The 113,959-nt window shown below is 71.8% G+C and carries 98 protein-coding genes, 1 tRNA gene and 7 pseudogenes (2 of these 106 cut by a window edge); 41 read left to right on the top strand and 65 right to left on the bottom strand.

From position 1 onward, the window contains the following. The 4 genes from AC6F7H_RS29590 to purB form a co-directional block, all read left to right on the top strand. Positions 1-905 carry the 3' portion of a hemolysin family protein gene (locus AC6F7H_RS29590; RefSeq protein ID WP_500760406.1) on the top strand. Its footprint begins 520 nt before the window's first position, so only the last 905 of its 1,425 coding nucleotides appear in the window; its start codon lies off the left edge, out of view; it ends in the stop codon at positions 903-905. Continuing rightward, positions 902-1,915 (top strand): hemolysin family protein, encoded by a 1,014-nt coding sequence (locus AC6F7H_RS29585; RefSeq protein ID WP_500760404.1) that lies wholly within the window; start codon positions 902-904, stop codon positions 1,913-1,915. The genes AC6F7H_RS29590 and AC6F7H_RS29585 overlap by 4 nt, the downstream gene beginning before the upstream one ends. Positions 1,916-2,001: 86 nt before the next feature. After that, entirely contained in the window at positions 2,002-2,778 is a 777-nt protein-coding gene (locus tag AC6F7H_RS29580; protein WP_500760402.1) for an SGNH/GDSL hydrolase family protein, read from the top strand. Positions 2,779-2,921: 143 nt separating this feature from the next. After that, positions 2,922-4,364: an adenylosuccinate lyase gene (gene purB / locus AC6F7H_RS29575; RefSeq protein WP_500760400.1), complete on the top strand. Its 1,443-nt coding sequence runs from the start codon at positions 2,922-2,924 to the stop codon at positions 4,362-4,364. A 96-nt stretch (positions 4,365-4,460) separates the two neighbouring features. Here the strand turns inward: purB and AC6F7H_RS29570 are convergent, their stop codons facing one another. The 4 genes from AC6F7H_RS29570 to AC6F7H_RS29555 all read right to left on the bottom strand — a co-directional run bounded on the left by AC6F7H_RS29570 (position 4,461) and on the right by AC6F7H_RS29555 (position 8,613). After that, entirely contained in the window at positions 4,461-4,589 is a 129-nt protein-coding gene (locus AC6F7H_RS29570; RefSeq protein WP_258308787.1) for a putative transporter small subunit, read from the bottom strand. A gap of 30 nt (positions 4,590-4,619) precedes the next feature. Beyond that, positions 4,620-6,362, bottom strand: coding sequence for a sodium:solute symporter family protein (locus AC6F7H_RS29565; protein WP_500762127.1), 1,743 nt, complete (start codon positions 6,360-6,362; stop codon positions 4,620-4,622). A 605-nt stretch (positions 6,363-6,967) separates the two neighbouring features. Further along, positions 6,968-7,690, bottom strand: coding sequence for an ABC transporter permease (locus AC6F7H_RS29560; protein ID WP_500760397.1), 723 nt, complete (start codon positions 7,688-7,690; stop codon positions 6,968-6,970). Between the two features lie 2 nt (positions 7,691-7,692). Then, positions 7,693-8,613, bottom strand: a complete 921-nt coding sequence (locus AC6F7H_RS29555; RefSeq protein ID WP_500760394.1) for an ABC transporter ATP-binding protein — start codon at positions 8,611-8,613, stop codon at positions 7,693-7,695. A 109-nt stretch (positions 8,614-8,722) separates the two neighbouring features. On the opposite strand from AC6F7H_RS29555, the gene AC6F7H_RS29550 reads away from it, so the two are divergent. The 3 genes from AC6F7H_RS29550 (at position 8,723) to AC6F7H_RS29540 (ending at position 11,855) form a co-directional block, all read left to right on the top strand. After that, on the top strand, positions 8,723-9,892 hold the full coding sequence (locus AC6F7H_RS29550; protein WP_500760392.1) for a sensor histidine kinase: 1,170 nt from the start codon (positions 8,723-8,725) through the stop codon (positions 9,890-9,892). Between the two features lie 14 nt (positions 9,893-9,906). Further along, the gene (locus tag AC6F7H_RS29545; RefSeq protein WP_109383258.1) at positions 9,907-10,569 is read left to right on the top strand and encodes a response regulator transcription factor; all 663 of its coding nucleotides are present in this window, start codon (positions 9,907-9,909) and stop codon (positions 10,567-10,569) included. Positions 10,570-10,697: 128 nt separating this feature from the next. After that, entirely contained in the window at positions 10,698-11,855 is a 1,158-nt protein-coding gene (locus AC6F7H_RS29540) for an ROK family protein (RefSeq protein ID WP_500760390.1), read from the top strand. A 68-nt stretch (positions 11,856-11,923) separates the two neighbouring features. Here the strand turns inward: AC6F7H_RS29540 and AC6F7H_RS29535 are convergent, their stop codons facing one another. Together AC6F7H_RS29535 and AC6F7H_RS29530 are read right to left on the bottom strand one after the other, a co-directional pair. Next, positions 11,924-12,685 carry a GntR family transcriptional regulator gene (locus tag AC6F7H_RS29535; RefSeq protein WP_500760387.1) on the bottom strand — a complete coding sequence of 254 codons (762 nt, stop codon included), beginning with the start codon at positions 12,683-12,685 and terminating at the stop codon, positions 11,924-11,926. 172 nt (positions 12,686-12,857) lie between these two features. Then, entirely contained in the window at positions 12,858-13,748 is an 891-nt protein-coding gene (locus AC6F7H_RS29530) for an RNA polymerase sigma-70 factor (RefSeq protein ID WP_500760385.1), read from the bottom strand. Positions 13,749-13,918: 170 nt separating this feature from the next. Between AC6F7H_RS29530 and AC6F7H_RS29525 the strand changes: the two genes are divergently transcribed. The 3 genes from AC6F7H_RS29525 to AC6F7H_RS29515 all read left to right on the top strand — a co-directional run bounded on the left by AC6F7H_RS29525 (position 13,919) and on the right by AC6F7H_RS29515 (position 16,344). Continuing rightward, entirely contained in the window at positions 13,919-14,749 is an 831-nt protein-coding gene (locus tag AC6F7H_RS29525; protein ID WP_500760383.1) for an alpha/beta fold hydrolase, read from the top strand. A 58-nt stretch (positions 14,750-14,807) separates the two neighbouring features. Further along, positions 14,808-14,966, top strand: a complete 159-nt coding sequence (locus tag AC6F7H_RS29520) for a hypothetical protein (protein ID WP_500762210.1) — start codon at positions 14,808-14,810, stop codon at positions 14,964-14,966. Between the two features lie 94 nt (positions 14,967-15,060). Then, positions 15,061-16,344: a GNAT family N-acetyltransferase gene (locus AC6F7H_RS29515; RefSeq protein WP_500760381.1), complete on the top strand. Its 1,284-nt coding sequence runs from the start codon at positions 15,061-15,063 to the stop codon at positions 16,342-16,344. A 346-nt stretch (positions 16,345-16,690) separates the two neighbouring features. On the opposite strand, the gene AC6F7H_RS29510 is transcribed toward AC6F7H_RS29515, so the two are convergent. Then, on the bottom strand, positions 16,691-17,917 hold the full coding sequence (locus AC6F7H_RS29510) for a trans-sulfuration enzyme family protein (protein ID WP_500760379.1): 1,227 nt from the start codon (positions 17,915-17,917) through the stop codon (positions 16,691-16,693). A 60-nt stretch (positions 17,918-17,977) separates the two neighbouring features. Here AC6F7H_RS29510 and AC6F7H_RS29505 point away from each other — a divergent pair, with 60 nt between their 5' ends. Beyond that, positions 17,978-18,469 carry an Lrp/AsnC family transcriptional regulator gene (locus AC6F7H_RS29505; protein ID WP_500760376.1) on the top strand — a complete coding sequence of 164 codons (492 nt, stop codon included), beginning with the start codon at positions 17,978-17,980 and terminating at the stop codon, positions 18,467-18,469. Positions 18,470-18,501: 32 nt separating this feature from the next. Beyond that, the gene (locus tag AC6F7H_RS29500; RefSeq protein ID WP_500760374.1) at positions 18,502-20,190 is read left to right on the top strand and encodes a DUF885 domain-containing protein; all 1,689 of its coding nucleotides are present in this window, start codon (positions 18,502-18,504) and stop codon (positions 20,188-20,190) included. Between the two features lie 9 nt (positions 20,191-20,199). On the opposite strand, the gene AC6F7H_RS29495 is transcribed toward AC6F7H_RS29500, so the two are convergent. The 9 genes and pseudogenes from AC6F7H_RS29495 to sucC form a co-directional block, all read right to left on the bottom strand. Beyond that, a complete protein-coding gene (locus tag AC6F7H_RS29495) occupies positions 20,200-21,045 on the bottom strand; it encodes an SDR family oxidoreductase (RefSeq protein WP_500760371.1) in 846 nt (281 codons plus the stop codon). 113 nt (positions 21,046-21,158) lie between these two features. Next, positions 21,159-21,233, bottom strand: a pseudogene (locus AC6F7H_RS29490) (hypothetical protein); the annotation flags it as partial. Between the two features lie 45 nt (positions 21,234-21,278). Beyond that, entirely contained in the window at positions 21,279-24,272 is a 2,994-nt protein-coding gene (locus AC6F7H_RS29485) for an AAA family ATPase (protein WP_500760368.1), read from the bottom strand. Then, positions 24,269-25,432, bottom strand: coding sequence for an exonuclease SbcCD subunit D (locus AC6F7H_RS29480; protein WP_500760365.1), 1,164 nt, complete (start codon positions 25,430-25,432; stop codon positions 24,269-24,271). Before AC6F7H_RS29480 ends, AC6F7H_RS29485 begins: the two co-directional genes overlap by 4 nt. Before the next feature lie 184 nt (positions 25,433-25,616). Further along, positions 25,617-26,869 (bottom strand): IS3 family transposase gene (locus AC6F7H_RS29475; protein WP_500760362.1). Its coding sequence is split into 2 segments (ribosomal slippage): positions 25,617-26,587 and positions 26,587-26,869, totalling 1,254 coding nucleotides; the frame shifts between segments, so codons are not numbered across the junction. A gap of 413 nt (positions 26,870-27,282) precedes the next feature. Continuing rightward, positions 27,283-27,370, bottom strand: a tRNA-Leu gene (locus AC6F7H_RS29470). A 132-nt stretch (positions 27,371-27,502) separates the two neighbouring features. Next, a complete protein-coding gene (locus tag AC6F7H_RS29465) occupies positions 27,503-29,044 on the bottom strand; it encodes an aldehyde dehydrogenase family protein (protein WP_500760360.1) in 1,542 nt (513 codons plus the stop codon). A gap of 77 nt (positions 29,045-29,121) precedes the next feature. Then, complete coding sequence (sucD, locus tag AC6F7H_RS29460) at positions 29,122-30,006, bottom strand: succinate--CoA ligase subunit alpha (RefSeq protein ID WP_500760357.1); 885 nt, start codon at positions 30,004-30,006, stop codon at positions 29,122-29,124. A gap of 11 nt (positions 30,007-30,017) precedes the next feature. After that, entirely contained in the window at positions 30,018-31,148 is a 1,131-nt protein-coding gene (gene sucC / locus AC6F7H_RS29455) for an ADP-forming succinate--CoA ligase subunit beta (RefSeq protein WP_500760355.1), read from the bottom strand. 214 nt (positions 31,149-31,362) lie between these two features. Here sucC and AC6F7H_RS29450 point away from each other — a divergent pair, with 214 nt between their 5' ends. The 4 genes from AC6F7H_RS29450 (at position 31,363) to AC6F7H_RS29435 (ending at position 37,999) form a co-directional block, all read left to right on the top strand. Beyond that, positions 31,363-33,045 carry a thiamine pyrophosphate-binding protein gene (locus AC6F7H_RS29450; RefSeq protein WP_109376653.1) on the top strand — a complete coding sequence of 561 codons (1,683 nt, stop codon included), beginning with the start codon at positions 31,363-31,365 and terminating at the stop codon, positions 33,043-33,045. A gap of 11 nt (positions 33,046-33,056) precedes the next feature. Then, a complete protein-coding gene (frc, locus tag AC6F7H_RS29445; protein WP_500760352.1) occupies positions 33,057-34,289 on the top strand; it encodes a formyl-CoA transferase in 1,233 nt (410 codons plus the stop codon). 4 nt (positions 34,290-34,293) lie between these two features. Further along, complete coding sequence (locus AC6F7H_RS29440; RefSeq protein ID WP_500760349.1) at positions 34,294-36,495, top strand: acetate--CoA ligase family protein; 2,202 nt, start codon at positions 34,294-34,296, stop codon at positions 36,493-36,495. Positions 36,496-36,613: 118 nt separating this feature from the next. Further along, a complete protein-coding gene (locus tag AC6F7H_RS29435; RefSeq protein WP_500760346.1) occupies positions 36,614-37,999 on the top strand; it encodes an OFA family MFS transporter in 1,386 nt (461 codons plus the stop codon). Between the two features lie 143 nt (positions 38,000-38,142). Here the strand turns inward: AC6F7H_RS29435 and AC6F7H_RS29430 are convergent, their stop codons facing one another. From AC6F7H_RS29430 to AC6F7H_RS29340, 19 genes are all read right to left on the bottom strand, one after another. After that, positions 38,143-39,360, bottom strand: a complete 1,218-nt coding sequence (locus tag AC6F7H_RS29430; RefSeq protein ID WP_500760343.1) for a sugar phosphate isomerase/epimerase family protein — start codon at positions 39,358-39,360, stop codon at positions 38,143-38,145. A 116-nt stretch (positions 39,361-39,476) separates the two neighbouring features. Then, positions 39,477-40,883, bottom strand: a complete 1,407-nt coding sequence (locus tag AC6F7H_RS29425) for an alkaline phosphatase family protein (RefSeq protein WP_500760340.1) — start codon at positions 40,881-40,883, stop codon at positions 39,477-39,479. After that, the gene (eboE, locus tag AC6F7H_RS29420; protein ID WP_500760338.1) at positions 40,880-42,085 is read right to left on the bottom strand and encodes a metabolite traffic protein EboE; all 1,206 of its coding nucleotides are present in this window, start codon (positions 42,083-42,085) and stop codon (positions 40,880-40,882) included. Before eboE ends, AC6F7H_RS29425 begins: the two co-directional genes overlap by 4 nt. A 3-nt stretch (positions 42,086-42,088) precedes the next feature. Beyond that, positions 42,089-42,982, bottom strand: coding sequence for a TatD family hydrolase (locus tag AC6F7H_RS29415; protein WP_500760335.1), 894 nt, complete (start codon positions 42,980-42,982; stop codon positions 42,089-42,091). After that, positions 42,982-43,725 carry an EboA domain-containing protein gene (locus tag AC6F7H_RS29410; protein ID WP_500760333.1) on the bottom strand — a complete coding sequence of 248 codons (744 nt, stop codon included), beginning with the start codon at positions 43,723-43,725 and terminating at the stop codon, positions 42,982-42,984. The genes AC6F7H_RS29415 and AC6F7H_RS29410 overlap by 1 nt, the downstream gene beginning before the upstream one ends. Before the next feature lie 14 nt (positions 43,726-43,739). Then, positions 43,740-44,654 (bottom strand): sugar phosphate isomerase/epimerase family protein, encoded by a 915-nt coding sequence (locus AC6F7H_RS29405; protein ID WP_500760330.1) that lies wholly within the window; start codon positions 44,652-44,654, stop codon positions 43,740-43,742. After that, complete coding sequence (locus AC6F7H_RS29400; RefSeq protein ID WP_500760328.1) at positions 44,651-45,718, bottom strand: SCO3242 family prenyltransferase; 1,068 nt, start codon at positions 45,716-45,718, stop codon at positions 44,651-44,653. Before AC6F7H_RS29400 ends, AC6F7H_RS29405 begins: the two co-directional genes overlap by 4 nt. Then, on the bottom strand, positions 45,715-46,908 hold the full coding sequence (locus AC6F7H_RS29395; RefSeq protein WP_500760325.1) for an inositol-3-phosphate synthase: 1,194 nt from the start codon (positions 46,906-46,908) through the stop codon (positions 45,715-45,717). Before AC6F7H_RS29395 ends, AC6F7H_RS29400 begins: the two co-directional genes overlap by 4 nt. A 143-nt stretch (positions 46,909-47,051) precedes the next feature. Continuing rightward, positions 47,052-50,774, bottom strand: a complete 3,723-nt coding sequence (locus AC6F7H_RS29390) for a ThuA domain-containing protein (RefSeq protein WP_500760322.1) — start codon at positions 50,772-50,774, stop codon at positions 47,052-47,054. Positions 50,775-51,042: 268 nt separating this feature from the next. Next, on the bottom strand, positions 51,043-52,041 hold the full coding sequence (locus AC6F7H_RS29385; protein WP_500760318.1) for a sugar phosphate isomerase/epimerase family protein: 999 nt from the start codon (positions 52,039-52,041) through the stop codon (positions 51,043-51,045). A gap of 15 nt (positions 52,042-52,056) precedes the next feature. Further along, complete coding sequence (locus tag AC6F7H_RS29380) at positions 52,057-53,274, bottom strand: Gfo/Idh/MocA family protein (RefSeq protein ID WP_500760316.1); 1,218 nt, start codon at positions 53,272-53,274, stop codon at positions 52,057-52,059. Between the two features lie 80 nt (positions 53,275-53,354). Beyond that, positions 53,355-54,404: a substrate-binding domain-containing protein gene (locus AC6F7H_RS29375; protein WP_500760313.1), complete on the bottom strand. Its 1,050-nt coding sequence runs from the start codon at positions 54,402-54,404 to the stop codon at positions 53,355-53,357. 17 nt (positions 54,405-54,421) lie between these two features. Continuing rightward, positions 54,422-55,441, bottom strand: a complete 1,020-nt coding sequence (locus AC6F7H_RS29370) for an ABC transporter permease (RefSeq protein ID WP_500760311.1) — start codon at positions 55,439-55,441, stop codon at positions 54,422-54,424. Beyond that, on the bottom strand, positions 55,438-56,955 hold the full coding sequence (locus AC6F7H_RS29365; RefSeq protein WP_500760309.1) for a sugar ABC transporter ATP-binding protein: 1,518 nt from the start codon (positions 56,953-56,955) through the stop codon (positions 55,438-55,440). The genes AC6F7H_RS29370 and AC6F7H_RS29365 overlap by 4 nt, the downstream gene beginning before the upstream one ends. 182 nt (positions 56,956-57,137) lie before the next feature. Continuing rightward, complete coding sequence (locus AC6F7H_RS29360; RefSeq protein WP_500760307.1) at positions 57,138-58,319, bottom strand: ROK family protein; 1,182 nt, start codon at positions 58,317-58,319, stop codon at positions 57,138-57,140. A gap of 263 nt (positions 58,320-58,582) precedes the next feature. Then, complete coding sequence (locus AC6F7H_RS29355; RefSeq protein WP_500762125.1) at positions 58,583-59,260, bottom strand: GntR family transcriptional regulator; 678 nt, start codon at positions 59,258-59,260, stop codon at positions 58,583-58,585. 147 nt (positions 59,261-59,407) lie between these two features. After that, a complete protein-coding gene (locus AC6F7H_RS29350; protein ID WP_500760304.1) occupies positions 59,408-60,355 on the bottom strand; it encodes a beta-ketoacyl-ACP synthase III in 948 nt (315 codons plus the stop codon). A gap of 164 nt (positions 60,356-60,519) precedes the next feature. Then, entirely contained in the window at positions 60,520-60,675 is a 156-nt protein-coding gene (locus AC6F7H_RS29345) for an MFS transporter small subunit (RefSeq protein WP_500760301.1), read from the bottom strand. After that, the gene (locus AC6F7H_RS29340) at positions 60,644-62,005 is read right to left on the bottom strand and encodes an OFA family MFS transporter (protein WP_500760298.1); all 1,362 of its coding nucleotides are present in this window, start codon (positions 62,003-62,005) and stop codon (positions 60,644-60,646) included. The genes AC6F7H_RS29345 and AC6F7H_RS29340 overlap by 32 nt, the downstream gene beginning before the upstream one ends. Positions 62,006-62,245: 240 nt before the next feature. Here AC6F7H_RS29340 and AC6F7H_RS29335 point away from each other — a divergent pair, with 240 nt between their 5' ends. The 6 genes from AC6F7H_RS29335 (at position 62,246) to AC6F7H_RS29310 (ending at position 70,154) form a co-directional block, all read left to right on the top strand. After that, a complete protein-coding gene (locus AC6F7H_RS29335) occupies positions 62,246-63,217 on the top strand; it encodes a 2-dehydropantoate 2-reductase (RefSeq protein ID WP_500760296.1) in 972 nt (323 codons plus the stop codon). After that, entirely contained in the window at positions 63,214-65,160 is a 1,947-nt protein-coding gene (locus tag AC6F7H_RS29330; RefSeq protein WP_500760294.1) for a molybdopterin oxidoreductase family protein, read from the top strand. The genes AC6F7H_RS29335 and AC6F7H_RS29330 overlap by 4 nt, the downstream gene beginning before the upstream one ends. 18 nt (positions 65,161-65,178) lie before the next feature. Beyond that, positions 65,179-67,011, top strand: coding sequence for an NAD(P)H-dependent oxidoreductase subunit E (locus tag AC6F7H_RS29325; RefSeq protein WP_500760291.1), 1,833 nt, complete (start codon positions 65,179-65,181; stop codon positions 67,009-67,011). Next, positions 67,008-67,868, top strand: coding sequence for a 2Fe-2S iron-sulfur cluster-binding protein (locus AC6F7H_RS29320; protein ID WP_500760289.1), 861 nt, complete (start codon positions 67,008-67,010; stop codon positions 67,866-67,868). Before AC6F7H_RS29325 ends, AC6F7H_RS29320 begins: the two co-directional genes overlap by 4 nt. Positions 67,869-67,903: 35 nt before the next feature. Beyond that, the gene (gene fdhD, locus AC6F7H_RS29315) at positions 67,904-68,752 is read left to right on the top strand and encodes a formate dehydrogenase accessory sulfurtransferase FdhD (RefSeq protein ID WP_500760286.1); all 849 of its coding nucleotides are present in this window, start codon (positions 67,904-67,906) and stop codon (positions 68,750-68,752) included. A 130-nt stretch (positions 68,753-68,882) separates the two neighbouring features. Continuing rightward, positions 68,883-70,154, top strand: coding sequence for a DUF5005 domain-containing protein (locus tag AC6F7H_RS29310; protein WP_500760283.1), 1,272 nt, complete (start codon positions 68,883-68,885; stop codon positions 70,152-70,154). Here the strand turns inward: AC6F7H_RS29310 and AC6F7H_RS29305 are convergent. Further along, positions 70,090-71,130 carry a bile acid:sodium symporter family protein gene (locus tag AC6F7H_RS29305; RefSeq protein ID WP_500762123.1) on the bottom strand — a complete coding sequence of 347 codons (1,041 nt, stop codon included), beginning with the start codon at positions 71,128-71,130 and terminating at the stop codon, positions 70,090-70,092. The two genes, AC6F7H_RS29310 and AC6F7H_RS29305, sit on opposite strands and share 65 nt — an antisense overlap. Before the next feature lie 257 nt (positions 71,131-71,387). Here AC6F7H_RS29305 and AC6F7H_RS29300 point away from each other — a divergent pair, with 257 nt between their 5' ends. Beyond that, positions 71,388-72,308: a LysR family transcriptional regulator gene (locus AC6F7H_RS29300; RefSeq protein ID WP_500762121.1), complete on the top strand. Its 921-nt coding sequence runs from the start codon at positions 71,388-71,390 to the stop codon at positions 72,306-72,308. Positions 72,309-72,392: 84 nt separating this feature from the next. Continuing rightward, a complete protein-coding gene (locus AC6F7H_RS29295) occupies positions 72,393-73,220 on the top strand; it encodes an aldo/keto reductase (RefSeq protein ID WP_307825007.1) in 828 nt (275 codons plus the stop codon). A gap of 281 nt (positions 73,221-73,501) precedes the next feature. Here the strand turns inward: AC6F7H_RS29295 and AC6F7H_RS29290 are convergent, their stop codons facing one another. Continuing rightward, positions 73,502-74,395 (bottom strand): class I SAM-dependent methyltransferase, encoded by an 894-nt coding sequence (locus AC6F7H_RS29290; protein ID WP_500760280.1) that lies wholly within the window; start codon positions 74,393-74,395, stop codon positions 73,502-73,504. Between the two features lie 170 nt (positions 74,396-74,565). After that, positions 74,566-76,287: a glycoside hydrolase family 6 protein gene (locus AC6F7H_RS29285; protein WP_500760277.1), complete on the bottom strand. Its 1,722-nt coding sequence runs from the start codon at positions 76,285-76,287 to the stop codon at positions 74,566-74,568. A 585-nt stretch (positions 76,288-76,872) separates the two neighbouring features. Here AC6F7H_RS29285 and AC6F7H_RS29280 point away from each other — a divergent pair. The 5 pseudogenes from AC6F7H_RS29280 to AC6F7H_RS29260 all read left to right on the top strand — a co-directional run. Further along, positions 76,873-77,955: pseudogene (locus AC6F7H_RS29280) on the top strand (cellulose binding domain-containing protein); the annotation flags it as partial. Between the two features lie 148 nt (positions 77,956-78,103). Further along, positions 78,104-79,324 (top strand): annotated as a pseudogene (locus AC6F7H_RS29275) (RNA-guided endonuclease InsQ/TnpB family protein). An 80-nt stretch (positions 79,325-79,404) separates the two neighbouring features. Next, positions 79,405-80,694, top strand: a pseudogene (locus AC6F7H_RS29270) (cellulose binding domain-containing protein); the annotation flags it as partial. 57 nt (positions 80,695-80,751) lie between these two features. Then, positions 80,752-81,321 (top strand): annotated as a pseudogene (locus AC6F7H_RS29265) (chloramphenicol phosphotransferase CPT family protein). Further along, positions 81,318-81,952, top strand: a pseudogene (locus AC6F7H_RS29260) (Type 1 glutamine amidotransferase-like domain-containing protein). The pseudogenes AC6F7H_RS29265 and AC6F7H_RS29260 overlap by 4 nt, the downstream one beginning before the upstream one ends. On the opposite strand, the gene AC6F7H_RS29255 reads toward AC6F7H_RS29260, so the two are convergent. Both AC6F7H_RS29255 and AC6F7H_RS29250 read right to left on the bottom strand, forming a co-directional pair. Continuing rightward, on the bottom strand, positions 81,942-82,706 hold the full coding sequence (locus tag AC6F7H_RS29255) for a class I SAM-dependent methyltransferase (protein ID WP_500760274.1): 765 nt from the start codon (positions 82,704-82,706) through the stop codon (positions 81,942-81,944). The pseudogene AC6F7H_RS29260 and the gene AC6F7H_RS29255 sit on opposite strands and share 11 nt — an antisense overlap. Before the next feature lie 5 nt (positions 82,707-82,711). Next, positions 82,712-83,017 (bottom strand): 4a-hydroxytetrahydrobiopterin dehydratase, encoded by a 306-nt coding sequence (locus tag AC6F7H_RS29250; protein ID WP_500760271.1) that lies wholly within the window; start codon positions 83,015-83,017, stop codon positions 82,712-82,714. Between the two features lie 237 nt (positions 83,018-83,254). On the opposite strand from AC6F7H_RS29250, the gene AC6F7H_RS29245 reads away from it, so the two are divergent. Continuing rightward, complete coding sequence (locus AC6F7H_RS29245; protein ID WP_500760269.1) at positions 83,255-84,118, top strand: Sco1979 family transcriptional regulator; 864 nt, start codon at positions 83,255-83,257, stop codon at positions 84,116-84,118. On the opposite strand, the gene dnaK is transcribed toward AC6F7H_RS29245, so the two are convergent. From dnaK to AC6F7H_RS29225, 4 genes are all read right to left on the bottom strand, one after another. After that, positions 84,112-85,998: a molecular chaperone DnaK gene (gene dnaK / locus AC6F7H_RS29240; protein ID WP_500760266.1), complete on the bottom strand. Its 1,887-nt coding sequence runs from the start codon at positions 85,996-85,998 to the stop codon at positions 84,112-84,114. The two genes, AC6F7H_RS29245 and dnaK, sit on opposite strands and share 7 nt — an antisense overlap. A 176-nt stretch (positions 85,999-86,174) precedes the next feature. Beyond that, on the bottom strand, positions 86,175-86,603 hold the full coding sequence (locus tag AC6F7H_RS29235) for an OsmC family protein (protein ID WP_109376322.1): 429 nt from the start codon (positions 86,601-86,603) through the stop codon (positions 86,175-86,177). Between the two features lie 154 nt (positions 86,604-86,757). Beyond that, positions 86,758-88,794 (bottom strand): phage holin family protein, encoded by a 2,037-nt coding sequence (locus AC6F7H_RS29230; RefSeq protein ID WP_500762119.1) that lies wholly within the window; start codon positions 88,792-88,794, stop codon positions 86,758-86,760. Between the two features lie 197 nt (positions 88,795-88,991). Next, positions 88,992-89,393: a hypothetical protein gene (locus AC6F7H_RS29225; protein WP_500760263.1), complete on the bottom strand. Its 402-nt coding sequence runs from the start codon at positions 89,391-89,393 to the stop codon at positions 88,992-88,994. 81 nt (positions 89,394-89,474) lie between these two features. Between AC6F7H_RS29225 and AC6F7H_RS29220 the strand changes: the two genes are divergently transcribed. Then, positions 89,475-90,248, top strand: a complete 774-nt coding sequence (locus tag AC6F7H_RS29220) for an MBL fold metallo-hydrolase (protein ID WP_109376319.1) — start codon at positions 89,475-89,477, stop codon at positions 90,246-90,248. Positions 90,249-90,340: 92 nt separating this feature from the next. Continuing rightward, positions 90,341-90,946, top strand: a complete 606-nt coding sequence (locus AC6F7H_RS29215; protein WP_500762117.1) for a DedA family protein — start codon at positions 90,341-90,343, stop codon at positions 90,944-90,946. Between the two features lie 43 nt (positions 90,947-90,989). Here the strand turns inward: AC6F7H_RS29215 and AC6F7H_RS29210 are convergent, their stop codons facing one another. The 3 genes from AC6F7H_RS29210 to AC6F7H_RS29200 all read right to left on the bottom strand — a co-directional run bounded on the left by AC6F7H_RS29210 (position 90,990) and on the right by AC6F7H_RS29200 (position 93,454). Then, entirely contained in the window at positions 90,990-92,222 is a 1,233-nt protein-coding gene (locus tag AC6F7H_RS29210; protein WP_500760260.1) for an aminotransferase class I/II-fold pyridoxal phosphate-dependent enzyme, read from the bottom strand. A gap of 108 nt (positions 92,223-92,330) precedes the next feature. After that, complete coding sequence (locus AC6F7H_RS29205) at positions 92,331-93,116, bottom strand: hypothetical protein (protein ID WP_500760257.1); 786 nt, start codon at positions 93,114-93,116, stop codon at positions 92,331-92,333. 185 nt (positions 93,117-93,301) lie between these two features. Further along, positions 93,302-93,454, bottom strand: a complete 153-nt coding sequence (locus AC6F7H_RS29200) for a hypothetical protein (protein ID WP_181383325.1) — start codon at positions 93,452-93,454, stop codon at positions 93,302-93,304. Between the two features lie 171 nt (positions 93,455-93,625). On the opposite strand from AC6F7H_RS29200, the gene AC6F7H_RS29195 reads away from it, so the two are divergent. Then, complete coding sequence (locus tag AC6F7H_RS29195; RefSeq protein WP_500760254.1) at positions 93,626-94,018, top strand: DUF2795 domain-containing protein; 393 nt, start codon at positions 93,626-93,628, stop codon at positions 94,016-94,018. Positions 94,019-94,091: 73 nt separating this feature from the next. Continuing rightward, positions 94,092-94,634 carry a type 1 glutamine amidotransferase domain-containing protein gene (locus tag AC6F7H_RS29190; protein ID WP_363036861.1) on the top strand — a complete coding sequence of 181 codons (543 nt, stop codon included), beginning with the start codon at positions 94,092-94,094 and terminating at the stop codon, positions 94,632-94,634. 57 nt (positions 94,635-94,691) lie between these two features. Here the strand turns inward: AC6F7H_RS29190 and AC6F7H_RS29185 are convergent, their stop codons facing one another. Further along, positions 94,692-94,949 (bottom strand): DUF6158 family protein, encoded by a 258-nt coding sequence (locus AC6F7H_RS29185; protein ID WP_500762115.1) that lies wholly within the window; start codon positions 94,947-94,949, stop codon positions 94,692-94,694. A 145-nt stretch (positions 94,950-95,094) separates the two neighbouring features. Then, positions 95,095-96,714: an ABC-F family ATP-binding cassette domain-containing protein gene (locus AC6F7H_RS29180; protein ID WP_500760251.1), complete on the bottom strand. Its 1,620-nt coding sequence runs from the start codon at positions 96,712-96,714 to the stop codon at positions 95,095-95,097. Positions 96,715-96,861: 147 nt separating this feature from the next. Between AC6F7H_RS29180 and AC6F7H_RS29175 the strand changes: the two genes are divergently transcribed. Together AC6F7H_RS29175 and AC6F7H_RS29170 are read left to right on the top strand one after the other, a co-directional pair. Further along, positions 96,862-97,683 carry a methyltransferase domain-containing protein gene (locus tag AC6F7H_RS29175; protein ID WP_500760248.1) on the top strand — a complete coding sequence of 274 codons (822 nt, stop codon included), beginning with the start codon at positions 96,862-96,864 and terminating at the stop codon, positions 97,681-97,683. A gap of 42 nt (positions 97,684-97,725) precedes the next feature. Continuing rightward, the gene (locus tag AC6F7H_RS29170) at positions 97,726-97,896 is read left to right on the top strand and encodes a hydrophobic protein (protein WP_109376312.1); all 171 of its coding nucleotides are present in this window, start codon (positions 97,726-97,728) and stop codon (positions 97,894-97,896) included. Positions 97,897-97,947: 51 nt separating this feature from the next. Here AC6F7H_RS29170 and AC6F7H_RS29165 read toward each other — a convergent pair whose 3' ends face one another. The 13 genes from AC6F7H_RS29165 to AC6F7H_RS29105 all read right to left on the bottom strand — a co-directional run bounded on the left by AC6F7H_RS29165 (position 97,948) and on the right by AC6F7H_RS29105 (position 107,808). Next, positions 97,948-98,286 (bottom strand): gas vesicle protein K, encoded by a 339-nt coding sequence (locus tag AC6F7H_RS29165; protein WP_500760245.1) that lies wholly within the window; start codon positions 98,284-98,286, stop codon positions 97,948-97,950. Next, the gene (locus tag AC6F7H_RS29160) at positions 98,283-98,471 is read right to left on the bottom strand and encodes a gas vesicle protein (RefSeq protein WP_055570463.1); all 189 of its coding nucleotides are present in this window, start codon (positions 98,469-98,471) and stop codon (positions 98,283-98,285) included. The genes AC6F7H_RS29165 and AC6F7H_RS29160 overlap by 4 nt, the downstream gene beginning before the upstream one ends. Then, complete coding sequence (locus AC6F7H_RS29155) at positions 98,468-99,277, bottom strand: GvpL/GvpF family gas vesicle protein (RefSeq protein WP_500760242.1); 810 nt, start codon at positions 99,275-99,277, stop codon at positions 98,468-98,470. The genes AC6F7H_RS29160 and AC6F7H_RS29155 overlap by 4 nt, the downstream gene beginning before the upstream one ends. After that, a complete protein-coding gene (locus AC6F7H_RS29150) occupies positions 99,274-99,708 on the bottom strand; it encodes a gas vesicle protein (RefSeq protein WP_500760240.1) in 435 nt (144 codons plus the stop codon). The genes AC6F7H_RS29155 and AC6F7H_RS29150 overlap by 4 nt, the downstream gene beginning before the upstream one ends. After that, positions 99,705-100,841, bottom strand: coding sequence for an SRPBCC family protein (locus AC6F7H_RS29145; protein WP_500760237.1), 1,137 nt, complete (start codon positions 100,839-100,841; stop codon positions 99,705-99,707). Before AC6F7H_RS29145 ends, AC6F7H_RS29150 begins: the two co-directional genes overlap by 4 nt. Continuing rightward, the gene (locus AC6F7H_RS29140) at positions 100,838-101,455 is read right to left on the bottom strand and encodes a DNA primase (protein ID WP_500760234.1); all 618 of its coding nucleotides are present in this window, start codon (positions 101,453-101,455) and stop codon (positions 100,838-100,840) included. The genes AC6F7H_RS29145 and AC6F7H_RS29140 overlap by 4 nt, the downstream gene beginning before the upstream one ends. Next, positions 101,452-101,715, bottom strand: coding sequence for a gas vesicle protein GvpG (locus AC6F7H_RS29135; protein WP_500760231.1), 264 nt, complete (start codon positions 101,713-101,715; stop codon positions 101,452-101,454). Before AC6F7H_RS29135 ends, AC6F7H_RS29140 begins: the two co-directional genes overlap by 4 nt. A 4-nt stretch (positions 101,716-101,719) precedes the next feature. Then, entirely contained in the window at positions 101,720-102,493 is a 774-nt protein-coding gene (locus AC6F7H_RS29130) for a GvpL/GvpF family gas vesicle protein (protein WP_500760229.1), read from the bottom strand. Beyond that, positions 102,490-102,921, bottom strand: coding sequence for a gas vesicle structural protein GvpA (locus tag AC6F7H_RS29125; protein ID WP_500760226.1), 432 nt, complete (start codon positions 102,919-102,921; stop codon positions 102,490-102,492). The genes AC6F7H_RS29130 and AC6F7H_RS29125 overlap by 4 nt, the downstream gene beginning before the upstream one ends. 52 nt (positions 102,922-102,973) lie before the next feature. After that, a complete protein-coding gene (locus tag AC6F7H_RS29120; protein WP_500760224.1) occupies positions 102,974-103,345 on the bottom strand; it encodes a gas vesicle protein GvpO in 372 nt (123 codons plus the stop codon). 104 nt (positions 103,346-103,449) lie between these two features. Next, positions 103,450-104,388, bottom strand: a complete 939-nt coding sequence (ligD, locus tag AC6F7H_RS29115; protein ID WP_500760222.1) for a non-homologous end-joining DNA ligase — start codon at positions 104,386-104,388, stop codon at positions 103,450-103,452. Between the two features lie 28 nt (positions 104,389-104,416). Beyond that, positions 104,417-106,264 (bottom strand): transketolase, encoded by a 1,848-nt coding sequence (locus AC6F7H_RS29110; protein WP_500760220.1) that lies wholly within the window; start codon positions 106,262-106,264, stop codon positions 104,417-104,419. Then, entirely contained in the window at positions 106,261-107,808 is a 1,548-nt protein-coding gene (locus AC6F7H_RS29105; RefSeq protein ID WP_500760217.1) for an NAD(P)/FAD-dependent oxidoreductase, read from the bottom strand. The genes AC6F7H_RS29110 and AC6F7H_RS29105 overlap by 4 nt, the downstream gene beginning before the upstream one ends. A 309-nt stretch (positions 107,809-108,117) precedes the next feature. Between AC6F7H_RS29105 and tnpA the strand changes: the two genes are divergently transcribed. The 5 genes and pseudogenes from tnpA to AC6F7H_RS29080 all read left to right on the top strand — a co-directional run. Beyond that, positions 108,118-108,552 (top strand): IS200/IS605 family transposase, encoded by a 435-nt coding sequence (gene tnpA / locus AC6F7H_RS29100; RefSeq protein ID WP_500760214.1) that lies wholly within the window; start codon positions 108,118-108,120, stop codon positions 108,550-108,552. Next, positions 108,549-109,757: an RNA-guided endonuclease InsQ/TnpB family protein gene (locus AC6F7H_RS29095; RefSeq protein ID WP_500760211.1), complete on the top strand. Its 1,209-nt coding sequence runs from the start codon at positions 108,549-108,551 to the stop codon at positions 109,755-109,757. The genes tnpA and AC6F7H_RS29095 overlap by 4 nt, the downstream gene beginning before the upstream one ends. A gap of 31 nt (positions 109,758-109,788) precedes the next feature. Next, on the top strand, positions 109,789-110,151 hold the full coding sequence (locus AC6F7H_RS29090; protein WP_500760209.1) for a VOC family protein: 363 nt from the start codon (positions 109,789-109,791) through the stop codon (positions 110,149-110,151). A gap of 77 nt (positions 110,152-110,228) precedes the next feature. Next, complete coding sequence (locus AC6F7H_RS29085; protein ID WP_500760206.1) at positions 110,229-110,774, top strand: GNAT family N-acetyltransferase; 546 nt, start codon at positions 110,229-110,231, stop codon at positions 110,772-110,774. Between the two features lie 10 nt (positions 110,775-110,784). Beyond that, positions 110,785-111,096: pseudogene (locus AC6F7H_RS29080) on the top strand (transposase); the annotation flags it as partial. A 4-nt stretch (positions 111,097-111,100) separates the two neighbouring features. On the opposite strand, the gene AC6F7H_RS29075 reads toward AC6F7H_RS29080, so the two are convergent. The 3 genes from AC6F7H_RS29075 to AC6F7H_RS29065 all read right to left on the bottom strand — a co-directional run. Further along, positions 111,101-111,652 (bottom strand): GNAT family N-acetyltransferase, encoded by a 552-nt coding sequence (locus AC6F7H_RS29075; RefSeq protein WP_500760203.1) that lies wholly within the window; start codon positions 111,650-111,652, stop codon positions 111,101-111,103. A gap of 63 nt (positions 111,653-111,715) precedes the next feature. Next, on the bottom strand, positions 111,716-112,651 hold the full coding sequence (locus AC6F7H_RS29070) for a S66 peptidase family protein (RefSeq protein ID WP_500760201.1): 936 nt from the start codon (positions 112,649-112,651) through the stop codon (positions 111,716-111,718). Beyond that, positions 112,648-113,959, bottom strand: the 3' portion of a protein-coding gene (locus AC6F7H_RS29065) for a dipeptidyl-peptidase 5 (protein ID WP_500760198.1). It continues 653 nt past the right edge of the window; 1,312 of the gene's 1,965 nt are visible here — the last part of the coding sequence; the start codon falls outside the window, past its right edge — the gene reads right to left on this strand; the stop codon is at positions 112,648-112,650. Before AC6F7H_RS29065 ends, AC6F7H_RS29070 begins: the two co-directional genes overlap by 4 nt.

The following is a 113,959-nucleotide window of genomic DNA, read 5'->3' as shown; positions in this document are numbered from 1 at the left end:
AGGAGCTGGCGTCCGCGCGCGGTCCCCAGGAGCTGGTGGCTCTCGCCCGGCACTCCGCCAAGCAGGGTGCTCTGGAGGCCGACACCGCGGAGCTGTTCGTCCGCACCCTGAACCTCGCCGACCTCAGCGCGGAGAACGTGATGACCCCCCGCGTGCAGGTCGTCGCGCTGGAGGTCCAGGCGACCTGCGAGGACGTGGCGAACGCGACCCGGGCGACCGGGCTGTCCCGGTTCCCGGTGTACCGCGGCACCCTCGACTCGGTGGTCGGGACCGCGCACATCAAGGACGTGCTGACGGTGCCGGCCGAGCGCCGGGCCCGGGTCCCCGTGTCGGAGATGATGCGCGAACCACTGCTGGTCCCGGAGTCGCTCACCGTAGACCGGCTGCTGGACCGGCTCTCCGAGGGGCGCACCATGGCCGTGGTGATCGACGAGTACGGCGGCACGGCGGGCGTGGCCACGCTGGAGGACATCGTCGAGGAGGTCGTCGGCGAGGTCCGCGACGAGCACGATCCGCACGAGACGCCCGACCTGGCCCCGACCGGTACGGACGAGGAGGGCCACGCCCTGTTCTCGGCCGACGGCTCCGCGCGCGTGGACCAGCTCGCGCGGGTCGGCCTGCGCGCGCCGGACGGCCCGTACGAAACCCTGGCCGGGCTGGTGGCCACCGAGCTGGGCCGGATCCCCGCCGTCGGCGACACCCTCGAGGTCGTCGGCTGGCGGATGGAGGTCCTGGACGCGAGCGGCCGCCGCGCGGCGCGCGTCCTGCTGCACGCGCCACTCGCCGGCCCGCGCCCGCCGGACGGGAGGACGGACGGTGAGGACGCCGAGGACGGCGGGAAGACCAGCAGCAGGCCTGACGGCAGGACGAACAGCAAGGCGCGCGAGAAGGGGGCACGGCGATGACGGTCGTACAGCTGCTGATCGGTCTGGCGACGCTGGTCGTCAACGCCTTCTTCGTGGGCGCCGAGTTCGCGCTGATCTCGGTGCGCCGCAGCCAGATCGAGCCGTACGCCGAACAGGGCGAGCGGCGCGCCAGGAGCGTGCTGTGGGGCCTCGAGCACGTGTCCGCGCTGATGGCGGCGGCGCAGCTCGGCATCACACTGTGCACCCTGGTCCTCGGCGTGGTCGCCGAGCCCGCCATCGCACATCTGCTGGAGCCGGTGTTCCACGCGGTGGGCGTGCCTCCGGGCGCGGGCCACGCGGTGTCCTTCGTGATCGCTCTGGCGCTCGCGACGTATCTGCACATGCTGCTCGGCGAGATGGTGCCGAAGAACATCGCGCTCGCGGAGCCCGTGCGCAGTGCGCTGGTGCTGGGTCCGCCGCTGGTGGCGCTGTCCCGGGGGCTGCGCCCTGTGATCTTCACGGTCAACGCCTTCGCCAACACACTGCTGAGGCTGCTGCGGGTCGAGGTGCGCGGCGAGGTCGTGGCGTCCTTCTCCGACGCGGAGCTGGCGCAGATGGTGAAGGACTCCGGCGAGGCGGGCCTGATCGACGACCGTGCGCAGGAGCGTCTGAACGACGCGCTGGAGCTGGGCCGCCGGCCGGTGCGGGACGTGGCGCTGCCGCTGGAGAGCGTGGTCTACGCACGCGTGGGCGTCACCCCGGAGGGGTTGGAGGAGCTGTCCGCGCAGTCCGGGTACTCCCGTTTCCCGGTGGTGGACGAGGGGCGGCGGATCGTCGGCTATCTGCACGTGAAGGACGCCCTGGACGCCTCACCGCGCGACATGCCGTTCCTGCTGCGGGACATGCGCCCCATCGCCCGGGTGCGGGAGAACACGCCGATGGACGACGTCCTCACCGCCATGCGGGGCAGCCGTACGCATCTGGCGGCCGTCCTCGGGGCGGACGGGCGGCTGGCCGGGCTGGTGACGATGGAGGACGTGCTGCAGGAGCTGTTCGGGCAGCGGGCCTGAGCGGGAGGAGCCGGGCGGACCGTGCGGGACGGGACGGGACGCCGACCGACCGGCGGGTATGTGCACGGGATATCATCTCTGTCGCCATGCAGACGAACCCCACTCACACCAGCCTGGTCGCGGTCGGCGACTCCTTCACCGAGGGCATGTCGGACCTGCTGCCCGACGGCACGTACCGGGGCTGGGCCGATGTCCTCGCCGCGCGGATGGCGGCCGTCACCCCCGGGTTCCGGTACGCCAACCTCGCGGTGCGCGGCAAGCTGATCCGGCAGATCGTCGAGGAACAGGTGGACACCGCGGCGGCCATGCGGGCCGACGTGGTCACCCTGGTCGGCGGGCTCAACGACACCTTGCGGCCCAAGTGCGACATGGGCCTGGTACGGGATCTGCTGACCGAGGCGGTGGAGCGGCTGGCCCCGCACTGCGGGCAGCTGGTGCTGATGCGCAGCCCGGCCCGCCAGGGGCCCGTGCAGGAGCGTTTCCGGCCCCGCATGGAGGCGCTGTTCGCCTACGTCGACGAGCTCGCCGAACGGCACGGCGCCCTGGTCGTCGACCTGTACGGGGCGCCCTCGCTCGGCGATCCGCGGCTGTGGGACGTGGACCGGCTGCACCTGACCGCCGACGGGCACCGCCGGGTCGCCGAGGCGGTATGGCAGACGCTGGGGTATCCGCCCGAGGACCCCGAGTGGCAGCTGCCCCCGGAGGCCACGCTGCCGCCGAGCTGGCCGGCGCGCCGGGTGGCGGACGCCCGGTTCGCACGGCAGCACCTGCTCCCGTGGATCGGCCGCCGACTCACCGGCCGTTCCTCGGGCGACGGCCTGCCGCCGAAGCGCCCCGAACTGCTGCCGTACTCCGACCGGTGACACCGAGGGCGCCGAAGGGCTGAGGGCGTCGGGGCATCGGGGGGTGTCGGGGGCGCTCGCCGTTCCCCGCGGTTCGCCTCGTAGCTTCCTCCGAATCACCCCATGGCGCTGGCCTGCACGAATCGCCAGTAGACTCCGTACACGTGACTGCTGCGCCCGCCAAGCCCCGTATCCCGAACGTTCTCGCCGGACGTTACGCCTCCGCCGAGCTCGCCACGCTCTGGTCGCCCGAGCAGAAGGTGAGGCTGGAGCGGCAGCTCTGGCTCGCCGTGCTGCGGGCCCAGAAGGACCTCGGCATCGAGGTGCCGGACGCGGCGATCGCCGACTACGAGCGTGTCCTCGACCAGGTCGACCTGGACTCCGTCGCCGAGCGCGAGAAGGTCACCCGGCACGACGTGAAGGCACGGATCGAGGAGTTCAACGACCTCGCCGGGCACGAGCACGTGCACAAGGGGATGACCTCCCGCGACCTGACCGAGAACGTCGAGCAGTTGCAGATCCGGCTCTCGCTGGAGCTGATGCGCGACCGTACGGTGGCGGTGCTGGCCCGGCTCGGCAGGCTGGCCGGTGAGTACGGCGAGCTGGTCATGGCCGGCCGTTCGCACAACGTGGCGGCGCAGGCCACCACCCTCGGCAAGCGGTTCGCCACCGCCGCCGACGAGCTCCTCGTCGCGTACGACCGGCTGGAGGAGCTGCTCGGCCGTTACCCGCTGCGGGGCATCAAGGGCCCTGTCGGTACGGCACAGGACATGCTGGACCTGCTGGGCGGCGACGCGGCGAAGCTCGAGGAGCTGGAGCGGCGGACCGCCGGTCACCTGGGTTTCGCGAAGGCGTTCACCTCGGTCGGCCAAGTCTACCCGCGGTCGCTGGACTACGAGGTGGTGACCGCGCTGGTGCAACTGGCGGCGGCGCCGTCGTCACTGGCGAAGACGATCCGGTTGATGGCCGGGCACGAGCTGGTCACCGAGGGGTTCAAGCCGGGTCAGGTCGGTTCGTCCGCCATGCCGCACAAGATGAACACCCGCTCCTGCGAGCGGGTCAACGGCCTGATGGTGATCCTGCGCGGCTACGCCTCGATGACCGGGGAGCTGGCGGGAGACCAGTGGAACGAGGGCGACGTGTCCTGCTCGGTGGTGCGCCGGGTGGCGCTCCCCGACGCGTTCTTCGCGCTCGACGGTCTGCTGGAGACGTTCCTGACGGTGCTCGACGAGTTCGGTGCGTTCCCGGCGGTCGTCGCCCGGGAGCTGGACCGCTACCTGCCGTTCCTGGCCACCACCAAGGTGCTGATGGGCGCGGTGCGCGCGGGTGTCGGCCGTGAGGTCGCGCACGAGGCGATCAAGGAGAACGCCGTCGCGACGGCCCTCGCGATGCGTGAGCAGGGCGCCGAGCGCAACGACCTGCTGGACAAGCTCGCGGCCGACGAGCGTCTCCCGCTCGACCGGTCCGAACTCGACGCGCTGATGGCGGACAAGCTGTCCTTCACGGGCGCCGCGAGTGCCCAGGTCGCCGCCGTCGTCGGCCGTGTCGACGACATCGTCAAGCAGCACCCGGAGGCCGCCGGTTACACCCCGGGGGCGATCCTCTGACCCGTCCGGTCCAGGGCTGAGGGCCCGGGATGCGCGAGCCGCGTCCTTCGGCACCCGACGGGGTGCCGAAGGACGCGGCTCGCGCGCGACCAGGGGTCAGATCATGTCCCGGCCGTTGCGGCGGGCGTCGGCCCACTCGCGGAAGAACCCACGGCTGATCACGAACAGGATGACGGCCACGATGACGGGCCACATCAGGACGTAGACGCTCAGGGCGGCGGTCACTGTGCCTCCTCTTGACTTGCTCGGTGCGACTTACTTGGTGTGTGCGGCGGGCTCGGGCTCGCGTCCGACCGGTGCGCCCGAGGGGGCCGGCGCCGGGCTCGGGACACCGGGCGCCTCACCGTTCCCGTCTGCGGTCGCCGCGGCGCTCCCGTCGTCGAAGTTGCCGGTGCGTTCCGCGATGACGGAGAAGTCGAAGCTCTCTCCCTGGCGCGCGGACATGGCCCAGCAGATGACGGTGCTCACCGAGTAGGCGACGAGCGAACCGCACAGCGTCGCGTACTCGTGCAGGGATCCGATCGCGAACGGTGCGGAGACCAGTACGGCCAGCGCACCAACGATCTTCCCTGCCTTGACGCCCAGGAAGCCGAACACCATCAGGCCGAGCACGACACCGATGCCGAGGACGGCCAGCACGTCCACGACGATGCCGAAGGCGCCGTCCACGGGGATCCAGCTGAAGCGCACGGGCAGGAACACCGCGAGCGCCGCGAGCACCGAGGTGGTGAACGCCTTGCTGGTGACCTTCTCCCAGTAGAAGCTGGCCAGCACCGGGAAGACGAGCGCGCCCCACAGCGCTCCGACGAAGACGAGCAGATCGAGGATGCTCAGCCGCAGACTGGCGAACGTCACGGCCAGTGCGGTGGCCACCACCATGGTGAGCCGGCCGACCAGCAGCATCGTCTTCGGGTTGGCCTTCCTCTTGCCCGCCACGCCCCGGCCGTAGATGTCGGCCATCGTGATCGACGCGAGGGCGGCGAGGTCGGCGTCGGCGGTGGAGGACAGCGCGCCGACGATCATGATGAAGAAGAGGGCCAGCAGCGCGGGCGGCAGATAGGTGGCGGCCATCTCGGGGATGAGGTTGTTCAGGTCGCCGCCGGTCGGCTCGAAGCCCAGGTAGAGGGCGAGCACGCCGAGCATGCCGACGCCGATCACCATGCCGCCGTAGCCGATGGTCGCGGTGATGAAGGTGGGCTTGATCAGGCTCTCCTTCACCGCGAACAGGCGCTGGGCGATGGTCTGGTTGCCGATCGCGTAGGCCAGCACCGCGGCGATGTAGGGGGCGCCCTGCCCCATGAAAGCCTCGCTGGAGAAGAAGTCCCCCTGCTGCGGGGTCAGGTTCGCCGCGCCGGTCTCGAACGCGGCCGGGAAGCCGGCCGCGAAGAAGATGAACGGGACGATCACGGCGACGGCGCCGAGCATCGCCACGACCTGCACGAAGTCGGTCATGACGGAGGCGCGGAATCCGGACCACAGGGTGTAGAACAGGACGCCCGCGGCGACGCAGAGGACACCCTGGATGAAGTTGAACGGCGACAGGAGCGAGATCAGCACACCGCCGGCGATGAAGTTCGACATCAGGCTGATGAGGCTGCCGACGACGTTGGAGCCCGCGAGCATCAGCTGGCTGGAGCGGCCGTGGCGGGCGTACATGACTTCCGCCAGGGTGTGCGCCTTGGGGGCGACGGCGCGGATGCGCTTGCCGAAGGGGTAGATGAAAAGGATCATCAGGGCACCCCAGAGCCCGTAGTGGATGGGGCCCGAGATGCCGTAGGTGTAACCCGAGGTGGCGGAGGCGTACATCGAGGCCGCCCAGATCCACGTCGCCGTCATGCTGGCGGCCGAGATGCCGAATCCGATGTTGTTACCAGCAGTCATGTACCCGTCGGCGTTCTCTTCCTTCTTGCCGATCCGGGTCGAGATGAGAAAGGTCCCTCCGTAGAAGAGGGCCAGCAGGCCAACGACAATCACGGCGCTGAACTGGGCCGTTTCCATGCCGTTCAACAGACGTACCTCCTTCGTCTCGCGGAGCCCGGCGCCGACCACGGCACCGAGGGGCTCGCTCAGGGCATGCCAAACGCATCCGCGCGCCGCAGGCGCAGAGCGTGCTCCACCTCCGCCACCCGACGCGTCACCGCGCGAGCCGGGGGAGCTCACAGAACCGCGGGCCCCTTTGGGCCCGCAAACCAGCCGCAGGGCAACGACTTCCACTGGCGGCGGCGATCTTCGGTCGCACCGAGATACGCGGTTGGCCGCCCTCAAGCCCTGCCAGGCAGACAGCAGATGTCTACACTTCAATACTCGTTCTGTCCACCTTCACAGTGATCACATCACCTTCTTTGCGGCTCTTTCTTTACAAGTCGCAACTGCGACGGACTACAGGATTCCTCGCCGTTTGCCTGATATGTGACGCGGGTTACGCGGCCGGTCGTGCGCCAGGGCGGTGGCGTCTCCGTGATCATCGCCGTCATCGACGAACCGGGCTCCGCCCCTTCCCTGCGGAGCACGGCTCGTCGATGACGGCGATGTGCCGTGCGATGCTCGTGGATCCAGTGAACCCGTCACCACCGACACTTGACGTCGCGTCAGCCCACTGCCCGTCAGGCGTCCCGGCGCCGCAGGCTCCACGCCCCCGCCAGCAGGGCGGCCGCGGTCCACAGCGCGGTCACCGCGAGCCCCGACCAAGGGCCCAGCGGCCCCTCGTGGGTCTGCTGGAAGACCAGCTGTCCGGCCCGGTCGGGCAGGAAGTCGACGACGGGACCGGCCGCGTCGCCGATCACGAAGGACACGACGACGATGAACGGGATCAGTACGGACAGCGTGGCCACCCCGCTGCGCAGCAGGGTCGTGAGGCCCGCGGCGAACAGGGCCATCAGCATGAGGTAGACACCGCAGCCCACGGCCCCGCGCACCTGTTCGCCCCCGGTGAGACCGTCCGCCAGGGAAGCCAGTCCCGCGCGTGCCGCGAGGAGCGCGACGAGGGCGGTCAGCAGCCCGGCGACGAGCGCCGGTACGGCGATCGCCACCACCTTGGCGGCGAACCAGCGGCCGCGCTGCGGAACCGCCGCCAGCGAGAGCCGCAGGGCGTCGCCCCGGAACTCCGACGACACGGCCATGACGCCGAAGGAGATCGCGGCGATCTGGCCCGGCATGACGCCGGACAGGGAGATGTACAGCGGGTCGAAGTCTTCCGGCATCTCCGAGACACCGGCGAGCGCGGAGAACGCCGTGGTCACGGCGAACAGCGCCAGGAGGGCCCCGGGGAGCGAGCGGAGCGTGCGGATCTTCAGCCACTCGGACCGGAGGACGGGTGCGAACTGCATGGTCAGGCCTCCTGGGGCTGTGCGGTGAACTCGGTCTCGGCCGCGGTCAGGTCCAGATAGGCCTGCTCCAGCGTGCCCTCGTCCGCCGCGAGTTCGAGGATCGGCACCCCTGCGGCGGAGGCGAGGCGTCCGATGTCGTCCACCCGCGCGTCCGGCACCGTCCAGTGTCCGTCCGGGTGTTCCGCCATGGCATGCCCCTCCCGGGCGAGCGCGTCCTTGAGGGCGGTGGGGTCGGAGGTGCGGACCCGGACGGTGGGCCGCACACGTGCGCGGATGAACTCCCGCACCGGGGTGTCGGCCAGCAGCCGGCCCCGCCCGAGGACGACCAGGTGGTCGGCGAAGGAGGCCGTCTCGTTCATCAGGTGGCTGGAGACCAGGACGGTCCGTCCCTCGTCCGCGAGGCGGCGCAGCAGGGTGCGGATCCACACGATGCCTTCCGGGTCCAGGCCGTTGGAGGGCTCGTCGAGCATGACCACCTCCGGGTCGCCGAGCAACGCGGCGGCGATACCGAGCCGCTGACGCATGCCCAGGGAGTACGTCCGCACCCGGCGGCGGGCCGCCGGGCCCAGGCCGGTCTCCTCCAGCACCTCGTCGACCCGGCGGTCCGGGATGCGGTTGCTCGCCGCCAGGACGCGCAGGTGGTCGCGGCCGGTGCGGGAACCGTGCGCGGCCTGCGCGTCGAGCAGGGCGCCGACCCGGCGCAGGGGCTCGGGGAGGGTGGCGTAGGCGCGTCCGCCGACGGTGGCGGAGCCGGACGTCGGCCGGTCGAGGCCGAGCACCAGGCGCATCGTGGTGGACTTGCCGGCGCCGTTGGGACCGAGGAAGCCGGTGACCCGGCCGGGCGGGACGCGGAAGGTGAGGTCGTCGACGGCCCGCCGGGTGCCGTACTCCTTGGTGAGGTTCTGGACGTCGATGCTGGTCATGTGCACCAGCGTGGCCGCGGTCCGGGGGCCGGCGCCTCCCCCGCGCGGGGAGAGGATCTCCCCCGGGCGGGGGAGGCCGGTCGCCGGTGACGGCTGGCACGATGGCGCGATGGTCACCGTTCTGCGTGCGCTCCTGCAAGGGGCGACGTACTCGCGCCTGCTGCACATGTGGGTGCCCTGGCTGCCGTTCAGCATATGGATATTCATCTACCCGGATGCGCCGTGGGCGCCCGCGCTCGTGCTGCTCCCGCTGGGCCTAATTCCCTCGGTGCGCAGGGTCGAGGGCGTGCAGGCCCAGTTGATGCTGACGCCCGGCGAACGGGAGCCGGGGATCTCCCAGAAGCCGTCGGCGACGTGGCAGGACCGGCTGCGGACCGTGCTGTGGTTGGCGGTGCGGATGGTGCTGATGGTGGTGGTGGGGTACGTCACGGTCTGGCCGTTCTATCTGGCGTACCTCTTGGGTGAGAGCGCCACGGGACACATGCCCGAGGAATTGCCCTTCCTGGAGGACGCGCAGCCGCACTGGGCCTACGCCCTGCTGGTGCCGCTCCCCCTGCTCGCGGCGGGGCCGCTGATGGTGGGCCTCGGCAAGCTGGTCACCGCCGCCGCGCGCCGTCTGCTCGGTCCCTCCCCCGCCGAGCGCCTGGCCGCCATGGAGGCCAGGACCGAGCAGCTCCTGGAGCGCACCCGCATCGCGCGCGAGCTGCACGACTCCATCGGCCACGCCCTGACGGTCGCCGTCGTGCAGGCCGGCGCCGCGCGGGCGGCGAACGACCCCGCCTTCACCGACCGGGCGCTGGCCGCCATCGAGGAGACCGGCCGGGCCGCCCTGGAGGACCTGGAGCGGGTCCTCGGCGTCCTGCGCGAGGCGCGGAAGCCGGTGAGCGGCCGGCCCACGCTCGCGGACGCGGACCGCCTGCTGGAGTCCGCCCGGGCCTCCGGGGCGGAGGTCGACGCCGAGGTGACCGGCCCGTTGGACACCGTGTCCGGCCCGGTCTCCCGTGAGGGCTACCGCATCCTGCAGGAGGCGCTGACCAACGCGCTGCGGCACGCGGGAACGGTTCCCGTGCGGGTCCGGATCCGCGTCGCCGAGGGCACCTTGCTCCTGGAGGTCCGCAACCCGCTGCCGGGGGACGTGCCCGGCCCCGGGCGCGGCAGCGGGCTGCGCGGCATACGGGAGCGCGCAGCCCTGCTCGGGGGCCGCGCGCGGACGGGGCCGGACGGGGGCGACTGGGCGGTGCGGGCCGAACTGCCGCTGGCCGGAGCCGAGATGCGTTGATCTAGGCTGGCCGGATGCCGGTCACCGTTCTGCTCGTCGACGACGAGCCCCTCGTGCGCGCGGGGTTACGCGCCGTTCTGGAAGCGCAGCCCGACCTCGAGGTGGTCGGGGAGGCGGCCGACGGGGCGGCGGTGATCCCACTGGTACGGCGGCTGCGGCCGGACGTGGTCGCCATGGACGTGCGCATGCCGCTGCTGGACGGGATCGAGGCCACGCGCGCGCTGCTGCGGACGGTCGAGGAACCGCCGAAGATCCTCGTGGTGACGACGTTCGAGAACGACGAGTACGTGTACGAGGCGCTGCGCGCCGGGGCCGACGGGTTCCTGCTGAAGCGGGCGCGGCCGGCGGAGATCGTGCACGCGGTGCGGCTGGTCGCCGAGGGTGAGTCGCTGCTGTTCCCCGCCTCGGTGCGCCGGCTCGCGGCCGAGTACGGCGACGACGGCGGCAATCGCGCGGCGCGGGACGTGCTGGAGCGGGCGCGGCTGACCGAGCGCGAGGCGGAGGTGCTGCGGCTGATGGCCCGGGGGCTGTCGAACGCGGAGATCGCCGCCCGGCTGGTGGTGGGCACGGAGACGGTGAAGTCGCATGTGAGCGCCGTGCTGGCGAAGCTCGGGGCACGCGACCGCACGCAGGCGGTGATCGCGGCGTACGAGTCGGGGTTCGTGGCGCCGGGATGAGCCGCCTCCCCGGGCGGGCCGGAGCGGCTGCCCGCGGGGCGGACCGCGGGGTTCCGCCCGGAGGTCGCCGGGGTGTGCCGCGCCGAGTACCATCCGGCCCACACGCGTACGAGCTGGGAGGACGGACGGTGAGTCGGCTGACCGGCGGGGATCCCTCGCTGTTACGGAGGATCAACTCCGCAGTGGTGCTGCACACGTTGCGGGCCACGGACTGCGCGACGCTGACCGAGGTCACCAGGGTGACGGGGTTGTCACGGCCCACCGTCGAGGGCGTCGTGGAGGGCCTGATCGAGGCGGGTCTCGTCGTGGAGGCGGCGGCCGAGGAGGGGGCGGCGCGGCGGCAGGGGCGACCGGCCCGGAGGTTCCGGTTCCGGGCCGAGGCCGGGCATCTCCTGGGCCTGGAGATCGGGCCGCACCGGGTGGCCGCGCTGCTGGCCGATCTGGACGGCCGGGTGATCGGCGCCCAGGCCAAGGAGGTCGGTGAGCGGGTCGACGCCGACGGACGGTTGGAGCGGCTGCGCGCCGCCGCCGCCGAGTTGCTGCGCCGGGCCGGGGTGCCGCGCGCCTCGCTGCGGGCCGTGGGCGTGGGTACGCCCGGGATCGTCGAGGCGGACGGCACGGTACGGCTGGGCACGGCGCTGCCCGGGTGGACGGGGCTGGGGCTGGGCGAGCGGCTGAGCCGGTCCTTCACGTGCCCGGTGCTGGTCGAGAACGACGCCAACGCGGCGGTCGTGGCCGAACACTGGAAGGGCGTCGCCACCGGGACCGACGACGTGGTGTTCGTGCTGGCCGGGCTGAGTCCCGGCGCCGGTTCACTGATCGGGGGGCGGCTGCACCGGGGGTACGGCGGGGCGGCCGGCGAGATCGGGGCGCTGCATCTGCTGGGCCGCGGGGCGACCCCCGAGAAGCTGCTGTCCACCACGGACGAGCCGCTGCACCCGCTCGACGAGCATGCGGTGGCCGAGGTCTTCGCCCAGGCCCGCGAGGGCGACAAGCGGGCCCTCGCGGCCATGGACCGCTTCATCCAGCGGCTGGTCCACGACGTGGCGGCGCTGGTGCTGGCCCTCGACCCGGAACTCGTCGTGATCGGCGGCTGGGCGGCGGGGCTGGACGGGGTCCTGGAGCCGCTGCGGCGTGAACTGGCCCGCTACTGCCTGCGTCCGCCGAAGGTCGCGCTGTCCCGTCTCGGGGAGGCGGCGGTGGCGACGGGCGCGGTGCGGCTCGCCCTGGACCACGTGGAAGAGCAACTCTTCGCCGTGGAAGGCACGGTGACGGCCCGCCGGTAGGCGGCGGTCGGGCGGCTCCGTCACCGGCCGCGCCCCGCCCGCACCCGGAAAGCCCAAAAGCGCGGTGTTCAGGAAGCGCGGCGTTCGGGGCCTTGGTCGATCTCCACGCCTCCGGAGTCGCCGAAGGTCAGCCGGCAGGTGTCCGCGCGGTAGGTGGCCGTGGAGAGCGCGGAGACCCGGCCCCGGGCGATGAAGCGGGTGGTGACGACGAGGACGGGCGCGCCCGGCAGTCGGTCCAGCTCCCTGGCCTCGTCCGCGCGGGCGGAGCCGAGCTCCACCGCGTTCTCGTGCCGCTCCAGCTCCAGGTGGCGCAGTTCCCGCAGTACCGCACGCGCGCGTGCGGCCCCGGACGGGGCGTCGATGGCGGAGAGGCCGGGCACCGAGGCCGCCGGGACGTACAGCAGTTCGGCGGCGACGGGCCGGCCCTGGGACACCCGGGACCGCCGAACGGTGTGCACGGGCTCGTCCCGGCCGGTCACCAGGGCCTCGGTGACGGCCGCGGGCGGCACCTCGAGTGTGCAGTCCAGGGTCTGCCAGGCGTCGTCGGGCCCGCCCGGCCAGGCGTGCTGCGCCGTACCGACGGCCACACCCATGCGCGGCGGGGCGACGGTGGTGCCCACACCGCGGCGGCGCTCCAGCCTGCCTTCCAGTTCCAGCTGCTCCAGTGCCTGGCGCAGGGTGGCACGGGCCACGCCGAAGCGGGCGGCGAGGTCGCGCTCGTTGGGCAGGATCTCGCCCACGGAGAACTCCGAGTCCAGCGCCTCGCTGAGCACGGTCCTGAGGTGCCAGTACTTCGGTTCCGGCACCGTGTCCAACTGCGTGGTCCCCACCCTGTCCTCCGCGATCGTCAGGTCCGGTGGCGTTTTCGCGCCCTTGTTTATTAAAGGTTGTTTCACTTGTCCGCGACCATATGGCGGCCTCCCCCCTTGGTCAATACCAATCGGACATGACGAGGGGGCCCGCGCCGGATGACACGGGCCCCGTTGCCGGGTGACCGAACCCCTACCGGGCCGCCACCAGCGAACGCAGCTTGTCGGGATTGCGGATGACGTAGACCGCCTGGACGCGCCCGTCGGCGACATCCAGCTGGACGACGGAGTCGGGCGTGCCCCCGACGAGGAGCAGCGCCGCGGGACCTCCGTTGAGTTCCAGGAAGCGGGCCGAGAAGTCGCCTCGGAGGCTCTTGCGGGCGACGCCGAGCACGAAGCGGCCCACCTTGTCGGCGGCCTCCAGGACGCGCAGCGCGGCGGAGACCTTGCCTCCGCTGTCGCTGACGAGACGCACGTCGGGGGCGAGCAGTTCCAGGAGTCCCTCCAGATCACCGCCGCCGGCCGCCGCCAGGAACCGCTCGGTCAGTTCGCGGCGCCGGGCGGGGTCGACGTCGTAGCGTGGACGCCGGTCCTCCACGTGCTTGCGGGCCCGCGTGGCGAGCTGGCGCACCGCCGGTTCACCGCGGTCGAGCATGGCGGCGATGTCAGTGTAGGGGTAGCCGAAGGCCTCGCGCAGGACGAACACCGCGCGCTCCAGCGGGGACAGGGACTCCATGACGACCAGGACGGCGAGCGAGACCGAGTCGGCGAGCACCGCCTGCTCGGCGGTGTCCGGGACGGTGTCGCCGAAGTCGGTAGCATACGGCTCGGGCAGCCACGGGCCGACATACGTCTCGCCCCGCGCCTTGATCTGACGCAGCCGGTCGATGGCGAGGCGGGTGGTGACACGTACCAGGTAGGCGCGCGGCTCGCGGACATCGGACCGGTCCCCTCCCGCCCAGCGCAGCCACGCTTCCTGAACCACGTCCTCGGCGTCGGCCACCCGGCCGAGCATGCGGTAGGCCACCCCCTGGAGGACGGAACGGTGCTCTTCGAAGGCATCGGTCACGGTGTCGGTGCTCACCTCTCCATCCCAACCGACCCGTACGGCCCGTGTCCAGGCGGATTCGGGCGCCTCGCGGAGCCGGGGCCCGGAACCGGGCGCCGGGGGCTACCCGTCGGTAGCAATTGCTGACAAGCTGTCTACGGCGTCAGGCGGCGTCCCACCGCGAGTCCCAGACGAGGAGCACCTTCATGTCCGCGACCGTCTCGTTCGAGGTCACCTCTCCGCACGGCCCGCAGACCGTGACCCTGTCCTACGCGCGCGTGGGCCGCGGCGAACCTCTGCTCCTGCTGCACGGCATCGGTCACCACCGTCAGGCCTGGGACCCGGTCGTGGACATCCTCGCCACCGAGCGCGAGGTGATCGCCGTGGACCTGCCCGGCTTCGGTGCCTCCCCGGCGCTGCCGGACGGCCTCGCCCACGACCTGCCCACCATGAACGCCGCCCTGGGCACCCTGTGCGAGGAACTGGGGCTCGACCGGCCGCATGTCGCGGGCAACTCGCTCGGCGGGCTTCTGGCGCTGGAGCTCGGCCGCCAGAACCTCGTACGGTCCGTCACCGCGCTGTCCCCCGCCGGGTTCTGGACGCAGGCCGAGCGGCGCTACGCCTTCGGCGTGCTGATCGGGATGCGGCGCGTCGCGGAGCGGATGCCGCTGCCGCTGGTCGAGCGGCTCGCCCGCTCGGCGGCCGGGCGAGCGGCGCTGACCAGCACCATCTACGCCCGTCCGGGACGCCGTTCACCCGAGGCGGTGGTCGCCGAGACGCTCGCGCTGGCCGGTGCCACCGGCTTCACCGAGACGCTCCGGGCGGGCACCGCCGTGCGGTTCACCGACGATGTGCCCGGCGTCCCGGTCACCGTCGCCTGGGGCGCCCGCGACCGGCTGCTCATCCCCCGCCAGGGGGTCCGCGCCAAGCGGGTGATCCCCCGGGCGCGGCTGATCCGGCTGCCCGGCTGCGGTCACGTCCCCATGAACGACGACCCGGCACTGGTCGCCCGCGTCCTCCTCGACGGCAGCCGCTGAACGGCGCGGCGCTGTCCGATCCGGCGCGGCCCCGCGCCGGGCGGACCGGGACGGTGGGGTGACGGAACGTGCGGGACGTCGCGCTGACGGCGGGTACCAGTTCTTCGGCGAGGTCGACATCGACAACGGCAGCGGAGAACTGACCGTACGGCTGTGGGAGCAGGACGGCAGCGTGCTCTATACCAAGCGACTGCAGTCGGGACCGGTCGGCCAGTGAAGCGATAAAAGGACCATAAGCCTCATAAGAACTCTTTACTCATCAGTCATGGCGTGTTGGCGGCCACGAAACACGGTTCCTTCACAGTGGCCGCATGAGCCGAGACATGTCCGACGTGACGCACACCCGGCACGGCCGTCCCGCGCAGGGACAGCCGGAGGGGGAACCGACCACGCGCTTCACGGCGGCGTTCCACAGTTGGTGGGCACGCCGCCACGGTCACGCACCGCCCGCACCCGATGCCGACGGGGCCACGGAAAGCCGACCGCCGGAGAGCGCCCTGTGGCGGATGCGGACGACGGTACGGGACGAACCGGGCGCGCTGGCCGCACTGTGCACGGCGCTGGCCGAGCACCGGGTCGACATCCTGAGCCTGCAGACGCACCCGCTGGGCGAGGCCACGGTCGACGAGTTCCTGCTGCGCGCCCCGGCCGACCTGACCGCCACCGGTCTCACGACGGCGGTGACGGGCGCCGGGGGCACGGACACCTGGACCGAGCGGGCCGACGCCCACGATCTGGTGGACGCCCCGACCCGGATGCTGGAACTCGCCGCACGCACGGCCCTGGACGGCGCGGAACTTCCGCTGGTGCTAAGGCAGTTGCTGGGGCGGTGCACGATCCGTTCACTGCCCGCCGCCCCGGGCGGCGGGCGGTCGGCGCCGGAGGGCGTCCCGGTGGAGGGGACCCTGGAGGACACCGTGATGCGGCTGCGCGCCCCGGAGGGCGGCGTGCTCACCGTGGAACGGCCGCATCCGCCCTTCACACCCACCGAGTTCGCCCGAGCACGGGCCCTGGTGGAGTTGGACGCCCGGCTCGGCCCCCGGGTCCCGCGCGGCCAGGACGTCCTCACCCTGCCCGAGGGCAGCGACATCACCGTGGGCCGGGCGGACACCGGCGACCTGGAGGCGGCGCGGGCGATGCACGAGCGGTGCTCGCCCGAGACCCTGCGTCAGCGGTACCACGGGCCGGTCGGCGACGCGGACCGCTACCTGAATCACCTGCTCGGCCCCCGCTTCGGCCGTACGCTCGCCGTACGGACGGCCTCCGGCCGCATCGTCGGCCTCGGTCATCTGCTGTGGGACGGCGACGAGACCGAGGTGGCACTGCTCGTCGAGGACGCCTGGCAGCACCGGGGCATCGGCACCGAGCTCCTGACCCGGCTGGTGTCGATGGCCACCGAGGCGGGGTGCGCCCATGTCTACGCCGTGACGCAGGCCTCCAACACCGGGATGGTCGCCGCGATGCGCGGGCTGGGCCTGCCCCTCGACTACCAGGTCGAGGAGAGCACCCTCGTCGTCACCGCGCGTCTGGACCCGGCACGGGCCCGCCACGCGCAGGAGGAGCGGGAGCACGGCTCACGGACCGGCCGCCGGTAGCGGACCACCGCGCCACCGGCCCCGGGACGCGGGACGCGGGACGCGGGACGCGGGACGCGGGACGCGGGACGCGGGACGCGGGACGCGGGACGCGGGACGCGGGACGCGGGACGCGGGACGCGGGACGCGGGACGCGGGACGCGGGACGCGGGACGCGGGACGCGGGACGCGGGACGCGGGACGCGGGACGCGGGACGCGGGACGCGGGACGCGGGACGCGGGACGCGGGACGCGGGACGCGGGACGCGGGACGCGGGACGCGGGACGCGGGACGCGGGACGCGGGGCAAAACGGTCCGGCGGTGTCCGCCGGACCGTTCGGCATCCGCGCGGGGCACAGCCCGCGCTCAGTTCTGGGCGGGCGCTTCCGGCCGGTCGACCGCCCCACGCGTGCGGACGCCCTCCGGTGCCCCGGCCCGCTCCCCCAGCGCCCCGTTCAGGTCCGCCCACAGGTCCTCGACGTCCTCCAGGCCGACCGACAGCCTCAGCAGCCGGTCGCTCACTCCCGCGTCCCTGCGGTCGTCGGCGTCGACGATGCGGTGGCTGATGGATGCCGGGTGCTGGATGAGGGTGTCCACGCTGCCGAGGCTCACCGCCGGGGTGATGAGCCGTACCCCGCCGATCACCTCGTGCGGGTCCCCGTGCACCTCGAAGGAGACCATCGCCCCGCCGATGCGCGGGTAGTGCACACGGGCCACGCGCGGATCGGCGGCGAGCCGACGGGCGAGTTCGGCGGCGTTGGCCGACGCGGCCCGGACCCGTACGGGAAGCGTCGACAGGCCCCGCAGCAGCAGATAGCCCGCCAGCGGATGCAGCACGCCACCGGTCGCGAACCGTATCTGCCGCAGCCGTCCCGCGAACTCCTCGTCGCAGGCCACCACGCCGGCCAGTACGTCGCCGTGCCCGCCGAGGTACTTGGTGGCGCTGTGCAGCACCAGCCGCGCCCCGTGCCCGGCCGGACGCTGGAGGACCGGGGTGGCGAAGGTGTTGTCGACGAGCAGCGGCACCGAGCCGCAGGCATGGGCGACGGCCCGCAGATCGACCTCGGCGAGGGTCGGGTTGGCCGGCGACTCCACCAGGACCAGACCGGTGTCCGGGCGCAGCGCGTCGGCGACCCCGGCGGGGTCGGTCCACGTCACCTCGGAGCCGAGCAGCCCGGCTGTCAGCAGGTGGTCGCTGCACCCGTACAGGGGGCGTACGGCGACGACGTGGCGCAGCCCCATGGAGCCGCGTACCAGCAGGACGGCGCTGAGCGCGGCCATGCCGCTGGCGAACGCGACCGCGGCCTCGGTGCCCTCCAGGCGGGCCAGGGCGGTCTCGAAACGGGCGACGGTCGGGTTGCCGAGCCGTCCGTAGACGGGCGGGCCGTCCGGTTCCGCGCCGGTGGCGGCGAAGGAGTCGATGCGGGCGGCCTCGCCGCGGCTGTCGTACGAGGGGTAGGTGGTGGACAGGTCGATCGGCGGGGCGTGCAGTCCCTGCCGGGCGAGGTCGTCCCGGCCGGCGTGCACGGCCTCGGTGGCGAGTGCTCTCGTGGTGCTGAGTGTGTCCGTGCGTACGTCCTTGTCCCAGTCCATGGAGCGAAGGGTGAACACAGGAGGGGGTGTCGGCGGAGATCTCCGTGCTACGTTCGGCCCATGGCTGAATCCGTCGTACTGGATCCGGTGGACCTGCGTCTGCTGGGGTTGCTGCAGAACGACGCCCGGACGACGTACCGGGACCTCGCCGCGCAGGTCGGGGTCGCGCCGTCGACCTGCCTGGACCGGGTGACCCGGCTGCGCCGCTCCGGCGTGATCCTCGGGCATCGGCTGAAACTGGACCCGGCCAAGCTGGGGCGGGGACTTCAGGCACTGCTGTCGGTTCAGGTCAGACCGCACCGGCGGGAGCTGGTGGGACCGTTCGTGGAGCGGATCAGGGCGCTGCCGGAGTCGCTGACCGTCTTCCATCTGACCGGACCTGACGACTATCTGATCCATGTCGCGGTCGCGGACATGACGGATCTGCAGCGGCTGGTGCTGGACGGGTTCACCTCGCGGCGGGAGGTCGCGCGCGTGGAGACCCGGCTGATCTTCCAGCAGTGGGACTGCGGCCCGCTGCTGCCGTCTTCGCCCTCGGCTCAAACCGGGTGACGGGCGGCGGGCCGCGTACCAGGATGGTCCGCATGTCACAGACCAACAGCCCACTGCCCCGCGAGGTCGCCGACGCCTACGTCGACGAGCTCATCGCCCTCGACCCGGTCACCGGTACGTATCTCGGCGTGCAGGAGAGTTCCAGCCGTCTGCCCGATCTCTCGCCCGCGGGCCAGGCGGCGCTCGCGGAACTCCAGCGGGCCACGCTCGCCCTGCTCGACGAGGCCGAGGCCCGGCCCGGCGCGGACAGCGGCATCGAACGCCGCTGCGCCCGGCTGCTGCGGGAGCGGCTCACCGCGGAGATCGCCGTGTACGAGGCCGACGAGGGGCTGCGGTCGGTCGGCAACCTGGGCACGATCGCCCACGCGGTGCGCGAGGTGTTCACCGTGACACCGACGCAGACCGAGGAGGACTGGGCGGCGGTCGCCGAGCGGCTGCGCGCGGTGCCGGCCGCGCTGGCGGGCTACCGGGAGTCCCTCGCACTCGGCCTGGAACGCAAGCTGTACGCGGCGCCGCGTCCGACCGCCACGTTCGTCGGGCAGCTCACCGAGTGGGCGGACACCGGCGAGGGCCGCGGCTGGTTCGAGGACTTCGCCTCGGCGGGACCCGACGCACTGCGCGCCGAGCTGGACGAGGCCGCCCGCACCGCGACCGCGGCCGTGGTGGAGTTGCGGGACTGGATGCGCGACGTGTACGCGCCGACGATCGAGGGCTCCCCCGACACAGTGGGCCGGGAGCGCTACGCCCGCTGGGCCCGGTACTTCAACGGCACCGACCTCGACCTGGACGAGGCGTACGCCTACGGCTGGGCCGAGTACCACCGCCTGCTCGGCGAGATGAGGGAGGAGGCCGAGAAGATCCTGCCTGGTGCCGAGACGCCGTGGGTGGCGCTCGCGCACCTCGACGAGCACGGCCGGCACATCGAGGGCGTCGAGGAGGTCCGCGAGTGGCTCCAGGGCGTGATGGACCGGGCGATCGAGTCCCTGGACGGCACCCACTTCGAACTCGCCGAGCGGGTACGGAGGGTGGAGTCGCGGATCGCCCCGCCGGGCAGCGCGGCGGCGCCGTACTACACGCCTCCGTCGGAGGACTTCTCGCGGCCGGGCCGCACCTGGCTGCCGACCATGGGACTGACCCGCTTCCCGGTCTACGACCTGGTGTCGACCTGGTACCACGAGGGCGTCCCCGGCCATCACCTCCAGCTGGCGCAGTGGGCGCACGTGGCCGAGGACCTGTCCCGCTACCAGGCCTCCGTGGGCATGGTGAGCGCCAACGCGGAGGGCTGGGCGCTGTACGCGGAGCGGCTGATGGACGAGCTCGGTTTCCTCGCGGACGCGGAGGAGCGGCTGGGCTACCTGGACGCGCAGATGATGCGGGCCGCCCGGGTCATCGTGGACATCGGCATGCACCTGGAGCTCGAGATCCCGGCGGACTCGCCCTTCCACCCGGGCGAGCGCTGGACACCGGAGCTGGCCGAGGAGTTCTTCGGGGCGCACAGCAGCCGTCCCGCGGACTACGTGGAGAGCGAACTGACCCGCTATCTGACGATCCCCGGCCAGGCCATCGGCTACAAGCTCGGCGAGCGGGCCTGGCTGCTCGGCCGGGAGAACGCCCGCAAGCGGCACGGCGACGCCTTCGACCCCAAGGCGTGGCACATGGCGGCACTGTCCCAGGGCTCGCTGGGCCTGGACGACCTGGTGGACGAACTGTCGGCGCTGTGAGCCGTGCCGTCAACGCCGAAAGCCGCCCTCTGAGTCGATGACCTGCCCCGTGACCCAGCCCGCCTCATCCGTGGCCAGCCACGCGATGAGGCGGGCTGGGTCGTCGGGCATCCCCCACCGCCCGCCGGGGAAGCGCGCGGCGACGGCCTCGTAGGCGTCGCCGGTCAGGTAGTCCGTGTCCACCGGGCCGGGGTTGACGGTGTTGACCGTGACGGCGTGCTCGGCGAGCGTGGTCGCCAGGGAGCGGGTGATCGAGGCGAGCGCGCCCTTCTGCAGGGCGTAGGCGATCTCGCCGGGCATGCCTCCGGCGATGTCCTGGCCGGACGTCATCATCACCACGCGTCCGCCTGGCGTGCGCGGCGGCAGGGCGGCCCGGTGCCGGGCGTGGGCCTGGACGAGCAGCAGCACCGAGCGGGTGTCGACGGCCCAGTGCGCGTCGAGCATGGCGGCGTCGACGGTGTCGAGGTCGCCGTCGGAGCCGCTGAGGGCGTGGTTGGCGACGAGGATGTCCAGCCGCCCGCCGAGTGCGGCGGCTGCCCGGTCGAGGAGTTCGGCGGGCACGGACGGGTCGGAGAGGTCACCCGGACCGGCGGCCACCCGCGCCGAGGGGTCGCCGAGGACCTCCCGTACGGAGGCGATCACGTCCTCGGTACGGTCGGCGCCCCAGGGCATGGCGGCGTCGTGCGGGACGTGATGGTGGAGGTAGACGCTCGCTCCGTGGGCGGCGAGACGGCGGGCCACGGCGTGTCCGATGCCGCCGCGTCGGCTGGCCCCGGTGACCAGCGCGGTCCGGCCGCGCAGGGGCAGGGGGTCACGGCGAAGCGCTTCGGGGGCGGGGTGCGGGAGCTTGGGCATGGTCGCCCATGATGAGGGGCGCCGACGGCCGGCGCACGTGAATATCCCTGCCGGACCAGGGCCGTGGAGTCGCCCACCGGGAGGAGTCCGACGGGTCCGTCCGCCTCACGGGCCCGGTCGTGGTCGGAGGCCGTCTCCTCGTCGTCGGCGCCCGTCCGGAACGGCAGCACCGTCTCCGGCACCGCCATGAGGGGGCCGCCGCCCGATTCCACCGGTGTGCCCACGGGTTCGGCTCAGGTGACGCCGTGCTGCCGCAGCGTCGAGCCCGACCGGCCCTTCACCACTTCGAGTTGGGCGTGGACCCGGCGACGCAGGTCGGCGACATGGCTGACGATGCCCACGCTGCGGTCGCGTTCGCGCAGCGAGTCCAGGACGTCCAGGACCTCGTCGAGCGTCTGGTCGTCGAGGCTGCCGAAGCCCTCGTCGATGAAGAGGGTGTCCAGCCGGACCCCTCCGGCCTCGTCGGTGACGACGTCGGCGAGTCCGAGCGCGAGGGCGAGCGAGGCGAAGAAGGTCTCGCCGCCCGAGAGGGTCGCGGTGTCCCGCTCCCGGCCGGTCCACGCGTCCACGACATGCAGTCCGAGGCCGCTGCGCCCGCGTCCGGTGCGGTCGTCGGAGTGCACCAGGGTGTAGCGGCCGGAGGACATGCGGTGCAGCCGGGCGGTCGCCGCGGCGGCGACCTGCTCCAGGCGGGCGGCCAGGACGTAGGACTCCAGGCGCATCCTGCGTTCGTTGTCGGCCGAGGTGCCCGCGGTGAGGCCTGCCAGGCGGGCCACCCGGTCGTACTCCTCGCGCAGCGGCGCCAGCCGGCGCGCCGAGGCGGTGGCCCGCGCGGAGAGCCGGTCGAGTTCGGCGCAGCGGCGGGCGGCGGCATCGCGTGCGGAGGCCGCCTCGCGCGTCCTGCGGTCCGCGTCCTCGGCGGTGCGCTGTGCGGCGGTGAGGTCGGCGGGGGGCTGCTGGGCGGCGGCCGCGGTGCCCGGCTCGGCGAGCACCGCGCGTACGGCGGCCTCCTCCTGCTGCCAGGCCTCCAGCCGGTCCCGCAGTTCGCGGTGGGCGGCCGCGTCGAGGAGTGCCTCGGCCGCCGCCCGCGGGGTGGCGAAGCCGGCCCGGAAGGCGGCGTCGGCGAGTCGGCCGTCGGCCTCCTTGAGCCGCTGTGCGGTGCCTTCGGCGACGCGGGCGGCGTCGGCGGCCTCGGTGAACTGTGCGGCGCGTCGCTCCAGTTGCGCGGCGCGCGCGGCCACGCTGTCCGCGTCGCCCCGCGCCTGCGTCAACTCCTCCTCCAGCACCGCCTGTTCATGGTCCAGCCGCTCCCGGTGGCCCGCCCGGGCGGCGGTCCGGACCGCCGCCTCCCGCTGGGCGGCGACGCGTCGTTCACGTTCGTGTTCCGCCTGGCGCAGCTGTTCCTGGGCGGAGTGCAGAACGGAGGCGGCACCCCGGGCCTGCGCGTACCGCCGTTCCAACTCCTCCACCTCTTGGGCGAGGTGAGCGGCCGACGTGTCCCCCGCCTCCGCTCCGGCCGCGGCCAGCGCCTCACGTACGGCGCCGAGGCGGCCTTCCTGGTCGGCCCGGTGCTCCTCGGCGCCCTGGTGGGCGGCCAGGGCCCGCTCCTCCGCCTCGCGGTCGACGTGGCCGGCGACCTTGCGGGCGGGGGCGGGGTGTTCGGTGGCCCCGCAGACGGCGCAGGGGGCGCCGTCGGTGAGGCCCGCGGCGAGTTCGGCGGCGATGCCGGCCAACCGCTGTTCCTTGAGGTCGAGCCAGTGCTGTTTGGCCTCGAGTGCCCGTTCCCGGGCCGCGCGGGCCTGTTCGGCGGCGTCCTCGGCGTCCTCGGCCAGCTGGTCCCGCAGCCGTGCGGCGGTCAACCGCTTGTGCGCGGGGTCGCGTTGCACGGCGAGCTCACCGGCCCGGGTCGCGGCCTCCTGTGCGGACTCGATACGGGCCTGGAGGCCGGTGCGGGTCTCCTCCCAGCCGGTGAGCCACGCCTCGGACTCGTCGAGCACGTCGTCGTCGGCCCGCTCCTGGCAGTCCAGGTCGGCCCGCTCCTCGAGGAGTTCCGTGAGCCGCCGCTCGGCGCGGCGGGCCGACGCCAGCCCGCCCAGCTCCTCGGTGGCCCGGCGTGCGGCGGCCGCGAGCCCGGCCGTACCCGCGTCCCTGAGGGCCGGGGGCAGCAGGGCGCGGGTGCGCGCCTCGGCGTCGGCCGCCCGCCGGTGTTCGGCGTCGGCGGACTCCCGCAGTTCCAGGGCGGGGGCGACCGTCTCGGCCTTCCGGGACCGGTCCAGACGCGACTGTGCCTCCTGCCGGGCGTCGGCCCGCTCCGCCAGCCGTGCCGCGCGCTGCCGTGCCTCGGCGAACCGCCGCTGCAGCCGGTCCCGTTCGCGTACGTCGTCCAGTGACCGGTCGGCGGCGGCCTGGGCGGACTCGGCCGCGGCGAGGCGGCAGTGGGCGACGGTGAGCTGTTCGCGGGCGGTGCTGCGGGCCACGGCGGCCGCGCTCAACACGCTCTCGGCCAAACCCGGTTCGCCCGGCACGAGGTCTGCCGGCTCCATGGCCCCGTCCGCGGCCTGCTGCATCCGGTGCGCGTCGGCGAGCAGTTCGGCGTCGCCGTCCCGTACCCGGGACTCGGTGGCACGGCGGCGTTCGGCCAGGTGCTTCTCCATGTCGGCGAAGCGGCGGGTGTCGAAGAGCCGGCCGAGCAGTTTGCCGCGCGCCTCCGCGTCGGCGCGCAGGAAACGCGCGAAGTCGCCCTGGGGCAGCAGGACGACCTGGCAGAACTGCTCCCGGCTCATACCGAGGAGCTGGGTGATCTCCTCGCCGATCTCCTGGTGGGAGCGGCTGAGGTCCTTCCAGGACCGGCTCGCCGGATCGTATGCGCGCAGCCAGGTCTGCGCCTTGTCGAGGGTCGTGCCGGTGCCGCGCTTCTTCGGGCGCTGCCAGGGCGGCTGCCGGATGACTTCCAGCCGACGGCCGGCGACGGTGAGTTCGAGGGTGACCCCCGTGCGGGTGGCGGGGGCGGCGTGGTCGCTGCGCAGCGTCATGCCCTGCCCGCTCTGCCGGGCCCCGGGGACGGAGCCGTACAGCGCGTAGCAGACGGCGTCGAGTATCGAGGTCTTGCCGGCGCCGGTGGGGCCGTGCAGCAGGAAGAGGCCCGCGGCGGAGAGTTCGTCGAAGTCGACGGTCAGTGAGCCGCCGAAGGGACCGAAGGCGGTGATGTCGAGCCGGTGCAGCCTCATCGCGCCACCTCGTTCGCGGCCTCGGCGGCGCGGACCGCGTCGACGGTGTCCCACAGGACGGCCCGCTCGTGCTCGTCGGGGCCGGTGCCGCGCACATGGGCGACGAAGTCCTCGGCGATCTGCTGGTCGTCGCGGCCGGCGAGGCGCCGGGCGTAGGACACCGCCGGGTCGTCGGGCGCGCGTTCGGGTTCGAAGAGGAGGCTCAGGATGTGCGGGAAGCGTTCGGTGAGCCGGGCCATGGGGTCGGCGGGGCGGACCGGGTCGGTGAGCGTGGCCTCGACCCACGCCTCCCGGTGCCGCGCGAGGGCGGGGTCGGCGAGCAGTTCCTCCAGGGTGCCGCGGATCCGGGCGAGGGCACGCGGCACCGGGCAGTCGAGCCGCTCGGCGGTGACCGTTCCGTCGGCGGCCAGGTCGACGAGCCACATGCTCTTGCGGTGATCCGTCTCCGAGAAGGAGTACGGCAGCGGAGAGCCGGAGTAGCGCACCCGCTCGGTGATGGTCTGACAGCCGTGCAGATGGCCGAGCGCCACGTAGTCGACGCCGTCGAACACTCCGGCGGGCACGGCGGCGACCCCGCCGACGGTGATGTCCCGCTCACTGTCGCTCGGTGCGCCGCCGGTGACGAAGGCATGCGCGAGGACCACGGACCGGGTGCCGCGCGGGCGGGCGGCGAGGTCGGCGCGGACCCGGTCCATGGCGGCCGCGAGCACTGCCTCGTGGCCTGCCTTCTCCACTCCGAACTCGTCCTTGACCAGCGCCGGTTCCAGATAGGGCAGCCCGTAGAAGGCGACCTCCCCGTGCGCGTCGGACAGCATCACGGGGGTGCCGCTCGCCGAGGGGTCGGTCCGCAGGTGGATGCCCGCGCGCCCGATGAGTCCGGCACCGACGCCGAGACGGCGGGCCGAGTCGTGGTTCCCTGAGATCATCACGGTCGGCACACCGAGGCCGGCGAGGCGGTGCAGGGCGTCGTCGAACAGCTCCACCGCGGCGAGCGGCGGCACCGCACGGTCGTACACGTCTCCCGACACGACCACCGCGTCGACGGCGTGCTCGCGCACGGTCGCCACCAGGTGGCCGATGAACTCGGCCTGGGCACCGAGCATGCCGACCCGGTGGAACGACCGGCCGAGGTGCCAGTCGGAAGTGTGCAGCAATTTCATGAAATCGCTCTGACCTTCACGTTTGCCCCTACTACGTCTCTGAAACCAACACGAACCAGCACGGGCTCGCCACCAACACCCATCACGCTAACGCCTGTCGCCCCCTGATCCGTCACTGACCTCACATCACCCCAAGCAAATGTGCTGCGGCCTGCCCTGAACTGCCCCGGGTTCGGTAGAGATCTCAGATTGTGGTTGTGACCTGGGGTTTCGTGGATTCCATGTAGTGGTTGGCCTCGTATTCGACGGGCGGGACGTGGCCTGTCTCACCGTGCAGTCTGCGGTGGTTGTACCAGTCGACCCACTCGGCGGTGGCCAATTCCACCTGGGAGAGCGTCTTCCAGGTCCGCTGCGGTTTGATCAACTCGGTTTTGTACAGGCCGATCGTCGATTCCATCAGGGCGTTGTCGTAGGCGTCGCCGACCGAGCCGATGGAGGCGGCGATGCCGGCGGCGTCCAGATGCTCGGCGAGCTTGAACGATGTGTATTGCGACCCGGCGTCCGAGGGATGGATCAACTCGCCTGATCGAATTGGGCGTTGGTCGCGGTCGCGTTGCCAGACGGCCATCTCCAGAGCGTCCAGGACGAAGACGGTCTCCTTCACGGTGGCCGCCGACCAGCCGACGATCCGACGGGAGAAGGTGTCCACGACGAAGGCGACGCAGACGACGGCGGACCATGTCTTCACGTGGGTGAAGTCCGCCACCCGGCACCGGTTCGGAGCGACGGCGACGAAGTGGCGGTCGACCAGGTCGGGGGCCCGCTCGACCTGCCCGCCGGGGATCGTGGTGATGACGCGCTTGCCGCGGACCGCGCCCTGGATGCCGAGCTCGCGCATGAGACGTTCGACGGTGCAGCGGGCCACCGCATGTCCCTGCCGGTTCAGCTCGCGCCAGATCTTCCGGGCACCGTAGACGCGGTAGCTGGACGTGTAGACCTCCTGGATCCGCTCCTTGAGCTCCTCGTCGCGCACGGAACGGGCGGAGGGGGTTTCGAGGCGTTTCTTGTGGGCGTAGTACGTGGAAGGGGCGATCTTGCAGTCGTGCCCGGTGAGCGTCCTGCAGATCGGCTCGACGCCGCCGAAGCGGTCCTGGTGCTCGTCGATGAACGCTACGAGCGCGTGTGTGGCCGGTCGAGCCCGGCCGCGAAGAAACCCGCCGCGGCCTTCAGGATCTCGTTGGCCCGCTTGAGCTCGGCGTTCTCCTTCTTCAACGCCTTGAGCTGGGCGGACTCCTCCGTCGTCGTCCCCGGCCGCCTCCCCGCGTCGATCTCGTGCTGCTTCAGCCAGTTCCGCAGTGTCTCGCGGGAACCGATGCCGAGCTTGTCGGCGACCGCCTGCAGGGCGGCCGTCTCGTTCGGGTAGTCGTCGCGCACCTCGGCGACCATGCGCACCGCACGTCGGCGCAGCTCAACCGGGTAACGGGAAGGTCGTGCCATGACTCGATCCTTTCATGAAATCGAGTCTCCATTCGAGCCGGGGCGGTTCAGGGCATCCAGCCCCGCAAAGCCAGCACGCAGAGCGCCGCAACCCAACCCGATGAGCCCTCCGACCCGCCCCAGGCGCGACCGCTTCCGACCGAGCAGGTCGAGCCTCCGCCACGCGAGTGACACACCCCCGCCGCGTTCCGCCCCCTGAAAACCCCACATGCCTGCGCCACGGCTACCAGCCGTCGCGCAGGCATGTCCTGTTTCCGCAGGTGAGAGGCGCAGCACCTGGACCGCCACCGCCCCACCCCCTCACCGAGCCGATCACGAGACTCGAAGGCCCCAGGAACGACGAAATACCGGCGAGTAACATGACTCGGCCGGTATTTCGTGAACGTTTCGGGACGATCTCGTGAACGTCCCCGTGGTGTCCGAGGGGGGACTTGAACCCCCACGCCCGATAAAGGGCACTAGCACCTCAAGCTAGCGCGTCTGCCATTCCGCCACCCGGACCAGGTGTGTGCCGCCTTGTCAGGGGCGTTCCCCTCGGCGACGTGGACAACCATACCAAGGTTTCGCAGTGCCTTTCACCTGCGTTTCCGTGCCCCGGGCAGGGGTCCGGACCTGCCCGGGGCACGGGACTCGTCAGGGCATGAGGTGGTACTCCGGGAAGTTGCCCGGCAGCCGCTCCCCCGCCGGGCCCTGCGTCACGGCGCGGACCAGCAGCTCGCCGCCGACGAACGCGCCGCGCCAGGAGGCGCCGAACCCGCCGAACAGTTCGTCCCGGTCACCGCGGGAGCGCGGGGTGCCGTGGCCGACCTTGAAGGCGCGGATCTGCGGGGCGAGCCGGTCGTAGGTGGCCCGGTCGTCCGTGGACAGCGTGGCCACCAGCGCGCCGTTGGACGCGTTCATGGCGGCCAGCAGTTCCGCCTCGGTGTCGACCAGGACGATCGTGTCGACCGGCCCGAACGGCTCCGCGTGGTACAGCGGCGACGACGGGGGCGGGTCCAGCAGCGTGACGGGCTGGACGTACGCCGAGGTGTCCTGGCCGGGCAGGAAGCGGGCGTCCGCCTCGTCGCCGTGGTGCAGCGGTACGGCGCCGCGCTCGACGGCCTCGGTGACCTGGTCGCGCAGTTCCTTCGCCTTGGCCGCGTTGATCACCGGCCCGAAGTCCAGCCGCGGGTGGGGGTCGTCGGGGTGTTCCACGGCGAGCGGGTGGCCGATCCTGAGCGTGCGCACCGCGGGGAGGTACGCGGCCAGGAACTCGTCGAACAGCTGTCGCTGGACGACGAAACGCGGATACGCCGTGCAGCGCTGCTTGCCGTAGTCGAAGAGCTTGGGGACCACCGCCGCGAGCGCGTCCCAGTCCGAGTGGTTCCAGATGCCCCAGGTGTTGAGTCCCTCCTGTTCGAGGATGTGCCGCTTGCCGAGGTCGGCGACGGCCGTGGCCACCGCCGCGCCCGTGTCGCGACCGCCGACGAAGGAGACGCAGCCGATCTCGGGCGCCCGCAGCAGGGCCTCCGACAGCTCGCCCCCGCTGCCGCTGACGAGGGTCACGGGGATCCCCTCGCGGGCGGCGAGCGCCGAGGCCAGGGTCAGGCAGGCGACGCCGCCGTCGGTCGGGGTCTTGGCGATGACCGCGTTGCCCGCCAGTGCCTGGACCAGCAGGGCGTGGACGAGCACGCTCATCGGGTAGTTCCAGCTCGCGATGTTGGACACCGGTCCGTCCAGCGGGGCCCGGCCGGCGACCATGGCGTCGATGCCGTCGACGTACCAGCGCACGCCGTCGATGGCCCGGTCGACGTCCGCCTGGGCGAGCCGCCAGGGTTTGCCGATCTCCCAGACGAGGAGGAGGGCGAGCAGTTCACGGTGCTCGGTGAGGGCGTCCAGGGTGGCGGCGACGCGGGCGCGGCGTTCCGGCAGCGGGACGTGCCGCCAGGCGCGGTGCTGGTCGAGCGCGGCGCGTACGGCGTCCTGGGCGGTGGCCCGGTCCAGGCGCGGCGGGCCGACGACGGGGCTGCCGTCGACTGGGCTGACGGCGGGCAGCGTGCTGCCGTCGGCCTGCCAGGCGGCGTTCCAGAGGTTGAGGACGCGGTCGTCCCGGAAGGCCTCGGAAGCGACGGCGAGGCAGCGTTGCCAGGCGTCGGTCCAGGAGGTGCCGGCTTTGAGGGTGAGGGTGGATGCCATGCGGTTCTCTCCGCTCTCGGTGCACAGTCGAGAGGAGGGGGCCCGTGGGGCCGCCCTTGGCTGGGGTTCGCTCTTGGTCACCGTCCGGCTTCGAGGACGGCGAGTACGTGTCGTGCCGTTTCCGTGGGTGTGCCACCCACCCGGACGCCGACGGCTTCCAGGGCGTCCTGCTTCGCCTGTGCCGTGCCCGAGGAGCCGGAGACGATCGCGCCCGCATGGCCCATGGTACGGCCCTCCGGTGCCGTGAAGCCCGCGATGTAGGCGACGACCGGCTTGGTGACGTGCTCGCCTATGTAGGCGGCCGCGCGTTCCTCGGCGTCGCCGCCGATCTCGCCGATGAGGACGACGACGTCGGTGTCGGGGTCGTCCTGGAAGGCGGCGAGGCAGTCGATGTGGGTGGTGCCGACGACGGGGTCGCCGCCGATGCCGACACAGGTCGAGAAGCCGATGTCCCGCAGCTCGTACATGAGCTGGTAGGTGAGCGTGCCGGACTTGGAGACCAGTCCGATGCGGCCCGGCTTGGTGATGTCGGCGGGGATGATGCCGGCGTTGGACTGTCCGGGGGTGATCAGGCCGGGGCAGTTGGGGCCGATGACCCGGGTGCCCTTCTGCCGTGCGTACGTGGTGAAGGCGACGGAGTCGTGGACGGGGATGCCCTCGGTGATGACGACGGCGAGGCCGATGCCGGCGTCGGCCGCCTCCACGACGGCGGCCTTGGCGTGGGCGGGCGGTACGAAGACGACCGTGACGTCGGCCCCGGTCGCCCGCGTGCCGTCGGCGACCGATCCGAAGACGGGCACGACCCGCTCGTCGAAGTCGACGGTCCGGCCTGCCTTTCGGGGATTGACTCCGCCGACGACGTTCGTGCCGGCGGCGAGCATCCGCCGGGTGTGCTTCATGCCCTCGCCGCCGGTCATGCCCTGGACGAGGACCTTGCTCTCCTTGGTGAGGTGGATCGCCATGTCCCGTCTCCTCAGGCTGTGGTGGCGAGTCGGGCCGCGCGGCCGGCGGCGTCGTCCATCGTGGTGGCCTGTTCGACCAGCGGGTGAGCGCGATCGTCGAGGATGGCGCGGCCCCGGGCCGCGTTGTTGCCGTCGAGGCGCACGACGAGCGGTTTGGTCAGCCGGACGGTGTCCAGGGCGCGGACGATGCCGTCGGCCACCGCGTCGCAGGCGGTGATGCCGCCGAAGACGTTGACGAAGACGGATTTCACGGCCGGGTCGGAGAGGATGACGGACAGTCCGTCCGACATGATCTGCGCCGACGCCCCGCCGCCGATGTCGAGGAAGTTGGCGGGGCGGGCTCCGCAGCCGGCGACGACGTCGAGGGTCGACATGACCAGGCCGGCGCCGTTGCCGATGATGCCGACCTCGCCGTCCAGTTTGACGTAGTTGAGGCCCTTCGCCGCCGCGGCTGCCTCCAGCGGGTCGTCGTGGACCGAGTCCTCCGCTCCCCACCGGGCCTGCCGGAAGCGGGCGTTGTCGTCGAGGGTGACCTTGCCGTCGAGGGCCATGATCCGTCCGTCGCGCGTGCGGACGAGCGGGTTGACCTCGACGAGCAGGGCGTCCTCGCGGACGAGGACCTCCCAGAGCCGGACGAGGACGTCCACGGTCTGCGGCGGGAGGCCCGCCGCCTCGGCGATGCGGGCCGCGGTCGCCGAGGTGACGCCCTCGGCGGGATCGACGGGGATGCGCGCGACGGCCTCGGGGCGGGTGGCGGCGACCTCCTCGATGTCCATGCCGCCCTCGGCGGAGGCGATGGCGAGGAAGCGGCCGGCGGCGCGGTCGAGGACGTAGGAGACGTAGAACTCGTCCTCGATCTCCACGGGCTGGGCCAGCATGACCTTGCCGACCGTGTGCCCCTTGATGTCCATGCCGATGATCTGGCGTGCCGTCAGTTCGGCGGCGGCCGGGTCGGCGGCGATCTTCACTCCGCCCGCCTTGCCGCGTCCGCCGGTCTTGACCTGCGCCTTGACGACGACGCGGCCGCCGAGCCGGCGGGCGATCGCGCGGGCTTCCTTGGGCGCGTCGGTGACCTCGGCCCTCGGCACCACGATGCCGTGTTCCTCGAAGAGCTGCCTTGCCTGGTGTTCGTACAGGTCCATCTCGGCTCCTGTCTGCGAAGTCGCCGGAAGGTCGCTGGGAGAAGCCGGAGTCCGGCGGGGGAAAAGTGCCGCACACCCCCTGGACACCACTCATGGGATGCGGGATAACAAGCTTCATACAGTATTCGTCGACTGTATGCAATGTACTGCAAGAGCGGTACGCGAGCAGCACGCGAGAGCGTTCCCACCCCCTATGAAGGGACAGGACTTCGCCATGCCCGACGACACACAGGACCTGATCTCCGGCGGTCACCTCGTCGCCAAGGCCCTCAAGGCCGAGGGCGTCGACCGCATCTACACGCTGTGCGGCGGCCACATCATCGACATCTACGACGGCTGCGTGGACGAGGGCATCGAGGTCGTCGACGTACGTCACGAACAAGTGGCCGCGCACGCGGCCGACGGCTACGCACGGATCACCGGCAAGCCCGGCTGCGCGGTCGTCACCGCGGGCCCCGGCACCACCGACGCCGTCACCGGCGTCGCCAACGCCTTCCGCGCCGAGTCGCCGATGCTGCTGATCGGCGGTCAGGGGGCCCTGACCCAGCACAAGATGGGGTCCCTGCAGGACCTGCCGCACGTCGACATGATGAACCCCATCACCAAGTTCGCGGCGACCGTGCCGGACACGGCGCGTGCGGCGGACATGGTGTCGATGGCCTACCGCGAGTGCTACCACGGCGCGCCCGGCCCCTCCTTCCTGGAGATCCCGCGCGACGTACTGGACGCCAAGGTCCCGGCGTCCACGGCACGCGTGCCGCGGCAGGGCGCCTACCGCGCCTCGACGCGCTCGGCCGGCGACCCCGAGGCCGTCGAGAAGCTCGCCGACCTGCTGACGCACGCCGAGAAGCCGGCGATCCTGCTCGGCAGCCAGGTGTGGACCACCCGGGGCACCGAGGCGGCCACCGAACTCGTCCGCACCCTCAACATCCCCGCGTACATGAACGGCGCGGGACGCGGCACCCTGCCGCCCGGCGACCCGCACCACTTCCAGCTGTCGCGCCGGTACGCCTTCTCCAACGCCGACGTCATCGTGATCGTCGGCACGCCCTTCGACTTCCGCATGGGCTACGGCAAGCGGCTCTCCCCCACCGCGACCGTCGTGCAGATCGACCTCGACTACCGCACCGTCGGCAAGAACCGCGACATCGACCTCGGCATCGTCGGCGACGCGGGGCTGGTGCTGAAGTCGGTGACCGAGGCGGTGTCCGGGAGGATCAACGGCGGTGCCTCCCGGCGCAAGGAGTGGCTGGACGAGCTGCGCGCGGCCGAGCAGACCGCGCTGGAGAAGCGGCTGCCGCAGCTCAGGTCGGACGCCTCGCCCATCCACCCCTACCGGCTGGTCAGCGAGATCAACGACTTCCTCACCGAGGACTCGATCTACATCGGGGACGGCGGCGACATCGTCACCTTCTCCGGGCAGGTCGTCCAGCCCAAGTCGCCCGGCCACTGGATGGACCCGGGCCCGCTGGGCACCCTCGGCGTCGGTGTCCCCTTCGTGCTCGCGGCCAAGCAGGCGCGGCCCGACAAGGAGGTCGTCGCCCTCTTCGGCGACGGCGCCTTCTCCCTGACCGGCTGGGACTTCGAGACCCTCGTCCGCTACGACCTGCCCTTCGTCGGCATCGTCGGCAACAACTCCTCGATGAACCAGATCCGTTACGGCCAGGCCGCCAAGTACGGCAAGGAGCGGGAGCGGATCGGCAACACCCTCGGCGACGTCCCGTACGACCAGTTCGCGCGGATGCTGGGCGGTCACGGCGAGGAGGTCCGCGACCCCGCCGACATCGGCCCCGCGCTGCGCCGGGCCCGCGAGTCGGGCAAGCCGTCCCTGATCAACGTCTGGGTGGACCCGGACGCGTACGCCCCCGGAACCATGAACCAGACGATGTACAAGTGAGGTGAACGCCCATGACTGCCAAGGCACTTGACGGCATTCGCGTTCTGGACATGACGCACGTCCAGTCCGGGCCCTCCGCGACCCAGTTGCTGGCCTGGCTCGGCGCGGACGTCGTCAAACTGGAGGCCCCGACCGGGGACATCACGCGCAAGCAACTGCGCGACCTCCCGGACGTCGACTCCCTCTACTTCACGATGCTCAACTGCAACAAGCGGAGCATCACCCTCAACACCAAGACCGAGCGCGGCAAGGAGATCCTCACCGAGCTGATCCGGCGCTCGGACGTCATGGTCGAGAACTTCGGACCGGGCGCCGTCGACCGGATGGGCTTCACCTGGGACCGCATCAAGGAGATCAATCCACGGATCGTCTACGCCTCCATCAAGGGGTTCGGCGAGGGCCCGTACACCGGATTCAAGGCGTACGAGGTCGTCGCGCAGGCCATGGGCGGGTCGATGTCGACCACCGGTTTCGAGGACGGACCGCCGCTGGCGACGGGGGCCCAGATCGGGGACTCGGGCACGGGCATCCACGTGGTGGCGGGCATCCTCGCCGCGCTGTTCCAGCGGGAGCACACCGGGCGCGGGCAGCGGGTGAACGTGGCCATGCAGCACGCGGTGCTCAACCTCTGCCGGGTGAAGCTGCGCGACCAGCAGCGCCTGACCCACGGTCCGCTCGCCGAATATCCCAACGAGGACTTCGGCGACGAGGTTCCCCGGTCCGGAAACGCCTCCGGCGGCGGGCAGCCCGGCTGGGCGGTCAAGTGCGCGCCGGGCGGACCCAACGACTACGTGTACGTCATCGTGCAGCCCGTCGGCTGGAAGCCGATCAGTGAGCTGATCGGCCGGCCGGAGCTGGCCGATGCCCCCGAGTGGGCGACGCCCCAGGCCCGGCTGCCCAGGCTGGGCAAGATGTTCCAGCTGATCGAGGAATGGTCCTCGACGCTGCCCAAGTGGGAGGTGCTGGAGCGGCTGAACGCGCACAACATCCCGTGCGGGCCGATCCTGTCCACCAAGGAGATCATCGAGGACGCCTCGCTGGCCGCGAACGAGATGGTCGTCACCGTCCCGCACCCCGAGCGCGGCGAGTTCGTCACCGTCGGCAGCCCGCTGAAGCTCTCCGACTCCCCCGTCGACGTGGTCGCCTCCCCGCTGCTCGGCGAGCACAACGAAGAGGTGTTCGTCGGCGAACTCGGGATCGGCGACGAGGAACTGCGTCTGCTCAAGTCGAACGGAGTGATCTGACGTGATGGCCGAGGACCGCACGCTCCGGGTGCGCGCGCTGCTCGACGCGGTGCGCGCCGACGGGCGCACCGCCCTCACCGCGCCCGAGGGCAAGGTGCTGGCGGACGCGTACGGGATAGCCGTACCGGGTGAGGAGTTGGCGACGGACGTCGAGGAGGCCGTGGCGTACGCGGCACGGTTCGGCGGGCCCGTCGTGATGAAGATCGTCTCACCGGACATCCTGCACAAGACCGACGCCGGCGGTGTGATCGTCGGTGTGGAGGGCGCGGCCGATGTGCGGGCGGCGTTCTGCCGGATCGTGGAGAACGCGCGCGCCTACGACCCCGCCGCCCGGATCGACGGTGTGCAGGTGCAGGAGCTGCTGCCGCAGGGGCAGGAGGTCATCGTCGGCGCGGTCACCGATCCGACGTTCGGGAAGGTGGTGGCGTTCGGTCTCGGCGGGGTGCTCGTCGAGGTGCTCAAGGACGTCACCTTCCGGCTCGCGCCGGTGGAGGCCGACGAGGCGCTGTCGATGCTGGACTCGATCCGGTCGGCGGAGATCCTGCGCGGGGTGCGCGGCCGGGCGGGCGTGGACCGGTGGGCGGTCGCCGAGCAGATCCGCCGGGTGTCGCAACTCGTCACGGACTTCCCGGAGATCGCCGAGGTGGACCTCAACCCGGTGATCGCCACCCCGGACGGGGCCGTCGCCGCGGACATCCGCGTGATCCTGTCCACCGAGCCGCCGAGGGAGCGCCGTCAGTACTCGCGCGAGGAGATCCTGACCTCGATGCGGCGGCTGATGCAGCCGCGTTCGGTGGCCGTGATCGGCGCCTCCAACGAGGGGGGCAAGATCGGCAACTCGGTGATGCGCAACCTCGTCGACGGCGGTTTCGCCGGGGAGATCCATCCGGTGAACCCCAAGGCCGATGACATTCTGGGCCGCAAGGCGTACAAGAGTGTCACGGACGTCCCCGGTGAGGTGGATGTGGCGGTCTTCGCGATCCCCGCCAAGTTCGTGGCCACGGCACTGGAGGAGGTGGGGCGCAAGAAGATCCCGAACGCCGTCCTCATCCCCTCCGGGTTCGCCGAGACCGGTGAGCACGAACTCCAGGACGAGATCGTGGCGATCGCCGAGCGGCACGGCATCCGGCTGCTCGGGCCCAACATCTACGGCTACTACTCGACCTGGCAGGACCTGTGCGCCACGTTCTGCACGCCGTACGACGTCAAGGGCGGGGTCGCGCTGACCTCGCAGTCGGGCGGCATCGGGATGGCCATCCTGGGCTTCGCCCGCACCACCAGGACGGGTGTGTCGGCGATCGTCGGGCTGGGCAACAAGTCGGACCTGGACGAGGACGACCTGCTGACCTGGTTCGGGGAGGACCCGCGCACCGACTGCATCGCCATGCACCTGGAGGACCTCAAGGACGGGCGGGCGTTCGTGCGGGCCGCGCGGGAGACCGTGCCGAAGAAGCCGGTCGTGGTGCTGAAGGCGGGGCGTACGGCGGCGGGCGCGAAGGCCGCGGGCTCGCACACCGGCGCCCTGGCGGGTGACGACGCCGTGTACGACGACATCCTGCGGCAGGCCGGTGTGATCCGCGCGCCGGGCCTGAACGACATGCTCGAGTACGCGCGCGCGTTGCCGGTGCTGCCCACCCCGAAGGGCGACAACGTCGTGATCATCACGGGGGCGGGCGGCAGCGGGGTGCTGCTGTCGGACGCGGTGACGGACAACGGGCTGTCGCTGATGGAGATCCCGCCGGATCTGGACGCGGCGTTCCGGGCGTTCATCCCGCCGTTCGGGGCGGCCGGCAACCCGGTGGACATCACCGGGGGCGAGCCGCCGTCGACGTACGAGGCGACGATCCGGCTGGGTCTCGAGGACCCGCGCGTCCACGCGCTGGTCCTCGGTTACTGGCACACGATCGTCACGCCTCCCATGGTGTTCGCCGAGCTCACCGCGCGGGTGGTGGCCGAGTTCCGCGAACGGGGCATCGAGAAGCCGGTGGTGGCGTCGCTCGCGGGTGACGTGGAGGTCGAGGAGGCGTGCCAGTACCTCTTCGAGCGGGGGGTCGTGGCGTACCCGTACACGACCGAGCAGCCGGTGGCCGTGCTCGGCGCGAAGTACCGCTGGGCGCGTGCAGCGTCAAAGCTGGGGGCCGAAAGCCCCTCCGATAGGGCGGTGGCGGGCGACGGGCGGGATGTTGGGGGGCGGTTCATGAGGTGAGTGAACCGGGGGGCCGGCCGACGGTGCGCGTCGGCCGGCCCCGGGACCCGAACGCGCACGAAAGGCATTGGACAGGGGGCGCTGGCCAGAACTTTCGACGCAAGGGGTGCAACACGACATGACAACGACCGATCTACGCAATTCGGTTCCCTACCGGGAGGTGGCGGACGCGAACGGACGCGTCTACCGCCTCGGTGAGACCGACGTCGACATCATGGGCCGCAAACGCAAGTGGATGGTCATCCTGCCGTGGGTCGGCATGATGGGCATCAGCTCGGCGGAGTACGCGTTCGCGTCGGCCGAGGACACCCTGCACACGGCTCACTCGTGGAGCAGCGCGCACATCTTCTGGATGCTGGGGGTCTGGGTCTTCTTCCAGGCGGCGGTGGCCTTCCCGGCGGGCAAGCTGCGGGAGAGCGGCCGGCTGCCGGCCCGCTGGGCGATGATGTGCGGTGCGGTGGGCACCCTGCTGGGCTATCTCTCGCTCGCCTTCGCACCGCATGTGATCGTCGCGTATCTCGGCTTCGGCATGTTCAGCGGTATGGGCGCCGGCATGGTGTACGCGACCTGCGTGAACATGGTCGCCAAGTGGTATCCGGAGCGCAAGGGCGGCAAGACCGGCTTCGTGAACGGCGGTTTCGCCTACGGTTCGGTGCCGTTCGTCTTCATCTTCACCGGCTTCATGGACCTCACCAACTTCCGGTGGGTGCTGGTCTCCGTGGGTGTGTTCCTGGCCGGTGTGGTGGCGGTGTCCGGCTACTTCTTCAAGGACCCGCCGAAGAACTGGTGGCCGGGCGACATCGACCCGCTGAAGAAGCCGACCGACGCGCGCACCCGGCGCGCGCTGGAGAAGAACCCGCCGGCCGTGCACCAGTACACCCCCATGGAGGCGTGGCGCACCGGCCGGGTGGCGCTGATGTGGTTCTGCCTGCTGTGCACCTCGGGCGTGAACATCTTCGGCATCGCCTTCCAGGTGCCCTTCGGTGACGACGCGGGCTTCGCCGGGGGCATCGTGGCGACCGCCATGTCCCTGAAGGCGATCGTCAACGGCACCGGCCGCGGTGTCATCGGCTGGCTCTCCGACCGGTACGGCCGCAAGCAGTGCCTGATCTTCGTCTGCATCGTCCTCGGGCTGGCCCAGTACGGCATCCTGTTCTCCGGGAACATCGGGAACCTGCCGCTGTTCCTGGTGTTCTCGTCCATCTCCGGTTTCGGCGGCGGTGCCATCTTCCCGATGTTCGCGGCGATGACCGCCGACTACTTCGGTGAGAACAACAACGCCACCAACTACGGCCTGGTGTACTCCTCGAAGCTGGTCTCCGGTCTGCTCGGGTCCGGTATGGGCGCCGTCGTGGTGGCCGCCTGGGACTACGCGGGCGCGTTCATCCTCGCCGGTTCGATCTCCCTGTTCGCCGGTTGCGTGGCGGTGTTCCTGCATCCCCCGGGCCGGCCGAAGGCCCGCATCACCCCGAACCCGCGGCCGCTCGGTGACGAGACTGCGTGAGCCCGCGGACCGCCGGAGCCGCACACCGTCCCTGTCCCACGACACCGGCACCGGCACCGGCACGAGAGCTTCGTCCACACGGACCGGGCGGTCCCTCCCGCGTGCTGCGGGAGGGACCGCCCGGTCCGTGTGCGCTTTCGCGGTCAGCGGCGACGCTTGCGCAGGGCCGCCAGGTTGTCGTAGCTGATCTTGGCCTCGCGCAGCGACTGCCCGGGGTCGGTGGCGCTCGGGGCGGTGTCGTCCTCGACCATCGGGTTGCGGTAGTTCCGCTGCCCGACCCGGGAGAAGAACGTCGTGTAGTCGATGACTCCGGTTCCGAAGGGCACCATCTCGTAGCCCATGCCGTTGGTCGTGCTGACGACGCCGTCCTTGGCGTGGAACAGCGGGTAGCGCTTGTTGTTGCGGGCGACCAGGCCGGCCGGGTCGAAGACGTTCCTGCGCGTGGAGCCGTCGTGGGCGGTGTACGTGTGGAACTTGTACTGGGCGACATGCGCCCAGAAGATGTCCATCTCCAGCCAGACGGCCTTGGGGTCGGTGATCTTGAGGAAGTACTCCAGCTTCCGGATGCCCGAACTGCGGGTCGGCCGACCCTGGTCGTCCAGCGGGCCGCCGTCGAGCAGGAAGCCGTAGGCGCCGTCGTGGTTGTGGGTGTAGAGCTTGATGCCCTCGCGGCGGGCGATCGCGCCGAGGGCGTTCCACTTGTCGGCGGCCACGTCCCAGTCGGCGCGGTGGGAGCTGCCGGTGGGGTCGCCGCCGGTGCCCATGTGGTCCAGGCCGAGGATGTTGGCGATCTCGAGGTGCTTCTTGAAGGTGTCCAGGTCCGCCGTGGTCAACGGCCAGGAGGACGGGATGAAGCCGTGGTTGCCCTGGGCGCGCAGGCCGTAGTCGTCGAGCCAGGAGCGCAGCAGCCTTGCTCCCGCGACGGATTCGAGACTGGCGCCGCCGGGTGCGTTCGCGTGCTGGTTGTAGCCGGCGAACTCCACCTGGCGGTAGCCGTGGCGGGCCAGCTGCTTGAACACCTCGCGGAAGCCGGAGGGCAGATCGGTGGACAGCGGGTCGCGGCCGGTGGCGTCACGGACGGTGTAGAGGATGATGCCGCGCTTGTGCGGCGGGACGAGCACCTGTCCGCCGCTCCCGTGACCGTGGTCGTGCCCGTGGCCGTGGTCTCTGCCGCGGTCGTGGGCCAGGGCGGGGGCGGCCCCGAAGACGGGGAGCGCGACGGCCCCGGCCGCCGCGGCGGTGCAGGTGCTGAGGAAACGGCGCCGGTCCACGCCCAGGGAGCGGCGCAGTCCCTCGTCCGGGGCGTCGGTGGCCGAGGCGGTGACGGTCTCGGCGCGGGAGGGGTCGGAGTACAGGGTCACGAGTGGCCTGCCTTCTCGGTCGTGGCCGGTTCCGGTCCCGCCGGGACCGGCCGTTGTCAGTGCCGTGTGTTTCACTCTCCGTAGCTGGATCTCGGAGGGGCCTGCGTGGTGGTGCGTCAGCCGAGTCCGGCGAGCCGGAGCAGGAGTTGTTTGACATCGGTGGCCGCGACACGGTCGCCGACGGCACGGGGGGTGGAGCAGATGAGGAGCGGACCGTCGTCGTCGCTCGCGGGGAGGCGACCGTGGCTGCCCCGAATAGGCGAGGGGTCGAGGGGCACGACCGCCATCCGGTAGCGCATGCCGATCTTCTTGCGCGCCAGTGCGGTGGCCGCCTTCACCTTGACGTACGGGTCGAGGGGGTCCATGAAGAGCTCGACCGGGTCGTAGCCGGGTTTGCGGTGGATCTCGACGAGCTGCGCGAAGTCGGGCGCGCGCTCGTCGTCGAGCCAGTAGTAGTACGTGAACCAGGCGTCGGGTTCGGCGACGGCGACCAGTTCGCCGGCGCGCGGATGGTCGAGGTGATGGGCCTTCTTGCCCTCGTCGTCCAGGAGTTGGTCGATGCCGGGCAGCCCTTCGAGGGCGGCCCGGGTGGCGTCGAGGTCCTCGGGGCGGCGCACGTAGACGTGGGCGATCTGGTGGTCGGCGACCGCGAAGGCGCGCGAGGCCATCGGGTCGAGGTACTCCATGCCGTCCTGCGTGTGCACCTCCAGCAGACCCGCGCGGCGCAGGGCGCGGTTGATGTCCACGGTCCGGTTCACACGGGTGATGCCGTACTCGGACAGCGCGACGACGGTGCGCCCCTCGGCGCGGGCGTCGTCCAGGAGCGGGGCCAGGGCGGCGTCCAGGTCGGCGGCGGCTTTCAGGGAGCGCGGGTCGTCGGGGCCGAAGCGCTGCAGGTCGTAGTCGAGGTGAGGGAGGTAGCAGAGGGTCAGGTCGGGGTGGCGGGTGCGCATGATGTGACGGGTGGCGTCGATGATCCACCTGCTGGAGACGAGGTCTGCCCCGGGCCCCCAGAAGTGGAACAGGGGGAAGGTGCCGAACTTCTCGGTGAGTTCGTCGTGCAGGGCGGCCGGCCTGGTGTAGCAGTCGGGTTCCTTGCGGCCGTCGGCGTAGTAGACCGGGCGGGGGGTGACGGTGATGTCGGTGTCGGCGCCCATGGCGTACCACCAGCAGATGTTGGCGACGGTGTAGCCGGGGTGGGCGCGGCGGGCGGCGTCCCAGAGTTTGTCCCCGGCGACGAGACCGTTGTGCTGGCGCCACAGCAGGACGTCGCCGAGTTCGCGGAAGTACCAGCCGTTGCCGACGATGCCGTGCTCGGAGGGGAGGGTGCCGGTGAGGAAGGTGGACTGGGCGGCGCAGGTGACGGCGGGCAGGACGGTGCCGAGCGGTGCGCGGGAGCCGGACTGGCCGAGCTTCTTGAGGTGGGGCATGTGATCGAGGAGGCGGGGGGTGAGGCCCACGACGTCGAGGACGAGGAGGGGGGTGGGGCCGGCGGTGCGGTCCGCTGTGGGGTCCGGGGTCATGGGAGTTCCTTCAGGCCTAGGTCCGTCAGCAGGTCGCGGGCGAGGGTGAGTTCGGCGGCGATGCCGTCGGCGAGTTGGGCGCGGCCCCGGGGCCGCAGCTCGGGTGGGAGGGCCTGCCAGGTGTAGGTCTCGACCTCGAGGTGGCGGGTGAGCGGGTGCGGGCCGCCGACGAGCCGGGTCAGGGCGGTCTTCAGGACGGGGAGCGTGGAGGTGAGGGGTGCGGTGGGGGCCGCGTGCAGCGGGACGTGGAAGTGGGCACGCCAGGGTGCCGCGTCGGGCAGGGCGTCGCCGGCCAGGGCCTCGTCCAGGTCGTCGGTGCCGCGCAGTCCGGCGGCGATGGGGGTCCCTCCCGCTCGAGCGGAGTCGAGAGTGGGGGAGGTGCGGGTCTGGTGCAGGAAGCGGGGTTCGGCGAAGGCGGCCAGGGCCTCGCGGACCTCGGGGAGGTGGGGCTGTTCGGCGTGCAGTGCGGCGGAGAGCTGGGACTTGACCACGGGGACGCCGGCCCGGGTGAGGTCGTCCAGGGCGGTGTGCGGGTCTTCGAAGGAGGTGGCGAGGTGGCAGGTGTCGACACAGATGCCGATGCGGTCGTGCCCGATCGCGATGAGCGGTTCGATGGCGTCGTGGGTGGTTTCGACGACGCAGCCGGGTTCCGGCTCCAGGGCGATGCGGATGGAGCGCCCGGTCAGCTCCTGGAGCGCGTCGAGGCGTTCGGCGAGGGCGCGCAGGGCGGTGCGGGCCGTCCGGGCGCGCTGCTCGTCGTAGGCGGTGCGCCAGGCCAGGGGAAGGGTGGAGATGCTGCCGTCGGGGACGTCGTCGGGGAGGAGTCCGGCGAGCAGGCGGGCCAGCGAGGTGGTGTGCTCCAGGCGCTCGGGATCGGCCCAGTCCGGCTTGTAGACGCGGTACTTGACCTCCTCGGCGCCGAAGCCCTCGTAGGGGAAGCCGTTGAGGGTGACGACCTCGAGGCCGCGCCGGTCGAGTTCGCAGCGCAGGCCGCGCAACGCGGACGGGTCGGTGACCAGGGCGTGGGCGGCGTCCTTGGCGAGCCACAGGCCGATGCCGAGCCTGTCCCGGCCCAGGCGGCGGCGGACGGGCTCGCAGTGGTCCCGCAGCTGGGCGAGGACGCCGTCAAGGGTCTCGGCGGGGTGGACGTTGGTGCAGTAGGCCAGGTGGACGGTGGAGCCGTCGGGGTGGCGGAAGCGCATGGCTCACGCCTCCGCGGCGGGGGCGCCGGCGGCCCGCGCGGGCTCGTCTTTGGGCGCACCGCGCAGGATGGAGTTGCCCTCGTGGGTGGCCTCGGTGGCGGTGACGTCGAGGGCCAGCCGGCCGCTGAGCCCGTAGAAGGCGACGGGATTGCGCCACAGCACCCGGTCGACGTCGTCGTCGGTGAAGCCCTCGGCGAGCATCAGGTCGGCGACCTTGCGGGTCTTGAGCGGGTCGCTCTTTCCCCAGTCGGCCGCGGAGTTGACCAGGACCCGCTCAGGGCCGTGGGCGCGCAGGATCGCGACCATCCGCTCCTCGTCCATCTTGGTGTCGGGATAGACGGAGAAGCCCAGCCAGCAGCCGCTGTCCTTGGCCTCCTTGACGGTGGTCTCGTTGAGGTGGTCCACCAGGACACGGTCCATGGGCAGCGCGGACTCCCGGACGACGTCGAGCGTGCGGCGCAGACCGGCGAGCTTGTCGCGGTGCGGGGTGTGCACCATCGCGGGCAGGCCGTGGTCGGCCGCGAGCTGGAGCTGGGCGGCGAGCGCGGTGTCCTCGGCGGGTGTCATGGAGTCGTAGCCGATCTCTCCGACGGCCACGACGTTGTCCTTGACGAGGTACCGGGGCAGCAGGTCGAGGACGGGCGTGCAGCGCGGGTCGTTGGCCTCCTTGGGGTTGAGGGCGAGGGTGCAGTGGTGGGCGATGCCGTACTGGGCGGCCCGGAAGGGTTCCCAGCCGAGGAGGGCGTCGAAGTAGTCGAGGAAGGAGGCCGGCGAGGTGCGGGGCTGGCCGAGCCAGAAGGCGGGCTCGACGACGGCGCGGACACCCGCCGCGTACATGGCCTCGTAGTCGTCGGTGGTCCGCGAGGTCATGTGGATGTGGGGGTCGAAGAGGCGCATCAGGACTCCTTGCCGTGGGGGCCGTGGGGGTCGTCCGTGGCGGGCGTCGGGGTGGCGGACTCGGGCCGGATCAGGGTCTGTACGCGGTGCAGGTCCTCCGGGACGGGGCGGCCCGCGGCGGTGCGCTCGTCGGCGTAGTCGCCGAGCATGCGGGCGAGTTCGCCGTCGCCCCGGGCGCGCCGGGGCAGGTCCGCCACCCGGTCCACGTCGACGCCGGTGAACAGGCACTTCAGTACGGCGTGCCGCCAGGCGTGGGCGTCGAGGTGCCGGGCGCAGTACGGGCCGACGGCGGCGGAGACGAGCCGGGTGTCGTTGGTGCGCAGCGCGTCCTCGACGAGCGGGCGCGCCTCGGGGCCGGGCACGAGGTGCGGCAGGGCGTGCAGGACGGCCCGGCGTTCGTCGGCGGTGCCCTGGTGGTAGACCCGGGTCAGCGCTTCGAGGTCGGCGCGGGCCGCGTGCAGGATCAGGACGCGGGCGGCGTCGGCGTGGGCGGGGCCGCAGCGGCGGCCGGCCTCGGCCAGGCGCAGCTCCCAGATGGAGAGGGGCCCGTGAGTGCCGGGGCGGTCGGCCGCCTCATCGAGGGCCTGGTCGAGCCAGGCGCGGGCGGCTCCGCCGAGCTCGGCGGTGAGGGCGGCGCGCAGGTCTGCGGGCGGGACGTGTGCGGGGGTGATGCCCTGGGGGTCCTGCCCGGCGGGGGCGCCGTCCACGTCCCGGGTGGCGTGGGTGGCGTGTGGCTGCGTCATGGGGGTGGCTCCCTTCAGTGGGTGGCGGAGGGCTCGCCCGAGCGGTTCGTGCGGGGGGACGCCGCCGCGGCCCGGCGGAGGAACGGGAGGGAGCGTTCGGCGAAGTGGGACCCCGCGTGGGAGTGGCGGGGCAGTTCGACGACGGTCAGGCCCTGGTAGCCGGTGGCGGCGAGGGCCGCGAGGACGGGCGGGAAGTCGATCTCGCCGTCCCCGAAGGGCAGGTGTTCGTGGACACCGCGGCGCATGTCCTCGATCTGGACGTGGCGCAGCCAGGGGGCTGCGTCGCGTACGCAGTCGGCGGGAGGGAGGGGTTCGAGGCACTGGCAGTGGCCGATGTCCAGGGTGAGGCCGAGTGGCTCGGGGTCACCGAGCGTGCGGCGCAGGTGGTGGAAGTCGGCGAGGGTGGCGAGGAGGTGTCCGGGTTCGGGTTCGACGGCGAGCGGGACGCCGGCGGTGGTGGCGGCGTCCAGGACGGGGGTGAGGGTCTCGGCGAGGCGTTTCCAGGCGGTGTCCTCGTCCGTGCCGTCGGGGACGGTGCCGCTGAAGCAGTGCACGGCGTGCGCGCCGAGGTCGGCGGCGACGCGGACCGCCCTCAGGAGGAGGTCGACGCGGCGGGCGCGGTCGTCCGGGTCGGGGTCCAGCAGCGACGGGCCGTGCTTGCGGCGGGGGTCGAGCACATAGCGGGCACCGGTCTCCACGGTGGCGCCGAGCCCGAGCGCGTCCAGCCGGCGCGCGACCCGGCGGGTGCGGGCGGCGAGGTCCGGGGCGAGCGGGTCGAGGTGCATGTGGTCGAGGGTCAGTCCGACCCCGTCGTAGCCGAGGTCGGCGAGCAGGGCCAGGGCGTCGTCGAGGCGGAGGTCGGCGAGGCCGTTGGTCCCGTAGCCGAAGCGGAGAGGGGGCGAGGGGACGCCGTTCGGGTTCCGGCTCACGTGATGCTCACCTTCCTCATGGCGGACCTCCTCGCGAACATCCGGCCGGCCGGGGCCAGGGCCGCGACGAGCAGGGAGGTGACGGCCGAGCCGGAGCGGGCGGTGAGCGCGGCCTGGAGCGGGATCGTGGCCCGGATGCCGCTCCCGACGGCGCGTTGGGTGAGCGGGGGCGAGGGGTTGAGTGTGGCGTGGAGGTAGGGCCGGGCGGCCGTGGCGGCGTAGGCGGCGCCCAGGGCGGTGGCGAGGGCGCCGGTGGCCCTGGGCGGGCCCTCGGCCGGGCTGGAGCCCGGCAGGCCGGGGGCGGCTGCTGCCCGCCGGCCTGCCGGGGGTCGGGTGGGTCGGGTGACCAGTCGTGTCAGCGCCCCCGTCGTCGCGAGGGCCGCCAGCGGGGCCAGGACCGAGCCGCCGGTGGTCTCCCGGCGGGAGACGGCCGTGACCGCGAGGGTGTGCGTGCCGAGCAGCGCCGCTGAGGGCAGCGCGGCCCGGGCGCCGCCGCCGGTGGCGGCCGCGCCCAGGAGCAGGTCCAGTCCGCGGGCGGCGGCCATGGCCGCGGGACCGGCGGGGGTGTGCTTCAGGGCGAGGTCGTAGGCCCAGACGGTCGCCGCCAGGGGCGCGGCCACCGCGAGGGCGGGGCGTCCCGCACCGGCGGCGAGCGCCAGTCCGGCGCCGGTGAGGGCACCGGCGGCGGTGAGGGCGGCGGCCGGACGGATGCGGCCGGACGGAAGCGGGCGGTGCGGGCGTTCCACGGCGTCCTCGGCGCGGTCCGCCCAGTCGTTCAGGGCCATGCCGGCCTCGTACAGGCACAGGGAGGAGCCGATGGCGAGCAGGCTGCGGGGCCCGGGGCGCGCGCCGGCCGCCGCCGCGCCGGCCAGGGCGTCGCCGGGGACGGTGAACAGCGCGGGCAGGCGCAGCAGTTCGGCCCAGGCGCCCGCGCGGCGGGAGCGGGAGGTGCGGGGCGCGGGGCCGGAAAGGGGCGTGGCGGCGTCCCCGGGGGCCGGGCCGTCCGTCGCCGTCGGCCCGGCCGGCGCGGGCGTGTCTCGCGCCGGGGCGGCCGCGCGGCTCATCGCCGCACCCCGTGCTCGTCGGCGCCGTCCCGCAGCCGCCCGGCGAAACGCCTCAGTTCCGCGTACTGCTCGGCCAGTGAGGACGGGCCGTCCCCCACCGGGTCCTTGAAGTAGAAGCCCAGCTCGCTCAGCGGGCCGGACAGGCCCCGCTGCCGGGCGCGGACGACCAGCCGGGCCAGGTCGAGGACGAGCGGCGCGGCGAGCGCCGAGTCGCAGCCCTGCCAGGTGGTCTGCAGGACCATGCGGGCGCCGAGGAAGCCGTCGAAGGCGATGTGGTCCCAGGCCGTCTTCCAGTCGCCGAGCGCGGGTACGTCGTCGATGTGGACCTCGCCCTCGGGGGTGGTGCCGAGGGTGTCGGCGAGGACGCGGTCCTTGCCGGCGTTCTTGGCGGCGGCGGCCGCGGGGTCGGCGAGGGCGGCACCGTCGCCGCCGCCCAGGAGGTTGGTGCCGGACCAGGCGCGCACGGCGAGGGCGCGCTGCAGGAACATCGGGCCGAGCACGGAGCGCAGCAGGGTCTGCCCGGTCTTGCCGTCGCGGCCCGCGTACGGCAGACCCGAGGACTCGGCGAGCGGAGCCAGTGCCGGGTGGTGCAGGCCCGTGGAGGGGGTGAAGTTCACGTAGGGGCAGCCGGCGCGCAGGGCGGCCGCCGCGTAGCGGGAGCTCGGCGGCAGGGAGCCGTCGGCGGGTGCGGGCTCGGTGGAGGCGACGTTCACCACGACGGCGCCCGTGAGGCCCTGGCGGCGCACGAAGTCGCGGATGTCGTCGGCGAACACGTCGATCAGTTCGTCGTCGTGGCGGCCCGAGCCGCCGTCCGTGGCCCCGGGCAGGGGGCCGCCGGGCCTGATCTCCCGGTCGGCGGCGACGAGTTCGGCGTGCACGGCGGAGGGCAGGCCGTGCGGCAGGACGCCGCCGGCGGCGAGGTGTTCGGCACGTTTGGGCAGCGGGCAGTCGACGGTGTCGTGGCCGCCGAAGACGAGGGACGACAGCGGCGGCAGGCCGCACGAGGTGAAGTCGGGGGTCTCGGTGACCATGCCGGTCGGCGGGTGGAGTCCGGCGGCGACGGCGGCGCAGCCCGCGATCGCGGTCGTGGCCACGGATCCGCGCGCCCCGATGAGCCAGACGCCGAAGCGCGGGGCCGGGGAGGGGACGGAGGTGGGGGTGGGGGTGGGGAGGGACGGTTCGGCGGACATGGGCAGCCTCCTTGTCGTACGCGAACCGGGTGTGAGGCGCCGGAAGCGGACCCTCGGGGGCCCGGCGGGGTGCCGGGCGCGGGGCCCGGCCGGACGGCGGGCGGAGGTCCGGCGTCCTCCGCCCGCCGCCGTTCCGGTCGCCCTTAGGAGGGCAGCTCCTTCAGCTGGATGTTGCGGAAGGAGACCTGGTCGTCGGCCCCGTGGTTCTGGAGGCCGATGTAGCCGTCGGTCAGGCTCCGCTCGGGGTCCTTGTTGGTGAAGTCGTTGATCTTGACTCCGTTGAGGAACACCTGGAGCCGTTCGCCCTGGACCTTGATCTCGTAGGAGTTCCACTGGCCGGGAGGACGCAGGACCTGGTCACGGGCCTTGATGTTCGCCGACTGGAACGAGTAGACGGAGCCCGTGGTGCGGTCGGGCGCGTCCGTGGCGTCGATCTGGATCTCGTAGCCCTTGTTCACCGCGGACCAGGGGTCGTCGGAGGCCGGGAAGCCCACGAAGACACCGGAGTTGTCGTCGCCCCGCATCTTCCAGTCGAGCTTGAGGGAGTACGACTTCAGCTCCTTGGCCTGGTACCAGAGCAGGCCCATGCCGCCCTCGGTCTCCAGGGTGCCGTCCTTGACGTTGAACTTGCCGGGGCCGGCCTGCTTCCAGCCGTCCAGGGTCTGGCCGTTGAAGATCTTCCGGTAGTCCTTGCCGGGCTTGCAGTCCGCCTTGACCTGGCCGGTGGCGTACTGCAGACCGCCGAGCAGATGGGCGCGGAAGGCCTCCTCGGCGTAGGACTCCTTGGTGTGGCCGCCGCCGGTGTAGAAGGAGCGACCGCCGCCGTAGCCCTGGCACCAGGCGATCGGGTGGTCGCCCTTCATGGTGCCGCCCTGGTAGGTCGTCTCGTCGAGGGTGGCGAGGACCTTGGCCTGCTCACGCGGGTTGGTGCGGTAGTTGTACCACTCGTCGGTGCGCTCCCAGGCGTCGTCCAGGTGCGCGGTGGACGGGTGGTCGTGGTCCTCGACGCGCACGGTGGCCTTCTGGATGGCCGGGTGCGAGTCGAAGTAGGCACCGACGAGGCCGCCGTAGAACTCCCAGCCGTACTCGGTGTCGGCGGCGGCGTGGATGCCCAGGTAGCCACCGCCGTCCTTGACGTAGTTCTCGAACGCCTTCTGCTGGGTGGCGTTGAGAACGTCACCCGTGGTGGAGAGGAAGGCCACCGCGTCGTACTTGGCGAGGTTGGTGGTGGTGAACTGTCCGGCCTCCTCGGTCGCGTCGACCGTGATGCCTGCCGGGGCGCCGAGTTCCTTGAGGGCGGCGATGCCTGCCGGGATGGAGTCGTGCCGGAAGCCGGCGGTCTTGGAGAAGACCAGGACCTTCTTGCCGCCCTTGAACGGCTGGGTGGAGAACTCGAAGTCGTCCACGTCGTACAGCGCGCCGTCGCCGCCCTTGAAGACCAGGTAGATCTCCGTGGTCTTCTTCGGCAGGGACCGCAGCGGCACGTCGACGTTCTGGAACGTCTCCCAACTGCCGGTCGGCGGGATGTACGCCGAGCCGTGCAGCGGCCCGTCGGGCGAGCCGGTGCGCAGTTCGATGAAGCCGCCGGCGCCGCCGGAGGAGGCCCGCACGGTCATCTTCTTCTGCCCGTCGAACCGGTAGGGGCTGAAGGAGATCCAGTCGCCGTCGTGGATGTCGCCGACGGTCTTGCCGCCGTTGGCGGCGGTCTTGTCGAAGGTCTTCACGCCCGACTGGGTGGTGAAGTGCTCGGCCTGGCGGTGCAGCGGCTGGAGCACGGTGCGCGCGGTGCCGGTCAGGGCCTCCTGGCCGTTGGCCCCGCCGTCGGTGTAACTGGCGCCGACGACACCGTAGATGTTGGCGTTGGGGTCGTGACCGCCGTCTCCGGCGGGCGGCTTGAGGGTGCCCTCACAGCCCGTCTCGCTGGTCAGCTCGTGGGCGTGGGAGTCGTGGCCGAGGCTGTAGACGACCTTGACCTTGGAGCAGTCGACCTTCTCCTCGGGGTCGGTGACGGTCACCTTGAACGGGACGGGCTCGCCGAAGGCCGCCAGGCTGCCGTTGCCCGGGACGTCGATCGTCACCTTGGGCTCGGTGTTGCCGACCACGATGCGGACGCTGGCGTTGCCGGTGTTGCCCTCGGGGTCCTTCGCGGTGAAGGTCGCGGTGTAGGTGCCGACCTTCTTGTACTTGTGGGTGGGCTTGAGGCCCTCGCCCTTGGTGCCGTCGCCGAAGTCCCAGCTGTAGGTGAGGTCCGGGGAGTCGGCGTCCTTGGCGGAGGCGGTGAAGGCGACCTTGAGGCCGGCCGCGCCGGAGGTCTTGTCCGCGCTCACCTCGGCGATCGGGGAGAAGCCGTCCTGGGCGTTCTCGATCCGGTACAGCGCGGAGTTGTCGTCGCCCTGGAACCAGGAGAGGCCGTAGTCCAGCACGTAGAGCGCGCCGTCGGGGCCGAACTCCATGTCCATGATCTGGGTGCCGGTCCACGGGAAGTCGTTGATCTTCGCGACGGAGCCGCCGGACCCGTCGTCGCCCTGCTCGATCCGCTTGATCCAGCGGCGGCCGAACTCACCCGCGAAGAAGTCGCCGTCGTACGCCTCGGGGAACTTCACCTTGGAGTCGAGCTCGGCGTCGTAGCGGTAGACCGGGCCGGCCATCGGGGACTCGGAGCCGCTGCCGAACTCGGGCACGGAACCGCCGTCGTACGGGATCCAGGCGGGCTGGGCGGGCGGCAGGTCGGTGAGACCGGTGTTGTGCGGCGAGGTGTTCTTCGGGGCGTCGCAGTCGAACGTCTCGCCGGAGGTCTTGGTGGCGAAGTCGTAGTCGACGTAGGCGTCGTTGTCGCCGGTGCAGAACGGCCAGCCGAAGTTGGCGGGCTCGGTGACCTTGGCGAACTCGACCTGTCCCGCCGGGCCCCGCTTCGGGTCGGCGGCGCCGGCGTCGGGACCGTAGTCGCCGACGTAGACGGTGCCGGTCTTCTCGTCGACGCTGATCCGGAACGGGTTGCGGAAGCCCATCGCGTAGATCTCGGGGCGGGTCTTCTCGGTTCCGGGCGCGAAGAGGTTGCCCTCCGGGACGGTGTACGAGCCGTCCTCGGCGACCTTGATGCGGAGGAGCTTGCCTCGCAGGTCGTTGGTGTTGCCGGAGCTGCGGCGGGCGTCGAAAGCGGGGTTGCGGCCGGGCCGCTCGTCGATCGGCGTGTAGCCGTCGGAGGCGAAGGGGTTGGTGTCGTCGCCGGTGGACAGGTAGAGGTTGCCGTCGGCGTCGAAGTCGATGTCGCCGCCGACGTGGCAGCAGGTGCCGCGGGACGCCTCGACGTCCAGCACCTTCTTCTCGCTGGCCATGTCCAGCGTGCCATTGGGGTTGAGGACGAACCGGGAGAGGCGGTTGACACCGTCGAACTTCTCGAAGTCCTCGGCGGTGCCGGTCTCCGGGGCGTCGCCCGCTGGGGTGTCGAGCGGCGGGGCGTAGTAGAGGTAGATCGCCCGGTTGTTCTCGAAGTCCGGGTCGATGCCGACGCCCTGCAGGCCCTCCTCGTCATGGCTGTAGACGGGGACCTTGCCGGCGACCTTGGTGACGCCGCCCTGGTCGGTGAGGCGCAGTGTGCCGTCGCGCGAGGTGTGCAGGACGCTGCGGTCCGGGAGCACGGCGAGCGACATCGGCTCGCCCGTCTCGGGCTCGCCCTTGGCGAGCGGTACCTGCTGGAACTGCCCCTCGGCGGCCGCCGGTTCGTCGTGTTCCGGGTGGCCCGGATGGGCGCCGGCGACGGTCGCCGGGGCGCCCACGGCCAGCATCAGGCCGGTGAACAGGGCGAGGGTGGTGCGAAGTCTGGGACGCCTCGTGGTGTGGGTGGGTTTGAGTCTGCTTCTGTGCACGAAGTCCCTCCGGGAACGGGGTGGGGCCGTACGGAACGGTGCGAAGACGTGCGGTGCGTGCGGATGCCGGGGTGCGCCGTCACCCCGGAGGCGTGGGTGTCCTGAACACTTCAGGGACGGTAACCGCGTTCTTCCGGAACGAACACCCCTTGGGCCAGGGCTGGTCGAACTTTTCCCCAACACAGGACAAAGCGGGATCCAGGCAGGTCGGACCGGGGACCGGCGGATGCTCCGGCCCCCGCCCCCGACCTGCCGTCGGGCGTGCGGTTCAGCTGTTGAACGCGGCGTCGAAGGACGCGCTGGGCGGCTCGAAGTCGTAGGCCTTGAGCCGGGTCAGCGCCTCCGGGGCGCCCTGGAGCCGGTCCATGCCGGCGTCCTCCCATTCGACGGAGACGGGGCCCTGGTAGTCGATGGAGCGCAGCATGCGGAAGACGTCCTCCCAGGGGACGTCGCCGTGGCCGGCGGAGACGAAGTCCCAGCCGCGCCGGGGGTCGCCCCAGGGCAGGTGGGAGCCGAGGCGGCCGTTGCGGCCGTCGAGGCGCTTGCGGGCCTCCTTGCAGTCCACGTGGTAGATCCGGTCGCGGAAGTCCCACAGGAAGCCGACCGGGTCGAGGTCCTGCCACACGAAGTGGGAGGGGTCGAAGTTGAGTCCGAAGGCCGGCCGGTGGTCGACCGCGTCCAGGGTGCGCACGGTGGTCCAGTAGTCGTAGGCGATCTCGCTGGGGTGCACCTCGTGTGCGAACCGCACGCCCTCGGCGTCGAAGACGTCCAGGATCGGGTTCCAGCGCGTCGCGAAGTCCTCGTAGCCGCGGTCGATCATCGACTCGGGAGCGGGCGGGAACATGGCGACCAGATGCCAGATCGCCGACCCGGTGAACCCGATGACGGTGTCGACGCCGAGGCGGGCCGCGGCGCGCGCGGTGTCCTTGATCTCGGCGGCGGCCCGCTGCCGTACGCCCTCGGGTTCGCCGTCGCCCCAGATCCTGGCGGGCAGGATGGCCTGGTGGCGCTCGTCGATGATGGCGTCGCACACCGCCTGGCCGACCAGGTGGTTGGAGATCGCCCAGCACTTGAGGCCGTACTTGTCGAGGAGCTGGTGACGGGAGGCGACGTAGGACGGGTCGGCGAGCGCCTTGTCGACCTCGAAGTGGTCTCCCCAGCAGGCGAGTTCGAGACCGTCGTAGCCGAAGTCGCGGGCGAGTCGGCAGACTTCCTCCAGTGGCAGGTCCGCCCACTGTCCGGTGAACAGCGTGAAGTTGCGCGGCATCGGTATCCGTCCTCCTCAGGCGGCGATCGGCGTGTAGAGGGAGTTCTTCTCGGCGCTCTCCTCCACGGCCGCGAGCACGCGTTGCACCTGCAGCCCGTCGGCGAAGGAGGGTTCGGGTGTGCGGCCGTCGGCGACCGCGTGGACCAGGTCGCGGGCCTGGTGCACGAAGGTGTGCTCGTAGCCGAGGCCGTGGCCCGGCGGCCACCAGGCGTCCAGGTAGGGGTGGTCGGGTTCGGTGACGAGGATGCGGCGGAACCCCGCGTGCGCGCCGGGCTCGGTGCCGTCGTGGTAGGAGAGCTCGTTGAGGCGTTCCAGGTCGAAGGCCAACGAGCCTCGCTCGCCGTTGAGTTCGATGCGCAGGGCGTTCTTCCGGCCGGTGGCGTACCGGGTGGCCTCGAAGGAGGCGAGGGCGCCGGAGGCGAAGCGGCCGGTGAACAGGGCGGCGTCGTCGACGGTGACCTGGCCGGTGCCGGTGGCGTCGACGGCGGCCAGTCCGCTGGTGGGCCCGGTGGGCAGCGGCCGCCGGCGGACGAACGTCTCGGTGAGCGCGGAGACACCCGCCAGCGGCTCCCCCGCCAGGTACTGCGCCAGGTCGACGATGTGCGCGCCGAGGTCGCCGAGCGAGCCGGAGCCGGCCTGTTCCCGGCGCAGCCGCCAGGTCAGCGGGAACGCGGGGTCCACCAGCCAGTCCTGCAGGTACGCCACCCGTACGTGCCGCAGGGTGCCGATGCGGCCCTCGGCCACCATCCGCCGGGCCAGCGCGGTCGCGGGCACCCGGCGGTAGTTGAAGCCGACCATCGCCAACCGGCCCTGCCGCTGGGCCTCTTCGGCGGCGCGCACCATCGCCTCGGCCTCGGCCACGGTGTTGGCGAGGGGCTTCTCGCACAGCACGTGCTTGCCCGCGGCGAGGGCGGCCACCGCGATCTCGGCGTGGCTGTCGCCCGGGGTGCAGATGTCGACGAGGTCGACGTCGTCCCGTTCGACCAGGGCACGCCAGTCGGTCTCGGTGTCCGCCCAGCCGTGGCGGTCGGCCGCCGCGCGCACCGCGGTGGCGTCCCGGCCGCAGATCACGGCCAGTTCGGGGCTCAGCGGCAGGTCGAAGACGCGGCCCGCGGTGCGCCAGCCCTGGGAGTGGGCGGCGCCCATGAAGGCGTAGCCGACCATGCCGACGCGCAGGGGTGGCTTCCCCGTTTCTGCGCCGTCTGCCCCATCTGACTGCTGCGGCTGTGCCATACGGTTGTCCTCCTCGTCGTCGTGGCGGGCGGGGGTGGGCCCCGCCCGGTGGGCTGGTCAGGCCCGTGGGGCGGGGCTCCTCACTTGAAGCCGGTGGGCATGTACTGGTCGACGTTCTCCTTGTCGACCACGGCCGAGTAGCAGGTCAGCGAGGTGGGGATCTCGAACTCGGCGAGGCCTCCGACGCCCTTGCCCTGGCCGAGGGCACGGGCCAGGTCGATCGCGGAGGCGGCCATCGACGGCGGGTACAGCACCGTCGCCTTCAGGACGCCGTTGTCCGCCTTGATCGCCTCGAAGGCGGACAGCGCGCCCGCCCCGCCGACCATCAGGAAGTCGTCGCGCCCGGCCTGCTCGATGGCCCGCAGCGCACCCACGCCCTGGTCGTCGTCGTGGTTCCACAGCGCGTCAAACTTCGACTGTGCCTGGAGGAGTTGGGCCATCTTGGCCTGACCGGACTCGACGGTGAACTCGGCGGCCTGGCGGGCCGCCTTCTTGATGTTGGGGTAGTTCTTCAGTGCGTCGTCGAAGCCCTGGGTGCGCTGCTTGGTGAGCTCCAGGTTGTCCAGGCCGGCCAGTTCGATGACCCGGGCGTTCGGGGTGTCCTTGAGCTTCTCGCCGATGTAGTGCCCGGCGTTCAGGCCCATCCCGTAGTTGTCGCCGCCGATCCAGCAGCGGTAGGCCTGCGGGGTGTTGAAGATGCGGTCGAGGTTGACGACGGGGATGCCGGCGCGCATCGCCTTCAGCCCGACCTGGGTGAGCGCCTTGCCGTCGGCGGGCAGCACCACCAGGACGTCGACCTTCTTGTTGATGAGGGTCTCGATCTGGCCGATCTGCTGGGCGGTGTCGTTGGAGCCCTCGGTGATCTCCATGGTGACGTCGGAGTACTTCTCGGCGCGCTTCTTGGCCTGGTCGTTGATGGCGTTGAGCCAGCCGTGGTCGGCCTGCGGTCCGGCGAAGCCGATGGTGACCGACTTGCCGGGCTTGTCGTCGGCGGCCGGCCGGTCGGCGGCGGTCGGCTCCGCATCACTCGGTTCGTTGCTGGTGCAGCCGGTGACGAGGACACCGGCGGACACGGCGGCGGCTGAGAAGAGCAGCCCTCTGCGGCTCGTGAAAGGCGTCGGCTCTGGCATGGCGGTGAACCCTTTCGTCAGGTCGTGCTCGCGGTACGGCGCTGGACCAGCACGGCGGCGACGATGATCGCGCCCTTGGCGATCTGCTGGACGTCGCTCTGCAGGTTGTTCAGGGCGAAGATGTTGGTGATCGTGGTGAAGATCAGGACGCCCAGCACGGAGCCGACGATGGTGCCGCGGCCTCCGGTGAGCAGGGTGCCGCCGATGATCGCGGCGGCGATGGCGTCGAGTTCGTAGAGGTTGCCGTTGGTGTTCTGGCCGGAGCCGGCCAGGACGATCAGCAGGAAGGCGGCGATGCCGCAGCACAGCCCGGACAGCAGGTAGAGGTAGAGCCGCTGGCGCCGGACGTCGATGCCGGCGAGCCGGGCCGCCTCCGGGTTGCCGCCGACGGCGACGGTGCGGCGCCCGAAGGTGGTCCGGTTGAGCAGCAGCCAGCCGATGACGGTGACCGCCGCGAACACCAGGACCAGGGGTGGGATGCCGAGGACGTAGGAGTCGCGTTCACCGAGGTCGAGGACCCCGTCGACGGTGACGACCTGGGTCCGCCCGTCGGTGATCTGCAGGGCCAGGCCGCGGGCCGAGGCGAGCATGGCGAGCGTCGCGATGAACGGGACCATCCCGCCGTAGGCGATGAGCACCCCGTTGACCAGGCCGCAGCCCAGTCCGACGAGGACGGCGGTGAACAGGATGCCGGCGAAGCCGAACTCCTGGGTGGCGACGGTGGTCGCCCACACCGAGGACAGGGCGACGATCGCGCCGACCGACAGGTCGATGCCGCCGGAGGTGATGACGAAGGTCATGCCGACGGTGACGACACCGATGACGGATGCCTGGGTGAGGACGAGTTGGAGGTTGCGGGTGTCCAGGAACTCGTCGGGTCTGGTGATGCCGCCGATGAGGACGAGCGCGGCGAGCACGCCGAGCAGCGACAGCGTACGGACGTCGGCGCGGAACAGCACGGCGCGCCATGCGGGCGTTTCGCCGGTGGCCGGCACCTTGTCGGTGCGGTCCCGCGGCGGGGAGACGGGCTGCGTCATGACGCCGGGCTTCCTTCCATCACGAGGTCGAGTACACGGTGTTCGTCGAGCTCCCGGGCGGGTGCCGTGTGGACGACGTCGCCTTCCCGGAGCACCAGGACACGGTCGGCGAGGCCGAGCACCTCGGGTACCTCGCTGGAGACGAGCAGTACGGCGAGGCCTTCGTCCGCCAGGCGGCGGACGACCGCGTACAGTTCGGCGCGGGCGCCGACGTCGACGCCGCGGGTGGGTTCGTCCAGCAGCAGCACCCGGCAGCCGCGCAGCAGCCAGCGGGCGAGCACGGCCTTCTGCTGGTTGCCGCCGGACAGGGTGCGCACCGGCACGTCCGGGTTGTCCGGCCGGAGCGACAGCTCACGGGTGGCGGCGCGGGCGGCGCCCAGTTCCGCACCCCGGTCGATCCAACCGGCGCGGGAGAAGCGGGACATGGCGGAGACCGACACATTGCGGGTGACGGACTCCAGCATGAGCAGGGCCTGTGCCTTGCGTTCCTCGGGGGCGAGCCCGATCCCGGCGCGCACGGCGGCGCGGACGCTGCCCGGCCGCAGTGGGCGTCCGTCGACCAGGACACGGCCGGAGTCCGGTTTGCGGGCCCCGTAGACGGTCTCCAGGATCTCGGAGCGCCCGGAGCCGACCAGACCTGCGAGCCCGACGATCTCCCCGGGGCGCAACTGGAGGTCGAGGGGGGCGAACTCGCCCTTGCGGGAGAGCCCTTCGACGGTCAGCACCGGTTCGCCGGTCGGCGGGGAGGCGGGCCGCTCGGGGAAGACGTACTCGACGTCACGACCGGTCATCAGGGAGACCACCTCACGGGTCGGGGTGGACTTCGCGGGCAGCCCGCCCGCGACGGCCCGGCCGTCCTTCAGCACAGTCACCCGGTCCCCGATGCGCCGGATCTCCTCGAGGCGGTGCGAGATGTAGACGACGGCGACTCCGTCGGCGGTCAGATCGCCCACGATTCTGAAGAGGTTCTCGACCTCGTCCGGGTCGAGCGCCGCCGACGGTTCGTCCATCACGATGAGGCGTACGTCGTGCGAGAGCGCCCGCGCCATCGAGACGATCTGCTGTTGTGCCGCCGACAACTCCCCCACCAGTCGGCTCGGTTCGATCTCCGGGTGTCCGAGGCGGGCCAGCAGCCGGCTCGTCGCCTCCCTGGACGTTCTCGGGCGGACCACGAACCCGGCGGTCGTCGGCTCCTGGCCGAGATGGACGTTCTCGGCGACCGTCATGTGTTCCACCAGGTCGAGTTCCTGGTAGATGGTGGCGATACCGAGGCGCATGGCGGCGATCGGCGAGCGCAGGGTGACCGCTTCTCCGCGCCAGCGGATCGTGCCCGTGTCGGGCTGGTGGGCGCCGGCCAGCACCTTGATCAGGGTGGACTTGCCCGCGCCGTTCTGGCCGAGCAGGCAGTGCACCTCGCCGGCCTGGACGTCGAGGTCGACGCCGTCCAGGGCCCGGACGCCGGGGAACGACTTGGTGATGCCGGACATGCTGAGCAGCGGTGGTTCGGGTGCCATGCGGATTCCCCTCGGCGGGCGTGCGGGCCGGTGTCAGGGCGCGGTCGGGCCAACGTTGTCAGAGCAGGGGTGGAGCGGCGGAACCGTACGTGGTGCCGGTGCGCTGTTCCGTGCGGTGAGAACGGTTCGAACGGCGTGAACGGTGGAAGCGGTGCGAACGGTGCGGTGGAGCCGTGGGCTGCTTACGCGGGTGAGAACAGGTGGTCGCTGATGAGCCGGGCCGCGCCGATGACTCCGGCGGTGGGGCCCAACTCCCCGAGGACGATGGGCAGGTTGCCGGTCGCCAGGGGCAGCGACTGGCGGTAGACCTGGGTGCGGATGGCGGCGAGCAGGGTGTGGCCGAGACCGGTCACCCCGCCGCCGATCACCACCAGGCCGGGGTTGAAGAAACTGACCAGGCCGGCGATGACCTGGCCGGTGCGGTTGCCGCCCACGCGGATCAGGTCGAGGGCGGTGGCGTCCCCCGCGGCGGCCGCGGCGGCGACGTCGACGGCGCTGAGCGTGCCGTTCGTCTCCAGGCGGCTCGCGAGTTCGGCGGAGAGCCGCTGTTCGGCGGCCTCCATGGCGTCCCGGGCGAGGGCCGAGCCGCTGAAGTGGGCCTCCAGACAGCCCCGGTTGCCGCAGGCGCACGGGCGGCCGTCGGGTACGGCCTGGATGTGCCCGATGTCGCCGGCGCTGCCCGTCGTACCGCGGTAGACCTCACCGCCGACGACGATGCCGCAGCCGATGCCGGTACCGATCTTGACGCAGAGGAAGTCGCCGACGGTGCGGGCGACGCCCGCGTGCTGCTCTCCCATCGCCATCAGGTTCACGTCGTTGTCGACCATGACCGGGCAGCCGAGTTCCTGGCTGAGCGCCTCCCGTACGGGGAAGCCGTCCCAGCCGGGCATGATCGGCGGTGCCACCGGGATGCCCTCGGGGAAGCGGACCGGGCCCGGGACGCCGATACCGGCGCCGTCGAATCCCTCGGCGAGCCCGGTGGCCTTCAACTTCGCCGCCATGGCCAGGACTTGTTCGAACACCGCGACCGGTCCGTCACGGACGTCGATGGGCTGGTTGAGGTGCCCGAGGATCTCCAGTTCGGCGTTGGTGACGGCGACGTCGACCGAGGTCGCGCCGATGTCCACGCCCAGGAGGCGCAGGTGCGGGTTGAGGCGGATGTTGTGGGAGCGCCGGCCGCCGCGCGAGGCGGCGAGTCCGTCGGCCACGACGAGTTCCGTCTCCAGCAGCCGGTCCACCTCCACGGCCAGCTTCGACCGGGAGAGGTCGACCTGGTCACCCAACTGGGCACGGGAGTTGGGGCCACCGTCGCGCAACAGCCGGAGCAGTCTGGCCTGATGCGCGTTCGCGGGTCGTGCGGTCATACGTCTCACGAACCCCTCCCCGCCTCGATCGGCCTGTGCGCGCCGGATTCCGGCCACGTGCGTGGCGTGCTTTCGGAGGGAACGTAGCAGCGGCTGCCGGAGGTGGGAAGAAGTCGCGCAGGAATTGGCCCCTACTTTTTCCACTCACAGGACAAAGGGGCCCGCGCGGAGCCACGCGGGCCCCTTCCCGCGGTCAGGTCCCCGCGCCCTGGGGGTGCGGTCAGGGCTTCCAGGACTTCACCGTCGGCAGGACGCCGGCGCCGTCAGGGCTTCGCCTGCGCGAGGTAGGAACGCCGGGTGTGCTCGGTGTGTTCGCGCATGAGCCGCTCGGCCAGCTGCTCGTCGCGGTCGGCGACGGCGGCGATCAGGTCGCGGTGCTCGGCCCAGGACTGCCCTCCGCGCTGCCGGGCGACGGGGGTGTGGTACCAGCGCACACGGCGGCCGACCTGGGCGGCGAGTTCGGCGAGGACCGCGTTGCCGGCCAGGTCCATGATCTTGGCGTGGAAGCGGGCGTTGAGGACGACGGCGGCGTCCACGTCGTCGGAGGCCACGGCCTCCAGGCCCAGCGCCAGGATCTCCTCCAGGGCCTCGATGCCCGCGCTGTCGGCGTTGAGCGCGGCGAGCCTGGCGGCCTCGGCCTCCAGCAGCGTGCGCACGGTGAGGAGTTGGTCGGCCTCCTGCTCCGTCGGCTCGTGCACGAACGCGCCCTGCGCGGGGCGCAGATCGACCCAGCCCTCGGTGTTCAGCCGCTGCAGCGCCTCGCGCACCGGCTGCCGGGAGACCCCGAGGTGACCGGCGAGTTCGCTCTCGACCAGATGCTGGCCGGGCTGGAGGGCGCGCGTGGTGATGAGCTCGAGCAGTGCCTCGTAGACCCGGTCCCGTAGCGGTCCCGGTCGTTCGAGCTTGGGCACCGCCCCCTGGGGCAGTCCGGTCGACAGCATCACGGTCCCCCTCCTCGGCAGCCCGCGCCCGGCCGCCCGGCCGGTCGTTCGGCGCCGCCAGTAGTGATTGTCTTTCGTCTACAGTCTACGGCGCCCACATGCCAGGGAGAGGGGGAGTCGATCGCGTCACACCCGTACGAGGGATCTTCAGGGGCAGCGGACGACCTGCCCCGCGTACGACAGGTTCCCGCCGAAGCCGAAGAGCAGGACCGGGTCGCCGGACGACACCGCGCCCCGCTCGACGAGCTTGGCGAAGGCGAGCGGGATGCTCGCGGCCGACGTGTTGCCCGACTCGGTGACGTCGCGGGCGACGACGGCGTTGACGGCGCCGATCTTGAGCGCGAGGGGTTCGATGATCCGCAGGTTGGCCTGGTGCAGCACCACCCCGGCGAGTTCCTCCGGGGCCAGTCCCGCCTTCTCACAGGCCTGGCGGGCGATGGCCGGCAGCCTCGTGGTCGCCCAGCGGTACACGCTCTGTCCCTCCTGCGCGAACCGCGGCGGCGTCCCCTCGATCCGCACCGCGTTGCCCATCTCCGGCACCGAGCCCCACAGCACGGGCCCGATCCCGGGCTCCTCGGAGGTCTCGGCCGCCTCGACGACCACGGCACCCGCCCCGTCGCCGACGAGCACGCAGGTGGAGCGGTCGGTCCAGTCCGCCACCTCGGACATCTTGTCGGCGCCGATGACCAGCGCGCGGCTCGCGGCGCCGGCCCGCACGGCGTGGTCGGCGGTGGCCAGCGCATGGGTGAACCCGGCGCACACCACGTTGACGTCCATCGCGGCGGGTCCGGGAATGCCGAGGCGGGCGGCGACCCGGGCCGCCATGTTGGGCGAGCGGTCGATCGCGGTGGACGTGGCGACCAGCACCAGATCGATCTCCGTGGGGGTGCGGCCGGCCGCCGCCAGCGCCTTGGCCGCGGCGTGGGCGGCCAGTTCGTCGACGGGCTCCTCGGGGCCCGCGATGTGACGGGTGCGGATGCCGACCCGGCTCGTGATCCACTCGTCGCTGGTGTCGACCATGCCCGCCAGCTCCTCGTTGGTGAGCACCCGGGCGGGCTGGTAGTGGCCGACGGCGGCGATGCGCGAGCCGATCATGGGCGGATCCCCCTCGTGTTGCGGTTGCGGGATCCATCAGTCTGGTCAGTGACCGACGGGTACACCGACAGGTGATGCGACAGGAATCGGGCGCCGGGCTTGTCGGCTTCGGTCAGGCCCGCGGACGTCCGGACACGCGTCCCGATGTGCCCGGACACCGCCCGTCATCCGGTGAACAATTGTGTCGCCTTCCGTACGAGTTCGTACAGCCCGTAGGCGAGCGGCACCCCCACCCACAGCCAGGCGAAGGTGATCAGCCCGCGGCGGGCGGGGCCGACCCCGCCCGCGTCAGGCGGACTCGTGCTGCTGTCGCCGGTCATCGGCGGCCTCCTTCGTCAGGTCGGGGCTGGGGACGTGGTGGCGGGGATGCACGGGCCGGACGAGTTCGTTGGCGACGAAACCGACCACGAGCAGGCCGATCATGACGAGGAACGACAGCCCGTACAGCGACGAGCCGTGCTTCCCCGCCTCCTCCTGCCGGTCGGCGACCCAGTTCACGATGAGCGGCCCGAGCACGCCGGCCGTGGACCAGGCGGTGAGCAGCCGTCCGTGGATGGCGCCGACCTGGTAGGTGCCGAAGAGGTCCTTCAGATACGCCGGGGCCGCGGCGAAGCCGCCTCCGTAGAAGGAGAGGATGACCAGCGCGCACAGCACGAACAGCGGCTTGGAGGTGTCGCCGAACATCGCGATCAGGGTGTACATCAGCGCGCCGACGCCCAGGTAGAGGCGGTAGACGTTCTTCCGGCCGATCACGTCGGAGGCGGAGGACCAGCCGATGCGGCCCGCCATGTTCGCCGCCGACAGCAGGGCGACGAAGCCGGCGGCCGCGGTCGCCGACACCGGCGCGGAGGTGTCCGCGAAGAAGTCGGTGATCATCGGGGCCGCCTTCTCGAGGATCCCGATGCCGGCGGTGACGTTCATGCAGAGCGCCAGCCACAGCAGCCAGAACTGCGGGGTGCGCAGGGCGCCGCGGGCCGAGACCTGCGGACCGGTGAGGGCCGCGGCCACCGGAGCACGGCCCGTCGGAGCGTGGCCCCTCTGCCGCGCGGGACGCGGCACTCGCACCAGCATCACGCCGAGCAGCATGAACAGGGCGTACGTCAGCCCGTGCACGAGGAAGGCCAGGGCGATGCCGGTGTTGTCGGTGCCGAAGGACTCGAGCATCTGCGCCGACCACGGCGAGGCGATCAGCGCGCCGCCGCCGAAGCCCATGATGGCGATTCCGGTGGCCATGCCGGGCCGGTCCGGGAACCACTTGATCAGGGTCGACACGGGCGAGATGTAGCCGATGCCGAGGCCGACGCCGCCCACGAAGCCGTAGCCGAAGACGATCAGCCAGTACTGCTCGGTGGCCGCGCCGAGGGCGGAGAGCAGGAAGCCGGAGGAGAAGCAGACGAGGGCGACGGTCATCGCCCAGCGCGGCCCCTTGCGCTCCACGAGGGTGCCGCCGAACGCGGCGGACAGGCCCAGCATGACGATGCCGAGCTGGAACGGCAGCGCGCTCTGGGTGCCGCTGAGGCCCAGAGCGGACTCGAGCGGAGGCTTGAACACGCTCCAGGCGTAGGCCTGGCCGATGGAGAGGTGGACCGAGAGGGCGGCGGGCGGAACGAGCCAGCGGCTCCAGCCCGGGGGCGCGAGGGGAGGACTCATGGAACCCGGACGGTAGGGAGAACCCGGGTGGTTGAAAACCCGTCGGGTCGACGGTATGCGGTGAGCGGTATGCCGTCTGCGACGAACGGTCGGATCGACCGGTGCCCGAAAGGCGGGGCGTGCGCGAACCCTTGCCGACCCCACCTCCATACTGTAGACAATATTTCGTCGACATAAGTCGAATTCGACCGTTGACCTCCACCTCCGCGGTACTCCCTCGACCGAACGGAGCGTTCCCCAGTGAAAGTGGCAGTTCTCGGCGCCGGGGCCATCGGCGCCTACGTCGGCGCCGCGCTCCATCGCGCGGGTGCCGATGTGCACCTCGTAGCCCGTGGACCGCATCTGGCGGCCATGAGGCAGCACGGCGTGCGGGTGCTCAGCCCACGCGGCGACTTCACGGCGCGCCCCCACGCGACCGACGACCCGGCCGAGATCGGCCCGGCCGACTACGTCTTCCTCGGCCTCAAGGCCAACGCGTACGCGGCGTGCGGGCCGCTGATCGCACCCCTGCTGCACGACACCACGGCGGTCGTGGCCGCCCAGAACGGCATTCCCTGGTGGTACTTCCACCGGCACGGCGGCCCCCACGACGGCCACCGCGTGGAAAGCGTGGACCCCGGCGGCGCGGTCAGTGCGGTGCTCGCGCCCCAGCGGGCGATCGGCTGTGTCGTCTACGCGGCCACCGAGCTCGAAGGGCCCGGCGTCGTACGGCACTTGGAGGGCACCCGATTCTCGATCGGGGAGCCCGACCGCAGTGTCTCCGCGCGCTGCCTCGCGTTCAGCGGGGCGATGGTGGACGGCGGGCTGAAGTGCCCGGTGGAGCCCGAACTGCGCGGCGACATCTGGGTCAAGCTGCTCGGCAACATCTCCTTCAACCCGATCAGCGCCCTCGCCCGTGCGACCATGCGGCAGATGTGCCTGCACGGCGGTACCCGCAGGGTCATCGAGATCATGATGAACGAGACGCTCTCGGTCGCCCGCGCCCTCGGCTGCGAGGTCGGCGTGTCCGTGGAGCGCCGGCTGGCCGGCGCCGAGCGCGTCGGCGACCACCGCACGTCCACGCTCCAGGACCTGGAGCGTGGCAAACCGCTCGAACTCGACGTACTGCTCGCCGCCGTCGTCGAGTTGGCGGACATCACCGGTGTGGAGGTACCCACCCTGCGCACCGTGCACGCCATCTCGGACCTGCTCGCGCTGAGGAGCGCCGCATGAAGAGCACCAGGAAACGCGACCGGAGCCCGAAGACCTACACCAGGCTCACCCATCCCCTGGTCCGCGACTCGCGTGACGAGCCGTTCCGGCGGGCCACCTGGGACGAGGCCCTGGAGCGGGCCGCCCGGGGGATCGGCGCCGCACGCGGCGCGTTCGGGATGTTCTCCTGTGCCCGCGCGACCAATGAGATGAACTACGTGGCGCAGAAGTTCGCCCGGGTCGTCATGGGCACCCACAACGTGGACTCCTGCAACCGCACCTGTCACGCCCCGTCCGTGGCCGGTCTGTCGGCCGCGTTCGGCTCCGGCGGCGGGACCTCGTCGTACGAGGAGATCGAGCACACCGACGTCATCGTGATGTGGGGTTCCAACGCCCGCTTCGCACACCCGATCTTCTTCCAGCACGTGCTGAAGGGCATTCACAACGGCGCCCGCATGTACGCGGTCGACCCGCGGCGGACGTCGACCGCCGAATGGGCGGAGAGCTGGCTCGGGCTGAACGTCGGCACGGACATCCCGATGGCGCACGCGATCGGCCGCGAGATCATCCACGCCGGCCTGGTCAACGAGGCGTTCGTCCGGGGGGCGACCACCGGCTTCGAGGAGTACCGGGCACTCGTCGAGCCGTGGACGCTGTCCCTCGCCGAGAAGGTGACCGGCGTACCGGCCGCAGCAATAAGGGAGTTGGCACACGCCTACGCCCGCGCCGAGCGCGCCCAGCTGTGCTGGACCCTCGGCATCACCGAGCACCACAACGGCACCGACAACGTCCGCGCCCTGGTCAACCTCTCGTTGCTCACCGGCCATGTCGGCCGCTACGGCGCCGGTCTGCAGCCGCTGCGCGGCCAGAACAACGTGCAGGGCGGCGGCGACATGGGGGCGATCCCCAACCGGCTGCCCGGCTTCCAGGACATCCTCGACCCCGCGATCCGGCTGAAGTTCGAGTCCGCCTGGGGCACCGTCCTCCCGCCGCGCTACGGGATGACGCTCACGGAGATGTTCGAGGCCATGGACGACGGTTCGCTGCGGGCCGTCTACTGCATCGGGGAGAACCCGGCGCAGTCCGAGGCGGACGCCGATCAGGCGGTACGGCGGCTGAGCGGGCTGGACTTCCTGGTGGTGCAGGACATCTTCCTGACGAAGACCGCCGAACTCGCGGACGTCGTCCTGCCGGCCACCGCGGGGTGGGCGGAGACCGACGGCACCACCACCAACAGCGAGCGCAGGGTGCAGCGCGTCCGCCGGGCGGTGACGCCGCCCGGTGAGGCACGCGAGGACATCGACATCATCTGCGATCTCGCCATCCGCCTCGGCCACGACTGGAAGTACGCCGACGCCGAGGCCGTCTGGGACGAGCTCCGGTCCGTCTCCCCCGACCACCACGGCATGACCTACGGGCGGCTGGACGAGCACCAGGGCATCCAGTGGCCGTGCCCGAGCACCGACGCGCTCGAACCGCCGTATCTGCACGGCAGGTTGTGGGATCCGGATCCGGACCGTCGGGGCAGGCCCGCGCCGTTCGGGATCGTGCAGCACGACCCGCCGGTCGACCTCACCGACGAGGAGTATCCGATCCGGCTCACCACCGGACGCCGGCTCGACTCGTACAACACCGGTGTGCAGAGCGGCGGTTACTCTTCGCCCCTGCGGCGCGGCGAGGCCGTCGAGCTGTGCCCGGAGGACGCCGAGCGCTACGGCGTGGTGGTCGGCGAGCAGGTGCGGGTGACGTCCCGGCGCGGGTCGGTGCTGGCGCCGGTGTGGGTGGACACCGCGCTGCGGCCGGGGCTCGCCTTCATGAGCTTCCACTTCCCCGACGAGGTGGACACCAACGTGCTGACCATCGAGGCCAACTGTCCCATCGCCGGGACCGCGGAGTTCAAGGCCTCGGCGATCCGGATCGAGAAGCTCCCGGCTCCGTGCCCCAGCGACCCAGTGATCCAGTGATCCAGTGAGGTGACGTAAGTGGACCTGCGCTTCGGTGACAGCAAACCGACGGACGAGGAGCGGGCGGCGGTCGACGCACTGCTCGGTCCTCCCGAGTCCTCGTGGGAGGGTGCCGACCGCGACGGGATGCGGGCCGGCGATCTGAGGTGGGCCCGCGGCGGGCGGGAGGCCCGGGACCGCCGCGACCAGCTGCTGCCGGGGCTGCACGCGGTCAACGACCGGGTGGGCTGGATCAGCGAGGGCGCCCTGGACTATCTGTGCCGGCGGCTGACGGTGCCGCCGTCGGAGGCGTACGGGGTGGCCACGTTCTACGCGATGTTCTCCGTCAAGCCGCGCCCGGCGACCGTGCTGCACGTGTGCACGGACCTCGCGTGCGCGGCGGCCGGGGCCGGGGCGCTGTGTGCCGGGATCGAGTCGCGGCTCGGGCCCGGCAGCGGGGTGAGCGTCGAGCGCAGCCCCTGTCTGGGCCTGTGCGAACGCGCCCCGGCGGCCCTGGCGATCAGGGCCGGGGAGCCGGTGCGTACGGCGGTGTCGGCGCCGGCGACGGTGGACTCGGCGGTGCTCGCGGCGAGCACGCCCGACGCCGCCCCCGAGGAGCCGGCGGCGGCGATGGCGGTGCCCCAGGCCGGGGACCCCTCGCTGACACTGCTGCGCCGGGTCGGCGCGGTCGACCCGGCGTCGCTTGACGACTACCGCGCCCACGGCGGCTACGCGGCCCTGCGCCGGGCCTTCGCGCTGGGGCCGGCCGGGGTGATCCGGGAGGTCACCGACTCGGGCCTGGTCGGACGGGGCGGCGCCGCCTTCCCCACCGGCCGCAAGTGGCAGGCCACGGCGTCCCAGCCGGACCGGCCGCACTACCTCGTGTGCAACGCCGACGAGTCCGAGCCCGGGACCTTCAAGGACCGGGTGATCATGGAGGGCGATCCGTACGCGCTGGTGGAGGCGATGACCATCGCCGCCTACGCGACCGGCGCGCACAAGGGGTACCTCTATCTGCGCGGTGAGTACCCGCGAGCACTCCACCGCATGCGGCACGCCGTCGACCAGGCGCGGGCGCGCGGCCTGCTGGGCGACGACGTCCTCGGCCAGGGGTACGCCTTCGACATCGAGATCCGGCGCGGCGCGGGCGCGTACATCTGCGGTGAGGAGACCGCGCTGTTCAACTCCCTCGAGGGCTACCGGGGCGAGCCCCGCTCCAAGCCCCCCTTCCCGGTGGAGAAGGGCCTGTTCGGCAAGCCGACGGTGGAGAACAACGTCGAGACGCTCGTCAACGTCCTGCCCGTCCTGACGATGGGCGCCCCGGCGTACGCGGCGATCGGCACCGAGCGGTCCACCGGCCCCAAGCTGTTCTGCGTGTCCGGCAGCGTCGGCCGGCCCGGGATCTACGAACTGCCGTTCGGCGCGACGCTGGGCGAGCTGCTGGAGCTGGCCGAGGTGCGCGACGGACTGCGGGCGGTGCTGCTCGGCGGGGCGGCCGGCGGCTTCGTGCGCGCCGACGAACTGGACATCCCGCTCACCTTCGAGGGCACCCGCCAGGCGGGTACGACGCTCGGCTCGGGGGTCGTGATGGCCTTCGACGACACCGTGCCGCTGCCCCGGCTGCTGCTGCGCATCGCGCAGTTCTTCCGCGACGAGTCCTGCGGGCAGTGCGTGCCGTGCCGGGTCGGGACCGTACGCCAGGAGGAGGCGCTCACCCGGATCGTGGAACGCACCGGCTCCGACGCCGCCGGTGACATCGCCCTGCTGCGCGAGGTGGGCAGCGCGATGCGGGACGCCTCGATCTGCGGTCTGGGCCAGACCGCGTGGAACGCCGTGGAATCCGCCATCGACCGTCTGGGGGCCTACGAATGACCGTGACACCGCTGGGGATTCCCCGCCGCCTGCTGGAGTTCACCCTGGACGGCGAGCCGGTCCGGGCGCCCGAGGGGTCGACGATCCTGGACGCCTGCCGGGCGGCCGGGAAGGACGTCCCGACGCTGTGCGAGGGCGACACGCTGACGCCGAAGAACGCGTGCCGCGTGTGCGTGGTGGAGGTCGAGGGCTCGCGCACGCTGGTCCCGGCCTGCTCGCGCAAGGCCGAGCCGGGCATGGAGGTGCGCACCGGCACCGAGCGGGCCCGGCACAGCCGGAAGGTGGTCCTCGAACTGCTCGCGTCCTCCGTCGACCTGTCGACGACCCCGCGGGCCGCCGAGTGGATCAAGGAGTACGAGGCGAAACCGGACCGCTTCGGCCCGGACGCGGCCCGCCTCGACGAGGAGCCGAGGGTCGACAACGACCTGTACGTGCGCGACTACGGCAAGTGCATCCTCTGCTACAAGTGCGTGGACGCCTGCGGCGACCAGTGGCAGAACTCCTTCGCGATCTCGGTCGCGGGCCGTGGTTTCGACGCGCGGATCGCGGTCGAACACGACGGTCCGCTGACCGAGTCGGCGTGCGTGTACTGCGGGAACTGCATCGAGGTGTGCCCGACGGGCGCCCTGTCGTTCAAGTCGGAGTTCGACATGCGGGCGGCGGGCACCTGGAACGAGTCGGCGCAGACGCGGACCACGACGGTGTGCGCGTACTGCGGAGTGGGCTGCAACCTCACGCTGCACGTACAGGACAATGAGATCGTGAAGGTCAGCTCACCGCACGACAATCCGGTGACCCACGGCAACCTGTGCATCAAGGGCCGCTTCGGCTATCAACACGTACAGAACCGGGACTGACACCAGGAACGACCAGGAGACTGGGGACTGGGGACATGGGACGAGTCACAGAACGACGCAAGGTGGTCCGCATCCGCGACGGGGTGGTGTCCACCCGCCCGGACACGCTCGTCACCGAGGAGCCCCTGGAGATCCGGCTGAACGGGAAGCCGCTGGCGATCACGATGCGCACCCCGGGTGACGACTTCGCGCTGGCCGTCGGCTTCCTGGTCAGCGAGGGCGTCCTGGCGGCCGGCTCCGACCTGCGGAACGTCGTGTACTGCGCGGGGGCGACCGCGGACGGTTCGAACACGTACAACGTGGTGGATGTGCAGACCGCGCCGGGCGTGGCGATCCCGGACATCACGCTCGAGCGCAACGTGTACACGACCTCGTCCTGCGGTCTGTGCGGCAAGGCGAGTCTGGACGCGGTGCGCACCACGACCCGCCACCCGATCGCCGACAGCCCGCCCCTGCGCCTCACCCCGGAGCTGCTGGCCGCTCTGCCCGACCGGCTGCGCGCCTCCCAGCGGGTCTTCGACCGGACGGGCGGCCTGCACGCGGCGGCCCTGTTCGACGAGGACGGCGAGCTGCTGGACGTGCGGGAGGACGTGGGCCGGCACAACGCGGTCGACAAGCTGGTCGGCCGCGCGCTGCAGAACGGGAACCTGCCGTTGTCCCGGACCGTCCTGATGGTCTCCGGCCGGGCCTCCTTCGAGCTGGCACAGAAGGCGGTCATGGCGGGCGTCCCGGTGCTGGCGGCCGTCTCGGCGCCGTCCTCGCTGGCCGTGGACCTGGCGGCGGAGACGGGGCTGACCCTCGTGGGGTTCCTGCGGGGCAGTTCCATGAACGTGTACGCGGGTGAGGACCGTATCGTCCTGCGGACCGCGGTCGCCCAGGGCTGACCGGTTCCCCGCGGCACGGCGGCGGGGTCCCTCCCGGCGGGGAGCGCCCCCTGCGCCGTGGGGGCCCCGCCTCGATGCATGACCACCGCGCCATGGACCCGGGCCACGGCGGCCACTGACGTCCCGGAGCGTGCCCGACGACACAGCACGAGTACGCATACGAGAAGAAGAACGCGCAGGAGTACGCGTACGGAGGAGGACGGCGGCCAGGGCACGCCTGCTGCTCGCGGCGGCGCCGGCACTGCTCCTCCGGCGCCGTGCTGGTCTCCGTCCTGCCGGAGGACGACGACCGGGGCGCAGCGACGGCGCCTGCGCGCCGCACACCGTCGCCTCCTGGGCGGCGGAGGACACCCTCACCGCCGAGTTCGCCCGCTACGGCGACGACGCCGCACGCACCGACGACCGGACGGGCGGCGACGGCACCCACTCGGTGCGGCTGCCCGACGGCCGGCTGCTGTGGCTGTTCTCCGACACCTACCTGGGCCCGCCCGATCCGGTCGGCGAGTCCCACGCCTGGCAGGACCCCGCCACGCCGCTGGTGCGCAACTCCGCCGTCCTGATGCGCGACGGCCGGCTCGAAACCACCCTCCCCGCCCCGCTCTTCCCCGACCCCGCGCCGGACCGGTGGCGCTGGCCGGTCGCCGCCCGGGTCGAGCCCCGCGCCCCCGGCTCCGCGGAACGGGTCGGCCGGGTCGTGCTGTGGGTGCGTACGGCCGGGCAGCCCCCGTGGACCTACGGCGTGCCCACCGCCACCGAGGTCGCCACGCTCTCCCCGCCCGATCTGCGCCTGGAGTCGGTGGTGGAGGTGCTCGACCAGCGGAACGTCCCCGATCCGTCCCGCCGGGTCCTGTTCGGCACCACCCTGGTCGAGGAGGACGGCTGGACGTACGTCTTCGGCGGCGACGACGGCCGGGCCGTCTCCCGCGGGGCCTCCCACGCGTACGTGGCGCGGGTCGTGGCGGGCGGGCTCGCCGATCCGGCTGCCTGGGAGCACTGGAACGGCTCGGCGTGGCAGACCCGAGCCCGCCCGCGTCCGGTGCTCGGCGACGGACACCGCACCGGCGTGGGCAGCGCCTTCTCCGTGGTGCGGGACGGCGGGACGTACGTCCTGTTCACGATGGCCGCGGGCGCCAGGGGGCTGAGCACGGTGGCGTCGTACTGGTCCTGCTCCCCCGCCGGCCCGTGGCACGGACCGGCGAAGGAGTTCGCTCCCGCGCTGCCTGAGGGCGGGACCGCCGCCTACAACCCGCAGACCCACCCGGAACTGGGCGACGACGGACGGCTGGTGCTCAGCTACGACGTCAACCTGCTCGAGCCGTCCGGCGCCGCGGTGCCGCTCAGCCGGAACGTGTCCCTGTACCGGCCCCGGTTCGTGACGATCCGACTGGGGTCCGGACGGTGACGTCCACGTCCTCGGCGGTCCCCGCGTCGAGGGGGTCGGCATCGTGCGAGCGGCGTTTGGCGATCACCGCGCAGACCATCAGCTGCATCTGGTGGAACAGCATCAGCGGCAGCACGGCCAGCGAGGCCTGCGCGCCGAACAGCACGCTCGCCATGGGCAGTCCGGCGGCCAGGGACTTCTTCGAACCCGCGAACTGGATCGCGATCCGGTCCGCCCGGCCGAACTTCAGCGCCTTGGCTCCGTACCAGGTCAGCAGCAGCATCACGGCGAGCAGTACGGCCTCGACGGCGAGCAGGCCGCCCAGCCGGGCCGGGCTCACCTGGCTCCAGACGCCCCGCACCATTCCCTGGCTGAACGCGGTGTAGACGACGAGCAGGATCGAGCCCCGGTCGACCAGTCCGAGCACCTTGCGGTGGCGGGTGACGAACCCCCCGATCCAGCGGCGCAGCACCTGCCCGGCGACGAACGGCACCAGCAGTTGCAGCACGATCTTCGTCACCGAGTCGGCGGAGAACCCGCCGGCGCCCCCGCCCAGCAGCGCCGCCGCGAGCAAGGGGGTCGCCACGATGCCGACGAGTGAGGAGAAGGAGCCGGCGCAGATCGCGGCGGGCACGTTGCCGCGGGCGATGGAGGTGAAGGCGATGGACGACTGGATGGTGGACGGGACGAGCGTGAGGAAGAGCAGGCCCTGGTGAAGGGGATCGGTCAGCAGGACCGGGACGAACCCGCGGGCGGCCAGACCGAGCAGCGGGAAGACGACGAAGGTGCAGGCCAGGACGGTGCCGTGGAGCCGCCAGTGCCTCAGTCCGTCCAGTGCCTCACGGGTGGAGAGCCGGGCGCCGTAGAGGAAGAAGAGGAGGGCGATGGCGGCGGTGGAGGCGCCGGAGGCCAGATCGGCGCCGGCGCCGCGCGCCGGGAGCAGTGCGGCCAGGCCCACCGTCCCCAGCAGGAGCAGGATGTACGGGTCGATCGGCATCCGGCTCGGCCGGTGCGGGCGTTTCACGGTGCTTCACTTGCTCCATTCACTCGGGGCACTCCGGGACTCTTCGGGTCGCTCGGCGATGCGGCGACGCGGCGGTTTTTCGAGTCGCTCGGAAATCCTTCGAGGCTCCGCCGCGCGAGCACGGGAAACCCCTCTCCATCCTGCTCCCTTCCGCTGTGATCGGGAATCCCGTATACCGCTCTCACTGCCATCGCGCTCCGCGATAACCTGCCGGGGTGGCCGAGACCGAGATGTACGACCCGACGCAGCTGCGGACGTTCCTGTCCGTGGCGCACACGCTGTCCTTCACCCGGGCCGCCCGGCGCCTCGGGCTGCGGCAGTCGACGGTCAGCCAGCACGTGCGGCGCCTGGAGGACGCCACCGGGCGACAGCTGTTCACCCGGGACACCCACTCCGTGGAGCTCACCGAGGACGGCGAGGCGATGCTCGGCTTCGCACGGCGGATCCTGGACGTGCACGAGCAGGCGGCGCAGTTCTTCGCGGGCACCCGGCTGCGCGGCCGGCTGCGGTTCGGCGCGTCGGAGGACTTCGTCCTGACCAGGCTGCCGGAGATCCTGGAGCGGTTCCGGCACGAGCACCCGGAGGTCGACCTGGAGCTCACGGTCGAGCTGTCGGGCACGCTGCACGAGAAGCTGGCCGCGGGCGAGCTGGACCTGGTGCTGGCCAAGCGCCGGCCGAAGGATTCCCGGGGCGAGCTGGTGTGGCGCGACGAGCTGGTGTGGATCGGCGCTCCGGGGCTACGTCTCGAACCGAACCGTCCGGTGCCGCTGATCGTCTATCCACCGCCGGGCATCACCCGGGAGCTCGCGCTGCGGGCGCTGGAGCGGCAGGGCCGTGAGTGGCGGATCGTGTGCACCAGCGGCAGCCTCAACGGCCTGCTCGCGGCGGCCCGTGCCGGGCTCGGGGTGATGGTGCACTCGCGCGGACTGATCCCGCCGGGACTGGTGCGGATGCCGGACCGGGCGGGGCTGCCGGAGCCGGGCCGGGTGGACTTCGTGGTGGTGCACGGCCGGCGGCGCCCCTCGGCGCAGGGTGCGGCGCACGCGCTGGCGGCGGCGATCCTGGCGGGCGGAGACCGGTTGAAGCGCAGGGCGGTCGAGAAGGCGTACGAAAAGGAGGCGACGGAGGCGGAGGCGCCGTACCGCACGTGAATCGTGCCGTCCGGAATGCATCGGGAGCCGTGATCGTTGACGATGGGCGTGTCATCCGATCACAACCCGAAGGATCGAGAGCTCGTGAGCAAGGTCCCCCCGATCACCCTGAACAACGGCGTCGAGATGCCCCAACTGGGCTTCGGCGTCTGGCAGGTGCCGGACGCGGAGGCCGAGACGGCCGTCGCGGCGGCACTGGAGGCGGGCTACCGCAGCATCGACACCGCGGCGGCGTACGGCAACGAGGAGGGCACGGGCAGGGCGATCGCCGCCTCGGGGGTCCCCCGCGAGGACCTCTTCGTCACCACCAAGCTCTGGAACACCGACCACGGGTACGACTCCACCCTGCGCGCCTTCGACGCGTCCCTGTCGAAGCTCGGGCTGGACCATGTGGATCTGTACCTCATCCACTGGCCGACGCCGGCCCGGGGCCGCTACGTCGACACGTACCGGGCGTTCGAGAAGCTCTATGCCGAGGGCCGGGTCCGTGCCATCGGCGTGTCGAACTTCCAGCGCGAGCACCTGGAGCACCTGATCGCCGAGACGTCGGTCGTGCCGGCGGTCGACCAGATCGAGCTGCACCCGCATCTTCAGCAGCGCGCCGCCCGCGAGTACCACGCGCAGCAGGGCATCGCCACCGAGGCCTGGTCGCCGCTGGGCCAGGGCAAGGGCCTGCTGGAGGTCCCGGCGATCGTGGCCATCGCGCAGAAGCACGGCCGTACTCCCGCCCAGGTCGTGCTGCGCTGGCACATCCAGCTCGGCAACGTCGTCATCCCCAAGTCGGTGACGCCGTCCCGCATCAAGGAGAACATCGACGTCTTCGGGTTCAGTCTGGACACCGAGGACCTCGCGGCGATCAGTGCCCTCGACGAGGGCCGCAGGCTGGGCCCGGACCCGGCGACGCTGAACTGACCCGCCGGCCTTTGAGGCACGGAACGCGGCGGCCCCCGGTACTGCTGCACGGCCCGGGAGGCCGCCGCGCGTGTGGCCGGTCCGGCCGGTGTCCAGTGCCTCGGCAGGCAGCGTTCGCCCGTCGAGGAGCGGCGTCACGGGGGCACCCCCATGAACAGGGGGTGCCCCCTGTTCATGGGGGTGCCCCCTGTTCGAGCGGAGCCGAGAACTCGGGGGAGGAGCCGAGAACTCGGGGGCGCGTGCCGGGCGTCGCGACGGGGCGAACGTCGCCTGCCGGGGCACTACACCGGCCGGACCGCCGTGTGCACGGTGTGGGCGGCGAGGACGAAGAGATCGGGGCGGTGGTGCAGGCTCGCCGCGTCGTCCGGGTCGAGGAGACGGTCGAGGGTGGCGCGGTCCTCGGTGTCCAGACCGTCGGCGAGCCTCTCGCGGACGTAGCCCACAGTGGCGACGACGTAGGCGCGGGCACGGTCCGTGACCGGGGCGGGAAGGTCGAGGAGGAAGGTGCGGGAGCGGGCGTGGTGCAGACCGGCCGCGGTCAGCAGCGCCGGCCAGTCCTCGGTGTGCGCGACGGCGCCGGGCAGTTCGGCGCGCATGTGGGTGAACCAGTCGGCCTGCACGGCGTCGAGGCGGGCCTGGAGCCCCGGCCGGCCGATGCCGATGTCGCGCGGCAGGTACCGGGTGGGCAGGCCGCCCTCCATCACGGCCAGCGTGCCGCCGGGCGCGAGCCGGGAGGCGTAGGCGGCGAGTGCGGCGCGCTGGTCGCCCAGGTGGTGGACGCTGCGGCTGGCCCACAACAGGTCGGCGGGGTAGTCCAGTTCGTCGAGCACGCCGGGAAGTTCACCGGCGAGGGTGTCGAAGCGGTCGCCGACGCCGTACCGGGCGGCGCGCTCCGCCGCCCGCTCCAGCAGCGGGGCGGAGCCGTCGACGGCCACGATGCGGGCGCCCTCGAAGACCTCGGCGAACAGACATGAGATGACACCCGGCCCGCTGCCCGCGTCCACGATCAGTCCCGGTTCCGTCACCTCCTTCGCGAGCCAGCCGAGGGCCCGTTCGTACAGGGGCGTGAACAGTTCGGCCTCCGATTCGAGCAGGGCGGCCATCTCCGCCCAGTCGATCTCGGTGTCCGTGCCCGTGCCCGTGTGGTCGTGCTTGTGGTGATGGTGGTGCGCCATGGTGGTCAGCCTCTCCGCTCGGATGCGGACAGGGTGCGCCGACGCACCGGACGGAGGCCAGTGACGTTGCCGCTTCCGCAAAACGGTTTCCCGAAACGGGTCGGTCCGCCGGGACCGGGGCCGGGCGCGCGGCCCGGTCCCTCGGCCCCGGCGGACCAGGGGTCGGCCGGTCAGGACAGCGGCGGGTACGCGTTCTGCATCAGCTGCCGGAACTGCGCCGAGAACCAGTGACCCGAGACCGGGGCGTCCGGCAGGGCGCCGGTGAGGTTGTGCCCGTTGCGCGGGGTACCCGTGTAGGTCGGGTCGCACATCCGGTCGAAGCCCTTGCCCTCGTCGTTCGGGATGGCCTTGCTGGCCCCGTCGGACTCACCCGGGGGCTTCATCCACACGTAGGCGTCGATACCGCTCTCCGGTGCCGCCTTCGGGCGTTCGCCGAGTCCGGCACCCGACTGGTTGCACCAGTTGCCGATGTGGATGCGGCGGTCGTACCGTCCGCCGTCGACGTAGGTGTCGACGCTCGTCGACGCGCCCGGTCCGGCGGGCCGGGCGGTGCCGCCCCAGCCGTTGCGGGAGGTGTCGATGAGCATGCCGATGTTGGTGTCGAAGCCGGTCGAGACGAGTTCGTTGCGGAAGGCCTGGGCGAAGCCCAGCTCGTCGACGTACCGGTTCCAGTCGACCCACTTGGACTCGCGGACCGACTTGCCGGCCACTGAGCTGTTGATGGTGAAGTTGTTCTCCTTCAGCGCACTGTAGTTGGCGGTGTTGGTGATGAAGCCGTGGACGTCGGCGGGGGTCGCGCCCTCGGCGGTGGCCGCGTCGTGGAACACGTCGGCGGAGGCTCCGAAGTTGTCGTCCCAGCCGATCCAGCCGTGGTGGCCGGCGTCGACGTAGTTGTACACGTTCCCCACGTCGCCGAGCTTGTTCAGGGCGTAGCCGACGCCCTTGACGTAGTTGCCATTGGCCTTCATCACGTCGCACTCCGGCGTCGCGGTGGCGCGGCTGCCGGTGTTGGTGACGAGGTTGGGCAGGGAGTCGATCTCGACCGTGGTGACGATCCGCAGCGGGGCGTACTTCGCGTCGGCGAGGATCCTGGCGATCGGGTCGATGTACTCGGTCTTGTAGCGGCCGATCTCCGTGGGGCCGAGTTCGCCGTTGGAGGCGAGGGCGGAGCAGTCACGGCCGGGCAGGTTGTAGATGACCAACTGGATGACGAGTTCGCCCGAGCCCTTCTGCCGCAGGGCCTCGTCGAGGTGGGCACGCAGCCCCATCTTGCCGTTGGCCCCGTTGATGGCGGCGATGCGGTCCAGCCAGACACCGGTGGGCTGGTTCGCGATGCGGCTGCCGCCCGGTTCGGCTGCCGCGTTCGCGGACCACTCGGGGTTCACGTACACCTTGGCGCCGCTGTAGGGGTTGTTGACCCGGTTACCGGGACCGGGCGGGTCCGTGGGGTCGGGGTCGGTCGGGCCGCCACCGCCGTCGACGTTGCACGTGACACCGTCGAGGGTGAAGGTGGCGGGGACCGCGTTGCTGCCGCTGTAGGTGCCCTGGAAGCCGAAGCCGGCCGAACCACCGGTGGCCAGCGTGCCGTTGTAGGACTCGTTGACGGCGGTGACGTTGGCGCCGGACTGGGTGACCTTGGCGTTCCAGCCGCTGGTGACCCGCTGGTTGCCGGCGTAGGACCACTTCAGCTGCCACGAGGACTTGGCGGGGCCGAGGTTGGTGACCGTCACGGCGGCGGTGAAGCCGGTGTCCCACTGGTTCTGCACCTGGTAGTCGACGGTGCAGGGGACTGCGGCGGCGCCTACGTCGCCGGGAACGGCGGCGTAGGCCGTCCCGGCGGCACCGGCGACCAGTGCCATGGCAGCGAGGAGCGCGGTTCTGGTACGACTCATGAGTGCGGGTTTCCTATCCGTAGGGGGCTGTCCGAAGAGGGCTGTCCGTCGGGGCGCGCGTGGCTCGCGCGGCCCGGTGCCGTACGGCGTGGGGGTGCCTCGGGGCTCAGGATCAGGACGGGGTCCGGTCCGCGGTCCGGGATGTGCGGGGGCCGGACCGGCCCTGAGGGGTCCCACGGGAGTGCGCTGTCCCCGCGTCGGGGGTACGGGTGGCGCCGTCGAGCCGGGACACCGCGGATCCGGTGCCGGCGTCCCTCGGGGAGGCGGTGGCGGAGTGCTCCACCGCGCACGGCTGGGGCGGGGCTAAAAGTACTGAACGCGGGGGGTGTCGCATGAGCGACTCCTTGCAGTTCGGACGCGCCGTGACGGACGCGTCGACTGATGGAACCGCTCCCACTGGTGTCCATGAAGCTAGCGCCAAGTGACGGCAAAGAACAGAGGGGTCACTGACTTTCGCTCGACTCGGACCGTCGAATCTTTTCGACTCTCCACAAGCCTTGACCGCTCCGGGACCCGTACCCACTATGGGAGCGCTCCCACTGGTTCAAGCCTTGACATCTCCGAGTCGCAGGAGGAACCAGCACCATGCGCCCCCCACCCAGAAGACGCCGCGGTGTGCGGCGACTGTGGACCGCCGCGGCGGCCGCTCTCGCGCTTCCGCTGACGATGCTGTCCTCAGGATCAACTCCCGCTCAGGCTGCGGCTGTCCAGTGCAGTGTGGACTACCGGACCAATGACTGGGGTTCCGGCTTCACCGCGGATCTGACCCTCACCAACCGCGCCGCGGAAGCCATCGACGGCTGGACCCTCACCTACGCCTACGCGGGCAACCAGCAGCTCGTGAACGGCTGGAACGGCAGCTGGAGCCAGTCCGGGAAGACCGTGACCGTGCGGGACGCCGGGTACAACGGGCGGGTCGCGGCCGGTGGCGCCGTCACCACCGGCGCGCAGTTCGCCTACAGCGGCGGCAACGCCGCGCCCACCTCCTTCGCGATCAACGGCACCCCCTGCACCGGGGCCCACCAGCCGCCGATCACCGTGCTGACCAGCCCGCAGGCCGGCGCCGTCTACACCCGTGGCGAGCCGGTCCCGCTCGCGGCGACCGCGGCGGCGGCCGACAACGCCACCATCAGCAAGGTGGAGTTCTACGACGACACCGAACTGCTGGGCACGGACACGAGCGCGCCCTTCGCTCTTTCCGTCGCCGGATTGACCGTGGGCAGTCATTCACTGACGGCCAAGGCGTACGACAGCCTGGGCGCCTCCGCGACCTCGACCCCGGTCGGCATCACGGTCGCCTCCGGTCCGGCCGTCGTGGCGACGCCCTCTCAACTGGGCGTCCAGCAGGGAAAGTCGGGCACGTACGAGGTGAAGCTGTCGACGCGGCCGAGCGCCAGCACGACCGTCACGACGACCCGCGCGAGCGGCAACTCCGGGCTGTCGGTCACCGGTGGTGCCTCGCTCACCTTCACACCGTCGAACTGGAACACCGCGCAACGGGTGACGATCGGCGCCGACTCGTCGGGCACCGGCTCGGCGGTCTTCGAATCGTCGGCCCCCGGGCACGGCAAGGCGTCGGTCACGGTGACGCAGCTGGGCGCGGCCAAGGCGTACGACGCGCGCTTCCTGGAGCTCTACGGAAAGATCACCGACCCGGCGAACGGCTACCGGGGTTCATTCGCAGTGCGCCGGCGTTCACGCCGGTGGTGCAGCGAATCCGGTGGGTGCGACGCGGAGCGTCGCCGGATCGTTCCGGCGGAGCCGGATTCGACTGATCCGCCCCGGACTGTCGGTGACTGCTGCTAGCGTCCGGATCATGCAGCTTCGGTATGCCTTCCGCCTCGACCCGACACCCGGTCAGCGCGATGCGCTGGCCCGGGCGTTCGGGTGCGCGCGAGTGGTGTACAACGACGCGGTCGCCGCCCGGGAACAGGCCCGGGCGGCTGGTCAGCCCTTTCCCACCGCCGGGCTGCTGTCCAGGACGCTGGTCACCGAGGCGAAGAAGACCCCTGAGCGGCACTGGCTGGGCGAGGTCTCGGCGGTGGTGCTGCAACAGGCGCTGCAAGACGTGGAGGCCGCCTACCGCAACTTCTTCGCCTCCCGCACAGGCGAGCGCAAGGGCCCGAGGCTGGGCGCGCCGAGGTTCAAGTCGCGTAAGGACCACCGGCAGGCGGTCCGGTTCACCGCGAATGCCCGCTGGAAGATCACCCCTACCGGGCGGCTGAGCCTGCCGAAGATCGGCGAGGTACGGGTCAGATGGTCCCGGCCCCTGCCGTGCGTGCCTTCCTCAGTCACCGTGATCAAGGACGCGGCGGGCCGGTACTTCGCCTCCTTCGTCGTCGACACCGACCCGGCCGCCGACCTGTCGCGGATGCCCGCGAGCGACCGGGCCGTGGGCATCGACCTCGGCCTGGTCCACTTCGCCGTGCTGTCCGACGGCACGAAGATCGACTCCCCGCGGTTTTTGCGCCGCGCGGAGAAGAAACTCAAGAAGGCCCAGCGGGTCCTGTCCCGCAAACAAAAAAACTCCAGCAACCGGGAGAAGGCCCGCCGGAAGGTCGCCCGCGCCCACGCGAAGGTGGCCGACGCGCGCTGCGAGTTCCACCACCAATTGTCCACCCGGCTGATCCGTGAAAACCAAACGGTCGCGGTGGAGGACCTGGCGGTGAGCGGACTGGCGCGCACCCGGCTGGCCAAGAGTGTGCACGATGCGGGGTAGTCCCGGTTCGTGTACATGCTGGAGTACAAGGCCCAGAGATACGGGCGCACCCTTGTCAAGGTCGGCCGGTTCGAGCCCACCAGCCAGGTGTGCTCCGCCTGCGGGACGAACAGCGGACCCAAACCCCTCGGTGTGCGGGAATGGACCTGCCCCGCCTGCCACACGGTCCACGACCGGGACCACAACGCCGCCCTCAACGTCAAGGCCGCCGGACTGGCGGTGACAGCCTGTGGAGCGCAGGTCAGACCGGACCCTGGTCCGGCACCGCGCGACGAAGCAGGAAGCCACGGAATCCGACCCGCAGCCCGTGCCGTCTAGCGGCACGGCAGCGGACCGGAAGGCCAGAATCCCCGGGCGTCAGCCCGGGGAGCAAGTCAAACCATGGACGTCTCGTCCGTGCGGTCAACGACCTCGTCTCTCCCCCGTCGGGCGCCCCGCTGCCCAGCGGGCTCCTCGACATCGGCGGCTTCCGGCACACGGACCTGACGAAGGTGCCGTCGATGATGTTCACCCAGCCCAATTTCACCGCCACCACGAGTCCGGACTTCGCCGAGTCCCGCCCCGACACGGTGGTCCGGGCGGGGAATCCGGACTTGGGCCCGCACATCGCGTTCTCGACCGACAACGGTGCCAACTGGTTCGCGGGTAAGGATCCTTCGGGCGTCAGCGGCGGCGGCACGGTCGCGGCGGGCGCCGACGGCAGCCGCTTCGTGTGGAGCCCGCAGGGCGCCGGGGTGCACCACACCACCGGCTTCGGCACGTCGTGGTCGGCGTCGAGCGGCATCCCCGAGGGGGCGGTCGTCAAGTCCGACCGGGTGGACCCGAAGACGTTCTACGGCTTCAGGTCCGGGAAGTTCTAAGTCAGTACGAACGGCGGCGCCACCTCCACCGCGTCTCCCGCGACCGGGCTGCCGAGCGGTGACAGCGTGCGGTTCAAGGCACTGCCGGGCACCGAGGGCGACATCTGGCTGGCCGGCGGGGCGAGTGACGGTGCGTACGGGCTGTGGCACTCCACCGACGGCGGGCAGAGCTTCACCGAACTGCGGGGCGTCGACGAGGCCGACACCGTCGGCTTCGGCAAGGCTGCACCGGGTGCCTCGTACCAGACGCTCTTCACCAGCGCGAAGATCGACGGGGTGCGCGGCATCTTCCGCTCCACGGACCGGGGCGAGAGCTGGACCCGCATCAACGACGATGCCCACCAGTGGGGTTGGACGGGTGCGGCAATCACCGGCGACCCGCGGGCGTACGGCAGGGTGTACGTGGCGACCAACGGCCGCGGCATCGTCTACGGCGACACCTCGGCCACCGGGGGCGGGGACGACGGCGGCGGAGGCACCGGTCCCGGCCCGGATCCGGAGCCGACGGGCGCCTGCGCCGTGTCCTACCAGATCACCAACCAGTGGCCCGACGGTTTCCAGGCCCAGGTCCAGGTGACCAACACCGGGGCGAACGCCTGGAACGGCTGGTCGCTGACCTGGTCGTTCCCGGACGGTCAGCGGGTGTCCCAGCTCTGGAACGGGGCCCACACACAGTCCGGTTCGGCGGTGACGGTACGCAACACCGACTGGAACGGCACCGTCGCGGCGGGCTCGTCGGTCGGTTTCGGCTTCACGGCGAGCCGTTCGGCGACGAACACGGAGCCGACGGCGTTCAGACTGGGTGAACGGACCTGCGCGGTGCGCTGAGACACCGCCGGTGGAGAATGAAGGTCGTTCTCCACCGGCGACAGCGAAGGAGCCCACGTGCACGGGCGGATCATCTTCCTGAACGGCACGTCCAGTTCGGGAAAATCCAGCATCGCGAGGGAACTGTTGCACGTGCTGGACGAGCCGTACTTCCACCTGCCCGTGGACTCCTTCCACGCGATGCGGTCGCGCCGTGAGATCGACGCGGACGAACTCCCTCACGTGCTGTGACGCACCTGGAGGGGGTTCCATCGGGCGGTCGCCGGAATGGCCGAGGCGGGGAACAACGTGGTGGTGGACCACGTGCTGAGCGAGGAGTGGCGCTTGCTGGACTGTCTCGGGCTGTTCGATGCCCGGGAGGTCGTCCTGGTCGGCGCGCGGTGTTCGCTGGAGGAGACGGAACGGCGCGAGCGTGCACGGGGCGACCGCCCGGCGGGCCTCGCGGCCCGGCAGTTCGACCGGGTCCACGCGCACGGCCTGTACGACGTCGAATGCGAGACGACCACCGCCACGGCCGAGGACTGCGCCCGCCGGATCAGCGCCTTCCTGCCGCGACGGCCGCTGCCCACCGCGTTCGAGAAGCTCAGGGCGCGCCTGCGTCCCGACCTGCCGACGGTCGTCCGATGACCGGGGGCACCGCTCTTCCCGCCCGTCGTGCGGCCCTCCTCGGGGGAGGCTTCTCCACCGACGACGACGGTCTGCTGGACGACTGGCTGCTCGCCCACGCCCTCGTCCCCCGCCCCAAGGTGTGCTTCGTCCCCACGGCCAGTGGGGGCGCCCCCACGTATGTCGAACGGTTCCTGACCGCCTTCCGGTCGCGTGCCTGCGAGCCGTCCGTCCTGCCGCTGTTCCGGCGTGAGCTCGACGACAAGTCGACCGGCTGCTGCGCGAGGCGTACGATCGCGGGACGCTGCTGTGCGGGATCAGCGCCGGCGCCAACTGCTGGGCCGTGGGCTCGCACACCGACTCCTTCGGTCCGCTGACCTACCTGCGGGACGGGCTGGGGCTGCTGCCGGGATCGGTGTGTCCGCACTACGACAGCGAACCCGGCCGCCGGACCTCCTACCGGGCGGCCGTGGCGGGTGGCGCGCTGCCCGCCGGATGGGCGCTGGAGGACGGTGCGGGCGCCCTCTTCACGGACGGCCGGCTCACCGAGGCGGTGGCCCGGAAGCCGGAGGTCCGCCTGTACCGGGTAGAGGCAGGCCGGGGTGGCGAGGCCACCGAGCGGGCGCTGACGTGCCGTCCGCTCAGGGTGTGAACACCGCCGGTCTCGGCGGCTTCCGGAACGCCCGTAGTCGGAAGACCGGGTCCGGGCGGGGGCGGTCCTGGTCGGGGAGGGCGGCGAGGGCGGTGGCGAAGCCGTCGGCGTGGGGGTCTCCCGGGGGCAGGGTGACGAACCAGCCGCGGCGCAGGTCGGCGATGGTGCGGCGGGGGCTGCGGCCCTGACCGTGGCCCCGGAACACGGCCTGTCCGGCCGGGACCAGGCCGTGTTCGGCGGCGCGGGCCGTCACGTCCGCGGCGGCATCGTGCACCGGGCTGCGCGGGCGGGCGGCGAGGACGGCGTCGATGTCGCTGCCCACACGGTGCGAGGCGCCCTTGTCGACGGTGGTGACGTACACTCCGCCGGGCCGCAGGACCCTGGCGCACTCTCCGATGAGGGTTCGCACGTCCTCTGGGCCGGACACCAGGTGCAGCAGCCACACGCTGACGACGGCGTCGAACCGGGCGTCGCCGAAAGGCAGTCGGCGGCCGTCGGCGCGGACCACGGCGCCGGGCAGTCGGGCCGCCGCCCTCCGGGCCATCGCCGACGCGAGGTCGACACCGGTCACGCGCAGGCCGTCCCGGGCGGCGGAAAAGCGCCGGGTCACGATGCCGGTGCCGCAGGCCATGTCCAGCAGATCCCGCGCGCCGGCCGGTATCAGGTCCAGTACCGCCGCCGCGGACGCGGCGGCCCGGGGCTCACCGCCGCGTGAGGCGTCGTACCGCTCCGCTTCCTCGTCGTAGTCGAGCACACACCTCAGTGTGCACCGTGAGAGGGCGCCAAGTCCTGTACTCTGCGCGCCAGTTCGAGGTCCTTCTCGGTGACGGCACCGCCCGCGCTGTGCGTCTGGGCGGCGAGGGACACGGTGTTGTAGCCGAGGGTGAGATCGGAGTGGTGGTTCAGCTCCTCCTGCACCTGGGCGACGTGGACGACCATCGCCGTCGCCGCGAAGTGGGAGCCCAGCCGGTAGGAACGGGTGAGGCGGCCGTCGTCGAGCGCCCAGCCCGGCAGGTCGGCCAGCCGCTCCTCGATCTCCTTGGGCGACAGCGGTTCGTCGGACATGGGCGCGCTCCTCTTCGGTCCCCTGCGGGCCGGTTCCCGCGGTGGCGGGGCTCTGTCCCAGCGTGCCACAGGAGGAGCCGCGAGGTCCTGGTCAAGGCGTTGCGGCTCCCCCGTACGGCGCCTTCCCGGCCGAGGACCGGGATCGCCCGGAGCGGGGGCGCCGGCCCGCGCCCCGTGAGAGGGTCGGTGCGGCATGGCAGACTGAACCGGTGTCCGGGGGCGTTGGGGAGACGTGGCGTGAGTGAACGGCGGGCCGCACCCACCGTGGGCCAGGTGGTGCTCGGCAGGCGGCTGCAGGAACTGCGGGAGACGGCGGGCCTCACCCGTGAGGAGGCCGCCCGGGTCCTGCGGGTGGCCCCCGCGACCGTACGGCGGATGGAGACGGCCGAGGTCGCACTGAAGATCCCCTACGTCCAGATCCTGCTGACGGCCTACGGGGTGCGGCAGAGCAAGGCGGCCACGTTCATCGGGCTCGCGGAGGACGCGAACCGTCCGGGCTGGTGGCAGCGGTTCCACGACGTGCTGCCCGACTGGTTCAGCCTGTACGTGAGCCTCGAGGGCGCCGCTCGCATCATCCGGTCCTACGAGCCGCACTTCGTGCCGGGGCTGCTGCAGACGGAGGACTACGCGCGTGCCGTCCTGGAGGCCGGGACGATCGGGAACCAGGGGCCGGAGGCGGTCGAGCGGCATGTGTCGCTGCGTCTGGAGCGGCAGCGGCTCCTCGAACGGCCGGATCCGCCCCACCTGTGGGTGATCATCGAGGAGACGGTGCTGCGGCGGCCGGTGAGCGTGCACGGCCGGGTGATGCGCGACCAGTTCGACAAGCTGCTGGAGTGGTCCGAGCGGGACCGGATCACCATCCAGGTCGCCGAGTTCGCCGACGGCCCGCATCCGGGGACGTACGCGCCGTTCTCGCTGTTCCGTTTCGCCGAGCCGGAGCTGCCGGACATGGTGTTCACCGAGTATCTGACCGGCGCCCTGTATCTGGACTCCCGCAAGGAGGTCTCGGCGCATCTGGAGGTGCTGGACCACATGGTGGCGCGGGCCGCCACCACCCAGCACACCCAGAAGCTGCTGCGGGAGTTCCGGGACGGCTACTGAGCACCGCGCTCCTCCTTCCCGCGGTCCCCGTCACCTCCGTCCTTCTCGTCGTCGACGATCTCCGCGTCGACGACGCCCTCATCCTCCTGTGGTGCGGTGTGCTGCCCGGCGTCACCGGTGGACGCCTGGTCGGCCTGGGCGTACATCGCCTGGCCCATCCTCTGGCTGACCGCGGCGAGTTTCTCGACGCCGGCGCGCAGGGCGGCCGTTTCGGCGGACTGCTCCAGCAGGGGCTTGAGCTCCGCGACGGCGGCCTCGACCTCGGACTTGGTTTCCGCGGGGATCCGGTCACCGTTGTCCCGGATGAACTTCTCGGTCTGGTAGACGAGTTGCTCCGCCTGGTTACGGGTTTCGGCGGCCTCGCGGCGCTTGCGGTCCTCTTCGGCGTACTGCTCCGCCTCGCGCATCATGCGGTCGATGTCGTCCTTGGGCAGCGCCGAGCCGCCGGTGACGGTCATCTTCTGTTCCCGGCCGGTGGCGAGGTCCTTGGCGGAGACGTGCATGATCCCGTTGGCGTCGATGTCGAAGGCCACCTCGATCTGCGGGACGCCGCGCGGCGCCGGGGGCAGACCGGTCAGGTCGAAGACGCCGAGCTTCTTGTTGTACGCCGCGATCTCGCGTTCGCCCTGGTAGACCTGGATGCCGACCGAGGGCTGGTTGTCCTCGGCCGTGGTGAAGGTCTCCGAACGCCGGGTCGGGATGGTGGTGTTGCGTTCGATCAGTTTGGTCATGATGCCGCCCTTGGTCTCGATGCCGAGGGACAGCGGGGTGACGTCGAGCAGCAGCACGTCCTTCACGTCGCCGCGGATGACGCCCGCCTGGAGGGACGCTCCTACGGCGACGACCTCGTCCGGGTTGACGCCCTTGTGCGGGTCCTTGCCGGTGAGTTCGCGGACCAGGTCGGTCACGGCGGGCATCCGGGTGGAGCCGCCGACGAGGATGACGTGGTCGACCGCGGAGAGCTTGACGCCGGCGTCCTTGACGGCCTGGTGGAAGGGTGTCTTGCAGCGCTCCAGCAGGTCGGCGGTGAGTTCCTGGAACTGGGCCCGGGTGAGTTTCTCGTCCAGGTGCAGCGGGCCGTCGGCGGAGGCCGTGATGTAGGGCAGGTTGATCGTGGTCTCGGAGGAGGAGGACAGCTCGATCTTGGCCTTCTCGGCGGCCTCCCGCAGCCGTTGCACGGCCATCTTGTCCTGCGCCAGGTCGACGCCGTACTGGTTCTTGAAGCGCTGGGTGAGATGGTCGAGGAGGCGCTGGTCCCAGTCGTCGCCGCCGAGGTGGGTGTCGCCGTTGGTGGCCTTCACCTCGATGACTCCGTCGCCCATCTCCAGGAGCGACACGTCGAAGGTGCCGCCGCCCAGGTCGAAGACGAGGACGGTCTGCTCGTTCTCCTTGTCCAGGCCGTACGCGAGGGCCGCCGCCGTGGGCTCGTTGATGATCCGCAGGACCTTCAGCCCGGCGACATCCCCGGCCTCCTTGGTGGCCTGCCGCTGGGCGTCGTCGAAGTACGCCGGGACGGTGATCACGGCGTCCGTGATGTCCTCGCCCAGGTAGGACTCCGCGTCCCGCTTCAGCTTCTGCAGCACCCGGGCCGACAGCTCCTGCGCCCGGTAGCGGGTGCCGTCCACGGAGCCCTGCTCGGGGAAGTGCCACTGGCTGTCGCCCATGTGCCGCTTGACCGAGCGGGCGGTGCGGTCGACGTTCGTCACGGCCTGCCGTTTGGCGACCTCGCCGACGAGCACCTCGCCGTTCTTGGCGAAGGCCACCACCGAGGGGGTGGTCCGCGCACCCTCCGCGTTGGCGACGACGGTCGGCTCACCGCCCTCCAGCACGGCCACCACCGAGTTCGTGGTTCCCAGGTCGATTCCGACCGCACGTCCCATCGCTGTCCCCTTCCGCCAGGGCACACCTCTTCGGGCCTCAAGACTTCCAGCACAAAACTTGAGCGGGCTGTTGTCAATAGTTTACGTGGGCTGTTTGTCAACCGCTCGTTCAGGCGGCCACACGGCGCAGGCCGCCCCGACGGGGCGGCCTGCGGGTGTGCTGCGGGGACGGCGGGTCAGGAGAGCTTCGCCGTCAGCGTGATCTCGGTGCCCTTCAGCGCCTGGCTGACCGGGCAGTTGACCTTGGCGTCCTCGGCCGCGGACTGGAAGGCCGCCTCGTCCAGGCCGGGGACGGTGGCCTCGACGGTGAGGTGGATCCCGGTGATGCCCTCGCCGGGCACGAAGGTGACGTCGGCGGAGGTCACCAGGCGGGTCGGCGGGTTGCCGGCCTTGTCGAGGATGTTGGAGAAGGCCATCGAGTAGCAGCTGGAGTGCGCGGCGGCGATCAGCTCCTCGGGGCTGGTCCTGCCGTTCGCCTCCTCCGCTCGCGACGCCCAGGTGACCGGCTGCTCACCGATGCTGCCGGAGGAGTCGAAGGTGACGACCCCGCTGCCCTTGAAGAGGTTGCCTTCCCAAACGGTGTGTGCGGAGCGCGTGGCTGCCATGACGCATCCTTTCGAAAATGTCCGGCCGTGTGTCCGGTCCGTACTCTGTCCGGGGCCGCCCGGGTCACCGGGATTCCCGACCCCATCCGATCACACTACGGCTCGACTCACCCGCAGGACCGGCCCCTCACCCGGAAGACCGGCCCTCCCCGGTTCAGGCCGCGCGTTCCTGGCCGGGACGGGTCGGACGGGCGAAGTCGCCGGACTCGGCCAGCCAGCGGCGCAGTACCCGGTGGACGTGTTCGGCACCGACGAGTTCGGTTCCGTCGGCGACCGGCGGGGACAACGTGACCGGGGACAGCAGGAAGGGGTGGGACTGGGCGCCGCCGAGGCCTCCGTGGGAGCCGATCTGCTCCTCGAAGGCGTGGACCTCCCCGGTGACGGGGTCGTGGAAGGAGTTGACCATGATGTCGGCGGTGTGCGGGAAGGAGTGGGTACGGCGTATGACGTCGGCGGCGCCCGGCCCGAACGCGGCCAGGGGCCCGGGATCGTCGTCGAGTGCGTCGAGTGCGTCGAGTGCGTCGAGGGGGATCTCCGCGCCGTGCGCGCCGAGGACGACACCGCCGTGCCGTTCGCTGCGCACCAGCAGGAAGCCGATGCCGGGGTGGTTGGCGAGGGTCGGCAGCAGTGCCGGATGGCGGGCGTCGATCTCCTCCTTGCTCATCCGGTGCGGCACGTCCGGGAAGGAGACCAGGCCGAGGTTGCCGGAGGCCAGCACGACGGGCTCGGAGCCGCGCGGGGGACGGTACTGCTCGACGCCCTCCTCGACCGGCCGGTGCAGTGCCGCCCGGACCGCCGCGCGGGCCTCGGCGCCGCTGCGGGTGCGCCGCGCGCGGCGCGGTACGGGCAGTCCGCACCCGGCCCGGACCAGGTCGCCGAGGGTGAGGCCGTAGCGGGCGCGGAAGGTCTCGCCGGGGCTCTGGCCGTGGTCGGAGAGGACGACGATCCGGTACGGACGGGGGGCGTGCTCGGCGACGTGCTCGATCAGGGCGAGGGAGCGGTCGAGGCGTTTCAGGACCTTCTCGGCGTCCCGGCTCGCGGGGCCGGAGTGGTGGGCCACCTCGTCGTAGGCGACCAGGTCGGCGTAGACGGAGGTGCGGCCGGCCAGCAGGTCGCCCATGACGGCGGCGACGACCACGTCCCGCTGGACGACGGTCGCGAAGGCCCGCACGAACGGGTAGAGCCCGCCGCGGGACACGCGGGGGAGCTGCTTGGCCCACCGGGCCCGGGTGGACTGGGCGATCTCGCGGACCACCTCGGCACCGAAGGACAGGGCGGTGCGCACGGCGTTGGCCGGGTCGGAGAAGTAGGCGAAGTAGCCCGAGCGGGAGCGGTTCTCCCGGGTGCGGCGGCGCGCGGTGATGGACAGCACCAGGGCCTGTTCGCCGGCGCCGCCGCTGAACAGGTTGCCGCGGCTCGCGCCGTCGGCGGCCAGCAGCCCGGCATGGCCGACGTGGCGGGCGGCCCGCCGCTGCAGCTCCACGGCGCTGGTGGGCCGGTTGCAGACCATCACCTCCCGGCGGTCCTTCTCGTACCAGCGGAAGGCGGGGACGTCGTGGTTGCTGCCGTGCAGGATGCCGAGCTGACTGGCGCCGGTCTGGCTGGACCAGTCGGTGTGCCAGGAGGTGAGGCGGTGGGAGGGGGGACGAACGTCGTCGGCGCCGAGCCAGCGGGCGACGGTCGGCATCAGACCCCGGTCGACCGCGTGCAGCAGGACGTCGTGGCCGACGCCGTCCAGTTGCAGGAAGACGGTGCCGTGGGTGGCCGGGACGGACGGTGCGGATCCGCGGCGGCGGTAGGCGAGCCGGTAGAGGCGGCGGCGGTAGGCGTCGTCGTCGCGCACGGCGAGGGCGGCTCCGGTGGCGGAGGCGACGGCGGACATCACGGCGGCGACCACGACCGCGGTCTCCCACGCGGCGGTCCCGCGTTCGATCGGGTTGAGCCGCAGCGCCAGCAGCAGCAGCGCGCCGTTGAGGAAGAACACCAGCAGGCCGAGGACGAGTGCCGGTACGAGCAGCAGCAGCCGCACCAGCAGCGGCCACACCAGCGCCGAGAGCAGACCGAAGGCACCGGCGCCGAGCGCGGCGGTGACCGCGATGTCGGTGGCGCTGTCGCCGTCGGCGGAGCGCAGCCGGAAGTCGGGGAGGATGCCGGCGAGCACCAGCATGGTGAGGGTGGCGACCGCCCACACGGTGACGCTCCGCCCGATCTGACTGGCGATCCGTCGCCACCGCACGCCACCCACGCCCAGTCCACCTCACGTCCCGGCTCGTCGCCGCCACCAGCCAGGACGGCCCGCGAACCGGCCCCTGCCCGTACCCACCCTGCCACAACGCCCGGAAGTGCCGATTCGTCCCCGATGGGCCCGGGAAAAGGGCCGGAGGCGGCTCAGCGGCCGTCGTAGCCGGCCGTCGGCATGGACAGGCGGCGGTGCACCCGGGCCCTCATCGCGGCGTCGTACGACGGTTCGGCGTGGCCGACGGTCTCCACCCGTACCCCGCGCCGCGCGCATTCGGCGGTGAACTCCTCGACGGAGGCCAGGGCGCTCTCCAGCACCCGGCGGCTGGGCGACACGAACAGATCGGCGCCCGGCCGTACGCCGTCCCACAGAAGGCTGTGGTCGCAGCGCAGTCCCCGCACCAGCAGCTCCCGGGTCACCACGTAGCCGCGTTCGCGGGCCCAGTGGGCGCACATCTCGTGCTGGCTGCGGGAGTCCACGAGGAAGGGGTCGGCGTCCAGTTCCGCCAGCGGTGTCAGACTCGCGATCGCCGTCACCCGCACCGCCCCCATGGCGCCCCCTCACCTCCGGACTGCGTCGCCGACCCTACTCCTGCGCGTAGGCTTCGGGGAGTCGCGGAGGGAGGCGAAGAGGTGCCGGTGGAGATCACCTGGTGGGGGCACGCCACCTGCACGGTCGAGGACTCGCACACCCGCGTGCTCACCGATCCCCTGTTCGCCCGCCGCCTCGCGCATCTGCGGCGGCGGCGCGGTGCCGTGCCACCGCCGGGCGCCCGGCACGCGGACGTGGCGCTGGTCTCCCATCTGCACGCCGATCATCTGCATCTGCCCTCGCTGGCGCTGCTCGCCCCGGGCACGCGCCTGCTCGTGCCCCGGGGCGCACGCCGTGCGGTGCCGGGGCTGCGCCGGCTCACACACCTCGAGGTGAGCGAGGTGGCACCCGGCGACGTGCTGACGGTCGGCGGCCTGGCCGTACGGGCCGTGACCGCCCGGCACGACGGGCGGCGGCTGCCGCTCGGACCGCACCGCTCCCCCGCGCTCGGCTACGTCGTGGAGGGCGAGGCGCGCACGTACTTCGCGGGCGACACCGGCCTGTTCGACACGATGGCCAAGGAGGTCGGGCCGGTCGACGTGGCACTGCTGCCGGTGGGCGGCTGGGGCCCGTACCTCGGTGAGGGGCACCTGGACGCGGCGCGCGCGGCCGAGGCGCTGGCCCGGCTCGAGGCGCGCAGCGCGGTGCCGGTGCACTACGGCACGTACTGGCCGATCGGCATGGACGCCGTGCGTCCGCACGAGTTCCACTCGCCGGGCGACGAATTCGTACGACGGGCGGCCCAGCAGGCACCCGGGGTGCCGGTGCACCGGCTGGGGCACGGGGAGAGGGTGCGTCTGGGAGGCCCGCGGTGATTCTGCCCGCCGCCCTGATACAGGCGGCCGGTGCGCCCGTGTCGGCCCTGGCCTCGTTGGCCGCCCTGGTCGCCCCTGTCGCCCCTGTCTCGGTGTTCGCCGCGCCGACGACCGTGGTTCCGGAGTCCACCCAGCAGGCGATCGGGTATCCCTCGCTGTTCCTGCTGGTGCTGATCGGGGCGCTGGTGCCGGTGGTGCCGACGGGGGTGCTCGTGAGTTCGGCGTCGGTGGTCGCCTTCCACCGGATGGCGCCGCTCTCGATGGTGCTGGTGTTCGCGACGGCGTCCCTGGCCGCGTTCCTCGGGGACGTCGCCCTGTACTGGCTGGGGCGGCGCGGGATGCGGTCGCGGAACGGTTCGCGCTGGCTGGAGGCGATCCGGGCGCGGGCGCCGGAGGACCGGCTGGCGCAGGCACAGACCAAGCTCGCCGAGCACGACGTGACGGTGCTGGTGCTGTCCCGGCTGATTCCGGCGGGGCGCCTTCCGGTGATGCTGGCCTGCCTGATCGCCGAGTGGCCCTTGCGCCGCTTCGTCCGCGGCAACCTGCCGGCCTGCCTGGCCTGGGCGTTGACGTACCAGTTGATCGGCGTCCTCGGCGGCTCGCTGTTCGAGGAGCCCTGGCAGGGCGTGCTCGCGGCGGTCGTCCTGACCGTCCTGATCAGCGCGGCTCCGGGCCTGTGGCGGCACCTGCGGGGCTGATCACCACCGGCCGGAGCCTCCCGGGGCCCGCGGGGAGGGGCTCTTATCGCTGGGCTTCGTCGCGGAGGTCGTCGAAGACCGTCCTCAGGTGGTCCACCGCACGTCGCACGTGCGGAAGTTCCAGCGGCTCGGACGCGGCGAGGCATTCCGCTCGCCGCTCGGCGGTGTCGCCGAGCAGGGGCGCGGTGGACAGCCGTACGCGCGGCGCCTCGAGGTCGTCGCCGAAGCGGTGGCCGCCCGGCGCGGGCATGCCGAGCCGCCCGGTGAGGAAGTCCTCCAGTTCCTGGGCGTCGCCGACACCGTGCGCGGTGAGTGCGGGGGCCAGCGGCGTGAGGTCGACGTAGAGGTGCCGTCCGGCCTGCGGGGGGCGGGCCAGGGCTCCCGCGGCGACGACCGCGTCCCGCGCGACGGCGGCCACGCGGGCGTGCAGGCGTACGGCGGCGGCCGTCCGCGCGGTGACCGGTTCCGGCTCGGTCAGCGCGTAGGCCACCGCGACGGCGACCGGGGCGGCCACCCGCGCGTCGAGCGCGGTCAGTACGTCGAGCACGCGCGCGTGGAGCGCGCCACCGTCCGCGCCCGCCGGGAAGCGGCCGATCGCGGCGGGCCAGCCGGACGGGAGCAGGGCGCCCGCCAGGTCGGTGACCACGGTGACGTGTTCGGGCAGCATCTCGGCGGGGCTGAGCAGCACGGTCTCGCGCGGTGCGTGCAGGGTGTCCCGCCAGGTCTCGTCGCTGACCAGGTACAGCCCCTCGGCGACGGCGGCCTCGATGGTCTCGTACAGCAGTTCGGGCGGGGCGACGGTGGCGGTGGGGTCGTCGGCGACGGAGAGCACCAGCAGACGCGGGTCACCGCCCTCGGCGCGCACCCGTCGCACGGTCTCCAGCAGGGCGTACGGATCGGGGACGCCGCCGCTCTCGGGGGGCGTCGGCACGTAGAAGGCGGGGCGGCCGAGCAGCCGGGCCTCGGGGGCCCACCAGGCGGCGCAGGGCCGGGGTACCAGTACGTCCCCGCCGACGGCCGCGGTGAGCGCCATGAGGAGGGCGGGCGCGCCGGGGGCGACGGCCACCCGGTCGGGGGCGGCGGGCAGACCGCGCCGGTCGCCGTGGCCGCACGCGGCGTCCAGCAGGGCGGGGCCGCCGCCGACCGGCTCGGCCTGCGCGCGGGACGCGGCGGCGGCGAGGACGGCGGAGAGTTCGGGCAGGACGGGCAGCCCGTCCTCGGGCAGTGCCGGTCCGAAGCGGACAGGGCCGTGCCCTCCGGGGTCCGTCCGCCGCATACGCACCTCCGCGCAGTGTCTGGTGCCCCGGCGCGCCCACGGGGTCACCCGAGTCGGTCACCCTGGTCAGTACCCACGGTGCCACTCCGCTCGGGCGACCGCGGAACATCAGCGGCCCGTACGCGCGGTCCTGTCGCGGTACAGCCGGTGGGCGGCGGCGCCGAACGCGCCCGCGATCAGCAGGCCGCCCGCGGCCAGGGCGGGGACGGAGTCGTTGAACCCGCCGCCCGTGCCGGCGTGGACACCGCCCGGGACCGCCGTGCCGTCGCAGTCGGCGCGCTCGCGTTCGGGGCAGCGCGAGGAGGGGGGCGAGGGCGAGGGAGAGGGAGAGGTTGTGCCGGAACCGCCGGGGTGGCGGGCGACGGTGAAGGAAGCGCTCCACGGTTTGCCCTTCTTCCCTGGCGCGGCAGGACAGGTGCCCTCGACGGTCCGCGCGGAGTCCTCGCCGGCGGGGTCTGCCTCGGAAACCGCGGAGAGCGGATCGATGTCGTAGAGCGGGTCGGCCTCGTCCAGGGGGTCGGTCTCCTCCGAAGGGCCGGTCTTCCCCGGCGGATCGGGTTCGTCGAACGGGTCGCCGCCCGGGCCCCCGGCACCCCCGGCACCCCGGATGTTCGCGGTGCCCCGGTAGGCCGGGCCGGACTCCTCCTCGCCGGAGCCGGCCACCTTCTTCAGTTCGACGACGCCCTTGTCGAAGGCTTCCGAGGTCGCCTCGATGGTCTCCGGCGGGCGGCCGTCGACCGGATCGCAGAGGACCGAGACGGTGACGGTGCCGCCCGGGGCCGGCCTGCCCGGACTGACCTCGGCGGACGGATCCGCGAACGCAGCCGGTGCGAGCGCGCCGAGCACGGTGCCGGTGACGGCGGCGAGAGACAGGGCGCGGGCGGTGCGGGACATGGTGCGGGCTCCTTCGGGCGACGGACGGGGCACGGTGGTCCCGTTCGCAGAAGTCGCGCCCCGCACCCATCCCAGCCCGTCGGCCGCGGCACCGCGCGCGGCCGGCCGCCATTGGTGGGGCGGGCACATCCGAGTGGGTGAAAGGCCGGGCACCCTGCGCGCCCCGGGCCCGGCCGGTCGATCGGTCAACGACTGCCGGCAACGCCCCTGTCGTGAGGCGCGGGGAGACCGTCCGGATCCTGTTCCTGCATGCCGGGCAGCACGAGGTCCTCGTAGCGGCCCAGCATCAGCAGTACGCCGAGCATGAGTATCGGAATGAGCACGGCAAGCACCGCCATGGCCGGTCCTTTCGCAGGAGGCGCGGGGGGTGGGGGACCGGGTCTCCCGTCGTTCATGGGCCAAACCCGGCGGTGCCCGGCACACGACGGTGACGATCCGCCCGCCGAACCCCGTGTCGGTGTCCGCCGGCCGGGTACGCGGTGCACACCCCGAGCCATCTGGAGAGAGACATGCAGCGAGGCAGTGACCGGCTGAGCGTTCACCGCGACGACGAGATGAAGCACGAACTGCAGGGTCTGCTCAGGTCAGGGCACCCCACCCGGACCGAGGAGTGGAACGACCCGGAGCCGTTCGCCGAGGACGACCCCGCGGTCGCGCACGGCCCGGTGACGCCGAACCGCGGGCCGACGTCACTGGAGTCGGTGCGGCTGGAGCTGGCCAGGATCCTGAGCCGGGGGTCGTTCCCCGCCGGCCCGCGCGAGCTGATGCGCACCCTGGACCGGCGACACGCGCCCGACACCCTCGTCGAGGCGCTGGGCCGGCTGCCGCGACAGGCGCGCTACAACAACGTCCAGGAGCTGGCCGAGGCGCTGACGCGGTCCCGGGAAGCGGTCAACCCGTAGCCGGTCGATCCGGATGAACCCGACCATGAACCCGAACGTCCTGCACGCATTGCACGAAAGGACATAGTCCCCCATGCGTATCGCATTCCTCGTCGCGCCCGAAGGCGTCGAGCAGGTCGAGCTGACCGAGCCGTGGGAGGCGGCCGTCGGCGCCGGTCACGAACCCGTGCTCGTGTCGACCCGCCCGGGCGAGATCCAGGCGTTCAACCACCTCGACAAGGCGGACACCTTCCCGGTGCAGGAGGTCGTCGGCGACACGTCCGCCGACTCCTTCGGCGGGCTGGTGCTGCCGGGCGGGGTGGCCAATCCGGACCTGCTGCGCACGGACGAGAAGGCCGTGGCGTTCGTCCGGGACTTCTTCGAACAGGGGCGGCCCGTCGCCGCAATCTGTCACGCGCCCTGGACCCTCATCGAGGCGGACGTGGTCCGCGGGAGGGAGCTGACCAGCTGGCCGAGCCTGCGGACCGACCTCCGTAACGCCGGCGCCACCTGGGTCGACGAGCAGGTGAAGATCTGCGACCACGAGTCCGCCAAGCTGGTCACCAGCCGCAAGCCGGACGACCTCAAGGCGTTCTGTGAGACGTATCTGGAGGTGTTCGCCGCGGAAGCGGCCTGAACGACCTGCACGAGCCGGGACCCGCGCCCCGCGGGTCCCGGCTCTTCGTCGGGTCCGTCAGGTGCCCGGGTTCGCGGGTGTCGCCCTGTCCGCGCCGTTCCGCTCCCGGGCCCCTTCGCGGGTGCGGCCCGCCGCGACCGGGCGGTGCGGATTGCGGCGGAGGTACTCGCCCTCCAGCTGCGCCATACGGTCGTTGTGGGCCCGCAGTGCGTCGTTGGAGCCGTACAGCAGCGTGTCGTGACGCGTGCGGTGGATGTTCTCCAGCTCCTTCATGAGCTGCTGATCGTCCAGGCGGTTCGGCTCGACTCCGGTCATCGTGATGCCCCGCTCGTCGTAGGCGTACCTGCGGTCCGGATACCCGCCCGGGGAGGCCACGGGTCCCGCGTCCCTGCACCCACTCTACGAACATCCCGGTCCACGAACATCCCGGCCCCGGGCCTCCGGGTACGGCGGCGGGCCGCTACCGGGCCCGTTCCACGCGGCGCTCGTCCCACACGGGTTCCGGGGCCTCCCGGACTCTGCCGTCGCTGCCGAAGACCAGGTAGCGGTCGAAGGAGCGGGCGAACCAGCGGTCGTGCGTGACGGCCAGCACCGTGCCCTCGAACGCCTCCAGGCCCTCCTGCAACGCCTCCGCCGACTCCAGGTCCAGGTTGTCGGTCGGCTCGTCGAGCAGCAGCGCCGTGACGCCCTGGAGTTCCAGCAGCAGGATCTGGAACCGGGCCTGCTGGCCGCCGGAGAGCCGCTCGAAGGTCTGCTCGGCCTGTCCGGTCAGTTCGTAGCGGCGCAGCCGGGACATGGCGGCGCCCCGGTCCTGGGCGTGCTCCTTCCACAGGATGTCCAGGAGTGTGCGGCCCTCCAGCTCGGGGTGTGCGTGGGTCTGCGCGAAGTGTCCGGGGACGACCCGGGCGCCGAGCCGCCAGTCGCCCGTGTGCGTCACGTCGTCACCGGCGAGCAGACGCAGGAAGTGCGACTTGCCGGAGCCGTTGGAGCCGAGGACGGCGACCCGCTCGCCGTAGAAGACCTCCAGGTCGAACGGTTTCATCAGGCCGGTGAGTTCGAGCTGCTCGCAGGTGACCGCGCGCACTCCGGTACGGCCGCCCTTCAGGCGCATCCTGATGTCCTGCTCGCGCGGCGGCTCCGGCGGCGGTCCGGCCTCCTCGAACTTGCGCAGCCGGGTCTGGGCGGCCTGGTAGCGGGAGGCCATGTCGGGGCTGTTCGCCGCCGCCTGGCGCAGGTTGATGACGAGCTTCTTGAGCTGGGCGTGCTTCTCGTCCCAGCGTCTGCGCAACTCCTCGAAGCGGGCGAAGCGTTCACGGCGTGCGTCGTGGTACGTGGCGAAGCCGCCTCCGTGCACCCAGGCGTCGGCACCGGCGGGGCTCGGTTCGAGCGAGACGATGCGCCGGGCGGCGCGGGCGAGGAGTTCGCGGTCGTGGGAGACGAACAGGACGGTCTTGCGGGTCTCCTCCAGCCGCTCCTCCAGCCAGCGCTTGCCGGGCACGTCGAGGTAGTTGTCGGGCTCGTCGAGCAGCAGCACCTGGTCGGTGCCACGCAGCAGCGCCTCGAGCACCAGGCGCTTCTGCTCGCCCCCGGAGAGGGTGCGGACCTGGCGCCACTGCGCCTTCTCGTACGGGATGCCGAGTGCGGCCGTCGTGCACATGTCCCACAGCGTCTCGGCCTCGTAGCCGCGCGCCTCGGCCCAGTCCGCGAGGGCCTGCGCGTAGCCCAGCTGGGCGGCCTCGTCGTCGACCGTCATGATGCCGTGCTCGGCCCGGTCGACCGCCCGGGCCGCTTCCCGGATGCGGGGCGCGGCAACGGAGACGAGCAGGTCGCGCACGGTCGTCTCGTCCCGTACGGAGCCGACGAACTGGCGCATGACGCCGAGGCCGCCGGTGACGGTGACGGACCCGCCGTGCGGCTTCAGCTCGCCGGCGAGGAGGCGGAGCAAAGTCGTCTTGCCCGCCCCGTTGGGGCCCACCAGGGCCATGACCGCGCCCTCGCCCACCCGGAAGGACACATCGCCCAGGAGGGCCCTCCCGTCGGGGAGGTAGTACTCCAGATGTGCTGCTTCCAGATGGCCCATGGCGGGGATTGTGCGGGGTCGTCGGCGCAGGTGGCAAACGGGTTTTCCACGCGATGTTATCCAGCATGCGATACGCAGGTCTCATCATACGGCCGGAGCGCGTAGCGTGAAGGGCCTCCTACGGACAGCGGAAGGGGTGGGCCGGGCATGCCGGAAACGCGGGAGACCGCCGTCTACACCCATGGGCACCACGAGTCGGTACTGCGGTCGCACACGTGGCGGACCGCCGAGAACTCGGCGGGGTACCTCCTCGGGGTGCTCGAGCCGCACATGCGGATCCTGGACATCGGGTGCGGGCCCGGAACCATCACCGCCGACCTGGCGGCGCTGGTCCCGGACGGGCACGTCACCGGTCTCGACCGGGAGCCGGGGATCCTCGAACAGGCCCGGACGGTGGCCGGTGAACGGGGACTGACGAACACCACCTTCGCGACGGGCGACGTGCACGCGCTGGACTTCCCGGACGACACCTTCTGCGTCGTCCACGCCCACCAGGTGCTCCAGCACGTGGGGGATCCGGTGCAAGCGCTGCGCGAGATGAGGCGGGTGACCAGGCCCGGCGGGTTCGTCGCCGTCCGGGACGCGGACTACGCGGCGATGACCTGGTACCCCCTCTCCCCGGGCATGGACGACTGGCTGGACCTGTACCGGCGGGTGGCCCGGGCCAACGGCGGCGAACCGGATGCCGGCCGGCGTCTGAAGTCCTGGGCGCTGACGGCCGGGTTCACGGACATCACCGCGACCTCGGCCACCTGGACCTACTCGACCGCCGAGGAGCGGGCCTGGTGGAGCGCCCTGTGGGCGGACCGCACGGTGGCGTCGGGCTACGCCGAGCGGGTCACCGGGCAGGGCCACGCCACCGACGGACAACTGCGGGCCGTAGCGGCGGCATGGCGGGAGTGGGGCACGCGGGAGGACGGATGGTTCAGCGTGCTGCACGGAGAAATTCTCTGCCGCAAGGAAGCCTGAAACGAGAATTCCGGGCAACCAGAACGGCAGGAGGTTGACACTATGGTTCCCATTCTGCTCGTTCTGCTTCTGGCCTTGATTCTTTTCGGCGCCGGTTTCGCAGTAAAGGTGCTCTGGTGGATCGCTTTGGCGGTTCTCGTCGTGTGGCTGCTGGGATTCTTCATGCGCAGCACATCGGCGAGCGGCGGCAGGGGCCGCTGGTACAAGTGGTGAGACGGCAGACGGCCCGGTGACGGAAACCTCCGTCACCGGGCGGCCGGGGGCTCAGTCCCGCGGCAGCAGCGGTCCGAGCGGCCCGAGGTCCAGATTCAGGTCCTCGGGCCGCAGTCCGTATCGGTCACGCAGTTCCGTCATCCGCTCCTCGAGCAGCATCAGGGTGAGTCCGATGCGCTCCTCCTGCTCCTCCGTCAGGTCTCCCTCGTCGAACCGGCGCACCGCCTGGCGCTCCATGAGCTGGCGCAGCAGTTCCACGACGGTGAGCACCAGTTTGACCAGGTCGCGTTCGACCGTGTCCGGCTCCAGGTCGAGCCGGTTGCGTCGGCCGCGCCCCGCGCGCCGGCCTTCGTGCGGCTCGCCGTGACGGTCGTCGGGGGTGGCCGTCAACGCGACTCCTCGAAGGGCGACGGGACGTTCGCGTTCACCGAGCTGATGAGCGCGTTGAGGTCGATACGGACCAGGTCGACGTCCGCGATGCGCAGCGTGATGTCGCCGGTGATGACGACTCCGCCGGCCAGGAGCCGGTCGAGCAGATCCACCAGGGCTATCTCCCGGCGCTCGACTACGGTCATGCCTCCTCCCCCGCGGTGGATCCCTCTCCGGCGGATTCCTCTCCGGCGGGTTCTTCCCCGGCGAACGAATAGGCCGCCCAGGGGCCGGTGAGTTCGACGCGTATCCCGGGCGTCCCGTCCTTCGTCCGTTCCACCCGTTCCACGAACTTCTCGGATTCCGCTCGCGGTACGAGGTAAGCCGCGTTCAGCACATTGCGGCCCGACGCACCGGAGAGCGTGGGATTCTGCGGGGCGTGCAGCCGGGAATCCTCGGCGCAGCCGGAAAGCGTCTCGTGCAGCCGGGTCGAAAAGGCCTCAGCCTGTTGCCACAGATCGTCGTGCGATTTCGTCGCCATGCGCCGTTGACGCAGGTAGTCCCGGCCCGACGTGGGTTTTCGCGCCGGCGGGGCGGCGGTGTCCGCCGGCCGTTCCGCCTCGATGAAGACCTTCACGCCCCACTCCACCCGGCCGTCCAACCGTCCCAGTGTCCGCAGGAAGTCCTCCTCGCGCGCCTCCATCATCGTCCGTACGCCGCTGTCGTCACGGAACACGGTGCCGAGCCGCAGCGGCAGCGGCGTGGTGACGGTGGTGAGCGCGTCGATGACGCCCTGGTGGGCGCGGGCGACCGTGGTCAGCCAGTCGAGGTCCTCCAGATGCTCGCGGAAGGGCTCCTCGGCGAAGTCCGCCTCCGGCACATGGCTGACGACGGCCACCAGGTCGTGATGGGTCAGCAGCCGGGGCGGATCCCCCGCCACTCCGGTCAGCTGTGCCTGGAGCGGTGTGCCGAAGGGACGGCATATGGCGTAGACGTACCGCAGTCCGGTCACGGGGCCTCCTCCTGCGGCCGGTCGGTCTCCCGGTGACGGTCGCTCTCCTGCGGACGGCCGGCCTCCCGCTGGCGGCCGGTCTCCAGCGAACGGCCCGTCTCCTGCGAACGACCGGTCTCCAGCGGACGGTCACCCTCCAGTGCGGCCAGCCGCTCACGCAGTTCGGCGTTCTCCCTGGCCAGTTCGGAGCGACGGGCGCGGGAGGACAGCGCCGGGTCGGTCTCCCACCAGTCGATCCCCATCTCCTTCGCCTTGTCGACGGAGGCGATGACGAGCCGCAGCTTGATGGTGAGCAGTTCGATGTCGAGCAGGTTGATGCGGATGTCGCCCGCGATGACGATGCCCTTGTCGAGCACCCGCTCAAGGATGTCGGCGAGATTGGCGCCGCCGCCCTGGCCATAGGGCTCGGGGAGCCGGCGGGGTGTCGTCATCGGCGGCTCCCGTCCTGGGCGTACTCAGGCTCGTCCTCAGGCTCGTACTCGCCCTCGCCCTCTTCCTCCTCCTCTTCCTCGTACTCGCCCTCTTCCTCGCCCTCTTCCTCTTCCTCGCCCTCTTCCTCTTCCTCTTCCTCGGCCGGTTCCTCGGCCGCTTCGTCGTACTCGGCGTCCTCGTCGCCCTCGGTGTCGTACTCGGCCTCCGGCTCCTCGTCCCCGGGCGGCGCCTGTTCCTCCTCCTCCTCGGCGACGGCGTCCTCGTGGCTGCGGACGACCTCACCGTCCTGGATCTCGCCGCGCCAGCCCTCCTCGGCCTCACCCTTGAACGTGATGAAGCGGGCGAAGTTCTTGAGGTCGAGCCGGGCCCGGCGGCCCTGCGCGCGCCAGATGTTGCCGGTCTTCTCGAAGAAACCCACGGGGTAGTACTCGATGATCAGCAGGACCCGGGTGAGTTTGTCGCCGAGGGGGTGGAAGGAGACGACGCCCTTCGTCGTGCCCTTGGCCCCCTCGGAGGACCAGGCGATGCGGTCGTCGGCGACCTGCTCGGTGGTCTGCGCCTTCCAGCTGCGGTTGGACCACAGAACTTTGAGCTGCCAGTCCGAGGTGGTGTCGTCGGACTTGTGGGCGCTCTTGACGCCCTTGGCGAAGGTGCTGAAGTCCTGGTACTGCGTCCACTGGTCGTAGGCCGTGCGCAGCGGGACGCCGACATCGATGTGCTCCATGATGACGGTGGGCTTCTTGCCCGCGGAGCGCTTGCGCTTGCCCTTGCCGCCGCCGCCCAGCCCCTTCAGGGCGCCCATCACGTTGTCTTTGGCCCGCGAGGCCCCCAGTTCGATGGCGCTGCGCAGAGGGCCCTTGCCCTCGGCGAGTTTGCGTCCGCCGTCGAGTGCGAGCTTGGCGAAACCCGGGCTGTTGCCCTCGGCGATGTCGGTGAGTTTGCCGGTCGTCTCGCCCAGCTTGCGGCCGACACCGGTCAGCAGGCGGGTGGCCTGGGCCGCGAGGTAGTCCTGCAGCTCCGCCTTGAGGCGGTCGGCGGCCTCACTGTGGGCCAGGTCGGCAAGCGGGTTCTTCGTGCCCTCGCCCACTTTGTCACGCGCGGCGGAGGTGGCCGATCCGAGTGTCTCGGTCATCGCTCACCGCCTCCCTTCGAGGTGCGCGTGCCCCGGGACGAGGTCGTCCGCGCGGCCGCAGTCTTCTTGCCAGCCGTCTTCTTCGCCGGAGCGGCCTTCCTGGCCGGCGCCTTCTTCGCGGATGCCTTCTTGGCGGCCTCCTTCGACGGAGCCCTCTTCGACGAGGCCTTCTTCGCCGGCCGCTCGGGTGCCGGTTCCGGCTCCTCGTCCGGTTCCTCGTCCGCGGCCTCCTCGCCGTCCAGGTCGTCCTCGGTTTCCTCTTCCTCGCCGTCCCCGGCCTCGCGGTCCGGGCGACCCGAACCGGCCAGCTGCTCGCGCATCTCGGTGGTACGACCGTGCAGCCTGTCGGCGAGGGAGTCGAGCTGCCGCTCGACGAGTGCCCCGGAAGCCGCCTTGCCGGCACCTCGCAGATCGCCGCGCAGCTGATCCCCGAGCTCCTTGAACTGCGGGTTTTTCTGCAGCTGCGTGGAGACCAGGTCCGTGATCATCCGCGGCCCGAGGTTCAGCTTCTTGCCGGCCACCAGCCCGCCGACGGCGACCGCCATCTTCAGCTTCTTCGTCCGTCCGAGGAGGTATCCGGCCCCTATCGCAAGGCCGAGTGCTGTTCGATTCATTGTGGTGCCGTCCCGTCCCCTGTGGCGCCGGTGTTCATCGCGGTCTCCAATCGGTCGAGGAGTTCGTCCTCCTGCCGGTCGAACTCCTCCTCGGTGATCTCTCCGGCCTCCAGCTGCTCCTCGAGCCGCGCCAGTTCGGCACGGATCGCGGCGGGGTCGTAGTAGATGCGCTCCGCCTCGCGCAGCACCTGCTGGATGACCCATCCGCTGCCGCGCGCCGGGGCCAGCGGCAGCAGCAGCACTTCCGAGATCAGGCCCATGTCGTCACCCCATTCCGGCGTCCGCCCCACCCGCCGTGGCGCCCGCCGGTTCGGCCGGGCCGGGCTCCACGAAGCTGTACGGGGGCAGCGGGCCGTTGAGCCGCACCTCCAGGTGCGGCATGTCCTCGCGGACGCGGTCCACGGCGGCCATGAAGTCCCCGGCCGCGTCGCGCGGCACCAGGAAGGAGACGTTGGCCAGCCAGCCCGTGGACTCGGGACCCACGCTCACGGCGTCGGCCGCCCCTTCCAGGGCGCGCTGCACGGCGACGCCGTCCTCGGCCTCCTGGGCCCTGACCGCACCGGCGACCATCTCGCCGAGGCGGATCTTGTCGTCGTAACTTCCGCCGTCGGCCTGCCGGTTGGCCTCCGCGAGAGCGCGGATCTCCGGATTGCCGGCCATCACGTGGTGGAGTACGGCTTCCTCGTCATGATTGGCCTTGACGTTGTACTCGACCCGGCCGTCCAGCGCCCGCAGGCGCTCCTGGTAGTGCTCGGCACGCTCGGCGAGCACGGCGGTGACGGAGCCGTCGTCGGGGGCGACGCTGCCGAACCGCATCGGCAGCACACAGCCGGCCGCGCCGACCTCGGCGAGCACGTTCTGGTGGGCGAGCAGTTCCCTGCGTTTGGGGCGCAGGTCCTCGGGGGCGTCACTGACGACGGCCGCCAGCTCGCCCTCCTTCAGGATGCGCACCGGACGTGCCGGGTCGCCCACGCCGCTCAGGTGCTCGGGGAGGGGTGGGTACGAACTCGCCGTGATGCCGTAGACGTAGGTGCTCACTCCTGCTCCTCCCTCCGACGCGACGAGGTGCTCTTGCGGGCCCGCGGACGGGACTGGGTCTCACGCTCGGAACCCTCGTCGCGTGCCTGCTGGAAGGCGTCGGAGATGGTCTCGGCGGCGCCGGACAGCGCCCCCTTGGACTTGCCGCGGGCGCCGGACTCGGTGACCTGGCCGACGATGTCGGGCAGGCCTGGGCTCTTGCGGGGCCCGGCCTCCAGGTCGAGCCGGTTGCACGCCTCGGCGAAGCGCAGGTAGGTGTCGACGCTGGCGACGACGATGCGGACGTCGATCTTGAGTATCTCGATGCCGACCAGGGACACGCGCACGAACGCGTCGATGACGAGCCCCCTGTCCAGGACGAGCTCAAGCACGTCGTAGAGGCCGCTGCCGCCTCCGCCGCCGGACTGTTGTGTCGGTACGACTGTCATGCCGGCTGTTCCTCCCTTTCCGTGAGTGTGGGAGCGGGTCCGGGCGGGCGGCCTACCGGCCGCCGGACCTGCGCGCGTCGGACCGTCCTCGCTCGTAGCGGCGAACACGCCGGTAACCGATGAGCTGTCCGTCGGGATCGAGCTCCACCTGGTAACTCGCCATCAGGCTCATCGTGTCGGGTACGCGCTCGAGCTCGAGGACCTCGACCTCCAGCGCCCAGCCCTCCTCCGTCTGCTCGAAGGACGACACGGACTCGGCTTCCATACCGGTGAGCTCCGCCAGCTGTCCGCGCGCCTGGCGCAGTACCTCCATCGGGCCCGGCCGCTTGTTCGCTCTGGCGTTTTCCGTGGACTTGCGGGGTGCGTGAGCATCCCGTGGTTCCTGTGAACCCTTGGAGTCTCCGGTGTTTCTTGCGTTCGCCATGGGCACCTCCTCCTCCGTGTGGCCGTAAGTCCCTTCGTCAAACCTCCCGGGGCTCACCCGGTTGCCCCAGCCGCGCTCCGTGCCTGGTCGTCCGGCCGGGCCGGTCAGCCCCGCAGCGCGTCCAGCCGCCGGCGGGCCGGCCCCAGGGCGCGGCCCCGGCGCGGCAGTCCGGCCCAGGGGTCGGTCCGCAGCTGTTCGACGGCGTCGGCGACGGTCCAGCGGCGGGCGTGCAGCTCCGGGTCGTCCAGCTGGTCCCAGGAGACGGGGGCCGCCACGGGGGCGCCGGGCAGGGCCCGGACGGTGCCGGGCGCGACCGCGGTCTGTGCGTAGGCGTTGCGCTGCACGTCCAGGTAGAGCCGGTCGCCGCGCTCCTTCTTGCGCGCGGCGGTGGTGAGCCGGTCGGGGTGGGCGTCGGCGAGGATGTCGGCGACCTCGCGGGCGAAGGCGCGCACGTCGTCGAATACGTCGTCACCGTTGAGCGGCACGATCACATGCAGTCCCCGGGAGCCGGTGGTCATCAGTGCCGCGGGCAGCCTCAGCTCGCCCAGCAGTTCCCCCAGCAGCCGCGCCGCCTCCCGCACCGTCTCGAAATCGTCCTCGGCGGGGTCGAGGTCGAAGACCAGCCGGTCCGGACGGTTGATCCGGTCGATCGGGGCGGCGCGGGACAGCCAGCGGTGGAAGGTGACGCTCGCCTGGTCGACGAGGTACAGCAGGGTCGCCGTGTCGTCGCACACGGTGTGGCACACCGTGCCGCCCTCCTTGGCGACCTCGACGCGGGTGATCCATTCCGGGTAGCTCTCGGGGGTGTTCTTCTGCATGAACGTGGGCCCGTCGAGGCCGTCCGGGCGCCGGTCCAGCATCAGCGGGCGGCCTCGCAGGTGCGGCACCATAAACGGGGCGACGGCCCGGTGGTAGTCGACGAGGTCGCCCTTGGTGTACTCCTCGGCGCCCTCGCCGCCGGGGAGGATCACCTTCCCCGGCCGGCGGATCCGCACGGTGCGGCGGCCGGCCCGTACCGGCCGCGCCCCGTCGTCGTCGCTCACGACGTGATCTTCTCCTTCACCCCGTCGTTCACGGCACGATCGCCTCCTCCACCAGCAACCGCCCGGCCGCCACGATCGACTCGGCGTCGATGCCGGCGGCGTGCAACTGCTCCTCGGGGGAGGCCGACCCCGGCATGTCGCGGACGGCGAGCCGCACCAGGCGCGGGACGGGCCGCCCGTCGGCGAAGGCGTCGAGGACCGCGTCCCCGAGCCCGCCCTCCGGGTGGTGGTCCTCCACCGTCACCAGACAGCCGGTCTCCTCCGCCGCCCGGCGCAGCGTGTCCCGGTCGACGGGCTTGACCGAGTACAGGTCGATCACCCGTACCGCGATGCCCTCGCCCGCCAGGGCGTCCGCGGCGGTCAGGGCCTCGGGCACCGTGACGCCCGCCGCGAGCAGGGTCAGCCGGTCCCCGGCCGAGGAGCGCAGCACCTTGCTGCCGCCGACGGGGAACTCCTCGTCGGGGCCGTAGAGGACGGGGCCCTCGCCGCGCGAGGTGCGCAGGTAGCGGATGCCGTCGAGGTCCGCCATGGCGGTGACCAGGCGTGCGGTCTGGTTGGCGTCGCAGGGGTACAGCACGGTCGAGCCGTATATCGCCCGCATCATCGCCAGGTCCTCGAGACCCATCTGGCTGGGCCCGTCCTGGCCGATGGCGACACCCGCGTGCGAGCCGACCAGGTTGATGCCGGAACCGCTGATCGACGCCATGCGGATGAAGTCGTGAGCGCGGGTGAGGAAGGCGGCGAACGTGGTCGCGTACGGCACCCAGCCTCGTGTCGCCATGCCGACCGCCGCGGCGACCATCTGCTGCTCGGCGATGTAGCACTCCACGTAGCGTTCGGGGTGCTCCTTGGCGAAGAACTCCGCACGTGTGGAGTCTCCGACCTCGCCGTCCAGGGCCACGATGTCGCCGCGCACGGTACCGAGGGCGGCCAGCGCCTCACCGAAGGCGTTGCGCGTCGCCACCTCCTCGCCCTTGTCCCACCGGGGCGGTTCGGCCTGTCCGGTGTGTACGGCGTGCAGCGCGCGGGCGTCGGACGGCTCCCGCACCCTCAGGCGCAGGTCGCGCGGGCCGCCGAGTTCGGCGATCGCCTCGTCGGCCTCGGGCAGCGGTTTGCCGTGCAGGCCCTCGCGGTCCTGGACGGCCGCGACGCCCTTGCCCTTGAGGGTGCGGGCGAGGATCACGGTCGGCTGCCCCTTGGTGGAGGCCGCCTCGCCGTAGGCACGGTCGACGGCGTCGATGTCGTGGCCGTCCACCTCCACCGTGTGCCAGCCGAAGGCCGCGAAACGGCGGGCGTAGGCGTCGAGGTCGTGACCGTGCCGGGTGGGGCCGCGCTGGCCGAGCCGGTTGACGTCCACGACGGCGGTGAGGTTGTCGAGGTTCTCGTACCCGGCGTGCTCGGCGGCCTCCCACACGGAGCCCTCCGCCAGTTCGCTGTCCCCGCACAGCACCCACACCCGGTAGCCGGACCGGTCGAGCCGCTTCCCGGCCAGTGCGATGCCGACGCCGACCGGCAGTCCCTGGCCGAGCGACCCGGTGGCCGTCTCGACCCAGGGCAGCCGCCTGGGCGTGGGATGTCCTTCGAGGCGGCTGCCGAGCTTGCGGAAGGTGAGCAGTTCCTCGTCGTCGATGGCCCCGGCCGCCTTGAAGGCGGCGTACAGCAAGGGTGAGGCATGTCCCTTGGAGAGGACGAAACGGTCGTTGCCCGGGTGGTCGGGGTGGTCGAAGTCGTAGCGGAAGTGGCGCGCCAGCAGGACGGCCATCAGGTCGGCCGCGGACATCGAGGACGTGGGGTGCCCGGAGCCCGCGGCGGCTGCCGCGCGGACACTGTCCACTCGCAACTGCTGTCCGAGCTCGACGAGTTCACCGGTTTTCATGAGTCTCCTTCGGTCGGATCACAGGGATCGGCGGGGTCGGCCGGGCAGTCGGTGCGCTTGACGGGGCCGGGGGAGGCGTGGGAGCCGGTGGGCGGCCGGGGGCCGGGCCGGCTCTTCGCGGGATCGCCTTCGGGCCGACTCTTCGCGGGCTCACCTCCGGGTCGGCTCCTCGCCGCCTCCCCGCCCGGCTGGTTCCCGGCCGGCTCGGCGGTCTCGTCGCCGGACCGCTTCCGCCCCGGGCCGGACGGCACCCGGGCGAGTTCCGGGGACGCCGTGTCCAGCGGCACCGACCAGGACCGTACGAGCCCCAACTGCACCGCCTGACGCGGCAGTACGGCGTCCAGCAGCCAGTCGGCGGCGACGCGCACCCGGTTGCCGGGCATCGCCGCGAGGTGGTAGCCGCGGGCGACCGCTCCGGCCGCCGGTCCGGACAGATTGACGCCGAACGGGTTGGCCGCCCCCTTGACGCCGCCCAGGTCCACCACGAACCCCAGCTCGCGGTGGCGGTAGGCGCACGACTGGCCGTCACCGAGGGAGGCGGCGATGTTGTGCGCGCAGAGCTTGCCCTGCCGCCAGGCGTGCTGCGCGGTCATCGGGGTGTACTGGCCGGGCTTCTCCAGATCGGGCACCGCCGCCGCGTCACCACAGGCGAACACCTCGGGCCGCCCCGGCACCCGCAGGTGCGGGTCCACCAGCAGCCGCCCGCGTTCCATGGGCAGGCCCAGCGACTCGGCGAGCGGATCGGGCCGCACGCCCACGCACCACACCAGCGTCCTCGTGTCGACGAACTCGCCGTCGGTCAGCAGCACTCCGTCGTGCGTGGCCTCCTTCACGGAGGTCCCCATCCGCACGTCCACACCCCGTTCGCGCAGCACCCGGTCGGCGGTGGAGGAGAGCCGTTCGTCGAGTTCGGGCAGGACGCGGTCGGCGATGTCCAGCAGCAGCCAGCGCGGTCGCATGCCCGTCCGCATGGGGTGCCTGTGCACCTGCGCGTCGCTGAACAGCTTTCCGTGCGCGGCGACTTCGGTTCCGGTGTAACCGGCTCCGACCACGACGAAGGTGCACCGGGCGGCGCAGCTCGCGGGGTCGTCGGTGGCGGCCGCGAGTTCCAGCTGCCGGGTCACGTGGTCGCGCAGGTACAGCGCCTCGGGCAGACCGCGGAAGCCGTGGGCGTGCTCGGCGACGCCGGGGATCGGCAGCAGCTTGTTGACGCTGCCGGCGGCCAGCACCAGCCGGTCGTAGGAGAGGGTGCCGCGGTCCCCCTCGGGGTCGGTGTAGCGCACGGTCCGCTCGTCGAGGTCGATGCCGCCGACCTCACCCAGCACCAGTCGCACGTGCGGCAGCGTGCCGGAGAGGGAGACGGTGACGCGGCGCGGTTCCAGGATGCCGGCGGCGACCTGGGGCAGCAGGGGCAGGTACAGAAAGTAGTCGGTCGGATTCAGCAGGGTGATCTCGGCCCTTCCCCGGGCGAGCCGGGACAGGGTGCGAGCCGTGCGGTATCCGGCGAAGCCGGCACCGATGATCACGATGCGGGGTCGACTCACGGTTCGCCTCCAGCGCTGTCGTGGCGTGGCTCGGGAGACTTCCGCGTTTCCCTCGCCGCGGCCGCCAAACGTCCACCGGCCCGCGCCCCGCGCCCCCCGGCGCTTTCCGGCCCCGGAAGCCCGGCATGGTCCGGCCGGGAGGCCCTAGGCTCGCCCCATCAGGACCCAGCCAGGGGACGCCCCGCTTCAGCGGGGTGGGGAATGGCTTCTCTGGGCTGCTCTGACCCTCAACTGGGTGCACGGATCTGCACTGTTCACTTGCACCGTCTTTCTGCCGAACTAGACCTGCCGCGCGTGTATAGTTGTTACGTGGCCGTGACCAGGAAGGTTCGCCGATTCTCCGGCGGCGTGTACGACCTCGGGCTCCACGTGGTGTGGTGCCCGAAGTACCGCCGTCCGGTCCTGGGCGGCCGGGTCGCGGAGCGCCTGGATGAGCTGATCCGGGCCAAGGCGGACGAGCGCGGCTGGGAGATCAACGCCCTTGAGGTGATGCCCGACCACGTGCACCTGTTCGTCAAACACGATGCGAAGTCATCTGCCTCGTACGTCGCCAACCAGTTCAAGGGCTTCACTTCCCGCATGCTGCGCGATGAGTTCCCGCACCTGAGGTCGCGGATGCCCACGCTGTGGTCGTCGTCGTACTTCGCCGCCTCGGCCGGCGCGGTATCGGCAGCGGCAGTGGAGAGGTACATCAACACCCAGTGGGAACGTCCCCAAAAGGAGCGGGAGGGGGACGGCTCGTGATCCGCGCGTACAAGTTCCTCCTGCGGCCCACGGCCCGTCAGACGGTCGCGCTGGGCGAGATGCTGCAAGACCACTGCTCCCTCTACAACGGGGCCCTTCAAGAACGCCGCGACGCCTACCGGCACACTTCGAAGACGACCGTGCGCTACGGCGACCAGTCCGTACAGCTCAAGGACATCCGGGCCTTCGACCCCGAGCGCCAGGGCCGTTGGTCGTTCTCCTCCCAGCAGGCCACCCTGCGCCGCCTCGACAAGGCATTCCAGGCGTTCTTCCAGCGTGTCAAGGCAGGCCAGACACCCGGATACCCCAGGTTCAAGGGCTTCGGGCACTTCGACACCGTCACCTTCCCGAAAGACGGCGACGGCTGCCGATGGGACTCCACCCCGCACGATACGCAGACCCGCGTCCGCCTCCAGGGCATCGGCCACGTCCGCGTGCACCGGCACCGCCCGGTACGCGGCCGGGTCAAGACGATCAGCATCAAGCGGGAGGGAAGGCGCTGGTACGTCGTCCTTTCCTGTGACCAGGTGCCCGCCGAGCCACTGCCCGCCACGGGCAGCATCATCGGCATCGACATGGGCGTGACGCACTTCCTCACCACGTCCAACGGCGAGCACATCGCCAACCCGCGCTTCCTCAGCCAAGCAGCAGACGAACTGTCTGCCGCGCAGCAGCACCTTGCGACGTTCCCCCAGCGCACCCGCCGACGCACCAAGAAGCACCGTGCCGCCGCCCGGAAGGTCGCCGAGCTGCACGCAAAGATCCGCAGGCAGCGCCTGGACCACGCGCACAAGACCGCGCTCACCCTCGTCCGCGACCACGACATGATCGCCCACGAGAAACTGAACACAGCGGGCATGACCCGCGCCCCCAGACCCAAGCCCGACCCCGAGCAGCCAGGCTCTTTCCTTCCGAACGGCGCCGCCGCCAAAGCGGGCCTGAACCGAAGCATCCTCGACACGGGGTGGGGGGTGTTCCTCGTGATCCTCGCCCACAAGGCTGAAAGCGCCGGTCGGACCGTCATCGCCGTGGATCCCCGCAACACCTCCCGCACCTGCCCGTCCTGCGGGCACACCGCGAAGGAGAACCGCGCCACCCAGGCGAAGTTCGCATGCACGGCGTGCGGGTTCGCAGCGAACGCGGACCACGTCGGCGCGACGAACGTCCTCAACAGGGCCGGGCCGGTCCTCTGCGACGTGGCCTAGCCACGACCACAGGAAGCCCGCGCGTTTACGCGTGGGTGGAGTCACGGAGATACTGGGTGCCACGCTGCGTGTCTGCGTCGGCATCGAGACCGCGATCCCCTTCTACGAGCGGCTGGCGGGAGGCAAGGCGCTCCGCTTCGAGCGGGCCGGTGTCCACGTGGCAGCGGTCGGCTGTTTCCTGCTGATGAGCGGTCCCGCGGCCGAACTGGACGTGCTGCGCAAGGTGGCGGCGACCATCGCAGTGCAGGACGTCGAGGAGGCCGGTCGGGTACTCACGGAGATGGGCGCGGACATCGTCGCGGGCCCGCTCCTCACCCCGGTGGGCCGCAACCTCATCGCACGGCACCCGGACGGGGCGGTCTACGAGTACGCGGACCGCCGCGCCACCGTCTGAGCTTGTCGTTTGACGAAATGGGGCCCGGAGGTCGCTCCGGGCCTCGGCACATCCAGAGCTCTGGCGGTGCGGGAGTGGTGGAAGCGGCCGTCGTACTGATGAATCTGCGCCAGGATGAAGCGGTGGATGACATCACGTGCCGCCCCGTCCAGCCCCATGAGTTGGCCGCCGTCGCCGAGTTGCGGTGGCGCTGGGTGCAAGAGCTCTACGGAACCCCCGACACCACGCTGGACGAGTTCGTTCCCCGGTTCGTGACATGGGCCCGGGAGACCGAGTCCTCGCATCGGTGCATGGCGCTGGTCCGTGACGACGTTGTGATCGGCATGGCCTGGCTGGCGATCACGCAGCGTGTACCGCATCCGCTCGCGTTGGAGCGGATGTCGGGTGACGTGCAGTGCACGTACGTCATGCCCGATGAGCGCAACCGCGGTCTGGGCGGCAAGCTGATCGAGGCGGTCTTGGCGTGGGCGAGGGATCTCGGTCTTGAGCGGGTGACCGTTCACTCCAGTGATCAGGCGGTATCGGCGTACTCCCGTCATGGGTTCGAGGTCTCTCCGCGCCTGCTCCAGGTCGAGGTTGTGCAGGGCCGCGCGGGGGAGTCCTCTGACCGGTGGCCTGGGTGAGTTGCTGGCCATGTTGCCGCAGTTCCGGGCGGACTTCTGTGCGTGTCTCACGGGTCGCTCGGACGCGTTGTCCGAGCTGACAGACGCCCTCCTCTGCACGGAGGGCCCGGTCAAAACGCTGGTGGACCTTGCGCTCGCGCCAGAACACCGACGGGGTCACGGAGCCCTGTACGGAGGGCTGAACCAGGAGCGGATCGACTTCGGCCGACTCCGCCGGGCCCTGGCAGGCCTGCCGTTGCCGAGAGCGACGGACGGCAGGCTGGCCCTGGCCGTCGACGTGTCGCCTTGGCTGAGGCCGGACGCCGCGACATGCCCTGACCGTTGGGTCAGCGGGGGCTGCGCATCTCCTGGGTGAGCGCCCAGCGTTCGTGGTCGCGCCAGGCCCCGTCGATGAAGAGCATGTCCGGTGAGAAGCCCTCCAGGCGGAATCCGCAGCTGCGGGCCAGGGCGATGGAGGCGGCGTTGGCGGGCTGCACGTTGATCTCCAGGCGGTGCAGCCGCATCGGCCCGAACGCGTGCCGTACGACGAGCTCCAACCCTTCGCGCATCAGGCCGCGACCCGCCGCGTGCGCGAACGCGCCGTAGCCGAGGGCACCGCTCTGGAACGCGCCGTGGACGATGTTGTTGATGTTGATGAACCCGGCGATGGAGCCGTCGGCCTTCTCACAGACCAGGAAGCCGGCCTTGGCGGGGTCCCGGATCAGCTGCTCCGCGTAGGCGGAGTACGCCGCGGCGTGGTCCGGCGGGAACAGCCAGGGGCGGTGCAGGTCCTTGCTCTCCCGGGCGCGGGCGGTGAACTCCGCGCTGTCCGCGTGGGTGAAGTGCCGTATCCCCACGCGGGGGCCCTCGGCGAGGTGACGGGAGGCGGTGTGCGGCACGGTGCGACCCTACCCCGGGCATACCGGGGCCGCCGGGCAAGCCCGTACCGGTGCCGGACGGGATCAGCTCAGTGCCGGTTCGTCGAGTGTCAGGGTGCCCGCCTCCGCGTCGAGTTCGGCCGGGACGCCGAAGGGGATGGTGAGCGCCCCGTCGCAGTGGCCGAAGCCGAACCGCTCGGCCACTGGCACGCCCAGGCCGCCGAGCCGGTCGGCGAGCAGGGCCCGCACCGTCTCGTACGGCTCGCACTGCACCCAGGAGCCGAGCAGCAGCCCCGACACCCCCTCGAACCATCCGGCCCGCAGGAGTTGGGTGAGGTACCGGTCGAGCCGGTACGGCTCCTCCCCCACGTCCTCCAGGCACAGCAGCCCGCCGCGCGCGGAGCCTCTGGCGTGCGGGGCGCCGAGGTCGGCGGCGAGCAGGGCGAGGCAGCCGCCGAGGGTGACGCCCCGCGCCCGCCCGGGGACCAGCGCGGTGCCGTCGGGGGAGGCGATGGTGCGGACGGTCTCCGGGGCGAGCAGGGTCGCCTTCAAGTGCTCCTGCGCGCGTGCGTTCTTGACGAAGTCGATGCCCGCCACCATCGGCCCGTGCAGGGTGACCAGGCCGAGCCGGGTGGCGAACGCCTCGTGCAGGGCGGTGATGTCGCTGAACCCGACGAACACCTTCGGCCCGGCGGCCCGCATCGCCGTCCAGTCGAGCAGGTCGACCATGCGCTGCGCGCCGTAGCCGCCCCGGGCGCACATCACCACGTCCACGGCGGGGTCGCACCAGGCGGACTGCAGGTCGGCGGCCCGGTCGGCGTCCGTGCCGGCGAGGTAGCCGAAGTCGCGGTGCCGGTCCAGGACATGGGGGGCGACCACCGGGTCGAGGTCCCAGCCGCGCAGCACGTCCAGCCCGCTCTGGAGCCGCTCCTCCGGCACGGGCCCGCTGGGCGCGACGACGGCCACCCGGGCACCGGGACCGGGCCGGGGCGGCCGCAGCAACGGCTCGACCCTGCTCATTCGGTGAGCTCCAGTACCGGCACTCCCTGCACCGTCAGGCCGAACACCTGGGCGTACAGGGACAGTTCCGCCTCCAGGGCCCGCACCATGGTGTCCGTGCGCCGGAAGCCGTGTCCCTCGCCCTCGAAGGTGAGATACGCGTGCGGCACCTTCCTGCCCTTCAGCCGGGCCAGGAACCGCTCGCACTGCACGGGAGGGCAGATGACGTCGTCCAGGCCCTGGAGCAGCAGGAAGGGGGCGGTGAGCCGGTCGGCGTGCGCGGCGGGTGAGCGTTCGGCGTACCGCTCGGGGACCTCGGCGCGCGGGCCGATGAGGCTCTCGAGGTACTCGGACTCGAGGTCGTGGGTCTCCCCCGGGCCCCAGCCGGTCAGGTCGAGCACCGGGTAGAGGATGGTGCCGCAGGCGTAGACGTCGGTCGTGGTGAGGGAGGCGGCCGTGGTCCAGCCGCCGGCGCTGCCGCCGCGGATGGCGAGCCGGTCGCGGTCGGCGGTGCCCTCGTCAACGAGGGCGAGCGCGACGGCCGCGCAGTCCTCGACGTCGACCACGCCCCACTGCTCGCGCAGCCGGTCGCGGTAGGCGCGTCCGTATCCGGTGGAACCGCCGTAGTCGACCTCCACGACGCCGATGCCACGTGAGGTGAAGTAGGCGATCCCCAGGTCGAGCACGAGGGGGGCCCGGCCGGTGGGCCCGCCGTGTGCCCAGACCACGTACGGCGGCAGTTGGCCGTCGGGCGCGACGCAGTCGGGGTGGTGCGGCGGGTACACGTGAGCGTGGATCTCCCGGCCGCCCGGACCGGTGAAGGTGCGGACCTGCGGGTCGGGGTAGTGGGCGGGGTCCACGGCGTCCTTGTGCGGGGCGCCGATCACCCGGGTCCTGCCGGTGCGGGTGTCCAGTTCCACCACCTCGGGGGCGCTGCGGGGGCCGGCTCCGACGGCGACGATCCGCTCGCCGTGCGCCGCGAGCGTGGGCGCGAACTCGGTCCAGGGCCCGGCTGCGTCGACGACCTCGCCCGTCTCGGGGTCGAGTATGCCGAGCGCGGTGGCGCCCCGGCCGTGCACGACGGCGATCAGGCCGCTGTCCAGCGGGGCGAACCAGCGCGATCCCGGCTGCCACAGCGGTCCGCCGAACTCCTCCTCGCGCGGGCAGACCGGTTCGCCGTCGAGGTAGAGGTTCCACCAGCCGGTGCGGTCACTCGTGTGAAGCAGCCGGCCGTCGTGCGTCCAGTCGGCCTGGGCGATGGACTCGCCGGGGCCGCCGGCCACGGTGCGGGCGTTGTGCAGGGTGCCGTCGGGTGCGACCTCGGCGAGA

It is taken from the genome of Streptomyces sp. MMS24-W38 (genome assembly GCF_059889265.1).
The sequence above is the reverse complement of the archived record's forward strand: the minus strand, read 5'-3'. Positions and strand labels throughout refer to the sequence as shown.

Coding starts and splice junctions, on each gene's coding strand:
- AC6F7H_RS29585 (WP_500760404.1), top strand. CDS start 902: ATGACGGTCGTACAGCTGCTGATCGGTCTGGCGACGCTGGTCGTCAAC.
- AC6F7H_RS29580 (WP_500760402.1), top strand. CDS start 2,002: ATGCAGACGAACCCCACTCACACCAGCCTGGTCGCGGTCGGCGACTCC.
- AC6F7H_RS29565 (WP_500762127.1), bottom strand. CDS start 6,362: ATGGAAACGGCCCAGTTCAGCGCCGTGATTGTCGTTGGCCTGCTGGCC.
- AC6F7H_RS29560 (WP_500760397.1), bottom strand. CDS start 7,690: ATGCAGTTCGCACCCGTCCTCCGGTCCGAGTGGCTGAAGATCCGCACG.
- AC6F7H_RS29555 (WP_500760394.1), bottom strand. CDS start 8,613: ATGACCAGCATCGACGTCCAGAACCTCACCAAGGAGTACGGCACCCGG.
- AC6F7H_RS29550 (WP_500760392.1), top strand. CDS start 8,723: ATGGTCACCGTTCTGCGTGCGCTCCTGCAAGGGGCGACGTACTCGCGC.
- AC6F7H_RS29545 (WP_109383258.1), top strand. CDS start 9,907: ATGCCGGTCACCGTTCTGCTCGTCGACGACGAGCCCCTCGTGCGCGCG.
- AC6F7H_RS29525 (WP_500760383.1), top strand. CDS start 13,919: ATGTCCGCGACCGTCTCGTTCGAGGTCACCTCTCCGCACGGCCCGCAG.
- AC6F7H_RS29515 (WP_500760381.1), top strand. CDS start 15,061: ATGAGCCGAGACATGTCCGACGTGACGCACACCCGGCACGGCCGTCCC.
- AC6F7H_RS29510 (WP_500760379.1), bottom strand. CDS start 17,917: ATGGACTGGGACAAGGACGTACGCACGGACACACTCAGCACCACGAGA.
- AC6F7H_RS29505 (WP_500760376.1), top strand. CDS start 17,978: ATGGCTGAATCCGTCGTACTGGATCCGGTGGACCTGCGTCTGCTGGGG.
- AC6F7H_RS29500 (WP_500760374.1), top strand. CDS start 18,502: ATGTCACAGACCAACAGCCCACTGCCCCGCGAGGTCGCCGACGCCTAC.
- AC6F7H_RS29495 (WP_500760371.1), bottom strand. CDS start 21,045: ATGCCCAAGCTCCCGCACCCCGCCCCCGAAGCGCTTCGCCGTGACCCC.
- AC6F7H_RS29485 (WP_500760368.1), bottom strand. CDS start 24,272: ATGAGGCTGCACCGGCTCGACATCACCGCCTTCGGTCCCTTCGGCGGC.
- AC6F7H_RS29480 (WP_500760365.1), bottom strand. CDS start 25,432: ATGAAATTGCTGCACACTTCCGACTGGCACCTCGGCCGGTCGTTCCAC.
- AC6F7H_RS29465 (WP_500760360.1), bottom strand. CDS start 29,044: ATGGCATCCACCCTCACCCTCAAAGCCGGCACCTCCTGGACCGACGCC.
- sucD (WP_500760357.1), bottom strand. CDS start 30,006: ATGGCGATCCACCTCACCAAGGAGAGCAAGGTCCTCGTCCAGGGCATG.
- sucC (WP_500760355.1), bottom strand. CDS start 31,148: ATGGACCTGTACGAACACCAGGCAAGGCAGCTCTTCGAGGAACACGGC.
- AC6F7H_RS29450 (WP_109376653.1), top strand. CDS start 31,363: ATGCCCGACGACACACAGGACCTGATCTCCGGCGGTCACCTCGTCGCC.
- frc (WP_500760352.1), top strand. CDS start 33,057: ATGACTGCCAAGGCACTTGACGGCATTCGCGTTCTGGACATGACGCAC.
- AC6F7H_RS29440 (WP_500760349.1), top strand. CDS start 34,294: ATGGCCGAGGACCGCACGCTCCGGGTGCGCGCGCTGCTCGACGCGGTG.
- AC6F7H_RS29435 (WP_500760346.1), top strand. CDS start 36,614: ATGACAACGACCGATCTACGCAATTCGGTTCCCTACCGGGAGGTGGCG.
- AC6F7H_RS29425 (WP_500760340.1), bottom strand. CDS start 40,883: ATGACCCCGGACCCCACAGCGGACCGCACCGCCGGCCCCACCCCCCTC.
- eboE (WP_500760338.1), bottom strand. CDS start 42,085: ATGCGCTTCCGCCACCCCGACGGCTCCACCGTCCACCTGGCCTACTGC.
- AC6F7H_RS29415 (WP_500760335.1), bottom strand. CDS start 42,982: ATGCGCCTCTTCGACCCCCACATCCACATGACCTCGCGGACCACCGAC.
- AC6F7H_RS29410 (WP_500760333.1), bottom strand. CDS start 43,725: ATGACGCAGCCACACGCCACCCACGCCACCCGGGACGTGGACGGCGCC.
- AC6F7H_RS29400 (WP_500760328.1), bottom strand. CDS start 45,718: ATGAGCCGCGCGGCCGCCCCGGCGCGAGACACGCCCGCGCCGGCCGGG.
- AC6F7H_RS29395 (WP_500760325.1), bottom strand. CDS start 46,908: ATGTCCGCCGAACCGTCCCTCCCCACCCCCACCCCCACCTCCGTCCCC.
- AC6F7H_RS29385 (WP_500760318.1), bottom strand. CDS start 52,041: ATGCCGCGCAACTTCACGCTGTTCACCGGACAGTGGGCGGACCTGCCA.
- AC6F7H_RS29380 (WP_500760316.1), bottom strand. CDS start 53,274: ATGGCACAGCCGCAGCAGTCAGATGGGGCAGACGGCGCAGAAACGGGG.
- AC6F7H_RS29375 (WP_500760313.1), bottom strand. CDS start 54,404: ATGCCAGAGCCGACGCCTTTCACGAGCCGCAGAGGGCTGCTCTTCTCA.
- AC6F7H_RS29370 (WP_500760311.1), bottom strand. CDS start 55,441: ATGACGCAGCCCGTCTCCCCGCCGCGGGACCGCACCGACAAGGTGCCG.
- AC6F7H_RS29365 (WP_500760309.1), bottom strand. CDS start 56,955: ATGGCACCCGAACCACCGCTGCTCAGCATGTCCGGCATCACCAAGTCG.
- AC6F7H_RS29360 (WP_500760307.1), bottom strand. CDS start 58,319: ATGACCGCACGACCCGCGAACGCGCATCAGGCCAGACTGCTCCGGCTG.
- AC6F7H_RS29355 (WP_500762125.1), bottom strand. CDS start 59,260: ATGCTGTCGACCGGACTGCCCCAGGGGGCGGTGCCCAAGCTCGAACGA.
- AC6F7H_RS29350 (WP_500760304.1), bottom strand. CDS start 60,355: ATGATCGGCTCGCGCATCGCCGCCGTCGGCCACTACCAGCCCGCCCGG.
- AC6F7H_RS29345 (WP_500760301.1), bottom strand. CDS start 60,675: ATGACCGGCGACAGCAGCACGAGTCCGCCTGACGCGGGCGGGGTCGGC.
- AC6F7H_RS29340 (WP_500760298.1), bottom strand. CDS start 62,005: ATGAGTCCTCCCCTCGCGCCCCCGGGCTGGAGCCGCTGGCTCGTTCCG.
- AC6F7H_RS29330 (WP_500760294.1), top strand. CDS start 63,214: ATGAAGAGCACCAGGAAACGCGACCGGAGCCCGAAGACCTACACCAGG.
- AC6F7H_RS29320 (WP_500760289.1), top strand. CDS start 67,008: ATGACCGTGACACCGCTGGGGATTCCCCGCCGCCTGCTGGAGTTCACC.
- fdhD (WP_500760286.1), top strand. CDS start 67,904: ATGGGACGAGTCACAGAACGACGCAAGGTGGTCCGCATCCGCGACGGG.
- AC6F7H_RS29305 (WP_500762123.1), bottom strand. CDS start 71,130: ATGCCGATCGACCCGTACATCCTGCTCCTGCTGGGGACGGTGGGCCTG.
- AC6F7H_RS29300 (WP_500762121.1), top strand. CDS start 71,388: ATGTACGACCCGACGCAGCTGCGGACGTTCCTGTCCGTGGCGCACACG.
- AC6F7H_RS29290 (WP_500760280.1), bottom strand. CDS start 74,395: ATGGCGCACCACCATCACCACAAGCACGACCACACGGGCACGGGCACG.
- AC6F7H_RS29285 (WP_500760277.1), bottom strand. CDS start 76,287: ATGAGTCGTACCAGAACCGCGCTCCTCGCTGCCATGGCACTGGTCGCC.
- AC6F7H_RS29250 (WP_500760271.1), bottom strand. CDS start 83,017: ATGTCCGACGAACCGCTGTCGCCCAAGGAGATCGAGGAGCGGCTGGCC.
- dnaK (WP_500760266.1), bottom strand. CDS start 85,998: ATGGGACGTGCGGTCGGAATCGACCTGGGAACCACGAACTCGGTGGTG.
- AC6F7H_RS29235 (WP_109376322.1), bottom strand. CDS start 86,603: ATGGCAGCCACGCGCTCCGCACACACCGTTTGGGAAGGCAACCTCTTC.
- AC6F7H_RS29225 (WP_500760263.1), bottom strand. CDS start 89,393: ATGGGGGCGGTGCGGGTGACGGCGATCGCGAGTCTGACACCGCTGGCG.
- AC6F7H_RS29210 (WP_500760260.1), bottom strand. CDS start 92,222: ATGCGGCGGACGGACCCCGGAGGGCACGGCCCTGTCCGCTTCGGACCG.
- AC6F7H_RS29205 (WP_500760257.1), bottom strand. CDS start 93,116: ATGTCCCGCACCGCCCGCGCCCTGTCTCTCGCCGCCGTCACCGGCACC.
- AC6F7H_RS29200 (WP_181383325.1), bottom strand. CDS start 93,454: ATGGCGGTGCTTGCCGTGCTCATTCCGATACTCATGCTCGGCGTACTG.
- AC6F7H_RS29195 (WP_500760254.1), top strand. CDS start 93,626: ATGCAGCGAGGCAGTGACCGGCTGAGCGTTCACCGCGACGACGAGATG.
- AC6F7H_RS29190 (WP_363036861.1), top strand. CDS start 94,092: ATGCGTATCGCATTCCTCGTCGCGCCCGAAGGCGTCGAGCAGGTCGAG.
- AC6F7H_RS29185 (WP_500762115.1), bottom strand. CDS start 94,949: ATGACCGGAGTCGAGCCGAACCGCCTGGACGATCAGCAGCTCATGAAG.
- AC6F7H_RS29180 (WP_500760251.1), bottom strand. CDS start 96,714: ATGGGCCATCTGGAAGCAGCACATCTGGAGTACTACCTCCCCGACGGG.
- AC6F7H_RS29175 (WP_500760248.1), top strand. CDS start 96,862: ATGCCGGAAACGCGGGAGACCGCCGTCTACACCCATGGGCACCACGAG.
- AC6F7H_RS29170 (WP_109376312.1), top strand. CDS start 97,726: ATGGTTCCCATTCTGCTCGTTCTGCTTCTGGCCTTGATTCTTTTCGGC.
- AC6F7H_RS29160 (WP_055570463.1), bottom strand. CDS start 98,471: ATGACCGTAGTCGAGCGCCGGGAGATAGCCCTGGTGGATCTGCTCGAC.
- AC6F7H_RS29150 (WP_500760240.1), bottom strand. CDS start 99,708: ATGACGACACCCCGCCGGCTCCCCGAGCCCTATGGCCAGGGCGGCGGC.
- AC6F7H_RS29145 (WP_500760237.1), bottom strand. CDS start 100,841: ATGACCGAGACACTCGGATCGGCCACCTCCGCCGCGCGTGACAAAGTG.
- AC6F7H_RS29140 (WP_500760234.1), bottom strand. CDS start 101,455: ATGAATCGAACAGCACTCGGCCTTGCGATAGGGGCCGGATACCTCCTC.
- AC6F7H_RS29135 (WP_500760231.1), bottom strand. CDS start 101,715: ATGGGCCTGATCTCGGAAGTGCTGCTGCTGCCGCTGGCCCCGGCGCGC.
- AC6F7H_RS29125 (WP_500760226.1), bottom strand. CDS start 102,921: ATGACAGTCGTACCGACACAACAGTCCGGCGGCGGAGGCGGCAGCGGC.
- AC6F7H_RS29120 (WP_500760224.1), bottom strand. CDS start 103,345: ATGGCGAACGCAAGAAACACCGGAGACTCCAAGGGTTCACAGGAACCA.
- AC6F7H_RS29110 (WP_500760220.1), bottom strand. CDS start 106,264: ATGAAAACCGGTGAACTCGTCGAGCTCGGACAGCAGTTGCGAGTGGAC.
- AC6F7H_RS29070 (WP_500760201.1), bottom strand. CDS start 112,651: ATGAGCAGGGTCGAGCCGTTGCTGCGGCCGCCCCGGCCCGGTCCCGGT.